At 66.3% G+C, this 113,550-nt stretch carries 107 protein-coding genes, 4 tRNA genes and 7 pseudogenes (2 of these 118 only partly in view); 56 read left to right on the top strand and 62 right to left on the bottom strand.

Features of this window, described 5'->3' with window-relative positions:
- Positions 1–180 carry the start of a Fic family protein gene (locus ACV7NQ_RS32415; protein ID WP_463363041.1) on the bottom strand. The gene continues 939 nt to the left of window position 1, outside the view, so 180 of the gene's 1,119 nt are visible here — the first part of the coding sequence; the start codon lies at positions 178–180; its stop codon lies off the left edge, out of view.
- A gap of 93 nt (positions 181–273) precedes the next feature.
- Here ACV7NQ_RS32415 and ACV7NQ_RS32410 point away from each other — a divergent pair, with 93 nt between their 5' ends.
- Entirely contained in the window at positions 274–702 is a 429-nt protein-coding gene (locus ACV7NQ_RS32410) for a hypothetical protein (RefSeq protein ID WP_463363040.1), read from the top strand.
- A gap of 226 nt (positions 703–928) precedes the next feature.
- On the opposite strand, the pseudogene ACV7NQ_RS32405 reads toward ACV7NQ_RS32410, so the two are convergent.
- Positions 929–2,398, bottom strand: a pseudogene (locus ACV7NQ_RS32405) (HNH endonuclease signature motif containing protein).
- A gap of 296 nt (positions 2,399–2,694) precedes the next feature.
- On the opposite strand from ACV7NQ_RS32405, the gene ACV7NQ_RS32400 reads away from it, so the two are divergent.
- Complete coding sequence (locus ACV7NQ_RS32400) at positions 2,695–4,221, top strand: TDT family transporter (protein ID WP_463363039.1); 1,527 nt, start codon at positions 2,695–2,697, stop codon at positions 4,219–4,221.
- Between the two features lie 742 nt (positions 4,222–4,963).
- On the opposite strand, the gene ACV7NQ_RS32395 is transcribed toward ACV7NQ_RS32400, so the two are convergent.
- Positions 4,964–5,152 carry an alpha/beta fold hydrolase gene (locus ACV7NQ_RS32395; protein ID WP_463365904.1) on the bottom strand — a complete coding sequence of 63 codons (189 nt, stop codon included), beginning with the start codon at positions 5,150–5,152 and terminating at the stop codon, positions 4,964–4,966.
- Positions 5,153–5,236: 84 nt separating this feature from the next.
- Between ACV7NQ_RS32395 and ACV7NQ_RS32390 the strand changes: the two genes are divergently transcribed.
- On the top strand, positions 5,237–5,518 hold the full coding sequence (locus ACV7NQ_RS32390) for an alpha/beta fold hydrolase (RefSeq protein ID WP_463366126.1): 282 nt from the start codon (positions 5,237–5,239) through the stop codon (positions 5,516–5,518).
- Positions 5,519–5,645: 127 nt separating this feature from the next.
- Here the strand turns inward: ACV7NQ_RS32390 and ACV7NQ_RS32385 are convergent, their stop codons facing one another.
- A complete protein-coding gene (locus tag ACV7NQ_RS32385; protein ID WP_463363038.1) occupies positions 5,646–6,593 on the bottom strand; it encodes an ADP-ribosylglycohydrolase family protein in 948 nt (315 codons plus the stop codon).
- Positions 6,594–7,031: 438 nt separating this feature from the next.
- Here ACV7NQ_RS32385 and ACV7NQ_RS32380 point away from each other — a divergent pair, with 438 nt between their 5' ends.
- Complete coding sequence (locus ACV7NQ_RS32380) at positions 7,032–7,937, top strand: ADP-ribosylglycohydrolase family protein (protein ID WP_463363037.1); 906 nt, start codon at positions 7,032–7,034, stop codon at positions 7,935–7,937.
- Between the two features lie 115 nt (positions 7,938–8,052).
- Here ACV7NQ_RS32380 and ACV7NQ_RS32375 read toward each other — a convergent pair whose 3' ends face one another.
- Positions 8,053–8,376 carry a hypothetical protein gene (locus ACV7NQ_RS32375; protein ID WP_463363036.1) on the bottom strand — a complete coding sequence of 108 codons (324 nt, stop codon included), beginning with the start codon at positions 8,374–8,376 and terminating at the stop codon, positions 8,053–8,055.
- A gap of 395 nt (positions 8,377–8,771) precedes the next feature.
- Between ACV7NQ_RS32375 and ACV7NQ_RS32370 the strand changes: the two genes are divergently transcribed.
- The gene (locus ACV7NQ_RS32370; protein ID WP_463363035.1) at positions 8,772–9,164 is read left to right on the top strand and encodes a hypothetical protein; all 393 of its coding nucleotides are present in this window, start codon (positions 8,772–8,774) and stop codon (positions 9,162–9,164) included.
- 337 nt (positions 9,165–9,501) lie between these two features.
- On the opposite strand, the gene ACV7NQ_RS32365 is transcribed toward ACV7NQ_RS32370, so the two are convergent.
- From ACV7NQ_RS32365 to ACV7NQ_RS32340, 6 genes are all read right to left on the bottom strand, one after another.
- Positions 9,502–10,128 carry an NAD(P)-dependent oxidoreductase gene (locus ACV7NQ_RS32365; RefSeq protein WP_463361334.1) on the bottom strand — a complete coding sequence of 209 codons (627 nt, stop codon included), beginning with the start codon at positions 10,126–10,128 and terminating at the stop codon, positions 9,502–9,504.
- A gap of 73 nt (positions 10,129–10,201) precedes the next feature.
- Entirely contained in the window at positions 10,202–10,471 is a 270-nt protein-coding gene (locus tag ACV7NQ_RS32360) for a hypothetical protein (protein ID WP_463363034.1), read from the bottom strand.
- A gap of 156 nt (positions 10,472–10,627) precedes the next feature.
- Positions 10,628–11,005, bottom strand: coding sequence for a nuclear transport factor 2 family protein (locus ACV7NQ_RS32355; protein ID WP_463361350.1), 378 nt, complete (start codon positions 11,003–11,005; stop codon positions 10,628–10,630).
- A gap of 69 nt (positions 11,006–11,074) precedes the next feature.
- The gene (locus ACV7NQ_RS32350; protein ID WP_463361349.1) at positions 11,075–12,463 is read right to left on the bottom strand and encodes a DHA2 family efflux MFS transporter permease subunit; all 1,389 of its coding nucleotides are present in this window, start codon (positions 12,461–12,463) and stop codon (positions 11,075–11,077) included.
- Positions 12,464–12,574: 111 nt separating this feature from the next.
- Complete coding sequence (locus tag ACV7NQ_RS32345; RefSeq protein ID WP_463363033.1) at positions 12,575–13,399, bottom strand: SGNH/GDSL hydrolase family protein; 825 nt, start codon at positions 13,397–13,399, stop codon at positions 12,575–12,577.
- A gap of 2 nt (positions 13,400–13,401) precedes the next feature.
- Positions 13,402–13,620, bottom strand: coding sequence for a hypothetical protein (locus ACV7NQ_RS32340; protein WP_463363032.1), 219 nt, complete (start codon positions 13,618–13,620; stop codon positions 13,402–13,404).
- Positions 13,621–13,687: 67 nt separating this feature from the next.
- Here ACV7NQ_RS32340 and ACV7NQ_RS32335 point away from each other — a divergent pair, with 67 nt between their 5' ends.
- From ACV7NQ_RS32335 to ACV7NQ_RS32325, 3 genes are all read left to right on the top strand, one after another.
- Positions 13,688–14,212: a MarR family winged helix-turn-helix transcriptional regulator gene (locus ACV7NQ_RS32335; RefSeq protein ID WP_463363031.1), complete on the top strand. Its 525-nt coding sequence runs from the start codon at positions 13,688–13,690 to the stop codon at positions 14,210–14,212.
- Between the two features lie 182 nt (positions 14,213–14,394).
- The gene (locus ACV7NQ_RS32330) at positions 14,395–14,574 is read left to right on the top strand and encodes a hypothetical protein (protein WP_463363030.1); all 180 of its coding nucleotides are present in this window, start codon (positions 14,395–14,397) and stop codon (positions 14,572–14,574) included.
- A gap of 353 nt (positions 14,575–14,927) precedes the next feature.
- On the top strand, positions 14,928–16,364 hold the full coding sequence (locus ACV7NQ_RS32325; RefSeq protein WP_463357703.1) for an FtsW/RodA/SpoVE family cell cycle protein: 1,437 nt from the start codon (positions 14,928–14,930) through the stop codon (positions 16,362–16,364).
- 312 nt (positions 16,365–16,676) lie between these two features.
- Here ACV7NQ_RS32325 and ACV7NQ_RS32320 read toward each other — a convergent pair whose 3' ends face one another.
- Positions 16,677–16,967: an excalibur calcium-binding domain-containing protein gene (locus ACV7NQ_RS32320; RefSeq protein ID WP_463357704.1), complete on the bottom strand. Its 291-nt coding sequence runs from the start codon at positions 16,965–16,967 to the stop codon at positions 16,677–16,679.
- Positions 16,968–17,268: 301 nt separating this feature from the next.
- Here ACV7NQ_RS32320 and ACV7NQ_RS32315 point away from each other — a divergent pair, with 301 nt between their 5' ends.
- The 3 genes and pseudogenes from ACV7NQ_RS32315 (at position 17,269) to ACV7NQ_RS32305 (ending at position 19,562) form a co-directional block, all read left to right on the top strand.
- Positions 17,269–18,039, top strand: a complete 771-nt coding sequence (locus ACV7NQ_RS32315) for a hypothetical protein (protein WP_463357705.1) — start codon at positions 17,269–17,271, stop codon at positions 18,037–18,039.
- Between the two features lie 220 nt (positions 18,040–18,259).
- Positions 18,260–18,848 (top strand): annotated as a pseudogene (locus ACV7NQ_RS32310) (cytochrome c oxidase assembly protein); the annotation flags it as partial.
- Positions 18,840–19,562, top strand: coding sequence for an aldo/keto reductase (locus ACV7NQ_RS32305; RefSeq protein ID WP_463365903.1), 723 nt, complete (start codon positions 18,840–18,842; stop codon positions 19,560–19,562). The pseudogene ACV7NQ_RS32310 and the gene ACV7NQ_RS32305, both read left to right, overlap by 9 nt.
- A gap of 154 nt (positions 19,563–19,716) precedes the next feature.
- Here the strand turns inward: ACV7NQ_RS32305 and ACV7NQ_RS32300 are convergent.
- Positions 19,717–21,023: pseudogene (locus ACV7NQ_RS32300) on the bottom strand (IS256 family transposase).
- 238 nt (positions 21,024–21,261) lie between these two features.
- Between ACV7NQ_RS32300 and ACV7NQ_RS32295 the strand changes: the two are divergent.
- From ACV7NQ_RS32295 to ACV7NQ_RS32255, 9 genes are all read left to right on the top strand, one after another.
- The gene (locus tag ACV7NQ_RS32295) at positions 21,262–22,461 is read left to right on the top strand and encodes a COG4705 family protein (RefSeq protein ID WP_463365902.1); all 1,200 of its coding nucleotides are present in this window, start codon (positions 21,262–21,264) and stop codon (positions 22,459–22,461) included.
- A 168-nt stretch (positions 22,462–22,629) separates the two neighbouring features.
- Positions 22,630–23,577 carry an undecaprenyl-diphosphate phosphatase gene (locus ACV7NQ_RS32290; RefSeq protein WP_463363029.1) on the top strand — a complete coding sequence of 316 codons (948 nt, stop codon included), beginning with the start codon at positions 22,630–22,632 and terminating at the stop codon, positions 23,575–23,577.
- 486 nt (positions 23,578–24,063) lie between these two features.
- Positions 24,064–24,510 (top strand): asparagine synthase-related protein, encoded by a 447-nt coding sequence (locus tag ACV7NQ_RS32285; protein WP_463363028.1) that lies wholly within the window; start codon positions 24,064–24,066, stop codon positions 24,508–24,510.
- 154 nt (positions 24,511–24,664) lie between these two features.
- Positions 24,665–26,173 (top strand): IMP dehydrogenase, encoded by a 1,509-nt coding sequence (gene guaB, locus ACV7NQ_RS32280; RefSeq protein ID WP_463363027.1) that lies wholly within the window; start codon positions 24,665–24,667, stop codon positions 26,171–26,173.
- Between the two features lie 797 nt (positions 26,174–26,970).
- Positions 26,971–27,390 carry a hypothetical protein gene (locus ACV7NQ_RS32275; protein WP_463363026.1) on the top strand — a complete coding sequence of 140 codons (420 nt, stop codon included), beginning with the start codon at positions 26,971–26,973 and terminating at the stop codon, positions 27,388–27,390.
- A gap of 449 nt (positions 27,391–27,839) precedes the next feature.
- Positions 27,840–28,199, top strand: coding sequence for an ArsR/SmtB family transcription factor (locus ACV7NQ_RS32270; protein WP_463363025.1), 360 nt, complete (start codon positions 27,840–27,842; stop codon positions 28,197–28,199).
- Between the two features lie 236 nt (positions 28,200–28,435).
- Positions 28,436–29,167, top strand: coding sequence for a hypothetical protein (locus ACV7NQ_RS32265; RefSeq protein WP_463363024.1), 732 nt, complete (start codon positions 28,436–28,438; stop codon positions 29,165–29,167).
- 74 nt (positions 29,168–29,241) lie between these two features.
- Positions 29,242–31,068, top strand: a complete 1,827-nt coding sequence (locus tag ACV7NQ_RS32260) for a phosphoenolpyruvate carboxykinase (GTP) (RefSeq protein ID WP_463365901.1) — start codon at positions 29,242–29,244, stop codon at positions 31,066–31,068.
- The gene (locus ACV7NQ_RS32255) at positions 31,065–31,295 is read left to right on the top strand and encodes a hypothetical protein (RefSeq protein WP_463363023.1); all 231 of its coding nucleotides are present in this window, start codon (positions 31,065–31,067) and stop codon (positions 31,293–31,295) included. Before ACV7NQ_RS32260 ends, ACV7NQ_RS32255 begins: the two co-directional genes overlap by 4 nt.
- Positions 31,296–31,394: 99 nt before the next feature.
- On the opposite strand, the gene ACV7NQ_RS32250 is transcribed toward ACV7NQ_RS32255, so the two are convergent.
- From ACV7NQ_RS32250 to ACV7NQ_RS32205, 10 genes and pseudogenes are all read right to left on the bottom strand, one after another.
- Positions 31,395–31,802: a YunG family protein gene (locus tag ACV7NQ_RS32250; RefSeq protein WP_463363022.1), complete on the bottom strand. Its 408-nt coding sequence runs from the start codon at positions 31,800–31,802 to the stop codon at positions 31,395–31,397.
- Positions 31,803–32,020: 218 nt separating this feature from the next.
- Positions 32,021–33,502, bottom strand: coding sequence for a hydrogenase large subunit (locus ACV7NQ_RS32245; RefSeq protein WP_463363021.1), 1,482 nt, complete (start codon positions 33,500–33,502; stop codon positions 32,021–32,023).
- Positions 33,499–34,965 carry a proton-conducting transporter transmembrane domain-containing protein gene (locus tag ACV7NQ_RS32240; RefSeq protein ID WP_463363020.1) on the bottom strand — a complete coding sequence of 489 codons (1,467 nt, stop codon included), beginning with the start codon at positions 34,963–34,965 and terminating at the stop codon, positions 33,499–33,501. The genes ACV7NQ_RS32245 and ACV7NQ_RS32240 overlap by 4 nt, the downstream gene beginning before the upstream one ends.
- Positions 34,965–35,627 (bottom strand): hypothetical protein, encoded by a 663-nt coding sequence (locus ACV7NQ_RS32235; protein ID WP_463363019.1) that lies wholly within the window; start codon positions 35,625–35,627, stop codon positions 34,965–34,967. The genes ACV7NQ_RS32240 and ACV7NQ_RS32235 overlap by 1 nt, the downstream gene beginning before the upstream one ends.
- Before the next feature lie 27 nt (positions 35,628–35,654).
- Positions 35,655–36,605 carry a respiratory chain complex I subunit 1 family protein gene (locus ACV7NQ_RS32230; protein WP_463365900.1) on the bottom strand — a complete coding sequence of 317 codons (951 nt, stop codon included), beginning with the start codon at positions 36,603–36,605 and terminating at the stop codon, positions 35,655–35,657.
- A gap of 5 nt (positions 36,606–36,610) precedes the next feature.
- Positions 36,611–38,533 carry a proton-conducting transporter transmembrane domain-containing protein gene (locus ACV7NQ_RS32225; protein ID WP_463365899.1) on the bottom strand — a complete coding sequence of 641 codons (1,923 nt, stop codon included), beginning with the start codon at positions 38,531–38,533 and terminating at the stop codon, positions 36,611–36,613.
- Positions 38,534–38,586: 53 nt separating this feature from the next.
- Positions 38,587–39,063, bottom strand: coding sequence for an NADH-quinone oxidoreductase subunit B family protein (locus tag ACV7NQ_RS32220; RefSeq protein ID WP_463363018.1), 477 nt, complete (start codon positions 39,061–39,063; stop codon positions 38,587–38,589).
- Between the two features lie 197 nt (positions 39,064–39,260).
- Positions 39,261–40,975, bottom strand: a pseudogene (locus tag ACV7NQ_RS32215) (SulP family inorganic anion transporter).
- Between the two features lie 2 nt (positions 40,976–40,977).
- Complete coding sequence (locus tag ACV7NQ_RS32210; protein WP_463363017.1) at positions 40,978–42,810, bottom strand: phosphoenolpyruvate carboxykinase (GTP); 1,833 nt, start codon at positions 42,808–42,810, stop codon at positions 40,978–40,980.
- A gap of 120 nt (positions 42,811–42,930) precedes the next feature.
- Positions 42,931–43,281, bottom strand: a complete 351-nt coding sequence (locus ACV7NQ_RS32205) for an ArsR/SmtB family transcription factor (protein ID WP_463363016.1) — start codon at positions 43,279–43,281, stop codon at positions 42,931–42,933.
- Between the two features lie 188 nt (positions 43,282–43,469).
- Between ACV7NQ_RS32205 and ACV7NQ_RS32200 the strand changes: the two genes are divergently transcribed.
- On the top strand, positions 43,470–43,850 hold the full coding sequence (locus ACV7NQ_RS32200; protein ID WP_463363015.1) for a DUF5313 family protein: 381 nt from the start codon (positions 43,470–43,472) through the stop codon (positions 43,848–43,850).
- 455 nt (positions 43,851–44,305) lie between these two features.
- Positions 44,306–45,112, top strand: a complete 807-nt coding sequence (locus tag ACV7NQ_RS32195) for an alpha/beta fold hydrolase (RefSeq protein ID WP_463363014.1) — start codon at positions 44,306–44,308, stop codon at positions 45,110–45,112.
- A gap of 26 nt (positions 45,113–45,138) precedes the next feature.
- Here the strand turns inward: ACV7NQ_RS32195 and ACV7NQ_RS32190 are convergent, their stop codons facing one another.
- The 6 genes and pseudogenes from ACV7NQ_RS32190 to ACV7NQ_RS32165 form a co-directional block, all read right to left on the bottom strand.
- The gene (locus ACV7NQ_RS32190; protein ID WP_463363013.1) at positions 45,139–45,324 is read right to left on the bottom strand and encodes a hypothetical protein; all 186 of its coding nucleotides are present in this window, start codon (positions 45,322–45,324) and stop codon (positions 45,139–45,141) included.
- A 298-nt stretch (positions 45,325–45,622) separates the two neighbouring features.
- On the bottom strand, positions 45,623–46,870 hold the full coding sequence (locus ACV7NQ_RS32185) for an IS110 family RNA-guided transposase (protein WP_463359126.1): 1,248 nt from the start codon (positions 46,868–46,870) through the stop codon (positions 45,623–45,625).
- Positions 46,871–47,220: 350 nt separating this feature from the next.
- Complete coding sequence (locus ACV7NQ_RS32180; RefSeq protein WP_463363012.1) at positions 47,221–48,468, bottom strand: IS110 family RNA-guided transposase; 1,248 nt, start codon at positions 48,466–48,468, stop codon at positions 47,221–47,223.
- Between the two features lie 256 nt (positions 48,469–48,724).
- A pseudogene (locus ACV7NQ_RS32175) lies at positions 48,725–49,803 on the bottom strand (IS110 family RNA-guided transposase); the annotation flags it as partial.
- Between the two features lie 113 nt (positions 49,804–49,916).
- Positions 49,917–51,617, bottom strand: a complete 1,701-nt coding sequence (locus ACV7NQ_RS32170; protein ID WP_463363011.1) for an IS1634 family transposase — start codon at positions 51,615–51,617, stop codon at positions 49,917–49,919.
- Between the two features lie 702 nt (positions 51,618–52,319).
- A tRNA-Val gene (locus ACV7NQ_RS32165) sits at positions 52,320–52,391 on the bottom strand.
- Between the two features lie 320 nt (positions 52,392–52,711).
- Here ACV7NQ_RS32165 and ACV7NQ_RS32160 point away from each other — a divergent pair.
- The 3 genes from ACV7NQ_RS32160 to ACV7NQ_RS32150 all read left to right on the top strand — a co-directional run bounded on the left by ACV7NQ_RS32160 (position 52,712) and on the right by ACV7NQ_RS32150 (position 52,981).
- Positions 52,712–52,784: transfer RNA gene (locus ACV7NQ_RS32160), tRNA-Gly, on the top strand.
- Positions 52,785–52,834: 50 nt separating this feature from the next.
- Positions 52,835–52,905, top strand: a tRNA-Cys gene (locus tag ACV7NQ_RS32155).
- Position 52,906: 1 nt separating this feature from the next.
- Positions 52,907–52,981, top strand: a tRNA-Val gene (locus ACV7NQ_RS32150).
- 1,823 nt (positions 52,982–54,804) lie between these two features.
- On the opposite strand, the gene ACV7NQ_RS32145 is transcribed toward ACV7NQ_RS32150, so the two are convergent.
- The 7 genes and pseudogenes from ACV7NQ_RS32145 to ACV7NQ_RS32115 form a co-directional block, all read right to left on the bottom strand.
- Positions 54,805–54,966: a hypothetical protein gene (locus ACV7NQ_RS32145; RefSeq protein WP_463363010.1), complete on the bottom strand. Its 162-nt coding sequence runs from the start codon at positions 54,964–54,966 to the stop codon at positions 54,805–54,807.
- 212 nt (positions 54,967–55,178) lie between these two features.
- Positions 55,179–55,418: a hypothetical protein gene (locus tag ACV7NQ_RS32140; protein ID WP_463363009.1), complete on the bottom strand. Its 240-nt coding sequence runs from the start codon at positions 55,416–55,418 to the stop codon at positions 55,179–55,181.
- A 249-nt stretch (positions 55,419–55,667) separates the two neighbouring features.
- A complete protein-coding gene (locus tag ACV7NQ_RS32135; RefSeq protein WP_463363008.1) occupies positions 55,668–56,228 on the bottom strand; it encodes an NAD(P)/FAD-dependent oxidoreductase in 561 nt (186 codons plus the stop codon).
- On the bottom strand, positions 56,225–56,716 hold the full coding sequence (locus tag ACV7NQ_RS32130; RefSeq protein WP_463363007.1) for a flavin-containing monooxygenase: 492 nt from the start codon (positions 56,714–56,716) through the stop codon (positions 56,225–56,227). The genes ACV7NQ_RS32135 and ACV7NQ_RS32130 overlap by 4 nt, the downstream gene beginning before the upstream one ends.
- 85 nt (positions 56,717–56,801) lie before the next feature.
- Complete coding sequence (locus ACV7NQ_RS32125) at positions 56,802–57,086, bottom strand: hypothetical protein (RefSeq protein ID WP_463363006.1); 285 nt, start codon at positions 57,084–57,086, stop codon at positions 56,802–56,804.
- 346 nt (positions 57,087–57,432) lie between these two features.
- Positions 57,433–58,663: pseudogene (locus ACV7NQ_RS32120) on the bottom strand (MFS transporter).
- 9 nt (positions 58,664–58,672) lie between these two features.
- The gene (locus ACV7NQ_RS32115; RefSeq protein WP_463363005.1) at positions 58,673–60,043 is read right to left on the bottom strand and encodes an FAD-dependent oxidoreductase; all 1,371 of its coding nucleotides are present in this window, start codon (positions 60,041–60,043) and stop codon (positions 58,673–58,675) included.
- 102 nt (positions 60,044–60,145) lie between these two features.
- Between ACV7NQ_RS32115 and ACV7NQ_RS32110 the strand changes: the two genes are divergently transcribed.
- The 7 genes from ACV7NQ_RS32110 (at position 60,146) to ACV7NQ_RS32080 (ending at position 65,327) form a co-directional block, all read left to right on the top strand.
- The gene (locus tag ACV7NQ_RS32110) at positions 60,146–60,985 is read left to right on the top strand and encodes a helix-turn-helix domain-containing GNAT family N-acetyltransferase (RefSeq protein ID WP_463363004.1); all 840 of its coding nucleotides are present in this window, start codon (positions 60,146–60,148) and stop codon (positions 60,983–60,985) included.
- Between the two features lie 230 nt (positions 60,986–61,215).
- Entirely contained in the window at positions 61,216–61,593 is a 378-nt protein-coding gene (locus tag ACV7NQ_RS32105) for an ArsR/SmtB family transcription factor (protein WP_463363003.1), read from the top strand.
- Positions 61,590–62,705: an ACR3 family arsenite efflux transporter gene (gene arsB, locus ACV7NQ_RS32100; RefSeq protein WP_463363002.1), complete on the top strand. Its 1,116-nt coding sequence runs from the start codon at positions 61,590–61,592 to the stop codon at positions 62,703–62,705. Before ACV7NQ_RS32105 ends, arsB begins: the two co-directional genes overlap by 4 nt.
- Positions 62,702–63,334 (top strand): arsenate reductase/protein-tyrosine-phosphatase family protein, encoded by a 633-nt coding sequence (locus ACV7NQ_RS32095; protein WP_463363001.1) that lies wholly within the window; start codon positions 62,702–62,704, stop codon positions 63,332–63,334. Before arsB ends, ACV7NQ_RS32095 begins: the two co-directional genes overlap by 4 nt.
- 15 nt (positions 63,335–63,349) lie before the next feature.
- A complete protein-coding gene (locus ACV7NQ_RS32090; protein ID WP_463363000.1) occupies positions 63,350–63,760 on the top strand; it encodes an arsenate reductase ArsC in 411 nt (136 codons plus the stop codon).
- 195 nt (positions 63,761–63,955) lie between these two features.
- Positions 63,956–64,915 carry a non-homologous end-joining DNA ligase gene (ligD, locus tag ACV7NQ_RS32085; RefSeq protein WP_463362999.1) on the top strand — a complete coding sequence of 320 codons (960 nt, stop codon included), beginning with the start codon at positions 63,956–63,958 and terminating at the stop codon, positions 64,913–64,915.
- A complete protein-coding gene (locus tag ACV7NQ_RS32080) occupies positions 64,854–65,327 on the top strand; it encodes a leucine zipper domain-containing protein (RefSeq protein ID WP_463365898.1) in 474 nt (157 codons plus the stop codon). The genes ligD and ACV7NQ_RS32080 overlap by 62 nt, the downstream gene beginning before the upstream one ends.
- Before the next feature lie 325 nt (positions 65,328–65,652).
- Here the strand turns inward: ACV7NQ_RS32080 and ACV7NQ_RS32075 are convergent, their stop codons facing one another.
- Complete coding sequence (locus ACV7NQ_RS32075; protein WP_463362998.1) at positions 65,653–66,291, bottom strand: TetR/AcrR family transcriptional regulator; 639 nt, start codon at positions 66,289–66,291, stop codon at positions 65,653–65,655.
- Between the two features lie 224 nt (positions 66,292–66,515).
- Here ACV7NQ_RS32075 and ACV7NQ_RS32070 point away from each other — a divergent pair, with 224 nt between their 5' ends.
- A complete protein-coding gene (locus ACV7NQ_RS32070) occupies positions 66,516–67,739 on the top strand; it encodes a sigma factor-like helix-turn-helix DNA-binding protein (RefSeq protein WP_463362997.1) in 1,224 nt (407 codons plus the stop codon).
- A 163-nt stretch (positions 67,740–67,902) separates the two neighbouring features.
- On the opposite strand, the gene ACV7NQ_RS32065 is transcribed toward ACV7NQ_RS32070, so the two are convergent.
- Positions 67,903–68,694 carry a DUF4200 domain-containing protein gene (locus ACV7NQ_RS32065; RefSeq protein ID WP_463362996.1) on the bottom strand — a complete coding sequence of 264 codons (792 nt, stop codon included), beginning with the start codon at positions 68,692–68,694 and terminating at the stop codon, positions 67,903–67,905.
- Between the two features lie 943 nt (positions 68,695–69,637).
- Between ACV7NQ_RS32065 and ACV7NQ_RS32060 the strand changes: the two genes are divergently transcribed.
- Positions 69,638–70,783: a hypothetical protein gene (locus ACV7NQ_RS32060; protein WP_463362995.1), complete on the top strand. Its 1,146-nt coding sequence runs from the start codon at positions 69,638–69,640 to the stop codon at positions 70,781–70,783.
- Positions 70,784–71,089: 306 nt separating this feature from the next.
- Entirely contained in the window at positions 71,090–72,298 is a 1,209-nt protein-coding gene (locus ACV7NQ_RS32055; RefSeq protein ID WP_463365546.1) for an IS256 family transposase, read from the top strand.
- A 104-nt stretch (positions 72,299–72,402) separates the two neighbouring features.
- Here the strand turns inward: ACV7NQ_RS32055 and ACV7NQ_RS32050 are convergent, their stop codons facing one another.
- Positions 72,403–73,320: a LysR family transcriptional regulator gene (locus tag ACV7NQ_RS32050; protein WP_463362994.1), complete on the bottom strand. Its 918-nt coding sequence runs from the start codon at positions 73,318–73,320 to the stop codon at positions 72,403–72,405.
- Between the two features lie 83 nt (positions 73,321–73,403).
- On the opposite strand from ACV7NQ_RS32050, the gene ACV7NQ_RS32045 reads away from it, so the two are divergent.
- Positions 73,404–73,718 carry a hypothetical protein gene (locus ACV7NQ_RS32045; RefSeq protein WP_463362993.1) on the top strand — a complete coding sequence of 105 codons (315 nt, stop codon included), beginning with the start codon at positions 73,404–73,406 and terminating at the stop codon, positions 73,716–73,718.
- Between the two features lie 74 nt (positions 73,719–73,792).
- Here the strand turns inward: ACV7NQ_RS32045 and ACV7NQ_RS32040 are convergent, their stop codons facing one another.
- From ACV7NQ_RS32040 to ACV7NQ_RS32030, 3 genes are all read right to left on the bottom strand, one after another.
- Positions 73,793–75,307, bottom strand: coding sequence for a flavin-containing monooxygenase (locus ACV7NQ_RS32040; RefSeq protein WP_463362992.1), 1,515 nt, complete (start codon positions 75,305–75,307; stop codon positions 73,793–73,795).
- Between the two features lie 52 nt (positions 75,308–75,359).
- A complete protein-coding gene (locus tag ACV7NQ_RS32035) occupies positions 75,360–76,676 on the bottom strand; it encodes a cytochrome P450 (protein WP_463362991.1) in 1,317 nt (438 codons plus the stop codon).
- 101 nt (positions 76,677–76,777) lie between these two features.
- On the bottom strand, positions 76,778–78,013 hold the full coding sequence (locus tag ACV7NQ_RS32030; protein ID WP_463362990.1) for a cytochrome P450 family protein: 1,236 nt from the start codon (positions 78,011–78,013) through the stop codon (positions 76,778–76,780).
- Positions 78,014–78,181: 168 nt separating this feature from the next.
- Between ACV7NQ_RS32030 and ACV7NQ_RS32025 the strand changes: the two genes are divergently transcribed.
- From ACV7NQ_RS32025 to ACV7NQ_RS32015, 3 genes are all read left to right on the top strand, one after another.
- On the top strand, positions 78,182–79,432 hold the full coding sequence (locus tag ACV7NQ_RS32025) for an MFS transporter (protein ID WP_463362989.1): 1,251 nt from the start codon (positions 78,182–78,184) through the stop codon (positions 79,430–79,432).
- On the top strand, positions 79,429–79,968 hold the full coding sequence (locus tag ACV7NQ_RS32020; protein ID WP_463362988.1) for an N-acetyltransferase family protein: 540 nt from the start codon (positions 79,429–79,431) through the stop codon (positions 79,966–79,968). Before ACV7NQ_RS32025 ends, ACV7NQ_RS32020 begins: the two co-directional genes overlap by 4 nt.
- A 109-nt stretch (positions 79,969–80,077) precedes the next feature.
- The gene (locus ACV7NQ_RS32015; protein ID WP_463362987.1) at positions 80,078–80,362 is read left to right on the top strand and encodes a hypothetical protein; all 285 of its coding nucleotides are present in this window, start codon (positions 80,078–80,080) and stop codon (positions 80,360–80,362) included.
- 32 nt (positions 80,363–80,394) lie between these two features.
- On the opposite strand, the gene ACV7NQ_RS32010 is transcribed toward ACV7NQ_RS32015, so the two are convergent.
- Both ACV7NQ_RS32010 and zapE read right to left on the bottom strand, forming a co-directional pair.
- A complete protein-coding gene (locus ACV7NQ_RS32010; RefSeq protein WP_463362986.1) occupies positions 80,395–81,189 on the bottom strand; it encodes a tyrosine-protein phosphatase in 795 nt (264 codons plus the stop codon).
- A 159-nt stretch (positions 81,190–81,348) separates the two neighbouring features.
- A complete protein-coding gene (zapE, locus tag ACV7NQ_RS32005) occupies positions 81,349–82,368 on the bottom strand; it encodes a cell division protein ZapE (RefSeq protein ID WP_463362985.1) in 1,020 nt (339 codons plus the stop codon).
- Between the two features lie 35 nt (positions 82,369–82,403).
- Between zapE and ACV7NQ_RS32000 the strand changes: the two genes are divergently transcribed.
- From ACV7NQ_RS32000 to msrB, 4 genes are all read left to right on the top strand, one after another.
- Entirely contained in the window at positions 82,404–83,165 is a 762-nt protein-coding gene (locus ACV7NQ_RS32000) for a pyrimidine reductase family protein (RefSeq protein ID WP_463362984.1), read from the top strand.
- 32 nt (positions 83,166–83,197) lie between these two features.
- Positions 83,198–84,754 (top strand): alpha/beta hydrolase, encoded by a 1,557-nt coding sequence (locus tag ACV7NQ_RS31995; RefSeq protein ID WP_463362983.1) that lies wholly within the window; start codon positions 83,198–83,200, stop codon positions 84,752–84,754.
- A 68-nt stretch (positions 84,755–84,822) separates the two neighbouring features.
- Complete coding sequence (locus tag ACV7NQ_RS31990; protein WP_463362982.1) at positions 84,823–86,166, top strand: glycosyltransferase family 87 protein; 1,344 nt, start codon at positions 84,823–84,825, stop codon at positions 86,164–86,166.
- A 47-nt stretch (positions 86,167–86,213) separates the two neighbouring features.
- On the top strand, positions 86,214–86,657 hold the full coding sequence (gene msrB / locus ACV7NQ_RS31985) for a peptide-methionine (R)-S-oxide reductase MsrB (protein WP_463362981.1): 444 nt from the start codon (positions 86,214–86,216) through the stop codon (positions 86,655–86,657).
- 241 nt (positions 86,658–86,898) lie between these two features.
- Here the strand turns inward: msrB and hemQ are convergent, their stop codons facing one another.
- The 4 genes from hemQ to hemE all read right to left on the bottom strand — a co-directional run bounded on the left by hemQ (position 86,899) and on the right by hemE (position 91,353).
- The gene (hemQ, locus tag ACV7NQ_RS31980) at positions 86,899–87,594 is read right to left on the bottom strand and encodes a hydrogen peroxide-dependent heme synthase (RefSeq protein ID WP_463362980.1); all 696 of its coding nucleotides are present in this window, start codon (positions 87,592–87,594) and stop codon (positions 86,899–86,901) included.
- 489 nt (positions 87,595–88,083) lie between these two features.
- Entirely contained in the window at positions 88,084–89,463 is a 1,380-nt protein-coding gene (locus ACV7NQ_RS31975) for a protoporphyrinogen oxidase (RefSeq protein ID WP_463362979.1), read from the bottom strand.
- Between the two features lie 22 nt (positions 89,464–89,485).
- A complete protein-coding gene (locus ACV7NQ_RS31970) occupies positions 89,486–90,040 on the bottom strand; it encodes a uridine kinase family protein (protein ID WP_463362978.1) in 555 nt (184 codons plus the stop codon).
- A gap of 248 nt (positions 90,041–90,288) precedes the next feature.
- Complete coding sequence (hemE, locus tag ACV7NQ_RS31965) at positions 90,289–91,353, bottom strand: uroporphyrinogen decarboxylase (protein WP_463362977.1); 1,065 nt, start codon at positions 91,351–91,353, stop codon at positions 90,289–90,291.
- Positions 91,354–91,791: 438 nt separating this feature from the next.
- Here hemE and ACV7NQ_RS31960 point away from each other — a divergent pair, with 438 nt between their 5' ends.
- The 3 genes from ACV7NQ_RS31960 (at position 91,792) to ACV7NQ_RS31950 (ending at position 94,031) form a co-directional block, all read left to right on the top strand.
- Positions 91,792–92,343 carry a DUF3000 domain-containing protein gene (locus ACV7NQ_RS31960; protein ID WP_463365897.1) on the top strand — a complete coding sequence of 184 codons (552 nt, stop codon included), beginning with the start codon at positions 91,792–91,794 and terminating at the stop codon, positions 92,341–92,343.
- 22 nt (positions 92,344–92,365) lie between these two features.
- Entirely contained in the window at positions 92,366–93,649 is a 1,284-nt protein-coding gene (locus tag ACV7NQ_RS31955; RefSeq protein WP_463362976.1) for an HRDC domain-containing protein, read from the top strand.
- A gap of 67 nt (positions 93,650–93,716) precedes the next feature.
- Positions 93,717–94,031, top strand: coding sequence for an ABATE domain-containing protein (locus ACV7NQ_RS31950; protein ID WP_463362975.1), 315 nt, complete (start codon positions 93,717–93,719; stop codon positions 94,029–94,031).
- Between the two features lie 58 nt (positions 94,032–94,089).
- On the opposite strand, the gene ACV7NQ_RS31945 is transcribed toward ACV7NQ_RS31950, so the two are convergent.
- The 3 genes from ACV7NQ_RS31945 to ACV7NQ_RS31935 form a co-directional block, all read right to left on the bottom strand.
- Positions 94,090–94,578, bottom strand: coding sequence for a GtrA family protein (locus ACV7NQ_RS31945; RefSeq protein ID WP_463365896.1), 489 nt, complete (start codon positions 94,576–94,578; stop codon positions 94,090–94,092).
- A gap of 70 nt (positions 94,579–94,648) precedes the next feature.
- The gene (locus ACV7NQ_RS31940) at positions 94,649–94,792 is read right to left on the bottom strand and encodes a hypothetical protein (protein ID WP_463362974.1); all 144 of its coding nucleotides are present in this window, start codon (positions 94,790–94,792) and stop codon (positions 94,649–94,651) included.
- A gap of 55 nt (positions 94,793–94,847) precedes the next feature.
- Positions 94,848–95,252, bottom strand: coding sequence for a MerR family transcriptional regulator (locus ACV7NQ_RS31935; protein ID WP_463362973.1), 405 nt, complete (start codon positions 95,250–95,252; stop codon positions 94,848–94,850).
- A gap of 28 nt (positions 95,253–95,280) precedes the next feature.
- On the opposite strand from ACV7NQ_RS31935, the gene ACV7NQ_RS31930 reads away from it, so the two are divergent.
- Complete coding sequence (locus tag ACV7NQ_RS31930) at positions 95,281–96,042, top strand: methyltransferase domain-containing protein (RefSeq protein ID WP_463362972.1); 762 nt, start codon at positions 95,281–95,283, stop codon at positions 96,040–96,042.
- A 190-nt stretch (positions 96,043–96,232) separates the two neighbouring features.
- Here ACV7NQ_RS31930 and dxs read toward each other — a convergent pair whose 3' ends face one another.
- Entirely contained in the window at positions 96,233–98,131 is a 1,899-nt protein-coding gene (gene dxs / locus ACV7NQ_RS31925) for a 1-deoxy-D-xylulose-5-phosphate synthase (protein WP_463362971.1), read from the bottom strand.
- Positions 98,132–98,343: 212 nt separating this feature from the next.
- Here dxs and ACV7NQ_RS31920 point away from each other — a divergent pair.
- The 3 genes and pseudogenes from ACV7NQ_RS31920 to ACV7NQ_RS31910 all read left to right on the top strand — a co-directional run.
- Positions 98,344–99,054, top strand: a pseudogene (locus ACV7NQ_RS31920) (glutaminase); the annotation flags it as partial.
- Positions 99,055–99,122: 68 nt separating this feature from the next.
- Entirely contained in the window at positions 99,123–99,815 is a 693-nt protein-coding gene (locus ACV7NQ_RS31915) for an SIMPL domain-containing protein (RefSeq protein ID WP_463362970.1), read from the top strand.
- A gap of 89 nt (positions 99,816–99,904) precedes the next feature.
- Positions 99,905–100,708, top strand: coding sequence for an enoyl-CoA hydratase (locus tag ACV7NQ_RS31910; protein ID WP_463362969.1), 804 nt, complete (start codon positions 99,905–99,907; stop codon positions 100,706–100,708).
- A 251-nt stretch (positions 100,709–100,959) separates the two neighbouring features.
- Here the strand turns inward: ACV7NQ_RS31910 and ACV7NQ_RS31905 are convergent, their stop codons facing one another.
- Positions 100,960–102,330, bottom strand: a complete 1,371-nt coding sequence (locus ACV7NQ_RS31905; RefSeq protein ID WP_463362968.1) for a class I SAM-dependent RNA methyltransferase — start codon at positions 102,328–102,330, stop codon at positions 100,960–100,962.
- A gap of 22 nt (positions 102,331–102,352) precedes the next feature.
- Positions 102,353–104,341: an APC family permease gene (locus ACV7NQ_RS31900; protein ID WP_463362967.1), complete on the bottom strand. Its 1,989-nt coding sequence runs from the start codon at positions 104,339–104,341 to the stop codon at positions 102,353–102,355.
- 239 nt (positions 104,342–104,580) lie between these two features.
- On the opposite strand from ACV7NQ_RS31900, the gene ACV7NQ_RS31895 reads away from it, so the two are divergent.
- Positions 104,581–105,246: a potassium channel family protein gene (locus ACV7NQ_RS31895; protein ID WP_463365895.1), complete on the top strand. Its 666-nt coding sequence runs from the start codon at positions 104,581–104,583 to the stop codon at positions 105,244–105,246.
- 2 nt (positions 105,247–105,248) lie between these two features.
- Positions 105,249–105,920, top strand: a complete 672-nt coding sequence (locus ACV7NQ_RS31890) for a potassium channel family protein (protein ID WP_463362966.1) — start codon at positions 105,249–105,251, stop codon at positions 105,918–105,920.
- A gap of 31 nt (positions 105,921–105,951) precedes the next feature.
- Here the strand turns inward: ACV7NQ_RS31890 and ACV7NQ_RS31885 are convergent, their stop codons facing one another.
- From ACV7NQ_RS31885 to ACV7NQ_RS31875, 3 genes are all read right to left on the bottom strand, one after another.
- Complete coding sequence (locus ACV7NQ_RS31885; protein ID WP_463362965.1) at positions 105,952–106,581, bottom strand: sigma-70 family RNA polymerase sigma factor; 630 nt, start codon at positions 106,579–106,581, stop codon at positions 105,952–105,954.
- Between the two features lie 156 nt (positions 106,582–106,737).
- Positions 106,738–107,523: a DUF3159 domain-containing protein gene (locus tag ACV7NQ_RS31880; RefSeq protein WP_463362964.1), complete on the bottom strand. Its 786-nt coding sequence runs from the start codon at positions 107,521–107,523 to the stop codon at positions 106,738–106,740.
- 3 nt (positions 107,524–107,526) lie between these two features.
- Positions 107,527–107,904, bottom strand: coding sequence for an OB-fold nucleic acid binding domain-containing protein (locus tag ACV7NQ_RS31875; RefSeq protein WP_463362963.1), 378 nt, complete (start codon positions 107,902–107,904; stop codon positions 107,527–107,529).
- A 98-nt stretch (positions 107,905–108,002) separates the two neighbouring features.
- Here ACV7NQ_RS31875 and ACV7NQ_RS31870 point away from each other — a divergent pair, with 98 nt between their 5' ends.
- Positions 108,003–108,740 carry an alpha/beta fold hydrolase gene (locus ACV7NQ_RS31870; protein WP_463362962.1) on the top strand — a complete coding sequence of 246 codons (738 nt, stop codon included), beginning with the start codon at positions 108,003–108,005 and terminating at the stop codon, positions 108,738–108,740.
- 124 nt (positions 108,741–108,864) lie between these two features.
- Here ACV7NQ_RS31870 and ACV7NQ_RS31865 read toward each other — a convergent pair whose 3' ends face one another.
- Positions 108,865–109,779, bottom strand: coding sequence for a DUF3710 domain-containing protein (locus ACV7NQ_RS31865; RefSeq protein WP_463365894.1), 915 nt, complete (start codon positions 109,777–109,779; stop codon positions 108,865–108,867).
- 5 nt (positions 109,780–109,784) lie between these two features.
- A complete protein-coding gene (gene dut / locus ACV7NQ_RS31860) occupies positions 109,785–110,282 on the bottom strand; it encodes a dUTP diphosphatase (protein WP_463362961.1) in 498 nt (165 codons plus the stop codon).
- Positions 110,283–110,361: 79 nt separating this feature from the next.
- Between dut and ACV7NQ_RS31855 the strand changes: the two genes are divergently transcribed.
- Positions 110,362–110,937: a DUF3093 domain-containing protein gene (locus ACV7NQ_RS31855; RefSeq protein WP_463365893.1), complete on the top strand. Its 576-nt coding sequence runs from the start codon at positions 110,362–110,364 to the stop codon at positions 110,935–110,937.
- Between the two features lie 21 nt (positions 110,938–110,958).
- On the opposite strand, the gene ACV7NQ_RS31850 is transcribed toward ACV7NQ_RS31855, so the two are convergent.
- The gene (locus tag ACV7NQ_RS31850) at positions 110,959–111,261 is read right to left on the bottom strand and encodes a DUF4193 domain-containing protein (RefSeq protein ID WP_433203862.1); all 303 of its coding nucleotides are present in this window, start codon (positions 111,259–111,261) and stop codon (positions 110,959–110,961) included.
- 373 nt (positions 111,262–111,634) lie between these two features.
- Between ACV7NQ_RS31850 and cei the strand changes: the two genes are divergently transcribed.
- Complete coding sequence (gene cei / locus ACV7NQ_RS31845; RefSeq protein WP_463362960.1) at positions 111,635–112,315, top strand: envelope integrity protein Cei; 681 nt, start codon at positions 111,635–111,637, stop codon at positions 112,313–112,315.
- Between the two features lie 77 nt (positions 112,316–112,392).
- Here cei and ACV7NQ_RS31840 read toward each other — a convergent pair whose 3' ends face one another.
- Positions 112,393–113,301 carry an inositol monophosphatase family protein gene (locus ACV7NQ_RS31840; RefSeq protein ID WP_463362959.1) on the bottom strand — a complete coding sequence of 303 codons (909 nt, stop codon included), beginning with the start codon at positions 113,299–113,301 and terminating at the stop codon, positions 112,393–112,395.
- A 13-nt stretch (positions 113,302–113,314) separates the two neighbouring features.
- Entirely contained in the window at positions 113,315–113,482 is a 168-nt protein-coding gene (locus tag ACV7NQ_RS31835; protein ID WP_463362958.1) for a hypothetical protein, read from the bottom strand.
- Between ACV7NQ_RS31835 and ppgK the strand changes: the two genes are divergently transcribed.
- Positions 113,481–113,550, top strand: the start of a protein-coding gene (gene ppgK, locus ACV7NQ_RS31830) for a polyphosphate--glucose phosphotransferase (protein WP_463362957.1). 689 nt of this gene lie beyond the right edge of the window; 70 of the gene's 759 nt are visible here — the first part of the coding sequence; it begins with the start codon at positions 113,481–113,483; its stop codon lies off the right edge, out of view. The genes ACV7NQ_RS31835 and ppgK overlap by 2 nt on opposite strands.

The raw sequence follows: 113,550 nt of genomic DNA, 5'->3' as shown, positions 1-113,550 counted from the left end.
GGTGAGGGCGGCGAGGCCGGCCTGCTCCTGCACCGCGTCGTCGCAGTCGGCGAGCCTGCCGAGCAAGTGTCCCTGCTGGTGGGCGACCTCGGCTATCGAGCCGGCCAGGCGGGCAGCATCGTATCTCAGGTCGGGCCAATCAGGGCGCTCCCAGATATACGTGCGATATCCATCCGCCATGCGGCGATTGTAGCCCTTATTCACCGCAGAATATGCGGCGAATAAACCTGGCAGCGCGAACTCTTCCGATACATCCGAGGTAGTGCGGATGTTATGGGTGCTGCCTACGGCGTGGTTCCCTTCAGCGACTTACTGCATAAGCACGCGGTCACCGCGAAGCTTTCGGACGACGTGCGCGCATTGCGGCTGCGTCGCCGGGATGCCGATGATCTGGCACTCATGCGAGTAGCGCAGATGGATGCTGAAGGCATGGTCGTCGATTTCACCGCGCGACTGCTCCCGGGTCTGGTCCGCCGCCTGGGAGTAGAGGCCGTGCGGGATGTTCTGCCCGGCGCTGTTCCCTGGGTTATTTTCCTTCCGGTAAGGGACCTCGATCAGTTCCTCGACGAATTGGTCGCGGTAGCGCCGGGTGCGGCCGCCTTGGAGAACCTCGCTCCACTGGCCACGCTGTTGACACAGTGGCGGCACACGGCAGAGATCCGTGCCGACCCGGCGCTGTTGGCGATTCTGACCCGCGAATAGCTTGGCTCTTGCTCCTTGCCCAATGGTCGCGATCGTGAAGAACATTCGAACGGCAGCCGTTCCCACCGATGTGCGGGCCTCGAGCCCGGAACGGATCGCCACCTAGACACGTCGGGGCGAGGCGGGTCCAGCCGTGCCGGTCGGCATCGCCGATACGAGTGTCAGTCGGGTTCGTTTATCACCCGGGTTGTTTGTCAGGTGGGTTGTTTGTCGGGTGGGTTGTTTGTCACCCGGGTTGTTTGTCGGGTGGGTGGTGTTGGGGCGCAAGGTATTCACTCGGATGGTGAAAATGGTTGATCCGAGGCGTTTGTTTCGAGTCGATAATCTCGGGTGGGATCCACTGCGTACGGCCGGGAGTCGGATGGTCGGCGGGTGCGGGGACGGTACTCCACTGCGTGTCGCTGCTGCCGATGAGCCGGTGATGCGGTTCGCACGCGAAAGTCAGCCGGTCGGCGTCGGTGCCGCCGCCGTGCGCCCATTCGTCACGGTGATGTGTTTGGCAGAGGTATCCGGGTTTGCTGCATCCCGGGTGAGTACAGCCGATATCGCGGGCATGCAGGATGATTCGCTGATCAGCCGACGCGATGCGTTTGGTCCGACCCAGATACAACGGCCGCCCGTCACAGTCATCGAAGATGGCGAGGTAGTGGTAAGCGTGGGCAGCCATCCGGATCAGGTCATGCATCGGCAGCAAACTCCCACCACCAGTGACCACCGGTGGACCGGAAACCAACAACCGGTCCGAACCACCAGCCGGATCCGCTTACCCGACAGCATCTTCCAAATCCTGCAACGACGTGGTGGCCACCACCGACACCGGTAGTCCACGATGCTGCCCCAGATCCCCGGAGGCGAGCATCGCACGCACCACGGTCTTGAGAGCGTCGTGCTGGCGTTGCCCGGCGCTGCGGGTGTCACGTTGCGCGGCATCGGGATCGGGATCTCCATCGACCTGCCCGATGGCGTCCTCAGGGCTGCACATGCCGGGTTTGGCAAGTTTCGCGAAACTCGCCTCCAGGTAGGCCCGCAGTTCCGGATCGGCGATGAGGGTGCATCTGCTCATCAGGTCCGGTCCTTGCCGCCCCATCGTGAAGCTACGCCGCCGGGCACGGTCGATTTCGTTGAAGACTCCGTCGGGATTGATGATCGCATCAACCCGTTGCGCGACCTTCTTCAACTGGTCGGGCCGTAAAACTCGGGCGTACGCGGCGAGTTCGACCTCGGCTTGCGCGCGGGTAGCGGCATCGACACATGAGGGTAGGTGATGGAAGAAATCCTGCAACACCCGCACATGCGCAACCCCGATCGCTCCGTCGCATTGGGCGGCCGCGGTCGCCGGCAGTTCGGGTTCGAGGACCTCACCATCGAAGTTGATGCGGTGCGCCAACTCCCGCGCCGCACGACACCGCGCCCGCGCTTCGCCAGGGCTGACCCGCAACCCGTCAACGAGAGTGTCGGAAACCGTCACGGTCGCGAAATCACTGTTGCTCCACTGCTGATCGATCTGCGCCACCAACTCCAACCCAAGCCCGGGCAACGCCCGCACCATCGCCTCCACACGCGCCAACACGTGTAGCCGATCCGTATTACCCAGATTGCCGGTCCGTACCTTCATAATCTGCGTGAGCCCGGCTTCGAGCGTGCACAACGCCGCCTCCACCGACGGATCGGCGATAGCAGCGGCATTCGAAACCATGTTCGAATTCTACGCCGAAATCCCTTGCCGGTCATGCCTTTTCGCATTCCGCACCACGCCGGTCCGCGGCCATCTTCGACCTCACCGAAGGGCATATATCGGCCCCCTGGGTCTTCGGTTCTTCCCGCACCAGCTTCAGCCATAGATCCCGCACCTGCCCAAGGTTGGCGTGCACGACTATCCGTTCCAGCAAAACCCGCCGCCAGCGCATCTCCCAGCCACCTCGCCGAACTGTTTGCTGGCTAGTTGCTTGACCCGAGTGCTGTCTCGAGATGTGATATCCGGATGGCGCAACGATGTGGCAGGATCTCCCGCCCGCGGCAGGCTCGTTCGTCATGGCCACCGCAAGCGTGTCGGTCGGCCTGCATCTCACCGGTTTCGAAGTCGCTTCCTGGATCGCACTCGCCCTCGCCACGACGGTCTGGATCCTGCTCGCGGGCAACTTCGCATCGCGGCTGCTGTGGCATCGGTCCCGCTGGGAATCCGAGGCCTATACCCCGGCGGCGTTGACCGGTGTCGCCGCCACCACCGTGCTCGGCACCCGCATGTCGCTGCTCGGCTGGCACGCGGCGGCGGCCGCCATGCTGGTGCCGGTGAGGGGTTGTGGACCGATAAATCCGGTGGCTGTTCGGGCTCGGCGGCTCTATGGTCGCGTCATGCCGGTGCTCGGGCGTGATGATGATGCGGACGACCTGGGGTCCGCTGAATCGTCGTGGGCGGAGCCGAGCACGTTGCTCGGGATGATCCAGCGTGGGCGAGGAGCTTGCTACGGCAAGGCGCATGCGCAGCGTGCGATGGCGGGCGACTTTGTGGTCGACTGCATCGTTCACGATCCTCGATGGGACCACCAGGTCGAGGAACGCAGTTGGCTATACGCGACTCTCGTCGTCGACTTGGGGGTCGAGCTTTCTCGATTGCGTGCGGCGTATGCCGGACCGCTGGACACCGGCGGAGACTCCGACGCCTGGCTCGCTACAGGCGTTTTCGAGCGGCTTGCCCGTCGCGGTGTCGGTGGCAGCGTCACCGAGCTGCGGTACTACCTTCGCTCGGGGCGGGACCTCGAACAGGCGCTCGACTCCCTGATTTCGTTCATCGACCACCCTGAAGCCGAGGGGTTGCTCGATGACGTGCTGGAGGTCGCCGATGACGAACAGCTGCGGTCCACCATCGGTTGGCTCAGCAACTTGTCCGCGCCGCCTTGGCCGGACTGGAGGCGGGCGAGCGCGCGCATCGAGCGGGTCGCCGCAGCGGCCGAACGGTCTCGGCCAGCAGGCGGCCGATCGGCGTTTGATCGCGCCGCACGGGACTCGGCGGAACGCGAACGGGTGTTGCGAGCGGCGGCCGAGTCGAACCTCATCACGGCAATATCGGGGCTCGAGCTGACCGACGAGCGTTGGGAGACGACCCTTTTGGGCATCGCGACGGACATGCTTCAGGGTGAGGATCGCCCGCCCGCCGTGCGGGTCGCGGTGCGGAGATGCCTTGGCAAACTACGCTCACCTCAAGCACTGGCTTGGGCCAGGGCGAACACCGCCCTCGACGGCTACGCTGGGTCCGCGGCACTGTCCCTGATCGCTGACATCGCCGAAACGTCCGACGCTCCTTGGCTGCTCGAGCTCCTAGCGGAGGCAGTCGCCCGAGGGCAACGGCTACATCTATGCGCAGTGCGACCTGGTCGACGGACTCGCCCGCCTGGGCCACGTCGCCAGTATCGCGGCTGTCGAGGATGTCTTCGACAACACCGTCTACTCGTATCTCCGCGAACGGTGCGCCGCGGCGTTGAGCCGTCTTGCAGCGGATTTCGCCGACGGGCGGGCAGTTGAATGCCTCGACGACTGCGAGTCCGGGACGCGGGCAATTGCCATCGCCCACGCGAACATGTTGGTTCCCGAGGTCCGTGAGCGAATCGGTCGGATCGCTGACGACCTGACCGAGGAAGACACCAACCGTCGAGCCGCCACGACTCGAACCATGCGGCGGCGCTGAGACACCTCAGCGGTGAAGCACGCTCGTCCTGCACCGCAACCCTGGAAGTGGTATCGAAATTCGTGAGGAATGACGTCACCCGCACGGTCGGTCGGAGGTTCGCGCGGGGCGGTGTAGATCGTCATGGCTGTAGCTGGCCAATGCGCGGCGGCTGAGGCCTGCCGTGGTTGTCGGCGCCGGGTTTCTGGGTGGACGTGGTGTGAGGTGGCGCCGGGTCTTGTTATGCCGGGATCGTGCGATGGGGACGTATCGGCGAAGACGTTTTCGAATGGTCCTTCATGCAAGCCGGGGGAGCGATGGACACCGGTGTCGCCACCTGGCAGCTGCTGCAGGCGCACGGCAAACTGACGCCGCAGGTGACCTACAACGTCGTCGACAGCGGATTCAATCCGAACGCGACTTCCCGTCGAACGCTGAGATTCGCAAGACCGACTGGGGTGACACCACGCTCGGGTTGGCACTCACGATCAGCGACACCGCTCCCGCGCTTGCCAGCGCGATGGTGACCGCTGCGGCGACAATCATCTTCCTCATGCAGGTGAGAGCCGAGACCTCACCTCCACCAACACAAACCTGATGTCACTTAACGGACACGAACTTCGACATCTCCGCGACGAGGTCGGCCCAGACATACTTGGGCAGGTCATGACCCATTCGTGGGTAGCTGACGAGCCGGGAACCGCGAATCGCCTTGGCCAGTGCCTTGGACCCGCTCGGCCGCATAATGGGATCGTCCTCCCCGTAGACGATCAGCGTGGGAGCCTGGATCTTCGTCAGGTCGAGGTTGCCTTTGGTGCCGCGCCCGGCCGCCGGCTGACCCCTGGCACCGAACTCGCCGATGACGAGTTCGCAATGGTCATGGCGTGCTTGAAGTTCCGGATGGGCATGCCGTGGGAGCAGCCGCTCACCGACCAGCAGTTGGACGCCATCACCGCGCCGATGCTGGTGCTCTTCGGCGCCGAGACGGTGGCCAATGACCCCGAGATCGCGGCGGCCCGGATCCGGAAGCACATTCCGTCGGCGGACATCGAGATCTATCCGGGCATCGGACACGATGTGCTCTGGGCAAATCCCGACCAGGTGATTCCGCGCTTCCTGGACTTCGTCGGCAACCACGATCAGGTCCAAGCCTAAGCAGGTAGGTCGGATGGCGCACTGTAATGCCGCGTTCCGGCCGTACGGCCAGGCCACGATAAGACGGCTGGCCGGACGGCCCGCATACCTCCACCATTGCCGATGACCAGCGAGATCGACCGGTTGGTTATCCTTCCGACGCGCCGGATAACCATCGTCGAACGCGGCCGCGCCGTCGTGTTCGGCGGACCGGGGTGAACCAACCGGGCAAGGGTTCTCGCGCGGCAAGCCACGTCTGCGGCACCCCGACGATCGAACCGGAGCGGCTGCCGGTGTAGGCGGCGACGATCCCGCCGACGATGGCACTGGTGGTGTCGATATCCCCGTCTGCCGCAATACATGTGGTAATCGCGGCCGGGTAGTCGTCCAGATGCTTTGCCGCGACCCACATCGTGAACGGCACCGTGTTCTGCGCGGTGACCAGAGATCCGTTGCCGAGTTCATCCGCGGCCTCCTCGGCGGAGACTCCGAGCAGAGTGCGAGCACGGCGAATCAGTCGGCTCGTATCACCGTCGTCGAGGCGATCCAGGACCGTGGTAATGAATTCCGTTGGTGTGGGCCGAGTCCCGATCAGGCGGGCATGAGCGGCCTGACCGGCCGCAAGTGCCACCGCGACCGCGCCGAGGACCCCTTCGGGATGCAGATGCGTCACCTGCGCTGACCGGACTGCTTCGGCGGCAACTCTTTCCGGATCCCCGGCATAAAAGGCACCCAGCGGGGCGACCCGCATGGCCGCACCGTTGCCACAGGAACCCTGGTGATCGAACACGGCTCCGGCCGCCTCCCGCCAGTGGACGCCGTCCCGGATTCGACGCAATGTGCCGACCGCTAAGAAGCCGTAGTCACGGCGCGGGTCGAACCGTCGCGCAAAGGCGGCGGCAAGCCGATCCTGGTCGATCCCACCGTGACTGCAGAGTTCGGCAACTACGGTGCATGCCATTTCGGTGTCGTCGGTCCACCCCCACGGTCCGGCCGGGAGATTGCCTGCCCCAAGATCCGGAATAGACCGCCTCATGATGGGGAATTCCGCACCCAACGCATCCCCCACAGACAGCCCATCGAGTGAATCGAGCATCAAGTCAACATGCATCGCGTCCGATGGTAGCCATGCCAAAAGGCGGCGCCAACGGCGGCCCGGGTCGGAAATGACCGATCACCGCAGCGCGCGTCGACCACCGGGCAAGCTCGACCGACGTAGGTGCAGGCGACGGTCATGCCGATGTGAGGACAGTCCCGTCGCCATCCTGCACACCGACAGCAGCATGACCGTCGAACACTGACTACAGTCCGCGCCGAACATCGGCTCACGCTGCTGATCGCGCTGACACGCAGGGCTCGTCGCGATCGCCAGACGGGCGGGCTTCCGAGGCGTGATCGGCGGCACTTGGTTTCGTCTACCGGCACGCCAGTCGACCGCGGCGTCATACGGCGGAATGCAGCTGTGGACCGTTGTGCCGCTTGCTCTTGCCGAGTGTTGCGGTAGCTGGTTGCGGTTGGCATTATTGGCTACCGTATGCCGTTGGTTTCCGATACCGCTTATAACAGCCTCGAGGGTTTGTCCGTCGGTGATGCGCTGGGTGCTCAGTTCTTTGTGCCCGGCCGCTCCGTAGCTGATCTGCTCGCCGGGCGACCGCCAGCAGCTCCGTGGCAGTGGACTGACGACGCCGAGATGGCCTGTTCGGTGTATTCGGAAGTCCGCAGCCGCGGCTGCGTCGAGCGGGACGCGCTCGCGGCCGTATTCGCCGATCGCTGCGAACCTTATCGTGGCTACGGCGGCGGCACAGTCGTTGTGCTGCACGAGATTCGCGACGGGCGGCCCTGGGATGAAGCGGCAGGCGCTGTTTTCGACGGTCGCGGGTCGTGGGGAAACGGAGCTGCGATGCGGGTCGCCCCGCTCGGGGCGTACTTCGCCGGAGACCCGGGCCGAGCGGCAGCGCAGGCCGCGCTGTCGGCCGAGGTCACCCATCGGCATCCGGAAGCGATCGTGGGTGCCATGGCGGTCGCCGCCGCGGCGAGCCACGCTGCGGCGACTCGCGGAAAGGGCTGTGCACCAAGCGAATTACTGCACGTGGTTGAGCCGTATCTGGTCGATGGTCGGACCGCGAACGGTGTACGGCGAGCCCGGAAGCTACTCGGCCGATCGGTAGCCGAAGCAGCTTACGAGCTCGGCAACGGCGCACAGGTCAGCGCCCAGGACACGGTGCCGTTCACCCTGTGGGCAGCCGCTACCTTTCTCGATGATTATCCGGCCGCCGTCACCGCGTGCGTCGAGGCCGGTGGGGATGTGGACACGACGGCCGCGATCGTCGGTGGAATCGTGGCAGCACACACAGGGGTCGGGAGTCGAGGCAAGATACGCGGGATACCGGAGCAGTGGCTGTCGGCGCGTGAACCTCTGCCCGCCTGGGCGACAGATTGATGCCAATCATCAGCGAACGGCGGTAATGCCGCTTACCGGCCTATCAGCGAGTGTCTGGGTCCATGATCATGGCTGGCACCAGTAGCAGGACGCCCTCAAACCCTGGTGACATCGGTCATGGATCTTCATCACCGATCCCCACTTCGCCACCAAAGCCGAACGGGTGCTTGACCTGTATGCCCGCATCTGGAATGGAAAACCATTGGGTGCAGACGATTACGTGATTTCTGCCGATGAGAAGACCTCCATCCAGGCCCGCTGCCGATGCCATCGCACGCTCCCGCCCGGCCGCTCCCGCACGCTGCGGGTCAACCACACCTACAAGCGGCGTGGCGCTATCGCCTACCTGGCCGCCTACGACGTGCACCGCGCGGAAGTCTCCGGTCGTTGCGAGGACACCACCGGCATCAACGCGTTCCGGCCGCTCGACGTTGCCCATCCTCTTCTTCGGAGGGAATCCCGGCCTTCAGGCGGGGAGGGAATCCGATCTTGACCCCTGCGGTGCGGAGCGCCGTAGCATCGCTCCGGAATGCTGCCTGATCTTTCCTAGTCACCTGAGCTGAGGCGGCGTCTGCTGCCTGGGAGGATGTCCACGTGCCTGTTCCCCACCCCCCGGAGGGGGTCGACCCCCTGAGATGTACTCCGAGGTTGTCGGCCAGCGTTCCCTCCGACGAAGCGTCGAGATATCACCGAGGGCGGCTACCCACCGGTGAGATCGCCCCCACATGGGGAAGCGTGACGGCGTCGAGGACGGGCGAAGTCGGCGTGGCGAAGTCGGCGTTTCGCGAGGATACTGAGGACGTAGCGCCCACCTCATCCCCAGGAGCACCTGCGATGCCAACCAACGGGCCTTTCGGCATCGATCCGGAAGATTTCGAACGCGCACTGCGTGGGGCGGGAACCGAGCTCCGCGACCTGCTCGGGAAAGCCAGCGTGTACCTGGATCGCGTAGATCACGCGAGCGTCAGTTCACTGGCGTCGCTGCTCGGTCAGTTCGTCCAACCGCAACGGCCACGTCCACCGAAACCCGAGGGCGAGACCACCGGTGAGACCGGCAGCGGGGTGTGGGCGATCTACAGCATCGATGACATCGGCGAGGCTAGGGTTGACCAGGTCTTTCCGAGCGAGCTCGAGGCCTTACGCGCGCATCGCTATAACACCGATGATCGCCGTCGGGTGCGGTTTCTGCCCTATGGGGTTCCGGCAAGTGTGTTGGATGTGCCCTGACGGCGCTGACTCGCTCCACGAGTAGCAGGTCAGGCGGAGACAGATGGGCCAGCATCGCTTCCAGCTCCACACAGTGTCGTAAAATGATCGTGTTTTCAACACACGACTGGCGGACGAGGCGGGCAGCGATCCCGACGACTGGTCGGCAACCTCTACCACTTTCACACCGGGGGCCGGCCCCGGCAGTGCCCGATGTCCAGCAGCAGGTTGAGGTCGATCTGCCGTAGGAGACCGAGGGTGGGCCCGGCTTCCCCCCGTCGCTGCCGTACTGGCGTTCCGCTTGGGCGTCGGGGACGGTCTCTCCGCGTGCTGCATGTCCTACAGTGCGGTTCGGGCGCTATCCGGCAATCTCGACCCGCTGCCGGTAGGTGGCCGGCTCCGCCAAGTTCCGTACGATCCAGTCCGCGACGTCGGCCCGCACCGCCGTGGCCGCCTTGCCGAGATGGCCGCCCACCGATACCTGGTACGTGTACGTCGGCTCGCCGTCCTTGAGCATCGGCGCGCGCAGGATCGTCCAATCGAGCCCCGAGTCGGCCACCACCGCCTCCATCCGGGCCAGGTCGGCGTGGATTTCGCCGTAGACGCGCGATGCCACCAGCCGGGTGACCTGGCGCTGGAAGAACGGCAGTTGGTCGGTGGACAGGCCCGCCGACGACATGACAATCAGCCGCCTCGTCCCAGCCGTCCCTGCTGCGGCGACTACGTTGCCGAGGCCCTCGGAGAACACCGTGGTCGCGCCGCGCCCGCGCACGCCCAGTGCCACCACGACCGCGTTCTGCCCCGGCATAGCCGCCGCCAGATCGGCCGAATCGCGCACGTCGCCGCGCACCGCGGTCAGGCCGGGGCGTGTGGTCACCCGGCTCGGGTCGCGGGCCAGTGCGGTGACGGTGTGGCCCTCACGCAGTGCCCGTTCGGCCAGCAGGCCGCCAGTGCGGCCCGCGGCACCCACCACCAGAACATTCATGAGCTCACCTCTCCGTCGTCCGGTGCGTATAGCGCGACCGGAGTCGAAATTTATTTAGTCACCGGACATGTGATCAGCGGTGGAGCTTTCCGCTCAGCGCGACAACATGCTGGTCCGGGGCGATCGGCAGCCGATCCACCTGAGCGGCCAGGTTGGCATCCTCGGGCAGCGTGGCAGCAGCCTGGCGCACCCGATCCGCGAATTGGTCACGCAGGGGGCGATATTCGACAGCATCGACCCCGAGCAGCTCGGCAACGAGCGCCTCGTCGAGACCATTCAGGTAGGGCAGCGCCTTATCGGGCTGCTGGAACCGCACCAGTTTCTCGGTCGGCTCGGCGTCCATGTCCACTCCACTTCGTGTCGATTGGTGAAAGTATTTGTATGGACGCGGCATTTCGGAGCGTGAAACCGGCGGCGATGAACCGAACCGGTCTGGCGAATAGTCAGCGGAAATGCCGCGTCCATGCGGGTGAAGGTGCGGGTGGAGATCGCCTTCCTGCTAGGGCCTGACGCTGGGACTCAGGTGCAGGCCTGCCAGTAGCCATCGACCGTCGCGCAGTACCGCGATGTGCGTACTCCGGAATCGGCCACCGGCCGCATTCCCCTGGTAGTCGGCCTCTTGGATGTGTCGGCCGATCGCGATCGCTGCTGTGCCGTAGTCGCGCACGCTGACCTCGTCCTGCCAGGTCAGGGATCGAGTGCGTAGGGCGCCGGTTCGGTAGCGGTCCAGCCACGCCGTCTTGTCGAGCACGAATCCGGCGGGCCCGACCAGGGCGAAATCGGCGGTGGACAGTTCGTCGAGAGCGGCAACGTCTTCGAGTTGTTCGGCCTCGGCCCAGCGCTGACAGAGTTCGCGCACCTGATCCTGGGTATTCATATCTCTCCTTCGATGGGTTGTTCGACCCGGCGGTATCCGGATCCGATGGATAGCTTCGGGGCGAGCTGGTCAGCCTGCGTTGCGATGCCCCGCCGCTCGACGGTTGATGAGTAGGCCCGCCGTAAGCGCGGCGAGGAATAGCAGCGCGGCCGCCCACGCGGCCGCGGTGGTGTAGCCGTGGACTACAGCCACGACCGGAAACTGCTGCGGGTGTCGGCTGAGGGACCGCCCAGTAGCACCCGCGGCCACGGTATTGAGGACCGCCACGCCTAACGAGCCACCGACCTGCTGGCCCGCGTTGACAGCGGCGGCGACCACCCCGGCTTGCCTAGGTGGCACGTCCGCGGTCGCAACGTTGATCGCAGGTGCGAAAACACATCCCATCCCCGCGCCGAGCAGTAACAGGGCAGGCAGCACGCCGGTGAAGTAGCGGCTGGTCGGCGTCAGCTGGGTGAGCAGCAGCATCGCGACGGCCGCAGCGAGCAGGCCGGGAACAATGAGTGCGCGTGGCGGCAGCCGGGTCGTCAGCGGTCCCGAAATGAGTTGCGCGGAGCCGAACACCGCCAGCGACAGCGGCAGGAAGGCCATCCCGGCACGCAATGGGCTGTATCCGAGCACCGATTGCAGGTAGTAGGTCAGAAACAGGGACAGCGCAAGCAATCCGGCCACCGCACTGGCCACCGTCAACCACGCCCCCGCCCGGTTCCGATCCTTGAACAGCGCCAGCGGCAGCAGTGGATCAGCGACCCTGGACTCCCACAGCCAGAACACCACCAACGCGACCGTTCCACCCACTAAAGAAACGAGCACCGACCCCGAAGTCCAGGCGGACGTCGCAGCCTGGGAGGCACCGAAGACCACTGCGGTGACACCAACGGTGATCAGAACCGCGCCGACGATGTCCAGTCTTCCCCGGTACGCCCCTCGATCGCCCGACAGCAGGTACCAGCCGCCCGCGATTACGGCGCCGACCAGAGCGATGTTGATGTAGCAGCACCAGCGCCAGCTCAGGGTCTGCGTGAGTAGCCCACCGAGCACCAGTCCGACGGCGCCACCGCCGCCCGCGATCGCACCGAAGACCGCAAATGCCTTCGCGCGCTGACGCGGATCGGTGAACGTCACGCTCACCAAGCCCAGCACCGTCGGCGCGAGCAGCGCGCCGAACACGCCTTGCGCCGCCCGCGCCGCCACCAGTACGGCGAGGTTCGGCGCGGCTCCCGCCACACCCGACGCGGCCGCGAACCCGGTCAGCCCCACCAGGAAGGCCCGCCTGCGCCCGAGCACATCGCAGACGCGGCCGCCGATCAGCAGCAACCCACCGAAGGCCAAGGTGTAGGCGGTGATCACCCACCCCCGATCGGAATCGGAAAACCCGAGGTCGGCCTGCGCGGACGGCAGGGCAACGTTCATCACCGTCGCATCGAGGGCAATCATCAACTGCGCCAACGAAACCACCACGAGCACGCTCCACCGGCGCGCACTTACCCGAGCCGACTCGTCTACATAACCAACCACGGGGCCCGAACCGACTCCCTCGAGATCCACCACGATCCTCCTCACCGAATCAGTTCAGGAAAGTTGGGCCAGTCTCGCCACGACCGCAGCCGCGACCGCCTTTTGGCCGACGATGCTCAGGTGCACGCCGTCGTCCAGATGGATTGCCGCGCCCGGTGCCGGCGTGGTGATCGAAATGGCGTCGACGGTCGGTTCCGGTAGCCCGGACACCAGGCGCGCGGTCTGCTCCATATCCGCAGCGACCCAGGCGATTTGGGCTCGCTGAAAATGCGGGAATGCGGCTGCCCGGCTTTCCTCGATCGCGATCGGAGTGAGCCAAACCCAGCGTGCCGCAGTGAGTTCGATGCCGCGGTCACGCAGTAACAGCAGATTGCGCGCCGTCTCCAGCGCGCTGACCAGTCTGGGGCCTTCGGCACCGCCCAGACGCTGGGCGTCGTTCGCGCCGAGCTGGCACAGCACCCAGTCGGGTCGGTGGAAGCTCAGGCTCGGCAGCACGCTCAGCGCTTGCGTTGTGGTGCAACCCGATACCGCCAGATTCGTCAGCTCGAGGGCGTCTTCAGGGCGTCGAATGGCCAGCAGCTGGCGCAGAATCTCGAACCAGGACAGGCGATCTGCGGTCGAACTCTCCCCCAAGGCAATGACATGCTGGCCCGATGCGAACGGGAGCCGGTCCACTTGCGCGGCCAACTCGGCATTCTCCAGCAACTCGACGGCAGCCTGTCGTGCCCGTTCGGTGAATCCAGCACGCAGATCGCGATATTCGACGGGATCGAGGCCGAAGAGCCCCGCGGTGCGTGCCTCGTCGAGCCCGTTCAGATAGGGCAGCACCTTCTCCGGCTGCTGGAATCGCACCAGCTTCTCGATCACTTCGGCATTCATATTCACTCCGTTTCGTTCCGGTCGATGACAGCGGTCGGGTGTGGGCGATGCGTCGGCAGTACGAAACCCGCGGCGATCAGCCACGCCAGTCCTGCGAATCGGGCAATTGGCAGCAGAAATGCCGCGCCGGCGGTGGTCATGACGGCGAGCACGCCGAGTGGCGGTTCGGATTGCGATTGCCGATGTCGCGTTTGCCCGGGCAAGGGTGGCGATTGCGCCATGACAGTCCATTCTCTCAACTGAATCATTCACTATGATGAACGATTGCGTGGTGTGTACGCTAGCGCAGTGACCGAAGCAAGGCAAGAGGGCGAAAACCACACGCCGCCACCGAACCCGCCACGCGCGGTGGCATTCCTGCTCGCCCAGATCGGCGCGCACGCCGCCCAACGATTCGCCGAACGCATCGCCGACCTCGGCCTCACACCCCCGGATGTGGGCCTACTCCGGCTGATCGCCACCAACCCCGGCCTCAGCCAACGCGCACTGGCCACCCAACTCGGCGTAGTCCCCAGCCGCGTCGTCACCCTCATCGATAGCCTCGACAGCAAAGGCCTGGTCGAACGCCGACGCAGCCCCACCGACCGCCGCAACCACGAACTCCACCTCACCCCCGCCGCCCAGCAACAACTGGCTCAGATGTGGCAACTGGCCAAAACCCACGAGACCGACCTGCTCGCAAGCCTCGACAGCAACGAATACCAACAACTCGCCACCCTGCTCGAACGCATCGCCGAGCAACAGCACCTAACCCCCGGCGTGCACCCCGGATATCAACGAATACCCCCCCAGCGGGACGCCGAAATGACCTGACGAGCTATCCAGAACAAGTCTCCGCACCCGCCGACCGTCGCGACAGGAAGAAACCGGCAACGGATTGAGGTCCGGCCGCACCGATGTTATCGAGTGAGGTTCGACCCCAGGGCGCTCAGCGGTGGTCGTCCACGTCAGCGACAGCCGCGAACTCGCCGCTAGACAGCTGCACCGAGCTGCGGATGCCCGTGGCCGGGACGTTCGCGGTCGCGGGTCCAGCGCCGACTGCCATCGATCCGTCGATCGGGGACCGAAGATCCCACGCAGCCACCGTCGGACTCATCCTCGGCATCGTCGGCACCGTATTGATGATCGCCGAGGCATTGTTGTTCACCCTGATGCTCATCGGTGGCCGCGCCTGACAAGACGAGCACCTGCGCCGAAGTCGGTTTCTATGCTGCTCTACACGCGCCATCCGGGGCGTTGTGGTAGGCGAAACGACCGCCACTACGGGTCCGCCGCCATCGCGGCCGTTGACCGTGCTCCGGCATCACTGCCTTGGTATTTGAGATCGGCACGCGTGACCGATCCGGTCTCCAGCCACCATCAGTCGGTGCCATCGAGGGCGTCGTGGGAGTCGCGATTGGTGCCGTTGCGTAGGCGCGGGATGGATGCCATTCCCGTGGTGAGTTAACCCAGCATTTCAGTGGTCCTCGCGCGGATACTTGGTGATGTGATTGCTGCTCCTGATCGGACCGGACTCCCTGCTGGCGGCGTGAGCGGTAGTCCTGGGCGTGCACGGCGGGCGGAGTTGCTGCTGTTGGTGCTCGCGTTGGTGATCACGGCAGTGGCGTGGTGTCTGATGGCGATCGGCACGGGTTCGGGCATCGAAGGGTACGTGCCGCGAGACTTGGCGTTATTCGCGGTTGTGACGGTGGCGGCGCACCTGGTGGTACGCCGATGGGCCGATGGCGCGGATCCGTTGATCCTGCCGTGCGTGGCACTGCTCAATGGGCTGGGGTTGGTGCTGATCGATCGGCTCGATCACGCCGAGGCGGCACGCGCGGTCGCAGACGGCGAGCCGGTCCCGACGCCGGACGTTGCTCATCAGTTGATCTGGACGATCGTGAGTGTCGCGCTGTTCGCGGCCGTTCTGGTGTCGATCCGGGACCATCGCGTGCTGTCGCGCTACGGCTACACCTTCGGCCTGGCCGGGGTGGTGCTGCTCATGATCCCGGCGGTACTGCCGAGCAGTATCAGCGAGGTCAACGGTGGCAAGAGCTGGATTCGGTTGCACGGCTTCTCGGTTCAGCCCGGTGAGTTCGCGAAGGTGGCGTTGCTGATCTTCGTCGCCGCGTTCCTGGTGGCCAACCGTGAACTGTTCGCCGCCGCGGGCACCCGCGTGTGGGGCATGACGATCCCGAAGGCACGCCACCTGGCGCCGCTGCTGGTCGTGACCGGTATCGCGGTGCTCGTGCTGGTGGTGGAGAAGAACCTCGGGTTCTCGCTGCTGGTGTTCGGCACCGTGCTGGCCATGATCTATATCGCGACGAACCGGGTTTCCTGGCTGCTCATCGGGATAGTCATGTTCACGATCGGATGCGCGATCGCCTATCACCTGTTCGCACATGTCCGGGTGCGCGTGCAAGTCTGGCAGGACCCGTTCGCCAGCTACTTCGGCAATGGCTATCAGATCTCGCAAGCATTGTTCGGGATGGCCACCGGCGGGCTGGGCGGCGACGGCCTGGGGACCGGTCGCCCGCAGGACGTACCGTTCGCCAAGACCGATTTCATGATCTCCACCATCGGCGAGGAACTCGGCCTCATCGGGCTGACCGCCGTCATCATGGTATTCCTGATACTCACCATGCGCGGCTTCAAAGCGGCACTGACCGTTCGTGATTTGTTCGGAACACTGCTCGCGGGCGGCCTGGCGTTCGCGATCGGCTGGCAGCTGTTCGTGGTCGTGGGCGGAGTCACCAAACTGATCCCGCTGACCGGCATCACCACACCGTTCATGTCCTACGGTGGCTCCTCACTGCTGGCCAACTACATCAGCATCGCCCTACTGGTCCGGATCTCGCACCGGGCGCGCAGCGAACTCGCGAACACCGCGCCACCGGCGGTTGCCCCCATCGCCGAGGCCACCACGGCACTCATCGGCCGCAACCCGCAACAGCTGCGGTATTCACGTGGATACGATCGATGGTGACCAGTACGCGACGACATCGTCGTGGCACGAAGACCGGGCACCTGCGGAGGGCCACGATCGGTGGCGCGAATCTCGTTGTCGACCAGTTGATTTCGCAGGAGTACGTGGCGTTGACGAACTGGATCGGCACGGCCGACACTGCCGCAGTTGTCGGTGCTGCTGTCTCGAGTCCGAGCCCCGGCCAGCCCGCCTGTGGCGTCTGCAGGGACCGCGCTGTGGTCGCTGTTCGGGCGATGCAGGTCAGCGATTGTGCGGCTATGAGCGCGGTCGCCACACGGCAAGGCGACAATTGGCGGGAGCAGCCCGCGAGAGTTAGACGGTTGGGCAAGCCATCCCGCTGTTGTCCGGATCCAGGGCCGGGGAGTAGCCGGGTTCCCCGCGGAACAGCGGCGCGCGGCCTGCCGCACGAGCGGCGTCGCAGTTGGCGAACGCGCCGCCCACCGAACCGGTTTGGTTCAGACCCGCGGATCCGACCGCGGCCGAACCCGAGTCGATCCCAGAAGAACCGGTCCCGGAGGAACCCGACGGCATCGGCAGTGGGTCGGACAGCGCGATGGGTGTGGCAAGCAGAGTCAATCCTACGAGGGCAGCGCTGACGGTCAACGGCGAACGTTCATGTGTTCCTCTATGTTTGCTGCGGTGAATGCGTCGTCAGGTCTCTCGACGCGGCACCCACTGTTGTGGTGACCGGCCGCGTTGTCAACCGCACGATTCGGGCACATGATGCGGGCACGGCAAGCGCGGGCGCGGCAGCCGGAATAGTGATTCATGCTGGCGCGCAAGGTATCCGGCCAGTCCGGCATCGTACTGCGAGAGTTCATCGTGGATATCGTGCGGGTAATTCGGCTCTCGGCGATGATGTCGGCATGTGATGGCGAGACCGAGCGGTCAGTGGAGGTAATCGGTGGACAAGATGGATCGATCCGGCTCGGCAGAGCCGGGCGGGTTGACGGCGCGTCAGGCGCTGCGGCAGTTGCAGGAACAGCTGCGCAAAACCGAGCGGCTGCTCGATATCGCCGAGGAGCAGCAACCCTCACCAGCGTTGACCCGGATCGTGCAGTCACGATGGCCGGTCGCCGCGGCGGTCGTCGTCGCGGTCGCGCTACAGGTGTGCCTGCCGAACAGTTTCACGCCGGGGCATCGCTTGGTGCCCGGCCTCGAGCTCGTCCTGCTCGCCGGCCTGGTGGTCGCCGATCCGCGTAACCGCGCTCGTCCGACACGGTGGTTGCGGCGGATGATGGTCCTGCTCACCGCGATGATCACCGTGACCAACGGGTGGTCGGCGATCCGGCTGGTCACCCAGATCGTTCAAGGCCAGCAGGACGACGCGTTCGTTCTGCTGATCTCCGGCGCCGCGATCTGGGCGACCAATGTGATCGTGTTCGGGCTGTGGTATTGGCAGCTCGACCGTGGGGGGCCGCTCGGGTCCCGGGGTGCGATCTGTCATCGCGATTTCGTGTTCCCGCAGCAGCAGGACCCCGATCCCGCATTGGTGGGCTGGATGCCCAGCTTCCCCGACTACCTCTATCTTGCCTATACCAACGCGACCGCGTTCAGTCCCACCGACGTCATGCCGTATACGATCCGCGCCAAGATGATCATGATGCTGCAGTCGGCGGTGTCGCTGATAACGATCGCACTGGTGATCGCCCGCGCGATCGGCCTGTTCAAATAGGCCCCCGCCGAGGGAATGGCGACAGATCGACTGAGAGAGTGGTCAATTCGGGCGCCGCGGCGGCCACAACCGGTGCGGATGAGAGTTGTCGCAGCAGCTTGACACCCACCACCAACCACCAACTGAGCGGCACCGCATACGCGGTGGTTCAGCGCTGCCGTGGAGATGGATCAGAGCGTGCTGACTGCTGCCCCTGATCGGATGCGAGGATATTCGGGCTGTGGCGTACGAGCAGATTCCGTTGACAGCGTTCGGTGTTCTCGACTCCTGGCAGTGGGATTGGTCGACAACCGTCGTCGTCATCGGGTTAGGGTTTCGCTATTGGCGCAGTAATGCCGCTGCGGTGGGTGCTGGTGGGGGTGTGGGTGGGCCGCGTGTGTGGTGTTTCCTGGGGTTGGGGCTCGGCGTATGGGTGTTGGCGACGATGAGTTTCGTCGGGGTGTACGCGGACACGCTGTTCTGGGTGCGGGCCCTGCAGGTATTGATGTTGCTGCTGGTCGTGCCGTTCGGGTTGGCGCTGGGCAAACGGGTGACAGTATTGCGTGACGGCGGCGGAATTTCGCGGCGGCGATGGGTCGACGCCGCGCTCGCGAGTCGCGCGGCCCGCTGCGACCGATCCCCCGGTGACATCGATCGCCATGCTGAGCACACCGTGGCTGCTGTATCTGACGCCGTGGTACCGCTTTATCCTTGACAATGAAGCGGCCGACATGCTGACACGGCTGATTCTGGTCACGGTGGGATTCGGCTACTTCTACTCCAGACTGCAGACCGATCCGGTGCCGCGCCGATATTCACAGGTGATCTCGCTGATCGTCACCATCGCCGAGACAATCGGCGATGGGCTGCTCGGGGTGGTGATCTGGATCTACTACTGCCACCAGTGGGATCCCGACACCCCGATCGAGGAAACCATGGCGACCTTGGATGGTTTCGTACGCTCCGGCAAAGTCCGGTATCTCGGGTGTTCCAACTTCACTGCGGCCCAAATCGTGGAGGCCCAGTTGGCCGCCGAACGGGTCGGCGGCACCGGCTTCGTATGCCTGCAACCACAGTACTCTCTGGTCGCCCGGACGATCGAAGCGGAGATTCTACCCACCTGCCGTCGTCACGGCCTGGGCGCGATGACGTGGAGCCCACTGGGATCCGGTGTGCTCACCGGTCGATACCGCACGGTCGCACCCGACTCCGACAGCAGGATCGGTCGCCTGTTGGCTTCTCCGGCGCCGCAGGCTAGTACGTGGGGGCGTGACCTGCTCACCGAACGGAATCTGTGCATCGCAGAGGAAGTCGTCTCCGTCGCAACCGAACTCGACAGCACTCCGACAGCGGTCGCTGTGGCTTGGGTGCGGACCCGGGCCGAGGTCAGCTCGGTCATCGTTGGACCGCGCACTCTGGACCAGCTCCACCAAAACCTGGCCGGAATGGAATTGGAACTGCCACAGAAGGTGCTCCATCGCCTCGACGATGTCTCTCGTCCCACCAACCGCCCGGTCAACGGCATGGTCACCGCCACCGCTTGAACCGCACGTTCCGCGGGGTCAACGTCGGAAATCCGGCCCGCGATCCAGCCCTCGAGACCGCGATGCAGCACTTCGCCTGCTGGAAGCGCTGAGCGAACCCCCACAGAACTGGGCCACAGCTTGCCGTCCGAGTTCGGAACGGGCAGCGGTAGTTTCAGGCGACTTCGGCGTCGGTTGATTCATCTCCTTCTGGGGGTGTGATGTCGGTGGGGCGTTCGAGCAGCTTTCCCTTGTGGAAGACCGCGCCATTACGGACGAGCGCGACGAGATGTGGTGCGTTGACCGCCCGCCAGCGACTTTGGGCGGCTTCGATGAGTTTGTAGGCCATCGCCAGACCGGCGGCCCGCGACCCCGGTCCTTTGGTGACCTTGGTCCGCAAACGTACTGTGGCGAAGGTACTTTCGATCGGATTGGTCGTCCGCAGATGTACCCAGTGCTCAGCCGGATACTTGTAGAATTCCAGCAGCACATCGATGTCGTCGGCGATCTTGGCGACGGCTTTCGGGTATTTTGCACCGTAGTCGATCTCGAACGCCTTGATCGCCAGCTGTGCTTTGTCGATGTCCCCGGCCAGGTAGATGCCCTTCATCGCCGCCAACGCGCCTGGATGCGCCGATTTCGGTAGCGCGGCAAGAACATTCGATTGCTTTATGGAACCAGCAACGCTGCTCGCGGGTCGCCGGGAACACCTCCCGCAGCGCCTTCCAGAAACCGAGCGCGCTGTCGCCCACCGCGAGCACCGGTGCCCGCATCCCGCCGCGGCGGCGGCAATCCCGCAGCAGATCCGCCCACGACTCCATGGATTCCCGGTAGCCGTCGGTCAACGCGACCAGCTCCTTGCGGCCGTCGCCGCGGACCCCGATCATCACCAGCAAGCAGAGTTTCTGCTGTTCCAGACGCACTTTCAGGTGGATGCCGTCGACCCACAGGTACACGTAGTCCACACCCGACAGGTCCCGAGCCGCGAACGCCTTGGCCTCGTCCTGCCACTGGCCGGTCAACCGTGTGATCGAGGCCGACAGCGCGGCCCCAGTACCGAGGAACTGCTCCAACGGAGGCCCGAAATCGCCGGACGACAGACCATGCAGATACAGCAACGGCAGCATCTCCGTCAGGTGCGGCGACTTGCGCGCCCACGCAGGCAGAATTGCAGAGGAAAACCGCTGCCGCTCACCGGTGTCGGGGTCGACGCGCTGGTCGTTGACTCGTGGTGCCTGCACGGTCACCGCGCCCGCCGCAGTGAGAACCTCCCGCTCGGCGTGGTAGCCGTTGCGGACCACCAAGCGGTGACCATTCTCGTCGACCTGGTCAGCGAACTGCGCGATATGAGCGGCGACCTCGGCCCGCAACGCGGCGGCGAGCATCTGGCGGGCGCCGTCGCGGACGATCTCATCGAGCAACGACAGGCTCGAGCTGGCACTGTCGTTGGTTGATTGCGTGTTTCTGAACTACCGTGAGCACGGACGTACCTTCCCGACCGGCGTTGGCGCGCCGGCATGATCAATGACTTCGGACTACGCAGATCATCCGGGAAGGTGCGCCCTTCCCGTCATCCACAGACCTTGATCATTGCTCTACCGCACGCATGGCCGAGGTTTTCCTGCCGGCCAACGGTTTCTCAGCGCTGTCACAGCGACCGATCACTACGGTGCACGCCGTGACGAAGATAATGAATTCCAGGGTCGGCGCGACCGGACGCATGCTCAGCAAGGTGCCCGAAGTCACTGCGTGGTTCTGGATCATCAAGATCCTGTGCACCACCGTCGGGGAGAGCTTCGCCGACTGGATCAACATGTCGCTGGGCGTGGGTCTGAACCTGACGGCATTGCTGTTCACCGTGGTGCTCGCCGCGGTGCTGGGCTGGCAGTTGCGCCTGGACCGCTATGTGCCGTTCGTGTACTGGCTGACCGTCGTCGTGCTCAGTGTGACGGGCACTCTGTACACCGACATCCTCACCGACAACCTCTCTGTTCCCCTTGCGGTGAGCACCAGCGTCTTCGCCGCGGTCTTGGCGGTCGTGTTCAGCGTCTGGTTCGTGCGGGAGCGGACACTGTCGATCCACAGCATCGTCACCACACCGCGCGAGTTGTTCTATTGGCTCGCCGTTCTGGTCACCTTCGCGCTCGGCACCGCGGCAGGCGACTGGACGCTGGCATTCACCGGGTGGGGCCCGGGCGTCTCGGTGCTGCTGCCGGCCGGTCTGATCGCGGCGATCATGCTCGGGTGGCGGCTGGGCGCCAACGCCGTGCTGTCGTTCTGGCTCGCCTACATCCTGACCCGGCCGCTGGGAGCGAACCTCGGCGACTGGTTCGCCTCCCCTACCGCCGACCGCGGCCTAGGCGTGGGTACCGCCCTCACCAGCGTCATCTTCCTCGCCGCGATCCTCGCCACCGTCATCTACCTCACCCGCAGCCGCCGCGACGTCATCGACCAGCAACCGGCAGCAACCGTCGCCGCCAACCCAGCCCGCGAGCAGATCATGCTCGGGTACTACGCGGTCCTCACGGCGCTGGCCGGGGTGCTGCTGGTGTGGGCGTCGGCTCAACCGCACAGCACCGCGTCCGCGAGCGACGAAGAAGCCGCGCCCGCCTCCGCGACGATGGCGCCCGGGCAGAGGACTGCACAGTTCCCGCCGAGCGAGATCGCCAAGTTCCGCACCATCACCCAGGACACCCTGACCAAGGTGCAAGCCGGAGCACAGAACGAGGCGAAGGCCCGGATCAAAGACCTCGAAACAGCCTGGGACCAGGACCAAGACACCTTGCAGCCCATGGACAAAGCCGCATGGGGTGTCCTCGACGGCCAGATCGACAACGCGCTCAAAGCGCTGCGCGCTAGCAAACCCGACCCGGCGACCGAAACCCGAACCCTCACAACCTTGCTCACCTCTCTCGGCTGAGCTGACCCACAGCGACACCCCCACGCTGCGGCGGGCCGGAGCCGACACGCTCACTCATCGACCTGCGAGGACCGCGCAGCACCCGGCCGCCGCCACGTCCACGTGTGGCCCACCCACGGGGCACGCGCTGATCACCCAGCCCGACAGGGACCTACCACAGGAAAGCGCATGACCATCACCTATCTGGAATCCATCGTCGTCGGGGCACTGCAAGGGGTAACCGAGCTGTTCCCGGTCTCCAGTCTCGGGCACAGCATCCTGATGCCGGCCTGGATCGGCGGGCAGTGGGCCAACGACCTCGACATGTCCGCCAAAAACTCGCCCTATCTGGCGCTGCTGGTGGCCATGCACGTGGCCACCGCGCTGGCGCTGGTCATCTTCTTCCGGCACGACTGGGTGCGCATCCTCACCGGACTGTGGGACGCGGTGCGCATCCGCGAAATCCGCACCCCCGAAGCCAGATTGGGCGTACTGCTGATCATCGCCACCGTGCCCGTCGGCCTCGCCGGTCTGGTCATGGAGAAGGCGGTCCGCAACTACCTCGGCACACCCATCCCGACCTCGATCTTCCTGGCGCTCAACGGATTCGTGCTGCTGTCGGCCGAACTGCTGCGCAACCGCGACAAGAGCGAGCAGGCGCTGACCCCGACCGGGCGGCCCGCCGACCTGTCCATGCAGGACACGGTCGTGCTGCCTGTCACCGACCCGGACCGGGCCTCGGACGTGCGGCTGTCTCGGCTCAGCGTGAAGGAGGCGCTGCTCATCGGATCCGCCCAGATCGCAGCACTTTTCCCGGGCATCAGCCGCTCCGGCAGCACGATCGTGGCGGGCCTGTTCAAGGGCCTGCGTCACGAGGACGCCGCCCGCTTCGCCTTCCTGCTGGCCACCCCGGTCATCCTCGCGGCCGGTGTACTGAAGACCCCGGAACTGTTCAAGCCCGAAAACCACGACATCCTCGGCCCCGCCCTGGCCGGCTCCGCGGTCGCAGGCGTGCTCTCCTACATCTCGGTCAAATTCCTCACCTCGTACTTCGAGACCAAAACCTTGACCCCGTTCGCGATCTACTGCCTGGTGGCAGGCATCGGCAGCACAGCATTCTTCACCCTGCGAGGCTGAACCGGTCAACGACTCCCACCCCAGGCTCCGCTCTCCCCCGGGCCGCCACCGTTGCGGGCGCGAGAACTGCGTGCCGAGGACGAGTCGCAGGAGAAGCCGAGGAGCGAGTGGCCCGCCGCGCCGCAGCCGCGACCTGTCCCGCGGTGAACACGGCCCCGCCGAATCCCGCTCTGGTAGTAGATGATTCGCACCGCAACCGATCCGAGCGAGTTGGTTCGGATGGACCTGCGCGTCAACGTTGTTCGGTGCCACCGCGGGTGGTCGGCCGCGGTCGGTTGTTTCTCGTAGAGTTGGTAGCAGAGTGCAATTGACAGGCGAAGGGGCCGGACGTGTCCGCGACACCTTATCCGTCGACTACCCGCCTCCCGCCAAGCCCCCGGCCTGTCCAGCGACGTACTGCGCCACCGCCCCACCGCTGACGCCGCGGTGCTGGAGATCCTGCACAGTGAACCGGGAACAGCCATCGAGCGCGCACACCGTCTACTGGTGGGCACCCAAGTGGCCAGAATCGTCCAGTTCGAGGACTTCCTCGCCATGCGCATGACCATCGAGGCGCGCTTCCCATTCCTGGATCACCCGATCGTCGAATGGTGCTTCGCCGCACCATTCGAGCGCCACATCCACCCGCAGTCCCGGCAAGGCAAGATGCTGCTGCGTGCGAGCATGGACAGGATCATTCCGGACACCGTGCTGTCGCGGCCGAAAGCTGTCTTCCCTTACCCGGCGAAGGGCGCGTTGCACCGCAGTCTGGTGACGCTCGCCCGGCGTCACGAACAACTTCTTCGCGCCGACCCGCTCGTCGCCACCCTCTTCACCATGCCGCCCGATGACCTCGCGACGTGGCCAGTGGACTTGCTCTGGCTCGTCTTGGCGATGTGGCGATGGAATGAGCGACTCAATTCCGTGGCGCATCGACAGTTCCGGTCGGCATGAACCCTGGACTCGTCGTGAGATTTCACCGGCACGCAGGTATCTCCCTCCGCTCCAGCGACTTTCGGATTCACCCTCGGCCAGCTAGGCCAGGGGCCGTTGTTACACTCCCACCACCGTTCCGCCCTAATTCCGTGCTGAGGAGCTGGTCACCCGCATGAATACCCGCGTCGAGGTAGCACTGTCCGATCTGCCGATCGGCCTGACATTCGATGATGTGCTGCTCGTGCCAGCCGATTCGGATGTGATCCCGAGTGGGGTCAACACCACGACCCGGGTTTCACGCAATGTGGTGCTGAGTGTGCCGATCGTGTCCGCGGCGATGGACACCGTCACCGAAGCACGCATGGCGATAGCCATGGCCCGCCACGGTGGTCTCGGTGTCCTGCACCGCAACCTGCCCGTCGAGGCACAGGCCGGACAGGTCGAGATCGTGAAACGCTCTGAGGCGGGAATGGTCATCGACCCTGTCACATGCACACCGGATGCAACCCTGCAGCACGTCGATGACCTGTGCGCGAGGTTCCGGATTTCCGGTGTGCCCGTGGTCGACGACAACGGACTCCTCGTCGGAATCATCACCAACCGCGATATGCGGTTCGAACGCGACATGTCCAGGCCCGTCGCTGAAGTTATGACCAAGACGCCCCTGATCACCGCTCCCGTTGGAGTAACTCCGGACGACGCGTTGGCCATGATGCGCGCCAACAAGGTCGAGAAACTGCCGATCGTCGACGAAGCGGGAAAGCTGGCCGGGCTGCGCACGGTCAAGGACTTCGTGAAAAGTGATAACTACCCGCTCGCGGTGCGTGATGACCAGGGCCGTCTGCTGGTCGGTGCCGCGATCGGTGTGGGCGAGGATGGCTACAACCGGGCCATGGCATTGGCTGACGCATCCATCGACGTGATCATGGTCGACACTGCACACGGGCATCACCGCGACGTCCTCGATATGGTCACCCGGCTCAAAAAAGAATTCGGCGACAAGGTTGACGTCGTCGGCGGCAACGTCGCCACACGCGCGGGAGCCCAAGCACTGGTCGACGCGGGCGCCGACGGCGTCAAAGTAGGTGTTGGACCAGGCTCGATCTGCACCACACGCGTGGTGGCCGGTGTCGGAGTTCCACAGATCACCGCCATCGCCGAGGCATACGCCGCATGCGGCCCAGCAGGAATCCCCGTCATCGCCGACGGCGGCATCCAATACTCCGGCGACATCGCGAAAGCAATTGCCGCAGGAGCAAGTACGGTCATGCTAGGAAGCCTGCTCGCAGGCACAGCCGAATCGACCGGCGACATCGTGCTGGTCGGCAACAAGCAGTACAAGGTCTACCGCGGAATGGGCTCTCTGGCGGCAATGCGCGGACGCGGCGAGGAAGGCAAGTCCTACTCGAAAGACCGCTACTTCCAGGACGACGTACTCGCAGAGGAACGACTCGTCCCCCAAGGCATCGAGGGACGCACCCCATTCCGCGGGCCCCTGCCGGATGTTTTGCACCAGCTGGTCGGCGGCCTGCGCGCCGGTATGGGATTCGCCGGCACACGCACAATCCCGGAACTGCACCAGGCCCAGCTGATGCGAATCACTGCAGCGGGCATGCGCGAAAGCCACCCGCATGACGTCTCCATCACCGCAGATGCCCCCAACTATTCATCGCGGCCGTAACCCTTTTCGAATCATGTGGTTGAGACGAGCTCGACCAAGCACCCGCTTCGAGGTCGGGCTGATAGCCGGTGCTGATTTTCCACGCCGCGACCGCGCCGGTGACCGCGTGCCTTCCGGTAGAACTGGGCGCGAGCGGCGGTGGTGTACGTCGGAAAATACGGGCCGCCGCCTCGCCGGTGCGCCAGCTGCAAGACGCGATTGCCGCGAGATGCTAATTCACGGCGGCGCTACTGCGGAACGCCTGCGCCGCAAGGGCTTACCGCGCCCGGATCAGGGCAGCGCAGCCGACAGCGATCCGCACCGAGATCATCGGTGTGATGGCGAAGTGCACGCGGTTGCAGCTCGTTGGCGCGATCCCGGACGGCTGGATCCTGTCGGGGATTAAGTGTCAGGTCTGCGGCACGGTGCTGTGGCCCGGCGTCGGCCATCGTGCCGATATCCGGTTCTGCTCCCCCGCCTTTGCGCCGATCCAAGGCATACCGGCGGCGGAAGTATGACGCGCAGCCTTAGCACAACGACCGAATTGCTACAGCTGAGCAGTCATCGTCTGACCGGCCATGTGTGGCAGTGGTGCGCGGACACCTACCGCGGCCACCCGGCCTACCGAGGTGGGGACGTGGCCTCCAATACGTACTTCCTGCGCGTGGCTGCGTCCATGGTTACGGACGGCACTTGTCCACCGATTCCGACGGCACTAGGTGCTGGGTTCAAGATCGAGTATCCGTGAATTTGGACGGCACTCAGCCGTGGGGAGTGGGTGATGGACTCGCTTCGGGGTGTCGGACCATGATTCACACGTGTCTTCCGTGTACGAACAACTGCTGATCGAAATCGATTCGCTGGCTTACCCTGACCGATTGCGATTGCTCGCGCACGAGGCACGGCTGTTGGCTGATTCGGGGGACATGGGTGCGGTCCTCGACGATCTCTACCGCGGCGAGCTGTTTCGACGGGAAACGGCGGTATTCATGGCGGTCGTCGCCGAGCATCGGCCGGTTATCGTGGCGGCCCTGAAGGATCCGGATGTCGTCGTCCGTGAGACGGCGATACGAAGTTGGCTGCGTTCCGGGTGGGCGACCCCGGACGCGATCGCGACGCTGCTCACGAAGGACTCGATCCACGAGGACGACATCATCGCGACCATCCCGAAGCTGCTCGAGGTGGCGCATCGAGCTGGGCGACGAAGGCGCACCGAGTGGGATCACCCAAGCCCGTAAACGGTTGGGCCGCAACATGATGGCCGAGGTATTCTCGGGTGTCGCGCAGCCGGTGGCGACCATGTCCACCCGCGGCGCGCGGGCAACCAGCACGCCCTACCGTCGCGCACCCAATCGTCGTTAGGGCGAAGCCGGGTAGGCGAGTTTAGGCGCCGCACCAGGTGCCCAGCACCACGAACACCGGTGCGGTACAGCGCGCACGTGGTGCTGTACAAGGCATCCGTCGACGCAGCATCCACCACCAAGCCGATGGTGCCGCCGATGCGAATTGGGGCACGACGGCTGTAACACCGCTGCACTCTCGATCTGCTGGTGGCCACATCGAGCCTGGACCTCGCCTACGCTGGCAACGGCATCCGACGATGGCGGATCACCCCGATCGGTCTACGAGTTGCTAAGATTAGAAATCAATCTCGGGAGCCGTGGATATGCGGGGAGTGGAGGACGTCATGGCGGATTCGCGTCAGCCGCTCTATCGGATGAAGGCCGATTTCTTCAAGACGCTCGGTCATCCCGCGCGGATCCGGGTGCTGGAGCTGCTCAGTGAACGCGATTACGCGGTGTCGGAGATGTTGCCCGAGGTCGGTATCGAGCCGGCCAATCTGTCGCAGCAGTTGTCGATCCTGCGTCGCACTGGGTTGGTGACCGCGCGCCGTGAAGGGTTGTCGGTGTCTTATGCCTTGACATCGCCGCGTGTCGCGGAGCTGTTGACGGTGGCGCGGGCCATTCTCACCGGGGTTGTCGCCGGGCAAGCCGAATTGCTCGAAGAGCTGTCTGAACCCGCGCTGATCACCGAATCCACCGGCTGACCCCGCCCCCCGAGGCGAAGCCAGCAACGCCTACCCTCTGATTGCAGGATTTCTAAAGTGCGTACCTTACACAGATTGGATCTGCACCGACGGTGACCACCGATTCCGCTGCCGAAGACGACGCAACCATGTCTGGCGGACCACGCTCGACCGGGATCGACGTCGGCGTGATAGCGGTGTCGCAACCACCCGGTCGCGGTCGGGGCGATCGGGTGGCCCGCACATGCTGGGCGGCGATGGAGGATTACACCGCGTTGATCGGTGAGCGCACCGCGATGCGCGCGTTGGCGCTGCCGCTGACCTATAGCGAGGTACCAGCAGTCGCCGCGCGGGTGATGAGTCTCCCGAAGAGGGTGGCGGCGGTGTTCGTCATCGGGTTGCGGTCTGCGGATTCGATGGCGGTGCAAGCGGAGGCGACCGCGGCTGCAGGGCCGTTGGTCGTGACCGAGCTCGATGTCGTCAGTGCTGCACTCGCTGCCGCGGCGGTGGCGAGGTTGCGTGCACGCGGGGTGCCACCGGGGCGGGGTCGGGTGATGGTGACCGGTGCTGATAGCGCGCCGCGCCTCGAGCCGGTGCTGCGTGGTGCTGGTGCGGGGACGGTCACCAACTTCTATCAGCGTGACGCCTCGGCGCTTCCGCTGCGCCGGTTGATGGCGTATCACGATGTCCTGATCGATCTCACGGGCACGGTGTCGCCGTTGGCGGCGCCGGGGCGCATCCTGTCGGTCCCGACTGACCTGTTCGACCTGGCCACCCTGGCGCTGCCAGGTCTGCTCAGCGCCCTGTGTGGTCACGACTGTTCGGTGTTGACCGTCGATGCGCTGGCCGCGGCGGCCCGCGCGATAGCCCTGATCACCCCCGCCGATCGGACGCTGCCCGATCCGGCGCATCGGCTGCTGGTTTCCGCTGTCGCCCGGCATGTGAGCAGAACCCTGGCCGCGCGGGCCGCGCAGCATCCACACCCATAACCGCCTGCACCCTTATCCCGCCGAACCACCACGGCAAAGGAGAACCACTCGTGACCGCCTCGACCATCTCCGGCATGACCCCCGCCCCTTACCGTCATCCCGGGATCAGCGACTGGGTCGAGGGCGTCGCCGACATGACCACACCCGACCGGGTGGTGTGGTGTGACGGATCCGACGACGAATGGCGCACGCTGACAACGCATCTGGTGGGCAAGGGCACCTTCGTCCGGTTGTCGGGCAAGCTCAACTCGTTTTGGTGCGCATCCGATCCCGAGGACGTCGCCCGCGTCGAGGACCGCACCTTCATCTGTTCGCAGGTCGAGGCCGATGCTGGGCCGACGAACAATTGGATGGATCCGGTCGACATGAAGATCGTCATGACCGAGGAGTATCGCGGTGCCATGGCCGGGCGAACGATGTATGTGATCGCGTTCTGCATGGGCCCGTTGGATGCGGCGGAGCCGAAATATGGTGTGCAGATCACTGATTCGGAATATGTGGCGGTGTCCATGCAGATCATGACCCGCTCTGGGAAGCCGGTGTGGGACCAACTCGATTCAGGCACCGAGTTCGTCCGCTGCCTGCACTCGGTCGGCGCTCCACTACGCCCGGGACAGCTCGATCTGACGTGGCCGTGCGCCCACACCAAATACATCTCCCACTTCCCTGAGGAGCGCATGATCTGGAGCTACGGCTCCGGTTATGGCGGCAACGCGTTGCTGGGTAAGAAGTGCTATTCGCTGCGCATCGCCTCCACCATGGCCCGCGATGAAGGCTGGCTGGCCGAGCACATGCTCATCCTCAAACTCACCTCACCCGAGCAGCAGGTGCATTACATCGCCGCGGCGTTCCCCTCCTCGTGTGGGAAGACGAACCTGGCCATGCTCGAACCCACCCTCGAGGGGTGGACCGCGGAAACCATCGGCGACGACATCGCCTGGATGCGTTTCGGTGACGACGGCCGTCTCTATGCTGTCAATCCCGAGGCCGGGTTCTTCGGCGTCGCACCCGGCACCAGCGCCGACACCAATCCCAACGCCATGGCGACCATCGCCGCCGGTAACTCGATCTTCACCAACACCGCTCTCACCGACGACGGCGACATTTGGTGGGAGGGTATGACCGATACCTCGCCCGCCCATCTCACCGATTGGCGGCGCCAGGACTGGACACCGACCTCGGGAACCCCTGCCGCGCACCCTAATTCGCGCTACTGCACCCCGATCGCGCAGTGCCCCACCGTCGCTCCCGAATGGAATGACCCCCGTGGGGTGCCGATTTCGGCGATCTTCTTCGGTGGCCGCCGCGCCACCACCATCCCGCTGGTCACCGAATCGTTCAGCTGGCAGCACGGGGTGTTCCTCGCCTCCACCCTGTCCTCTGAGACCACCGCCGCCGCGACCGGCCGAGTCGGTGTCGTGCGCCGTGACCCGATGGCGATGCTGCCGTTTCTGGGCTACCACGTCGGGGACTACTTCCAGCATTGGCTCGATATCGGTACCCACGGCAATCCCGACAAGCTGCCGAAGATCTTCTACGTCAACTGGTTCCGGCGTGACGAGGACGGAAAGTTCCTGTGGCCCGGCTTCGGGGAGAATTCCCGCGTCCTGAAATGGGCGCTGCAACGCATCACCGGCACCGCTGATGCACATCCGACCCCCATCGGCTTCGTGCCCACCCCTGAGGCTCTCGATCTGCACGGTTTGGACCTCGACGACGCGAACCTGCGTGCGGCACTGGCGGTCGACCGCGCCGAATGGGTCACTGAAACCTGGTCGATCGGGGACTGGTACGCCACCATCGGCGCCAACAAACTCCCCTTCCCCTTGCGCGAGGAACTCGCCGCCCTCAAACGTCGCCTCACCACAGCAACATCCACCGAGACAGGAAGCGACCGATGACCACCATCACCCAACTCGGAAACACCATCTCCCACCTCGAGCTCACCGAGCTCGCCCACACCACGGTCTCCGCGCACGCCGTCGTGCAGGCCATCGACCCCAGCACCCTCGCGATCGTCGTGTTCTGCGGCCACAACACCCAGATCATCGAAGACGCCATCCGAAGCCAGCACTATGACACCAAGGAAATCACCACGACCAGCGACATCATCACCGTCACCATCTGACGGCGATCGCCAACAGCGCCCCCGCACCGTCGTCGGGCAACCACCAACCTCCGCAGCGGGCGCTGTAGTCGCTTCAAAGAGTTCCCGGATAGTGCCCGGTCACAGGGCGGGTGCTGGCAGGTGACCGAGACGTCCGATAACACGCTCGCGCAGTAGGAGATACTCACTCCACCGGCGGGATAAGGGACCGGGCGGACGTTGGACAACACGAGCCGCTATCACAGTCTGACCGAGCTGGAACTGATCACGAGTCAGGTCGAGCTCGACGCCGCTGGGTAGCCGGTTCCACCAGTGAAAGCCATGCTGTTCCCCATCAAGGTGCACTTCGCCGACCATCAGGTCACCTCCGAAGAGGTCATTGACGATCAAGGCCGTGATGTCGCAGTGTCCCCGGGCAGGGTTACCGGGCTGCCAGCCGGCGCGAGCGAGGTCATCCGCAGAGCAGGTGTCAGCAGCCCAGCTCGCCCGCAGTGCCCTCTCGATGACAAGCAGGTTCCACGCGATCATGTCCGAAGCATCCCATCTCACACCGACAACTAGATGGCCGCCACCGGCCCTAAACGCGCAGCTGGGGTCAACTTCAGTGGCAGAACACGGATTACGGTCTGCCACTGACGATGATGGCCCACTGGGTCAGAGAACCTGACCATGCTCCACCTTCGCTGGCACGGGGACACCACATGCGCGATCACCTGACATCGGATTTCACAACTGAAGCCGCTCAGCTATAGGTCGTTGCCTGCGTAGGAGAGATTGAAGCTCTTGTTCACCAAGGGGAAGTCCGGGACGATCGTGTCGGTTATGGCGACGGGCAGGGCGGGCCAGTTGAACCAGGAGGGGTCGACGATCTTGGCGCGGGTGATCCACCCGCCGTCACCGAGTTCCACCCTGTGCACGATGGTGCCGCGCCAACCCTCCACGATGCCGACGCCGCTGCCTGCCCGATAAGCATTGGTCGGGGCGGCAGTGAATTCCAGTGGTCCACTGTGGCTTTCGACGAGCGCGACGACGAGTGCGGTCGAGGCGGCGAACTCGTCGCGCCGCACGGTGTAGCGGGCGAGCACGTCACCGCTGGTGGCACCGATCTCGGTCACCGGCAGTTCGACAGTGGGGTGCTCGATGCGGGCGTCGGTCGCGACCCCGCTGGCGCGGGCGGGGCCCCCGAGGCAACCGAGCGCGCGGGCATCGTCGCCGGCGAGGACCCCCGTGCCGGCGAATCGGTCGTAGATCCCCGCGTTCCCCAAGGTCAGCTCAGCTACTTCGGCGAGATCGGCGGCTATCGAGCCCAACTCTCGAGGGTCGGGAAGTGCTTGCAGCACAACCCCACCCGGGCGGATCGCGCCGCGCAGTAGCCGGTGCCCGGTGACAGCGGCATTCATCCGCAGCAGCTGTTCGCGGATCCGCTGGGCGTGGGAGTTCGCGAGGCCGAAGCCGACATCGTTGGCGAGGGCGCCCAGATCGGCGGCGTGGTTGTAGAGACGCTCCAGCTCGACAAGCATCGCCCGCAGCCGGTGCACCTCGTCGGGGAGGCTGATACCGCAGGCATCTTCGACGGCAAGGCTGTGCGCGAGCGCGTGCGCGGCCGAGGTGTCGCCGCTGATCCGCTCGGCGAGCTCCACCGCACCGGCAGCCGGTCGGCCATGGAACAATCGCTCGATCCCGCGGTGCACGTACCAAAGTCGCGCTTTGAGCCGCACGATTGTCTCCCCGACCACCGAGAACCGGAAGTGGCCCGGTTCGATCAGCCCGGCGTGCACAGGCCCGACAGGGATCTCGTAGACCCCGGCACCGGCGACGGTCAGGAATCGCAGTTCACCGGAGCCGCCGAAGTCGGGCGCAGTGCCTGCGTCGGCGCGCATCGGATGCCAGTCTTCTGGCCAGTGTGCGTGCCGCACCAGCCTGCGTGGACGCGGATGCCCGAGCAGCCGAATCCCGTACAGGTCCAGCATTTCCCGCTCGAACCGACCAGCCGGGAACGACAGGTAGGCCAGCGACCGCAGGACCGGATCGGCGGCGGGCAGCGAGCATTCCAGCTCGATCCGGCGGTCGGGGCGCCCGGCCAGGAACAGATACACCACCCGCAGCATCGGCCCGTCGTCGTGTGCGGCGGTCAACGCCAACCGGAAGCCCGCATCGAGGAGTTCCTCTGCGGCATCGGCCAATTCGTCACCGGAGACGACGCGGCGGATCCGTTCATGGTCGGTCATCGCCCGCTCACCTGGTTCGCGGCGGTGGTGAACAGATCGGTGAACCCTCCAGCGGTGACACCCAACACGACCGAGGCCACCGCGCCGACGATCAGTGCGGCCGCCGTGGTCGCCGGGACGGTGATCGCGGGCGCGGCGGCGGGTGGGGAGCCGAGCAGAATCCTGGCCGCGTTGCGGATCAGCGCGGCGAAGGCGATCGCGATCAAAACCAGACCGACGCCGAGCGCCCACGCCAGTCGCGCGTCGGTGAGCGAGCGAGCGATGGCAAGTTCGCTGGCGAACATCGCGAACGGCGGCAAACCCAGCAGCGCAACTATGCCCACCGTGAACGCGGTGCCGATCAGCCGGGAGCGCGCGGCCACACCCGTGATCGCGGCGATCGCGGTGGATTCGTGCACGGCCTGCACCGGTCCGGTGGCCAGGAACAGCACGGTCTTGCTGATGCCGTGTGCGAGCACGTGCAGCAGCAGAGCGGCGATCGCGAGTTCGGTCCCGGCAGCCGCGGCGAGCGCGATCAGCCCCATGTTCTCCATCGAGGAGTAGGCCAGCATCCGTTTGACATCCCTTGTCACGGTAAGCATCAGCGCGGCGACGGCCAAGGTGAGCAGTCCGATGGTCAACAGCCCGGAGCGGGGGAAACCGGGCCCGGCCGCGATATCCACGATCGACTTCACCCGCAGCAGCACCGAGAACGCCACCGCCAGCAGCACCCCGCTCATCAACGCCGACACCGGCGCGGGTGCTTGGCTGTGCGCGTCGGCGAGCCAGGTATGGAACGGCACCAACCCGACCTTGGCGCCATATCCGATCAGCAGCAGCGCACCGGCCAGACGAGTTACCGCGGGATCGAGGTCACCCGCGTGGGCGAGCAGGACATCGAGGTCGAGGGCATGTTCGGTGGGCGCCCCGGCATGGCGAGCCGCGAAGTAGAGCAACACCGTGCCCAGGAAGGCAACCACGATCCCGACCGAGCAGATCACGACATACTTCCAGGTCGCCTCCAGTGCGGACTTGGTGCGCCGGTGCCCGACCAGGAACGCGGTGGCGATCGTGGTGGCCTCCACCGCCACCCAGATGACGCCGATGTTGTTGGCGCACACCGCAAGCACCATCGCGGCCAGGAACGCCGGAACCAGCCCCGCGTATACCCTGGCGCCTTGCGGATCGGTGTGACCATGCGCGAGTTCGGCGTCGATATAGCCGATCCCGGCCCAGGTCGCCAGAGTGCCGACGACACCGATAACGCTCAGCATCGTCACCGACAGGGCATCAGCCCGCAACAACCCACCCGCCAGCAGATGTTCGGTACCGGCTAGGCGCGCGCCGAGCGCAGCGGCGCAGCCGAGCACCGTGAGGGCGGCGAGCATGGTGAGTCGTGCTGTGGCGCGGCGCCATCCGGCGATGGCGCCGGTCATCGAGGCGGTGACGGGTGTGAGGATCGCGAGCAATACCAGTGCAGTCATCAGTCGTGCAGCTCCCGCAACTGGTCGAGGTCGGCGCCGCCGAAAGCACGCCGCAGCCGCCCGGTCAGTACGCCGATGACCGCGACCGCGAAGAACACGTCCAGGGACACACCGAGTTCGACGATCAGCGGAACCCCGGCGGTAAGCAGAAACGCCGTTGCCGCAACGCCGTTGTCGAGCATGAGGAATCCGGCGGCCTGGGAGATCGCGTGGCGGCGCGTGGCCATCACGAACAACGCGATCAGCACGAGCGCGAACGCGGCGGGCACCGCGTCGGTCGCCGGTCCCGGTTCCAACTCGGCCAGCGGCCGGGTCACCGCGAACGCGACCACGGTCAGCCCGGCCGCGACGAGCAGGGAGGAGGCGGTGTTCACCAGCGGGGTGGCCTCGCGGTACTCGCGGCGCTCGGCCCCCGCGGCGCGCGCCAACAACGCAGGCAGCACGCCCGCCCGCAACACCAGCACCACGACACCGACGATCAGCAGGGCGGTGTCCCCGTCGTGTACGCCTCCGACGATCGGAATCGCTGCCAGCGCAACACCTTGCGCGGCGAGCAGCCACGCGATGGCACCGAGGTCGCGGCGCCACACCACCAACACCGCGGCCAGCAGCAGACCGCCCGCGGCGAAGTCGAGCACGCTCACGTAGCCGGCTTGGGTCATAGCGCTGTCTCCGTGGTCATCACACGCTCACCCTCGCGGGGTGAAGAAGTTCGCGGCCGTGACCGCCAGCAAAGCCAGCAGGAACGACCCGGCCAAGAGTTCGGGTACCCGGAACAGTCGCAGTTTCGCGATGAACACCTCCGCGCCCGCCAGCAGCACCGCCAGCACAAAGACTTTCACCACGATCGCGACGACACCGACACCCACCTCGAGCACGGTCGGCGTCGTACTCGCGATCCCCCACGGCAGGAACAGATTCGACAGCAACGCCAACAGGACGGTCAACCGCATCGCAGCGGCCCATTCGACCAACGCCAACCGAGGACCGGCGTATTCGAGGACCATCGCCTCGTGCACCATCGTCAATTCCAGATGGGTCGCCGGATTGTCGACCGGTAACCGGCCGGTTTCGGCGATGATCACGATCACCAGCGCCGCTGCGGCCAGCACCCCGGCCACCGACGCCACCCGCCCCGGATGCTCCAGCGTGTTCGCTACCAGCGCACCGAGATTCGACGACCCCGCTGGAATGGACAGCGCGAACACCGACAGCAGGATGGTCGGCTCGACCAGTGCGGCGATCACGGTCTCCCGGCTCGCGCCCATCCCGCCGAACGCGGTGCCGGTGTCGAGACCGGCCAACGTCAATGCGACGGTGCCCAGGAACAGCAGACCGACCACCGCGAACAGATCGGCGGCACCGTCCAGCGGTGACCCGGTGGCGACCAGTGGCGCGATCGCGGCGATCAACAGCGACGTGCCCGCGAGAACCGCTGGGGCGGCGGCAAATACGATCGTGGTTCCTTCCGGGGTGATCGACTGTTTGCGCAGTTGCTTGCGCAGATCTCGCCACGGTTGGCTGATCCCGGCCCCGGCGCGGCCTTCCAGGTGTGCACGGACTTGGCGCATCGCCCCGAGCACCAGTGGGGCACCGAGGATGACACCGCCGATCTGGACGGCCCCGGCCGCATAGGACATGACGTTCATCGCGCCACCAGCAACGCGATCAGAACACCGACCGCGCCGTAGGCCAGATACAGGTGCACGCTGCCGGTGTGGGCGCGGGCGACCACCAACGCCGCCCGCCGGATCGCGGCGGTCACCGGTCGATACAACCTTTCCTCGATGGTGTCGGTGATGCGGGCCCGGTAGGCGACCGAGTCCACCAGGTACCGGGATTCGGCGTGCGGGGTGATCTCGATGTCGGTGTCCGGGCGCAGTACATCGTCGAAGACGCGCTGCATCGGCTCGGCGAACGAGGTCGCCGTGTACTGCATGCGCGCGTTCGGCTGATCCGCTCCGCACGCCCACAACGGCAGCACGGCCGCCGCGGGTCGGTGCCGGGCCCGCCATCGGGTCACCCCCAGTGCGGCGAGGATCGCCGCGATCAGCGCGACCGCGATCACGGTGGGCGCGATCGACCCCGACAGCCCGGGCAGCCGCACGGTCGCGGCGAGACCGGTGAACGCGACATCGCGCGAGGGCGGCAGGACGGCGAGGACCCGCGCCAGGACCGGACCGAACACCAGTGGCGCGACCCCCAGCACCAGACACGCGCAGGCCGCGAGCATCATCGCGCCGAGCATCGACGCAGGGGCTTCCCGAGCGTCGGTGGCCTCCTGGGACCGGGGACGCGCCAGGAACCCGACCCCGAAAGCTTTGACCATCGCTGCGACACCGAGACCCGCGGTCAACGCGACCGCGCCGACTGCCAGCGGCGCGGCTAGGGCTACCACCGGATCATCATGGCGCCCAGAGTGAATCAGCGATTGCACGATCAGCCATTCGCTGACGAACCCCGCTCCCAGCGGCAACCCGGACGCACCCAATGCCGCGACCCCGAACACCGCCGTGGTCACCGGCATCCGCCGTGCCAGCCCGCCGAGGCGGTCGAGGTCGCGCAGTCCGGTCGCGGCCAGCACCGATCCCGCCGCCAGAAAGCCGAGGCATTTGAACGCCGCGTGCGCCACCAGATGCAGCAGCGCCGCCGCCATCGCCACGGTGGCTGCCGCGGCGGCGCCTGCATCGGCGAGCAGGATCGCGGCGCCGAGCGCCAGCACGATCAAGCCCATGTTCTCGGTGGTCGAAAAGGCCAGCAGCCGTTTGAGATCGGTGGCCACCGACGCCTGCAGGACACCGTAGAGCGCGGTGATCCCGCCGAGCACGAGCAGCGCCGAACCCCACCAGCCCGGTGCGGGCCCGAACAGCTGCACATCGAATCGGATGATGCCGTAGATCCCGAGGTTCACCATCGCCGCGCTCATGAGCGCCGACACCGGGCTCGGCGCCTCCGGATGCGCGCGCGGCAGCCACGCGTGCAGCGGCACCAAACCCGCCTTGGACCCGAACCCGACGACCGTGAGCACGAACACGACATTGCGTGTTCCCTCCGAGAGCTCCGTGAACTCTCGGAACCGATCCGCGCCACCAGCAGCCGCCGCGGCCACCAGCAAGCCGACCAGGATGGCGGCGAACCCGAGCTGGGTCATCACCGCATAGAACACTCCCGCCGACCGCACTGCCGGTCGCCGATGCTCAGCCAGCACCAGAACCAGCGACGCGATCGCCATCAGTTCCCACATCAGCAGAAACGTCGTCACCGATCCGGCGGCGGGCACCCCCAGCATCGCCGCCACGAACGCCGGCAGCACCCACAACGGCACCCGGTCCAGATGCGAACGCCGCGCGTAGCCGATCACGTAGATACCGACAGGCACGGCCACCGCACCGGTCAACGCCATGAAGAATCCGCCGACCTGATCGAGGTGGAAATACACACCCGATAGCGGTAGCAGCCAGCCGACCGACACCGACCCCATGGCGCCGAACACCGCGGCCAACCCGGCCACCACGCCCGCCACACCCAGTGCCGCAGTGGCGATTCCGGCGATGACCGCATCAATAATGTTGCGGTGCACCGGGATTTCCGCAGCCGGTGCGATGGCTGCCGTGGCGGCGGTCACCGCCCGGTCACCGAACGCAGCGCGGCGACGATGCGGTCCGGCGACGGCGGGCAACCGGAGATCTCGACATCGACGTCCACCACATCCCCGACCGCGCCGACGACGCCGTAGGCGTCGGCGAACACGCCCCGGTTCACGGCGCAGTCACCGCAGGCGATGACCAGGCGTGGCTGTGGTGTCGCCTCGAGGGTCCGTCGCAGCGGTTCGGCCATATTCCTGGTGACCACCCCGGTCACCAGCAACGCATCCGCGTGCCGCGGGGAAGCGACCAATCGTGCGCCGTAGCGTTCCGCGTCGTACACGGGCCCGAACGCACCGGAGATCTCCACCTCGCAGCCGTTGCACGAGCCTGCGTCGACATGCCGGATCTGCAGCGAACCACGCACGGCGGCAGGAACATTCGCTGTCGCGGGCGCAGCGGGCGCGGGCTCGGCCGCTCGGCCGACCCGCAGGATCTTGCGCACCCAGCCCATCGCGCGGCCTATCGGCTGCCGGGAGTGACGGAGGGAATGTTTACCAGTACTTCGCCCACGGCTAGAGGTTTACCAGATTACAAGCCAACAATCTATTTGATTGCGAAAACATGCAACCCCGCATGTTGTGTGCGCTTCGAGCCCGCCGGGGTCCTTGGTCCGCAAGGTGCATGCCGCCGCGAGCCCGCGCACGGGATTCAGCCGGGAATGTGGGTAAGACTCCGCTCTCGTGTCGCGGTGGTGGCCAGCGTGCCGGTTTCGGCCGACCGCCGGTGCGCGACGGGTGCCCGGCACAGCGGCACGTAGCGGCGCGCGTGATCTATCGCCCCGCGAGTATTGGTGAACAAGCTATCGAGGCCGTCTGCCGGTAGCGCCCCGATGGCGATCAGCCGTCGTTGATGGTCGGCCCGGAGTCCGGACAGCAGCACCGTGATATGCCGGTGCTCGAGCTTGCCGATCGCGTCTTTGAGTACCAGCGCACCAGCGGTGTCCAGGGCGGTGATCTTGGACATGCGCAAGATGACGACCTTGACGTCGGCGACCTCCGCCAACTCCAGCAGGAACCGGTGCGCGGCGGCGAAGAACAGCGGCCCGTCGATGCGATAGGCGACGATGTGATCGCGCAGCAGGTCGTGTTCCTCGGCCAGGTGGTCACTGTCATCGAGGGGTACCTGTTCGAGCCGGGCTTCGCGCGCCACCGATCGCAGGGCGAGCACGACGGCGAACCCGACACCGACCGCAACGGCGGTGACCAGATCGAGCGCGACGGTGACGCCGAAGGTGACGACCATGATGATCGAGTCACCGCGGGAGGCTCGGGCGATCGCGATCAGCGCCTCGGTTTCCACCATGCGCACCGTGGTTGCCAGCAGCACGCCGGCGAGGGCCGCGAGGGGATGTCGGCGACGAGTGGCGCGGCGAGGTAGATGATCGCGGCCAGAATCACCACGTGGGTGAGCGCGGCCAACCGGGTGCGCGCACCGGAGCGGACGTTGACGGCGGTGCGGGCGATCGCGCCGGTGGCGGGCACGCCACCGAACAGGGGTGCCGCGATGTTGGCCAAGCCTTGGCCGAGCAGTTCCCGGTCCGGGTTGTGCCGGGTGCCGACACACATCGAATCCGCGGCGGTGGCCGAGAGCAACGATTCGAGCGCAGCCAACGCCGCCACCGCGAGCACGGGCCCGATCAGCGACCCCAGCTCGTTCAGGTGCACGAAGCCCAGCGACGGTGCGGGCAGGCCCGACGGGATGGTGCCGATGCGCGTGAGGTCCATGTCGAACAGCGCCGCGGCAACGGTGGCGGCGGCGACCGCGACCAGCGCGAACGGCAGTTTCGGCAGGTAGCTTCCGCCGATCAGAATGACCGCGGCCACTACCAGCGCGGTGACCGGTGTCGTCACGCTCGGCTCGGCGACGAAGCGGCGCAGTGCGTCGAATGCTGACTGCCACACCTTCTCGCCCTCGGCGTGGGCGATGCCGAGGGCGGACGGGAACTGTTGCAGCGCGATCACGACCGCGATCCCCGCGGTGAACCCCTCAATCACCGGGGCGGGCATGTACCGCACCGCGCGCCCGACATCGGCGAACGCGAGCACCACCAGCACGAGCCCCGCCATGAGGCCGACCGCGAGGACCCCGGTCGCGCCGTGCGCGGCCACGATCGGCACGAGTACCACGGTCATCGCGCCGGTCGGACCTGACACCTGGAACCGCGACCCGCCGAACACCGCCGCTAGTACACCGGCGATGACCGCGGTGGCCAAACCCGCGGCTGCGCCGAGCCCGGAACTGATGCCGAAGCCCAGCGCTAGCGGCAGCGCCACCAACGCGACGATCAGACCGGCCATCAGGTCCGCGCCGGGAGCGCGCACGGCGGGCTTCCATTCCGACCAGGTCGGCAGCAGCATCCGCATACTCAGCGGGCGCCGAGCAAGCGTAGCTTCAATGCGGCCAGCTGCTCGCGCAGCTCCTCGGGCAACCGGTTACCGCCGATGGTGGCGTACCACTCGTCGATGGAGCGGGTTTCGGTGATCCATTCCTCGTTGTCGACGGCTAGGGCCGTGCCGACGAGTGACTGGTCGCCCTCACCGAGACCGGTGAGGTCGAGTGCGTTCGGGGTCGGCACATGCCCGATCGGTGTCCACAGGGCGGGTGCCGTGCCGTCCAGGCGCTCCAGCGCCCACTTCAGCACTCGAACGTTGTCACCGAATCCCGGCCACAGGAACTTCCCGTCGCCGCTGCGCCGGAACCAGTTGACCTGGAAGATCTTCGGCAGCTTCGCCGCGTCGGCGCCAGCGCCGAGGGAGAGCCAATGCGCGAAGTAGTCCCCGATGTGATAGCCCAGGAACGGCAGCATCGCCATCGGGTCACGGCGCATTACGCCGACCTTGCCCGCCGCCGCGGCGGTGGTCTCCGAGGACAGGGTCGAGGCCATGAATACCCCGTGGGCCCAGTCGAAGGATTCGGCGATCAGGGGGACGGTGGTGGCGCGTCGGCCGCCGAAGAAGATCGCCGAGATGGGTACCCCGGTCGGGTCGTTCCATTCCGGTGCCACCGATGGGCACTGTTCGATGGGGGTGCAGTAACGCGAATTCGGGTGTGCGGCAGGGGTTCCCGATTCGGGTGTCCAGTCCTGGTGATGCCAGTCGATGAGGTGTGCGGGCGGGGTATCGGTGAGGCCCTCCCACCACACGTCGCCGTCGTCGGTGCGCGCGGTGTTGGTGAAGATCGAGTTGCCGCGTTCGATGGTCGCGATCGCGTTCGGATTGGTTTTGGCGCCGGTGCCCGGTGCGACACCGAAGAACCCGGCCTCCGGGTTCACCGCGTAGAGGCGGCCGTCGGCGCCGAAACGCATCCAGGCGATGTCGTCACCGACGGTCTCGGCTTTCCAGCCTGCGAGGGCCGGTTCGAGCATCGCGAGGTTGGTCTTGCCGCACGAGGACGGGAACGCTGCCGCAATGTAGTGCACCTTCTGTCGCGGGGAGGTGAGTTTGAGGATGAGCATGTGCTCGGCCAGCCAGCCTTCGTCGCGGCCCAGCACCGAGGCGATCCGCAGCGCGAAGCACTTCTTACCCAGCAGTGCGTTGCCGCCGTAGCCGGAGCCGTAGCTCCAGATGGTGCGCGACTCCGGGAAATGCGCGATGTACTTGGTCTGGTCGCACGGCCACGGCACGTCGGTGTCACCCGCGGCCAGCGGCGCACCCACCGAGTGCAGGCACCGCACGAATTCGGTACCGGTGGTGAGCTTCTCCCACACCGGAGCGCCGGATCGCGTCATGATCTGCATCGAGACCGCGACATACTCCGAATCGGTGATCTGCACACCATATTTCGGCTCCGCCGCGTCCAAAGGCCCCATGCAGAACGCGATCACATACATGGTCCGGCCCACCATCGCGCCCCGATAATGCTCGGTCATCACCGAGCGCATGCCGACCGGGTCCACCCAGTTGTTCGTCGGCCCAGCGTCGAGCTGGGACTCCGAACAGATGAAGGTCCGGTCCTCCACCCGCGCCACATCGTCGGGATCCGATACACACCAGAACGAATTCGGCTTCCCGGCCAGGGGGACGAAGGTGCCCTTGGCGACGAGTTCCGCGGTGAGCCGGTCCCACTCCTGCCGGGATCCGTCGCACCATGCAATGCGATCCGGCGCGGTCAGCCCGGCGACCTCCTCGACCCAAGCAGCGATGCCCGGGTGATCGGTCGGGGCCAACGGGGACAGGGTGGACGCGGAGCGATCAGTCACGGGTGTTCTCCTTCTAACTCGCTAGGTAGTTAGTTAGTTAGTTTAGAAATCACGCAATCAGTTGGCCATGGGCGAGCCCGGTGATCATGCCCACTGCGGTCAAGCGGTCAAATGTTGACCTCACACACCGGAGGTCCAGGATCGAAAGGCGCTTTCCAGCAACTCGGCATGTCCGGCAACCACTCCGGTCAGGATGGCGCGCGCGGTGACCAGTAGCTCCTCGATCCGCGGCGAGGTCGGCGCATAGGTTACCGACAACCCCTCACGGTGCCCGGTCACCAGACCGGCGCGGCGCAGAATCGACAACTGCTGAGACAGGTTCGCCGGCTCCACACCGACCTCCGCCAGGATCTCCGACACCGCGTGGTCACGTTCGCTGAGCAACTCCGGCACCCGGATCCGCACCGGATACCCCAGGGTTTTGAAGAAGCCGGCTTTCGCCTGACACAGCGGCGCACTCGAACCCGGCACTTGCGAACCAATCCTCCCACCGCATGCGACATCGGCACCGACAGTCGATATATTGATTGCGCAGTTTAGCAACCAGGGAGAACATAGTTGATCGCGGCATTGCACACCACCCCAGCCCAGCAGCCGGATCGGTCCCCGCCGACCCGCCGTAACTGCACCGCCGCGCGCGCAGCCGGGATGGTGCGCCGATGACCGAACGCGCCGCTCCGACCCTGACCCAGCGGATCGGCTACATCTGCGGGCGCACACTGCCCGCATCGATGGCGCAGTGGGTAGGCAACGACTTGACCGGGCCCGGCGCCACCCGCCGGTATCTGCTGCGAATCCTGATCCCGATCATTCCGGTGCTCATGTTGTTCATGCTGATGCCGGGACCGGCCTGGATGGGCCTCGCGATGATGGCCCTGTTGTATCTGCCACTGATCTATTTCACGGTGGCACTGAACAATGTCTACCGGCGCAACCGGCTGATCAAACACGGACTCGACCCCGAACTCGCCGACGCCCGCGCCACAAGCCGCGCCGAGGCCGAACGCCTCGCCTACGAACGCCGACACGGCCGCGCCTGATCCGAACAAACGACCCCGCGGTCGAAGGCGGCACAACCATCCGACCAGGGAGCAAACCATACTCCCGCTAGATACTTGCTAACATTAGCAAATAAACAGGGAGGTGGATGGATGCGTGTGACCCCGATCAGCCAGTTCCGTGGGCGGATCTTGCAGTGCCCGGACTGCGGCCTTCTGTGCAGAACCTCAGCGCTGGCGGCGGGTACGCCGACCTGCCCCCGCTGCGGGGCGCAACCGCTGATAGTCCACGGTACGGGCAAGCCGTTCGGCACCTCCGGCGCCGACTGAAGCGCTCCCTGTATCGTGCTGCGACTACCCGCCTCCCAGTAAAGCCGGGTCGGACTACACCGGGCCAGGATTCGCACCGGATCGATCCGTGGCACACGATGCCGCCGACTTGCCCAGCTCCACAACACCATTCGTCAAACAGCGCACTGTTCCACGGAAGAAGGACCATGCCCATCGCCACCCTCAACGGGATCCGACTCAACTACGACGTCACCGGAACAGGTCCGCTCGTCGTACTGGTCATGGGAACCGGTAGCCCCGGCCGGGTCTGGCGCACCTATCAAGTACCCGCACTGGTCAAAGCCGGATTCCGGGTCGCAACGATGGACAATCGCGGGATCGCACCGTCGGACGAATGCGCCGGGGGCTTCGGCATCGACGATCTGGTCGCCGACACCGCCGCGCTGATCGAACACTTGGGCGATGGCCGCGCCCACGTGGTCGGCCATTCGATGGGCGCCAGAGTCGTGCAGGAATTGGCGCTGGCTCGCCCCGACCTGGTCGACAAGGCCATCATGCTCGGCGCCGCCGGGCGGCCCCATCCGATGGCGCGCACCCTCAACCTGGGCGAACAAGCCCTCCACGACCAAGGAATTCAGCTGCCCCCGCAGTACGCGGCGGCCATCAAGGCGATGCTGAACCTGTCGCCGCACACCCTGAAAGATGACGCCAAAGCCCAGGAATGGCTCGACATATTCGAGTTCACCACGGGCAAAACACCACCCGGTGTCCGAGCGCAGATCGGCATGGACCGCTCCCGCGACCGCCTGCCCGATTACGCGCGAATCACCGCACCCAGCCTCGTCGTCGGATTCGCTGATGACCAGATGACACCGACAATGTTCGGCCGCGAGGTCGCCACCGCCATCCCCCACGCCCGCTACGCCGAGATCGAACGCTGCGGCCACTACGGCTACCTGGAACAACCGGACGAGGTCAACCGCGTGATCATCGAATTCCTCACCGCCGCATAACAATCGGAATACTCCGAAAGGGCAACTCAGTGACCGAAACCCTGCCGCCCTGTCCCGCCTGCTCCAGGGCCGACGCGGTTGCCGTAGCGGGCGGCGCCGTAGTTGATGCGGTCGACGAGTTCCGCGCGAACCAAGTCGGTGATGTCGGAAACGCCGACATCACGCAGGACTTCGGACCCGGCGTCGCCGCGACGCCCTCGAGGCCGATCCACGTTGCCGGTTCGACATGGTCCTGATCAGCGAACCGGCGCAGGAACGGCTGATCCTGGCTGCCGTCGTACGGATCGCGGTGCACTCGTGTTCGCCGACGACCCCTACGAACACGCTCAGCGGTTCTGCAAGCTCGCCAAACCGCGATGGGACACCACAGGATCCGACATCCTGCACCCACGAGCCAGTTGCGCTCGACTAGTGCGCGCCTTCAACACCTACGGCATGCCGGGCAAATCGAAGTGGCGTGTGACCCAGACTGACCCGAAAATTGAAGGTGAGGTAACCGCTTGGCCGGGGTCAGGCGGCTCCTTCGATGGGGTCGAAGCGGATGGTGAATCCCAGGGCGTTGGCTTGGCGGGTGAGCCGGCGCATCGCGGCTTGGGGGTCGCGTTTGGTGAAGTAGTCACCGCCGAGGTCGTGGTAGTCGACGTCGTTGGTGAGCATGTGCCAGACCGCGGTGAGGATCGAGTGTTCCAGGGCGACGAGGGCTTTCTTCTTCCCGAGCCGGGGGGCTAGTCGGTGGTAGCGGGCGCCGAGGTAGGTGTTTTCCTTGGTGCGGGATGCGGCCATGGCCGCGGTGCCCAGGGCACCGCCGAGCCATCGGTTGCCGTGGCGGGTCTTGCCGGATTTGTGTTTGCCGGCGGATTCGTAGTGCCCGGGGCAAACCCCGGCCCACGAGGCCAGGTGCCCGGCGGTACGGAACCTGCTCATGTCGGCGCCAGTCTCGGCGATGATCACCTCAGCGGTGCTCTGCCCGACCCCAGGGATCGTTGCCAACCGTTCAAGCTGACGGGCAAAAGGGCGCATCTCTTCCTCGATCCGCGTCGACAGCTCCAGGATCACGGCCGAGAGCTGGTCGATGCGTTCCAGGTGCAGCCGGCACAAAAAGGCGTGATGCTCCCCGAAGTTCCCGGTCAGCGCCTGCACCAGCTGCGGAATCTTCGGGCGCATCCGGGCCTTGGCCATCTCTGCCAGTACGCGCACATCGCGCTCCCCGTCGATGAGCGCCGCGAGCATCGCCCGCCCGGAAACACCGAGGATGTCGGTGGCCACACTGGACAGTTTGATGCCAGCGTCTTCGAGTTCCTTCTCCAACCGTGAGGCCTCGCGGGAACGTTCAGCCGCCAATGTCGTCCGGTAGCGGGTCAGATCCCGCAGGTGCCGGATCGGCTCCGGGGGCACGAACGAGGCCTTGAGTAGCCCGCACTCACCCATCTGACACAACCATGCCGCGTCGGACACGTCGGTCTTGCGCCCGGGCAGTCCTTTGGCGTGCGCGGCGTTGACCAGGATCACGTTCAGGCAGTCCTCCAGCAGATAGAACGCACCCCGCCAGTAATCCCCGGTGGCCTCCATCACCACAAGGGTGACCTTCTCGGCCACCAGCCAGTCCCGCAGTTCCAGCAGGGCGTTGGTGGTCGTGGCGAAGGTGCGGATCTCCTGGCGGCGTGAGCGCCCGCGCCCCGGCTTCGCGGTGCGCACACACGCTTTTAGGTCCTTCTTGCCGATGTCCAACGCGGCGCACCGCTCGTGCAACAGTTCCACGACACCCTCCCGAGACGACTGGCCGGCCTGGCACGCCCGTCCGGAGGAACCACAGGGCTAAAGAGTCTGACCCACGTGCTCGAAGCAACAATCGACAGTTCCTGTCGGTGGTCCCCAACACCATCCTGATCCACGAGCTCAAGGCATCACAGTACGATCGGCGTCCCGGACGAACGCGCCCCCATTTTCCCGCCTCCACGGCGGCCCAGCGCAGCGGCCCAGGTTCCTGATCCGAAAATAAACCCATGGTGAGTGGCTGTGGGCGGGTGAGCGGGCACGTGACAGTTCCCGGCGATGCGTAGCGAGCCGGGATGGGTCGTCACGTTTGGTGTGGTTGCAGGTCTTATTGATTAGGCGGCTTGGATGGGGTCGAAACGGACGGCGTATCCGAGGGCGTTGGCTTGGCGCACGATGCGTCGCATGGCGCGTTCGGGATCCAGGCGCGCGAAGTAGTCGCCGCCGAGATCCTGGTAGTCGACGTCGTCGGTGAGCATGTGCCAGACCGCTGCCAGGGTCGAGTGTTGCAGGGCGACAAGGGCTTTCTGCTTGCCTATTCGTGGCGCGAGCCGACGGTATTTCGCGCCGAGATAGGTGCCGTCGCGGGTGCGGGCGGCGGCCAGTGCCGCGGTGCCCAACGCACCGGTCAGCCACCGGTCGCCGTGGCGGGTTTTGCCCGATCGGCGTTTGCCGGCGGATTCGTGGTGTCCGGGGCATACCCCAGCCCATGAGGCGAGGTGTCCGGCGGTGGGGAATCGGCTCATGTCGGCGCCGGTCTCGGCGATGATGACCTCGGCCACCCTCCGACCGACTCCGGGGATGGTCACCAACTGGTCAATCGTGCGGGAGAAAGGGCGCATCTGCTCCTCGATCCGTGTCGAGAGTTCCTCGATCGTCGCAGACAACTGATCGATTCGTTCCAGATGCAGCCGGCACAGGAAGGCGTGGTGTTCACCGAAGTTGCCGGTCAACGCCTCGACCAGTTGTGGGATCTTCGGGCGCATCCGCGCTTTGGCCATGTCGGCCAGCACCTGTGCGTCCTGCTCGCCGGCGATCAACGCGGCCAGCATCTGGCGGCCGGAGCGGCCCAGGATGTCGGTGGCCACGCTGGACAGTTTGATCCCGGCGTCCTCCAACTCCTTCTCCAGCCGCTGCGCCTCCCGGGTGCGTTCGGCCGTCAGCGTGGTCCGGTAGCGGGTCAGATCCCTCAGGTGCCGGATCGGTTCGGGTGGCACGAACGAGGCCCGCAACAGGCCACACTCACCCATCTGACACAGCCACGCCGCATCGGAGACGTCGGTTTTGCGGCCGGGCAGACCCTTGGCGTGGGAGGCGTTGACCAGGATCACGTTCAAACAGTCCTCCAGCAAGTAGAACGCCGCCCGCCAGTAATCCCCGGTCGCTTCCATCACCACCAGGGTCACCTCCTGCTCGACCAGCCAGTCCCGCAACTCCAGCAGGGCGTTGGTGGTCGTGGCGAACGTGCGGATCTCCTGGTTGCGCGAGCGCTTACGTTTGCTCACGCTCGGTGTCCGCACGCACGCCTTGAGATCCTTCTTGCCGATGTCCAACGCGGCGCACCGCTCATGCAACAACTCCACGAACATTCCTCCGGAAACCGTGTCCTGCCAGGGGCGTCCGCCCGGAGGAGCCACAGGGATCTGAAGACTCTGATCCGCGTGCTCATGGCAACAATCGACAACTCCTGTCGGTGGCTCCCGAACCGCCATGCTGACCGACGAACTCGAGGCATCAAGGAAAATTACGGGGTTCCGGGACGAACGCGCACCCATTTTCCCGCCTGACCGGGCACGCGACAGCACCCGGCGGAGCCGGGTTGTCTTGTGGCGGTGGGCGTTAGGCGGCGGGTTCGAGGGTGACGTGGTAGCCCATGGCGGTGAGTTGGGCGATGTGGTTACGGATCCTGCGTTCGGTGTTGACACGGGTGGCGTGGTAGTCGGCACCGAGATTGACGGGCGGTCGGGTTGCTAAGCAGGTTCGGAGATGATGACCAGAATCGAGCGGGCAACGGCCACGAGGGCTTTGAGTTTCCCACGGCGTTTGATGATGCGCCGGTAGCGTTCGCCGAGGAACGTGCTGGTCTTGGCGGCGGCCGCGGCGGCCTCGCCGAGAGCACCCTTGAGATAGGGGTTGCCCTTGCCGGTCTTGCCCGCGCGTTGCACGGGTCCGGATTGGATGGTGCGCGGGCACAGTTTCGCCCACGACACCAGGTGTGCGGCGGTCGGGAACCGGCTCATGTCGAGCCCGATCTCTGCGAGGATGATCTGGGCGGCCCCCGGGCCGATACCGGGAATCTCATCGAGCCGCTCGATCACGGTCAACTCGGCGGCGTCGTCCCCGCTCGGGCTCGCGCCGCCGGGACTGTCGCCACCACCGCCCGCTACGGGCGCCACCGCGGCCAGCAACTCGTCGATGCGGGTAGTGAGTGCGGCGATCTGGGTGCTCAACGCGTCGATCTGGTCGAGCAGCATCCGGGTCAGCTCTGCATGGTGGTCATCGAACCTGCCGGTCAACGCCTCGACCAACGCGGCCCGTTTGGTTTTCATCCGGCCACGGGCCAGATTGGCGAGCCGGCGTGGGTCGCGCTCGCCCGCGATCAACGCTTCGAGCATGTCGCGCACCGACAGTGTGTCCATCGTGGATGCCACCGACGACACCTTGATCAGCGCGTCCTCGAGCAGTTTCTCCAGCCGCTGCCAGTAGCGGGCGCGTTCCCTGGTCAGGTCGATACGCAGCCGGGTGTAGTCACGCAACTGCCGGATCGGGGCCGGCGGCACGAAACTGGGTCGCAGCATGCCTTTCTCGGTGAGCTTGGCCAGCCACACCGCGTCCAGCTTGTCGGTCTTCGCCCGGCCCGGCACGTTCTTCACATCGCGGGCGTTGACCAGCTGCACCCGCAGCCCGGCCGCTTCCAGCCTGGGTTCGACAGCTGGGTAGCGCTCTAGTCGGCGGATAGTGGTGTTGACCTGCTCGTATGACTCAATGCCCGGTGACGGGGCGTGTCACTAGGCGTTGTCGAACGCGCTGGTCAGGGATTCGCGACGATGTCGATGATCTTCTTTGGTGGGGCGAGTTCGAGTGCGGTGAGGAGGTCGCGTTGGGGCTTGGTGAGTTCGGTGGTCTGGCGGAAGGTGCCCGCGGGGCCGGTGAAGGTAACGGCATGGATGCGTTGCAGTTCACTGCGTAGCCGGTTCCATGTTGTGCCGCTGGTGGTTTCGGCGACGCGGATCAGCAGCAGCGCCAGCCAGCACAGCAGGATGTGGGCGCGGATACGGTCTTCGCGGCGGTGGTAGACCGGGCGCAGGTCGATGATCTGCTTCATGTCGCGCCAGCCGCGTTCTACTTCGAGGAACTGCTTGTAACCCAGGGCGATGTCCTCGGCGGACAGGTGCGGGTCACTGCTGCGGAGCAGGTACTTCCCGTCCAGTCTCGCCTCGGCCTTGATCTTCGCCTTGTCGATGCGCAAAAGCCCACTGGTTGTGGTGCGCAGGAACCGTTTCAAACCTGGCTTACTCGACAGTGTCCCAACGAGTTTGGCGCGGTCGGTGGCGGTGAGCGGGTCGGTGCCGGTGATCGCTTCGTCGAGTTGAGCGACGAGTTGATCGCGGATGGCGGCGTCGCGGGTGGCTTGATCGGGGTTGAAACAGAGCACGAATCGGTCGTCGGTGCCGATGTTGACTTCTTTGACCTGCATGTTGTCTTTGACCGTGGCGTAGCGGCCCTGGCGCGACAGTGCGGCTTGGACTTCGGGTGAACCGGTGCGCAGCTTCTCCCCGATGATGTAGCCGCCGCCACCGGCCATCAAGGCCCGCCGGTTCTCCTTCGAGGAGAAGCCGCGGTCGGCGACCCACACCACCCGCGACAACGACCACTGGCGCAGGTCGTCGCGGACCTGGCGGATCAGATCCTGGTCGCCGGTGTTGCCTGGCCACGACCACACCCGCACCGGAATCCCGTTGCGGGTCACCGCCATTCCGACCACAACCTGGGGCAGGTCGTCGCGGGAGTCCTTCGACTTGCCGTAGGTGCGGAACCCGATTGTCTTGTCCACCGAGACATCCGAACCTTCCTCGATGACGGTGCCACGCTCGTCGCGATCGAGCGGCTCATCGGGGGCGTCGAGTTCGAAATAGGTCGAGGTCGTATCGAAAAATAGCAGGTCTATCTCGAGATTAAGCAGGTCGGTGACCTGAAAGTATGCTTCCCTCGCCAACTCCGGTTCGATGGTCAACAGGTAGTCCATCGCCCGATAGCAGGACTGTTCGTCGATCGCGTCGAGCCCGTCGATGTGGACATCGTCGCTGATCCACCCGGCGGCAGCCAACTTCGACGACGCCGCCAACGCCCGGTTGGCGACCAGCGCGAACAGCACCCGCTCGACCCGCGGATCGAGTTTGCGGCCCACCAACTGACGGCGGACGACCTGGTCCAACCCGAGGCGACCCCACAACCCGTCCAGAACAAAGGTGCCCCCGACCGGCGCCGACGCCGTCAACACCATCTCGCCCGGCACGGTCAACGCCGCAGCACGGGCGGGATCGAGCAACCGCGACAGCGACGCCACCAGACGCTCGATCCCCGCGCGGTCGAGTTCGTCTTCGCGACCGAAGGAGTACAACACCTTGGTTCGCGACCGTCCCGCCGCGCTGTCCCACGCGTTGTGGGCGAGCTGCAGATACCGGACGACCTGCCCGTTCTTGGTCTTGCGCGACGACACCTTCACATACACGCGAAACAGGATAGCCGACTAGTAGATGACCACATATTTCGACGTAAATCCGGTTTACAGCCAAAACTGTGTCACTAGGCGATTTCACGTTTTTCGCTAGCCCAAACACAGTTGACCTGCCGATTCACCGCCCGATCAGACCAGAAACCGGCTCCAACTGTCGAACCCAGGGTAGAGCTGATCCACGAAACCGTACGTTTCTGTCGAATCGGAGCCGCTGACGTCGACGGTCACCATCACCGGACTACCGGACGTTCCCTGACACACGGACATCCCTACCTTGAAATGCGGTGGTGGACTCCTCCGAGTCAGCAACATATGGACTTGTGTCTCGTAGTCAATCGAGATCGCCGTAGGCGACTGCCCGAGACGTGCAAGCGACTCCCCCAAGTCAACAGCATGGTGGACAGTGGTGCCTTCTGCCGCGATGAAGTATCCCTTGTCTCGCTCAACACCATTCACCTGCACGGAATAGACCGCGATCGGTGGCTCAAGCGCTCGCAGCGCGACAACCAGGCGCTTGTGTAGCCCGAGTTCGCGTTCGGGTCACCGTCACGCGCAGCACCTCCCGGAACGGCGTGCCCCCGGCATGCCCCAAGGACCGGAATTCGTTGGACAGTAACGGTCAACCACGGCTACATGCCCCCCCGGAGGTATGCGATTAAAAACCCCTCGACCAGGCGATATGTCGAGGGGAATAAGTGGTCCCAGCTGGTTTCGAACCAGCGACCTTCCGCGTGTGAGGCGGACGCTCTCCCGCTGAGCTATGGGACCGAACCTTGTTGTCCGGGTGGCGCTGAAGCGTCATCCGAACGAGGAGGAACATTAGCACGCACTACCGGCGGTCCACCAAATCGCCTCCCGGACAGGGTGGGATGCAGTATCGCGGTCGCGATCGGAAGGTCTTCGCCGCGCGGGGATCCTCTACCTCAATCGGGCGCCACCTCCCGAACGCCCCGGCTGCCACCCGAACTACACCCTTGTTATTCCAATTCAGGCGCTCCTACCAGCGGATTTGTACCTTTACGTGAACGTCGTCTAATGTTTCATCTCGCACCACGGAGGACAGCGAGAATGCCTCCGAGATGTCAAATGCGGATGTAGCGCAGCTGGTAGCGCATCACCTTGCCAAGGTGAGGGTCGCGGGTTCGAATCCCGTCATCCGCTCGAGAGGTAGGGCCAGGCTTAATTTTCCTTTACGCCGTCCCCCTTTGCGCGGTGGAGTGGCCGAGTGGTGAGGCAACGGCCTGCAAAGCCGTGCACACGGGTTCGATTCCCGTCTCCACCTCGCGCGATTAGCTCAGCGGGAGAGCGCTTCCCTGACACGGAAGAGGTCACTGGTTCAATCCCAGTATCGCGCACCACCGTCTCACCAGGTCAGGCCCGGTTTTATAGGGTCTGATTTTGTTTGTGCCCAACGTGTGCCTATCGTAACTCCGCAGCGGCTCACCCGTCGGCCTTCACTGCCCGCAGATAGGTCGGCTGTTGCTCTGCATATGCCCGGCGTGTTCCGGGTTCGCGCGACCGTCTGCTCCGGAGACAGACTCGGGCCGGTTGTCGGGGTGTCCGGGTGGATGAATCGACATCAATCCGCGGCTCCGCCGAACTCGAGGCAGACAGCCCGCACCAACGAATGAAGGCACTCGGCCCAATGGGAGAGCGAAGCCCGACCGAGAGGGTTGGGATTGGGACTGTCCCTTGCGCAATAGACCTAACTGCCGACCTCCGTCGGTATCCCCACCTCGGCCCGCCGGCACCCCCTTCCTCGGGGTGCCCGACACCTCGGTTTCCCCGCACGACCGGGACCGCACACCTGCCCCGCACCCCTCCACACCCCGCGCTGCCCCGGGGCACCCCACCCCGCCCGCAGTGCCTCGGGCCCGCACCCCGGGCACCCGCACCTCGCACCCAGGCCCACACACCCTGCACGGCCGTGTACCGCACTGCCCGCACCCACCGCACCCGGCACCGCACCCCGCAGACCCCCGCACCCCGCACTACCCGGGGCCCGCATCCTGCATTGCCCCGGGGCCCGGCACCCCGCATTACCCGGGCACCGCGGCACTGCACAAACGACGGGCTACGGCGACGGATTCGCGTTCTGAAGCGACCCTGAACCCGATTACCGACGCAACCTATCCAGACGCGGCACTAGCGTTGATTCGGCCTGAAGCGCGGTACGGGAATTACCTCCGGCCCGTTTCTCCAGGCCGACTCAACCCATCCCCCATCGCGCAGCAGTCGCTGCTGTTCGTTGTCCATGCTCGGTTCGACGCAGGAATGGGTCGGCGGGTTGCGTGCGGGCAGGTGGTTGTCCAGCACTGTCCGGCGCTATTATTCGAACATACGTTCGATAGACGAGCCGCTGCGCACGAAGGGTACGGAGCCGGAGCTCCAGTATCCGAATGCGACGGGCCACTACTACCGGGCGGCGACTTATCCGCCTGGGCCAGTGTGGGTTCGGTTGGATGCGATTGCGATTCGTGATCCTGGCACGCCCAAGCACACCAATGATGCTGGGGTGATCATGCAGGGTGAGCGTCCGGGGATGTTGACGCATTGGGTGCCGACGGTGGCCGGTGATTGGCTGGGCAAGGTCACGTTCAGCGTGCAGTATGCGGAGGCCGCCCGGACCTTCATGTGCCGGATCAGTTGGTTCCGGCGTACGCGTTGCGTCCGCGCGATGACCGCAGCTAGCTCGTCTGAGGTTGTGTGCCTCTTACCGCCCGCACGGTCGGAGAGGGGTTCCGTGCGGGCGGTAGGGGCTGCCCCGTTAGTCAGCGGACAGGATTCCGGGCCTGGGGGTCGGCATCGTTGCTGACCCCGGCTGTCCGGCGTCGTTGCCGGTGGCCCGGAAGTTGGGAGGTGCGGGGGCCTAGACCTCCCACCTCGAAATATCAGTACGGCGCTCTGCCAATTGAGCTACGTCCCCGCGCAGTGGAGATAACGGGACTCGAACCCGCATCTACCGTATTGTTTCCAAACGTATATCGAATCGTGACTTTCGTCAAGCGCTGCTTGGCTGCCGATGAGGTGCCGGCGGCCAAGGTTCGCCTTTCGAGCAAGCGATTTCGCCGCCAGCCCACGATCGACTTAGTCCGGCACGGATAACCACTCAGCGGCATGCCTCACGGTTCACCAGCACCCGGCAGCCGCACGGCGTCCCAGGGCACCCAGTGGCGCATCGTCACCGGACGACGCCGGAATGGCTGTGCCACTGGATCCCGATATCTGCGTACCAGGTCGGTTCGCGACCGAGGCGCACTCGCGCCCAGGCGTACAGCACACCGGGGATCCATGCGTCGTCGAGCCGAATGTCCAGGGACGCAGCCTTTTCCCCGAGGGTCACCGGGTCGACGCGCTGGCGTCACGCTGCGGGTGTACCCATATGCGTCGCGGATCCACCATGACCCGCCGCGGTGGTTCCAGACGTCGCAGCGGTGACCATTTGTCCCCGGTCATCGGCCGGTCATCCGGTCTGGGTGAGCGGGCCGGCCACCGGCGTTACCGCCGCTGCTTGTGGGGTCCAGCACAAGGGTCCCGCTCCAATGCAGCCCAAAGTCAGACGCGTGATGCGCGGCCGCGCGCCACACGCGGACACCCGGACATCGAGATGCACGGCCTGCAAGCGGCGCGGCCTTTGCTCAGGCCGGTGTATCCGGCGATCCTGCTCTCCAGGAGTAGATCCGGGCGCACCCATCCGGTGTCGGTGACGATCAGCACCGCGCCATGGCTGCGTGCCCGGGCGACGACGGCGCCCGGCGGCGCCGATCCGGGGTGGTCGAGGGCGACGATGCTCAATCCCTCGAGCAGTACCGCGACCGACAGCGGGTCCGGTCCGGGATCTGGAATGTGCGCGAGTTCTCTGGGGTCGTACGGCTACATGCGCTCGTTCTTCGGAGTCTGCGCAGCTCAATGACTTCCGTTAGACGTTAGCAAACAGCAACAGCTGTGGTGCACGTTTGCCGGTTGCGACCAGCGGTCGTGTCGGGTGCCGGAGGCGGTGAATACCGGATGTGTCCTCAGCGGGGTCGACTTGGCGTCGCGCGGTCATGCACCGATGTAGGGGTTGGTGAGTTGTGAGCCGAGGTGTCGTGCGTCTCGGCCGACACCGCGGAGCGAGGCTGATGAGAGGCTGCGTTGCCATTCGAGGCCGACGTAGCCGAGTCCGGGGTGGGTGGTGGATAGGCCTTTCTTGTGTAGGGGGTGTCCGGTGTCGGTGAGCGCGCCGATTGCGTTGAGGTAGCCCAGGTTTGGGGTGTAGCCGGTGGCGAGGATGATCGCGTCGAGGTCGATGCGGCTGCCGTCTGGCCATATCGCTTTGTTGGCTTCGAGGGTCGTGAACATCGGGCGGGGTTCGGGTCGGTGTGCGGCGAGGGCCGTTTTGTAGCGGCCGGTGTCGAAGACCGGGGCGGTCGGGGGTTGCCGTAGGAGTGGTCCGATGGGCAGGGTGTCGAGTCCGGTTATGGTGAACCAGAAATGCATGTCTCGGCCGAGGGGGCGTTGGGGCACGAACTTCACTGGGTTGCGGCTGGCGAGGGTGACGGTCGCGGTGGTGGCGAGTTCGGCGGCGATCTGGACCGCGGAGTTCCCGGCTCCGACGACGATCACTCGTTGCCGGTGTAGTCGGCTGGCGACCGGTAGTGACTGGCGTGCAGGAGGTTTCCGGTGAAGGTGTCTTGGCCGGGCAGGACCGGTAGGTGGGGTGCGCCGAATTCGCCGGTGGCAGCGACGAGGCGGGGTGCGGTGAACGTAGCGCCGCCGTCGGTGCGGGCGGTGAAGTGTTGTCCATCGTGGTCGACGGCCTCGACGCGGTGGCCGAGGTGAATGTCGGCGTCGAGGGTTTTGGCGTAGTGGCGCAGGTAGTCGATGACTTCGTCGCGGTGAGGGTAGTGGTCGGGGTCGCCGGGGAACGGAACGCCTGGTAGTGAGCTGTATTTGGCGGGTGAGAACAGGGTGAGGCTGTCGTAGTAGTGCGGCCAGGAGCCGACGGGTTCGGCGCCGGCTTCGATGAGGGTGACGGTGAGGCCGCGGCGGCTGAGGTGGTGGGTGGCGGCGAGACCGGATTGGCCGCCGCCGATGACGATGGCGTCGATCATGAGCGCGGTTCCTTCTGTACGGGACTTCGGGAGGTGATGGACCAGGGCGTCCGCATTTCGTGCCGAGCAGTGGCGGGCGGCACGGCTACCGGCGGACGAATGCGGCGAGGGATCGGGCGAGCAGTTGGTGGTCGGCGTGGTGGCCTTGGCCGTGCAGGACTTCCCGGGTGAGGTCTGGTAGCGCGTCGGCGAGCAGGTCTGCCGCGTCGAGGATGTAGGGGGCGCTGGTGGTGCCCTCCATCAGTTTCGTCGGCGTCGTCACGGCTGTGTATTGGTCGACGGTGGGTGACAGCCCCGATAACACCTGCATGGTTGGTATGAGCGTGGGTGCGTGGGCGACCTTGGACAGCCATAGCGGGTCGTCGCGCACAGCGGCCAGTTCGGCTGGTGAGAAGCCCCCGCTGCCGGGTGTCGCATCCAGCAGTAGCTGCTCGTAATCGCCTGCGGCGATGGCGGTTTCGATGAGTGCGGGGTCGGGGATGGGGTAGGTGACGGGCAGTGGGTTCCGTGGCCTCGGCAGTTCATGACGGCGACCTCGAACTCGTCGGCGAGGTGTCCGGCTAATGGTTGCAGGCTCAGCGCGCTGCCGAGGCCACCGTGGATGACGAGGATCACCGGTCCCGAACCGCGGGTGAGGTAGCTGATGGTGGTGCCATCGGCGGAGGGCACCCCACCGCCGCGCACGAGAGTTTCACTCGGTGGCGAGGTGGTGGGGTTCATGAGTGTTGGTCTTTCCGTGATGGTTTCGGGATGGTTGCCAGTGATAGCGCCGCGGCTATTGCGGCGGCGACGCTGAGGAGAAGGAAGGTGACCGCGTAGCCGCCGACTGCCGAAGCGAGGGCGGTGACGCCGAACGGGGCTAGGGCCATGGTGATGGTCAGTGGTGCGGATAGCAGTCCGGTGAGGTGGCCGTAGTGGGCTGCGCCCCAGCGGTCGGTGATGGCGGTGGCTTGCAGGAGGGTGAATACCCCGCGCGCCATGCCCGCTGCTATCGCGGCGGCGATCAAAGTGGCGGTGGTGGTGAAGATTCCGAGCAGTGCGGTGGTGGCGGCGATGGCGAGCAGGATCACCACGGTGCGAGTACGGGCGCTGGTGCGGGCGGCGAATGCTGAGTAGCCGAGGCGGCTGGCGACCTGCCCGGCGCCGCCGAGGCCGAGGGCGATCGCGGCGAGGCCGGTGTCGAGACCGCGTTCGGTCAACAGCGGCACCAGGGTGACCACGACCGCGAACGAGGCGAAACCGGTGACACTCAACGACATCGCCAACGCCACGAAGGCGCGGCTGCGCACGACGGGGCCGGGATCGGTGAGGTGGGCGTGCTCGGGTTCCGGCGGCCGGGCGCGGCGGCCACGGCAGCCGCAGCCCGAACCAATGTCCCGGCACGGTCACCACCGCGAGTATTACCGTGAGCACCAGATACGTTGCCCGCCAGCCCAGATGCGCCGACAGGGCCGCGGTCAACGGCGCGAACACGGTCGAAGCGAGCCCGGCGGCCAAGGTCAGCACCGTCAACGCGCGGACCCGGTTCGGGCCGTGCCAGCGGGTGAGCGCGGCGAAGGCGGGCGGGTAGAGCACCGCGCCCATCGCGATCCCGGCCAGCAGCCAACCGGTGAAGAACCACACCAGGTTCGGTGCGGCCGCGATCACGACCAGCGCGGGGATGGCCATCAGTGAACCCGCGGTCATCACCCCGCGTGGCCCGTGGTGGTCCAGCCAGCGTCCGACCGGGATTCCGGTCAGGGCGGCGAGGAGTTGTCCGGCCGAGAAGGCGGCGGTCAGCGCGGTCGCCGACCAGCCGGTGGAGGTGGTGATGTGCCCGAGAAGGACGGGAAAGGCGTAGAAGAGGATTCCCCAGCTGGTGATCTCGGTGACGCACAAGATCACCAGGACCCGCCGCAACCCGGTGTCGGTCGCGGCGGGGGCGGGCGGCGCCGAAACGGCTTCCATCGCAGAGGTTCAGCGGCCAGTGGGTGCGGACAGCGTCAGGTCCTGGATCACGACCGGCGCGGACAGCGACAGCTCTTGGGGGCCCGCCGGTGCCGCGCAGCAGCCGCCGCCCGATTCCTCTGTGGGCGCGTCGAACAGACCAGAACCGCCGCACACACCGGTTTCGGGCAGCACCAACTCGACGCGTTCGGCAGCTTCGTGGTCTCCGGCCAGGGCGGCGGCGATGGAGCGGACCTGCTCGTAGCCGGTCATCGCCAGAAACGTCGGGGCGCGACCGTAGCTTTTCATCCCGGCCAGGAACACCCCCGGCTCAGGGTGGGAAAGCTCTTTCACCCCATGCGGATACACAGTCCCGCAGGAGTGGGCGTTCGGGTCGATCAGCGGCGCCAACAAGGTGGGGGCCTGCAAGGTGGAGTCCAGGCCGAGGCGGATCTCCGACAGCCACGACAGCTCAGGACGGAACCCGGTCAACACCACGACCTCATCCACCTCGGTGACAGGCTGTCCGGCGGCGGGCACCAGAACGAGGCAACCATCAGCGCCGGGCTCGACGGTCTGGGTGCGGAACCCGGTGACTACTTTGATGTGTCCGGCCTCGACCGCGGTCTGGGCGCGCAGCCCGATTGCGCCGCGGGCGGGCAGCTGGTCGGCTTGGCCGCCGCCGAAGGTCGAGCCGATCTCCCCGCGCCGCAACAGCCACGAGATCCGGGTGCCCGGATGCTCGTCAGCGAGCCCGGCGAACGCGACCAGCGCGGTGAGCGCCGAATGCCCGCTCCCGGCGACCGCGACATGCTTGCCCGCATACCGGGCCGCGACGTCGGGGTCGCTGAGATCCGGGACCCGGTAGGCGATCCGGTCAGCGGCCGCGGATTCCCCGGCGGCGGGCAGCCCGTCGCCGCCGAGCGGGTTCGGGGCGCTCCACGTGCCCGAGGCGTCGATCACCGCGCCGGCGGTGATCCGTTCCTCGCGGCCGTCGGCGGTGCGGATGTGCACGGTCAACGGTTCGCTGTCGCGCCCGGCATCGACCACCCGGTCGCGGCCTCGCCGGGCGACACCGACCACCTCGACGCTGAAACGGACCCGCTCACCCAGCGCCTCACCCAGCGGCCGCAGGTACCGCGTGACCCAGTCCGCGCCGGTCGGGTAGCCGTCGAGATCCGGTTCCACCCAGCCGGACTCGGCCAGCAGTCCGCGGGCGGCCGGGGCGATCAGCTCGGCCCACCGCGAGAACAGCCGCACATGGTTCCACTGCGCGACCGCGGCTCCGGCGTGCTCACCGCGTTCGAGGACCAGCACCGGCAGGTCGCGGCCGGACAGTTCGGCAGCCGTGGCGAGCCCGATCGGGCCGGCACCGACAACGACAACAGGCAGGGTGTTCATCAGTAACCCTCTTTCATCGATTGGGGTCGATCAACCAATCGAGAGAGTATCGACCGTCATCGATGAATGCAACCATCGATCCAGATCGATACAATCACGGGTATGCCCATCGCGTTGCCTCGTGCCCAGGTCCTGCCCGCAGGGGAGGCCACCACCTACGCCGAGTGGTTCGCCTGCCTGGCCGAGCCGGTGCGGGTGCGGCTGCTCCATGCGGTGGCCACCACCCCGAAGGGGATTACCGTCGGCGCGCTGACCGAGATCCTGGGCACCAGCCAGTCCACCACCTCCCATCATGTCCGCAAACTCGCCGACGTGGGGTTCGTGCGCCTGCACAAGGAGGGCACGGCCACGATCGTCACGATCAACGAGGCCTGCTGCTCGGGTCTGCCGCACGCCGCCGACGCGGTGATGGGGCTGCTGGGTCCGCAGCCGTGCTGCCCCGACGATGTGCCCGCCGACATCACCGTCCGCGCGATGGACGATCAGGACTGGCCCGCGGTGCTGCGGGTCTACGGCGAGGGCATCGCCACCGGCAACGCCACCTTCGAAACCCAGACCCCTACAAAGGATTACCTCGACGGGCATTGGCTGCCCGAGCATCGGTGGGTCGCCGAACGCGACGGCGATGTCGTCGGCTGGGCGGCCGCCGCCGGTGTCTCCGACCGTGACTGCTACGCCGGGGTCGCGGAAACCTCGGTCTACGTCGCCGAGGACCACCGTGGGCGCGGTGTCGGAAAAGCGTTGCTGCGCCACCAGGTCATCGCCGCCGACGAGGTCGGGTTGTGGACGTTGCAGACCTCGATCTTCACCGAGAACCGCGCGTCGCTGGCCCTGCATCACAGCGGCGGATACCGCACCGTCGGCGTGCGTGAACGCATCGCCCAGCGCGAGGGGATCTGGCGCGACACCGTGCTGCTCGAACGCCGCTCACCGGTCCGCTGACCTCGGTGCCGGTCGTTGCCGACCCGCCGCTGTCCACCGCTCCTGATCCGAAGGAGCCGATGCCCGTATGCCCAAGAGCCTGCCGTTGATCGACATGTCCGCCCAGGTCTGCTGTTCCCCGTGGTGGCCGGGCGCGTTGCCGGAAGGGCCTTAAGACGCTCCCTTCGAACGTGACCGTGTTCACCGACCGTTTGCTTGCGCTCAGTATTGATATCAATCAATATAGGTATATGTCGAAGTCGCAGCTTCCGATCATCCCCGTGCAGTCGTGTTCGGCCACGGGGATCGTCCGTGAACCGTTGACCGCGCAGACCGCCGCCGAGTTGGCCGGGGTGTTCAAAGCGTTGTCGGACCCGATGCGGTTGCGGTTGCTGAACTCGATCGCCTCCCGCGAAGGCCAGGAAGCCTGCGTGTGCGATCTGTCGGAGGGGATCGATTTGACTCAGCCGACGATCTCCCATCACCTCAAGGTGCTGCGCGAGGCCGGACTGCTCACCAGCGAACGCCGCGCCTCCTGGGTGTACTACCGGGTGGTTCCTGAAGCACTGCAACGACTCTCGGACATGCTGCTGGTCGAAAGCGGCGCCGCGACGAGAGCGAACGCATGAGCACCGACACCACCACCGCCGAACACGGCGTCGTTGCGAAACTGTCGACCCTCGACCGGTTCCTGCCGGTGTGGATCGGTGTCGCCATGGCCGCCGGGCTCCTACTTGGCCGCCTGATTCCCGGCCTGGGGGATGCGGTGAGCGCGGTCGAGATCGACGGCATTTCCCTGCCGATCGCGATTGGCCTGCTGATCATGATGTACCCGGTGCTGGCGAAGGTGCGTTACGACCGCCTCGACTCCGTCACCGGCGACCGCAAACTCCTGATCGGTTCGCTGGTGTTGAACTGGGTGCTCGGTCCCGCGTTGATGTTCGCGTTGGCGTGGCTGCTGCTGCCAGATCTGCCGGAGTACCGGACCGGGTTGATCATTGTCGGGTTGGCGCGCTGCATCGCGATGGTGATCATCTGGAACGACCTGGCCTGCGGCGACCGCGAAGCCGCCGCCGTGCTTGTGGCGCTGAACTCGGTGTTCCAGGTGATCATGTTCGCCGTGCTCGGCTGGTTCTACCTGTCGGTGCTGCCCGGCTGGCTGGGCCTGGAACAAACCACCATCGCAACCTCGCCATGGCAAATCGCGAAATCGGTGCTGATCTTCCTCGGAATCCCGCTGCTGGCAGGCTTCCTGACCCGCCGCCTCGGCGAACGCACCAGGGGCCGCGACTGGTACGAGTCCACCCTGCTGCCGCGGATCGGGCCTTGGGCGCTGTACGGGTTGCTGTTCACGATCGTGATCCTGTTCGCCCTGCAAGGCAAACAGATCACCTCCCAACCCCTTGACGTGGTCCGGATCGCGATCCCGCTGCTGGCCTACTTCGCGATCATGTGGGGCGGCGGGTATCTCCTCGGCGCTGTCCTGGGCCTCGGCTACGAGCGCACCACCACGCTGGCGTTCACCGCCGCGGGCAACAACTTCGAACTCGCCATCGCCGTCGCGATCGCCACCTACGGCGCCGCCTCCGGCCAAGCACTGGCCGGGGTCGTAGGACCACTGATCGAAGTCCCCGTCCTCGTCGGCCTGGTCTATGTGTCACTGGCACTGCGCAACCGATTCCGCCCCACCACCGGGGCACCCGCTGCTATCGCCGCCGAGGAAGGGGCTCGGCAGCGGTGACCACGCCACCTTCTGTGCTGTTCGTCTGCGTCAAGAACGGCGGCAAATCCCAGATGGCCGCCGGACTGATGCGCCACGCCGCCCAGGGCCTCGTCGAGGTCCACTCCGCAGGCACCGAACCCGGAACCGACATCAACGCCCTGTCGGCGCAATCGCTGCTGGCCGAACGCTTCGCCCGCCAACGCCTGCATGCGTTGGCGAAGGTCGAGGGCAAAGCCCACACCGGCAAACCCACCGTGCTGTTCCTGTGCACGCACAACGCCGGACGCTCCCAGATGGCGTTGGGGTTCTTCACCCACCTCGCCGGCGACCGCGCGGTGGCCTGGTCCGGTGGCAGCGAACCCGGCGACGAGATCAACACTGCGGCCATCGAGGCCATGGCCGAAGTCGGCATCGACATCACCACCGAGTACCCCAAGCCGTGGACCGAGGAGATCCTGCAAGCGGCAGACGTCATCATCACCATGGGCTGCGGCGACGCCTGCCCGCTCTACCCCGGCCGCCGCTACGAGGAATGGGATCTCGACGACCCCGCCGGACTCGACGTCGCCGCGATCCGTCCCATCCGCGAGGAAATCGAAACCCTCGTCCGTCACCTGCTCGCCGAACTCGACATCCCGACCAGCTGAAAGGCACTGCCGCCCATGGTTTCCGAGCCCAGCGTTTTGTTCGTCTGCGTCCACAACGCCGGACGCTCCCAGATGGCCGCCGGATTCCTCACCCACCTCGCCGGTGATGCGATCGAGGTCCGCTCCGCGGGCAGCGCGCCCGCCGAGTCGATCAATCCCGCCGCGGTCGAGGCTATGGCCGAAGTCGGCATCGACATCTCCGACCAGACACCCAAGATCCTCACCTTCGACGCCGTCGAGACCTCCGACGTCGTGATCACGATGGGCTGCGGCGACACCTGCCCCATCTTCCCCGGCGTCAGCTACCGAGACTGGGTACTCGAGGACCCTGCGGGCAAGGGCGTGGAGTCGGTGCGCCCGATCCGCGACGAAATCAAGACTCGTGTCGAGGCACTGGTTGCTGAGCTGCTGCCGACCCACGCCTGACCGCGATCCCGCCGCCCCGCCCAAGCCGCGCACGCTGTGGAGCACGGGTTGCGTGGCTATCGCTGCGACTGGCCATCTATCGCTACCCGACCACATCGCCTGAAATCCCGATCGGTGCTCCAGATCGACCCATCTCCTCGGTAACAACTAAAACCTGTCGTCACATGTATCGATAGCTAGAGATACGCTGGCGAAGTGGTGGCAGTACCGGCGCCGATGCTGGCCGTCGCAGGGCGGCCGCCGGATGCTGCTGCCTGGGCGATCGAGATGAAGTGGGACGGCGTCCGCGCCATAGTCATCTGCGACGGCGCGAATTGCCGCCTGTACAGCAGAAATCGTCGTGATGTCACCGGTTCCTATCCTGAGCTTGCTGCCGCGATTGCCGAATCGGCGCGGGGTCGGAAGTTGATTCTGGATGGTGAGGTGATCGCGCAAACCCCTTCTGGCACACCTTCGTTCGGTTTGCTGCAACATCGCATACATACTGTGCGCCCGAGCCGGCAGTTGATCGCGGCGGTCCCGGTGCAGCTTTATGCGTTCGACGTCTTGGCCGTCGGCGCCGAGGACACCACCGCGGTGCCCTACCTCGCGCGCCGGGCTCGCCTGGATGAGCTCGGGCTGGCGGGTGGCCTGGTGAGCATGCCGCCGCATTGGCTGGAGGTGCAGGCCGATCGGATGATCGAGGTGGCCCGCAACCATCACCTCGAAGGCATCGTGTCCAAGGAAATCGACTCGGCCTACCATCCCGGCCGCCGGTCACCGGTGTGGATCAAGACCCCGATCCGCAAGACCACGGAGGCGATCGTGGCCGGGTCGACGCCGGGGGCCGGGATGATGTCCTCGACGTTCGGGTCGCTGGTGCTGGGTGCCCATGATCAGGGCGGCCGGCTGGTCCACATCGGCAACGTCGGCACGGGATTCACGCTGGCCGCCCGCCGCAGCTTGCGCACCCGCCTCGATGAACTTGCCGCCGCGGGGAGCCCGTTCGACGTTGCTGCTGGTGGTTGCGCCGACATCGGTGTCGTGCGCTGGGTGCGGCCGGAGCTGATCGGCGACATCGAATACCGCGAGTACACCGGCGAAGGACTACGCCATCCCAGCTGGCGAGGGCTGCGCACCGACAAAGGACCCGACGAGATCAGTCTGCCGAGCTAGTCGCAGCCGAGGCAGGAGCATCTCCCGCCGCTACCTGGCCAAGTGGTACGGGCGCTGGCGCGAGCACGGCGACGCCGGACTGCTCGATCGGTCCTCGGCGCCGAACCACAGCCCACAGCCAGCACAGCATGGGCGAGCGGCCCGGGCCCGACTTCCTTCCGGCGTCCTTGCCTCGTCTCTCGAGCGGCAGGTGACCAAACCGCCCGCCGGGCGCGCGCCGCGGAAACGCACTACCCCCGCCGACGTTGGACGTCCGACCAGAACCTGCCCTGCCGTCGCATGCCCGCGGCACGGTTCGAGTGAATCATCCGAGCGCCGGGGTCACGCTCGCGCTACTTCCATTCGAAGCCCCGGCCTTCGGACTTGCCGCTCTCGTCGACCTGCCACTCGAACACGATGGCGATCCCGTTGAGAACGTCGAGGTGACATGGACCCCACAGAGAGTGCCGGAGGACTGATCGGTCACCTCCTGACGCGGCCCCTGACCCTCATCGGGCAACACCCTCGTGCCGGTCGTCTGTCCAGTGGATTCGCCCACCTGTTCACCAAGCATGTCGAGCCTCCTACCCGTCGTCTCCGCTTGTGGTGGATGCTTTTGCATCCTCGCGATGCCCGACCGGGCGGTGACGAGCGCTACTACGTCCGTGCCAGTGGCGCGACTGGGCGGCCGGGCGGCAGCCTTCGCTACATCCGCACCAGAGTTGCGCTGGTTGCGCAATCGCTCCGTCTCAGAGCTGTTAGCCCAATCCCTGACTCGACGTTGAACCAAACGGGGTCGCGACGGCTGTACCCAGCAGCGCGACTCCGGCGCGGAGGGTATCCGCGGGAATGTCATCGACGAGGTGGCGCATGACAAGGAGGCCATGCATCAAGGAAAAGAGGGTCGCGGCAACAGCTTTGGTATCCGCGTCGAGTGGGATGTATTCGTTGTCGCGCCAGTAGCCGGCCAGTTCGGCGACGCGATCCATGGTGTCGAGATACAGCGCCTGAATACGTTTGTGGAGTACCTCATCGCGCAGTGCTTCCGCCCATCCCTGCAGCACCAGACGGGTCATGTCGTAGTCGGGGTTGCCGGTCGTGGTGCGCAGGTCGGCGACGAGTAGCTCCAGCGTTTCGGCCGGGGTGGGACACGGATCACGCGCGAGCAGGTCTGCGAAGATCGCGCTCACCCGTCCCACGCCCTGTTCGGCGGTGGCGTGGATGATCTCCTCTTTGCTGCGGAAGTAGCGGTAGACCGCGCTGGACGACATCCCGGTCTCAGCGATCACGGTGTCCATCGACGTCACGTGAAACCCGTCCCGCGAAAAGCACCTCCAGGCACTGGTGAGGATGTGCTGACGGCGCTGGGCTCGCGTGTTCTCGCTGAGTCGTGGCACGGTGCGAGACTAAACGAGAACGATCGGTTGCGCTATTGCAAATCTGTGGATTGATTTACGGTGCGTGCGATCCATGACTCCTTCGGAATGGATCCGAGCGTGTGATCCAGCGGGGCGGCAAAAACGTGGCCATGCCCCATCGGATGGCAACCGGCGGGAATGTCGGTGGGCGGAGCTAGGCTTCGCGCGTTGGGTTGTGGAGCCGAGGTAGGGGGTTTGCCGCGTTGACGACGGAACCGGATGTTGCTGGTGAATCGGCGGATGTGGTCGACCGGTATGGGGCGGAGCTCGAGGTCGACGATATTCAGGGGGATGTGTCGCTCGGGCTCGAAGAGGTCAATGAACTGCTGGGTGAGTTGATCGAGATGCATGGGGATCGGCGGCGGCGGGGCGCGGAGATAGTCGGGTTTCGGCTGGGGGTGAGTGGCGAGCGGCCGGAGACGTTGGCGCGGATCGGGGCGCGATACGACTTGTCGCGGGACCGGATTCGGCAGTTGCATACGCGGGCGGTGGGGCAGATTCTGCGGGACGCGCTGTTGAGTGGGCATCGGGCGGCGGCGGTGTTTGCGCGGCGGTATCCGATCGGGTCTCGGGATCAGCAGTTGGTCCGGGCGTTGTTGGTCGAGACATATGCGACGGACACCGACATCGTGGCCAATGAGTTGGCGTACCTGAAATTGCGGCTGGCGGGGCATGCCGGGGAGGACGCCAAACGCGTTGCCGGGTTTGTGATGCAGCGGATCATGGCGTGGCAGAAGAGGACGAATCGGCGGTTGGCGAAGCTGCACAATGCCGAGCCGTTGGCGACGAGTGAGGTGAATTCGTGGCTGGGGCAGGTTGATTGGCCCGGATCGGGAGCTCCTGGTCCCCTACCTCTGGAGTCCGCTCGGACGGTCGATGGCGATGACGACGGCCGCGGCCGGTTCTATCTGGACAAGGTCGGTCGTGATGTCGCGTTCGACTCCGGGCTGGAGGCTCGCCTGCTGCGGACGCTGAATGCGAGCGACCTCGTCGAAACGTTTCAGGAACAGCCGAGCGCCGTTGGATACGAGATCGATGGAGAGCAGCGGGTCTCCTACCCGAGCATCGTCGCGCGGTTGGCCGATGGGCGGGTGGTGCTGATCGATGTGGAACCGCTCGGACATGTCGGCTTTCACATCAATCGGGTGAAGTCCGCCGCGGGACGCGCGTACGCGCACGCCCACGGTTGGGGCTGGGTCGTCTGGACCGGGAGCCAGGTCGGGATCCCGGATCTGCTCGGGCGGACGGTCGATTCGCAGGCCGAAGGTCTGTTGCGGGAGCTGGTCGAGCGTGGGCCGGTCTACTGGCCCGCCATGCAGCAGGTGCGTATGGAGACCGAGCTCGAACTGCTCGACTTAATCACGCTGGTGCTGCGTCACGAATGGCGCTGGGACCGTGCGCCGTTCACGTTGACGGCTGCGCGCTGAGGGTCGTTGCGCTTGTCCTGGATGACGGGTCGACCCTATCGATCAGCGGAACGAGGACTTCGATAACGACAGCTGCCCGATCGCGGCAAAAGGCATTCCGGGATGCCTACGGTTGGCCGAGATGACAGGGCGCCGCAGTGGATTCGCCGGCGAGGGCTGATCCTCAACGCACCACCATTGCCCCGGCCACGAACGTGACGATCAGCATCATTGCGCAGCACGTGACCAGTTGCCACTGGCTGATGCTTTGTTGCAGATTTACGATGGTGGCGCGCAGGCTGGTGTCGACGCGGTTGTGGTCGGCGAGTTTGCGGTGGGCTTCGGCCAGCGAGTCGGCGTGTTCCTGGGTGGATTCCTCGGCGCGCACCAAGCGAGCGGAGAGTCTCATGATCTGCTTTTGCTTGTCCCGCAAGGACTTCCGGGACAGCGCCAGGGTGGTGCGCTGATTGACCAGCTCTTGGCGTTGGCGGGCGATGACGCTGGCCTGCGTTCTGGTGTGGTGTTCCCAGTCGGTCACGGTTGCCCATCCTCCTGTCATCAGGTCGCGGTAGCCCCAAGCGATGTCGCCCGCAACCCAGCCCTGAAGAAAGTCACGCAGTTCGAACGGTTCGCGCTGTGGAACCGCCACCGCGCTGTGCTTGGCATCCAACATGCCGAGGTCTATCAGGTAGTCGCAGGCAGGCGGCGCGAAATCGGCGATACCGAGCGCGGGCAGATGCGCGACCCAATAGCCCGGCGCGCACAGCCACAGCACGCCGTCGCAGCCGACCCCGTGCAGCCGCGTCGTATGCTGCTGCGCCGACTCGCGATCCAGCGGCCCGCTGCGTACCTCGATGGCGAACTGCCGGTCGCCGATCCGGCAGTAGATGTCGACCGGGATGTCCCCGACCCGCTGGTCCACTTCGGCTTCATCCGCGCCGTCCGCGAGCAACCGCGCGGCCAGCCAATACTTCAACCGCCGGATATTCCATTGCGCCTCGGCACATTCGGGGCACCGGCACGCGTATCCGGCTTCATCCCGTGCCGTGGCGGCAACCCGCGCCTGCGTACCAGAAACCCGGCCATCGGACACACGACCGTCCGATAGGCCCAACTCGGCGAGCATCGCCCGACGCCCACAAGCAATCTCTGCTCGTTGCTTCGTTCTCACGCGACCACTCCCCTGCCCAAAACACCACCGCAGATCTGGCGACCTACGCCATAGATCAAGAGTGCGTCAGACTCCCGACGCCCGCCAGCCCCCTTTACCCCGCGCTCGGGTGTGCCGCAATCGGAGAACCACTCCCAACCGGGCGATGTGCGATGCGTCACAAGGGTTTTCGTAGCGACATCCGGGACGATCACCACATAAATTACAGTGGATTGACAATTGCGGCCATTCCGCGACGCGGCCGGGGCAGTAACGACCGGTCACCCACCGGACATCAAAGTTCATGCGAGGGCGGCATGTCCGCGTGCCAAACTTTTCGCACGCATCCGCGCATCGGGCCCGCGCGTACACCTCTCGCGCAGGCCGAACTCGTTGTGGCCACTCGACGTCGTCGCCCGCTTCGACCCGGTCTTCTATCGGCGATCACCACCGAAGCGGTTGCCCTGGACGGCGGGTAGCTGGTTCAGTGTGACCGGAAGTGCCGCAGGCGTTGGTCTCTCGTCCGGTCCACGTCTTACCCGCCACCCCGGACACAGGCACCACGATGCTGTGATCGCCGCTCGATCTCGACCTGTTCGTCGCTGTCGTGACTGCCCGGGGCAGCGGGTGGCGGTGCGACGGCATCCAGAAACGAAAGTGCCACTGCTCGCTCATCTCTGGTGCCTCGAACCGCAGAGATACCGGTCGGCGGATAGAATCGGCCGGCCACGGGCGGAGTTCGGGCAACTACGGGGAAGAAGGTATTGGAATGGACCACGGCGAGCAGGGTGGCGACTCGATCGGCGCACTCTTGTCGAGCCTCGCGACGACCCTGCGTGAGGTCAGCGACAAGCTGGATGCTGTGGCCGCCCGCGTGGACGATGATCGCGACGAGAGCGACGTGGTCGAGCGCCTGGCGAAGCTGGAGGCGTGGGCTTTCCGTGCCGGAGACGATATTTCCAAATTGGACACCCGGTTGGAACAGGTCGAATCCGGCGTCACCCCGAGTGCCAAGAAGCCCGAATCCGGCAGCGGTGGACTCGACGCGGGCCGTTCGTCGACGCTGCCGTCGCGGGCGGAACGCCGCGAAGCGGGCACGCTCGCCACCCGTAACGACCGGACGGCGACCCCAAGCGCCTCCCGCGAAACCTCTGCGGCCGCAACGCGCAACGAGCCAGCGTCTAAGCCCCGGCTCGACCCCCCGACACCCGCGTTCGGCAACGGACGTCTCCAAGCCCCCGCGCCCACACCGCCGAACGAGCCCAACTCCATCACGCCGCGCAATCCGCGAGTCGAATCCCAGACGCCCAGTTTCCGCAACGAACACCTCGAACCCTTCGGACCCGCAACGCACAGCGACCCCCGCAACACCAGGGTCGAACCGACAGCGACCCCCTTCGGTAACGAACGTCCGGAACCCGCCGCCCCGAACCCCCGCAGCGAATGGCTGGAAGCCACACCGACCACCGAATTCCCCGAACCTGCCGCGCCCCGCAGCAATGAACGCCTCACTCCCCCCGCTCCGAGCTGGGCCGACTACAGCACCCCCACCAGCAACGGCCGCCTCGAATCCCCCAGCACCACAACCCAAAACGACTACAACACCGGATCCACCAACGGCCGAGCCGACTACACCACGACGGGCACGACCAACGGCCGCCTAGAAACCCCGGCAACCACCCGCCCCGAATCCGGCATGACCGCCCCGCGCGACAACCGCGAAGAAAACACCCCCATCCCCCCCGGCGCCCACCGCGCCACCACCGGCGAAGACACCTCCCACGTCGACAAACTCCAAGCAATGCTCGACGAACTAAAACGCAACGGCCCCTTCGGCGCCCGCTCCGAACCAACCCACACCCCCGGCGAAATGCCTGGCATCGACCCACATTTCGCGGTCCGAACCGAAGGATAAGCACGTCAGGCTGCGCCTGATGGTCGAACACCGTCGGGGTGTGGAATCGATTGTGGGACAAGGCTTTGCAGACGCTGCCGCAGCAAGGGTCCACGGACAGAATGCGCAGGCGCTCATCACCGCGGCCCTCGAACTTCTCCGATGACAATCTGAACTCATAGCCTCGGACACCTGGCAGCAGATCCGGGACTGTAAGAACAACGGTGTAACTCTGAACGGAGATGCACCACGATGACTGATGTGATCGAGCGTGAGACCGAGGCCGGTTCGGCCCGTGAGGTTTTCGATGAGGCGCGGCTGCGGGAGATGGTCGATCAGGCCCGCGCCGACGGGCTGCAGCTGACCGGCGAGGGCGGCCTGCTGGCGAAGCTGACCAAGCTGGTGGTGGAGTCCGCGCTGGAGGGCGAGATGGACGACCATCTCGGCTACGCCAAGCACGACCCGACCGGCCGCGGAAACGGTAACTCCCGCAACGGGCGGCGCGCGAAGACGGTGCTGACCGAGGCCGGGCCGGTCGAGGTCGAGGTGCCCCGCGACCGTGCCGGCAGTTTCGAGCCGAAGATCGTGGCCAAGCGGCAGCGGCGGCTCAGCGGCGTCGACGAGCTGGTGATCTCGTTGTCGGCCAAGGGGTTGACCACCGGCGAGATTTCCGCGCACTTGGCCGAGGTGTACGGGGCGGAGGTCTCCAAGCAGACCATCTCCACGATCACCGACCGTGTGGTCGAGGGCATGGCCGAGTGGCAGAACCGGCCGCTGGACACGGTGTATCCGGTGGTGTTTGTTGACGTCATCAACGTCAAGATCCGCGACGGTAACGTGGCGAACCGGCCCATCTACGTCGCGTTGGCGGTGACCTGCGACGGCACTCGCGAGGTGCTGGGATTGTGGGCCGGCGAGCACGGCGACGGCGAGGGCGCCAAGTACTGGCTGCGGGTGCTGACCGAGCTGAAGAACCGCGGCGTGAACGACGTGCTCATGCTCGTCTGCGACGGTCTCAAGGGCCTGCCCGAGGTCGTCGGGCAAGTGTGGCCGCAGACCATTGTGCAGACCTGCGTGGTCCACCTGTTGCGGGCCAGTTTCCGTTACGCCTCCCGCAAGGACTGGGCCGCGATCGCCAAGGACCTGAAACCGGTGTATTCGGCTGCGTCCGAGCAGGATGCACTGGACCGGTTCGCCGGATTCAGCGACAAGTGGGAGAAACGCTATCCCGCGATCATCCGGCTGTGGACGAACTCGTGGGCCGAGTTCGTGCCATTCCTGCAGTTCGATAAGGCCATCCGCACCCTGATCTGCACCACGAACGCCATCGAGAGCCTGAACTCGCGGATCCGCCGGGCTGTCAACGCCCGCGGGCACTTCCCCAACGAGCAGGCCGCCCTGAAATGCGTCTACCTGGCCATCATGAGCCTCGACCCCACCGGCAAGGGCCAGAAACGCTGGTCCAACCGGTGGAAGGACGCACTCAACGCCTTCGACATCACCTTCGACGGACGCTTGTCCGCCGGACGAAAGTAACTGTCAATCAACCACTTACACCGTTAACTTGACAGTCCCGCAGATCCGCGCCGCCCTGTCGGTCGAACTGGGCGAGACCATCGCGCGCGCACAGTTCAGGTGTGTCAGTCGTTGGCGGTGGGCTTCGGGGCGGGTGAGTCTATGGCGCTGGTGAGGACTGTTCGGATCAGGGTGCGGAGCCAGCGGTGGGCGGGGTCGGGGGTGTTGCGGGGGTGCCAGGCCATGGTGATGGTTATTTCGGGTAGGGGGAGGGGGATTTTGAAGGCGCGTAGGCCGAGGGCGGTCAGGGTGGTGGCGCTCAGGACGGCGGGGGCGGGGCAGATGAGGTTGCCGGCGCGGACGGCGAGTAGGGCGGTGGTGAGGTCGGGGACGGTGGCTACCACGCGGCGGGTGCGGCCGTGTAGGGCGAGGCGGTCGTCAATGGGGCCGCGGACGCGGCCCAGGCGAGAGATTGCCAGGTGGGCGGCGGAGGCGAAGGCGGCGACAGTGACGCGGTCGGTGACGAGGGGGTGGTCGGGGGTGGCGACGCCGATTACGCGGTCACCGAGGACGCGTTGGACTGTTGTTTCCGGGTCGGTGCGGTCGATGACGCCGATCTCGATATCGACTCGGCCGTCGCGCAGTGCTGCGGTGCCTTCGAGGCTGTCGGGGAGGAAACGCACTGTGATGCCGGGCGCTTGGGTGCGGACGGCGGCCAGGAGTGGTGCGGCGAGCTCGGTGAGGACCATGTCGCTTGCCTGTAGCGAGAAGCCGCGCTTGAGCGCGGCGGGGTCGAGGGCATCGCGTGGGGTGAGAAGTGCGCGGCCCTGTTCGACCAGTGCGCCCACCTCGTAGCGCAATTCCAGTGCGCGGGGTGTTGGCACGAGATTGCGGCCTGCCCGCACCAGCAGAGGATCGCCGAGCACGCGGCGCAATCGGGCCAGGGTTCGGCTCATCGCGGGGGCCGAGGTGTGCAGCCGTTCGGCGGCCCGGGTGACGCTGTGGGTGTCCAGCAGCGCATCCAGAGCAACCAAGAGATTCATGTCCAAGGCTTCCACCACTGGATTATCACCAGTGGAAAGACTGGATACCAACATTGCGTTGGTGATAATCCATCGCGTTTCCGATGGTGTGGTCGGACAGCGCCGATTCACCGATCACGAAATCCGTTACGTCGCTGCACCTCGACCCGCAGGCGGGATGCGGGTCGTCAGTTGACGAGCGCGCCACAGGTCCCGACACCGCGATAGCCATCGACGGAGAAACCCACCGCGCGTCGACCCCGATGTCCGCGAACACAGCACTCCCCCTTCGGGTAGCTATCACCGCCAACGGCGAGAATGCCTACTCCAGCAACAAACGGGCACCGCGCAGTACGGTCCGTGGCGCGCCGAGCAGCGCGCGCCTCGAGCAGCGCGCCCTGATAGCGGCCACCCCATAGCGTTGCACGACCTCGACGACAGCCAACGGCCACCTGAACGGAGTCCTCCGACCGACCGACAGACGGGCCCGGACCTACCTTCCAGCCGCCACCTGAATACCCGGCGTGGTCTCGTTCGCCTTCGCGCGCCGCTCCCCCAGCCCACGGTAGGAGGACGGTTTGATCGGCCGGAACCATTGGGCGACGCGGGTTCTCAAGGGCAGCCGGTAATCGAGGTCGGCGAGCATTTCGTCGATGTTGTGGATGGAGAACGGGGTGATGGCGGTGCCGTGGGCGTGGTGGCCGTGGGTGCGTTCGGCCATCCAGCGCAGGCGTTCGTCGACCTGCGCGCGCATGTCATCGGTCGAGGGCAGCGCGATGCGGCCGGTGAGCAGGGCGGCGGTCCAGTGCGCGGCGACCTCGGCGTTGAGCGCGCTGATCAGCGAGGAGTTGTAGCCGGCGAAGGTGAGGTTGCGGACGCCGACCGGCACGATCTGGCGGTGCAGACGGAAATTGCCGTCATCATCGGTGAGCTGGCGCTGCACATACGGGGTAAGGAACGGGACGCGCTGGTGGTACCCGGTGGCACAGATCACTACGTCGGCCTGGACCGCCTCACCGGTGGACAACTGCACAGCGGTTCCATCGTCGTCGCCGAGCATCTCTGTGATGACCGAATCGCGATACACCGCGATGCTGCCCGCAGCCACCTGTTCGTAGAATCCTTCGGTGGTGAGGCTGACGGTGCTTTCGGCGATCTCCTCGAAACGCCCCTCCGGCACGAGACCGAGTTCGCGCAGGTTCATCTGCTTGGTGGCCAGTTCCTGGATGACATCGAAGTTGGTGTCGCGGAACGAGTGCCCGCTACCGTGCAAGAAGCGTTCGACCCGGCCGAGATCCTGGTAGCGGAAGTGCGCTTCGCCCAACCGGGTCAGCATCAGTCGCTCGTAGTCCAGCACGCGCCCCAGCTTGCGCGGAAACTTCCACAGCAGTCGCCGCGCCACCACCGAGGTCGAGGCCGCGACATGACTGACCGCCTCGGCGATATCGCACGCCGACTTGCCGTAACCGACGATCACGACGGACTTGCCGCGCACCATTTCGGCGTTGAAGAACTCCGAGGCGTGACCCATCTGTCCGCCCGCGCGGCGAAACCGATCGGCGCCGTGGAAGTCCGGGATCACGGGATCGCTGAATACGCCGTTGGCGATCACCAGGTGATCACACGAGGTGCGGTGGATACCACCCTCGTCACGGATCTCCAGCAGCCAGCCGCTGTCCACCGGATCGGCGGCGACCACTTCGGTACTGAGCCGCAGGTGCTCGCCGAGGCCGTTGTGGCGGACGTATCCGTCGAGATACTCCTGCATCTGCTGCCCGTCGGGCACGCGCGGGTAGTCCGCGGGCATCGGGTAGTCGGAAAAGTGATATGTGTGCTTACTGTTCTGCGCCTGCAGCCCGGGATACCGGCGCGTCGCACTCCATACGCCCCCGACGTCGGGGCTCCGGTCGAATACTTCGACCGGAAAGCCCTCTTGGCCCAACACCTTCGCGCAGGCGAGGCCTGCGATGCCCGCACCTACGATCGCGATGCGGTTCCCGCTCGTCATGGGACGGAGATTACGTCGCCAGCGCCCGTGCTGGCAAAGTCTCCTGCAGATTTCATCCGACCGAGCGGGGCGTGACGACCATCCTGGCCTTGCCGCGCGGCACGGTAGTGATGTTGCGTACATGCCCGCGTTCCGGTGTCGCACCGGCAGGCACGGAGAGGCGGTAGCGGGTCAGGATTTCGCGCAGCACAGCAGTGCCCTCCATCAGCGAGAAGCCCGCGCCGATGCAGCGGCGCACCCCGCCGCCGAAGGGCAGCCACATATTCGGCTCGACCTCGCCGTCGAGGAAGCGCGACGGCCGGAAGACCGCGGCGTCGGGGTAGCTGTCCGTGCTGCGGTGCGCCAGCAGGATCGAACAGCTGACCACGGTGCCCGCGGGCAGCTGCCAGCCGCCGATGGTCACGTCCTTCGTGAGTTTGCGGACCGCGCCGGGAATCACGGTGCGCAGCCGCATCGCCTCCTTCATAACGGCTTCCAGGGCCTTGTCGTCGCCGCTGCGGACCGCCTCGAATGCCTGCCGCTGGATATCGGGGTCGACGGCGAGTTCGTGCAGCGCCCAGGACAGCGCGGCGGCGGTGGTTTCGTGACCGGCCAGCAGCAGGGTGATGAGTTGGTCGCGCAGTTCGGCGTCGGTGAGTGGCGGTTCGGTGTCCGACTCGCCGCCCGCCTGCAGCAGTCGCGACAGCACATCGGTGCGTTCCGCGAGGTCGGGTGCGGTGCGGCGGGCCGCGATTTCGGCGTACAGCAGGTTGTCGATGGCGACCAGGTTGTCGTGGAAGGCTTTCCACGGTGCGAACCGCGCCAGCGTGGGTTTGAGCAGACCGATGTACTGCACGGTCCCGATGGTGACGATGCGATGCAGCCGCGGCGCCAGTGCCGCGCGGGTGCGCTCATCGGTGACGCCGAAAACCACTCGCATAATGACCTCGAGGGTGAGCGCGTTCATCCGGTCGAGGGTGGTCACCGTCGAACCTGGCCGCCAGCGTTGTACTTCCGCACCGGCGATCTCGGCGACGAGGTCCCGATAGCCGCGCAGCGCCGCGCCATTGAAGGCGGGCATGAGCAGCCTGCGGGCCCTGGCGTGCTCGGCCTCGTCGGTCATCAGCACCGAATGCTCGCCCATGATGGGGCCGAGGATCTGGTTTCCTTCGCCGGCGTGCAGCTCGCGCGGGTCGCCCGCGAAGATCTGCTTGATGTGTTCGGGGCGGCTGAAGACGACGAGCTTGTCCGCGAAGGGCGGCACCCGCAGCGAAAAGACGTCGCCGTAACGCCTGCGCAGCGGCGGCAGGATCAGGGCACGGCGGCGGATATACAGAAAGCTCTGCACGAAGACCGGCAGCGGCGGCCCCGGTGGATACGTCGCGGTCATCGCTTCCTCCGAATCCGACGCCGGACGCGTCCGCGCGTCCGGTCCTGAGCAATGTCGCACATCCCGCCGACAACGCGAAAGACCTGCCCCGCCCCGCACGGTCAGTGCAGCACGGGCGCGCCCTGCGGGTCGACCGGCAGGTCGTGCAGGCCGCGGATGAGAATGCTTTCCCGCCAACGGATATCGCTGTCATCGACGGCCAGTCGCAGGTCGGGGTATCGCTCGACCAGCTTGGTGATCGCGATGCGCGCCTCCAGCCTGGCCAGGCCCGCGCCTAGGCAGAAGTGGATGCCGTGGCCGAAGGCTATGTGGCCGTTGGGTGTCCGCTGCGGATCGAACTGCGCGGCGTTGTGGAAGTGCCGTTCGTCGTGGTTGGCAGAGCCGAGTGCGACGAGCACCACTTCGCCCGCGGGAATCTCCGTGCCGCCTAGGGTGATCGGCGTCGTAGTGAAGCGCAGGGTCGCCACATTGACCGGGCCGTTGAAGCGCAGCATCTCCTCGATCAGCGGGGGCACGGCGTCCGGGTTCCCGTGCAGCGCGCGGTATCGCGGCAGATCGCCGAGCAGGGTGAGCACCGTGTTGCCGATCAGGTTCACCGTCGTCTCATGCCCGGCGATCAGGATCAGGAAGATCATCGAGATGAGTTCGTCGTCGCTGAGGCGATCACCGTCGGCCTTCGCGGCGATCAGATCGGAGACGAGGTCGGCGCCGAGCCCCTCGGCCCGGCGCTTGGCGACCAGCCCGTCGAAATATTCGGTCATGGCATCGGTCGACCGTCGCATCTCCTCGGCGCCGGCCATGGTCGGATCGACTACCGCTGCCGACCATTCGCGGAATTGGTCGCGGTCCTCGGCGGGCACGCCGAGCAGTTCGCAGATGACCGTGATGGGCAGCGGAAACGCGTACTCGGTAAGCAGGTCCACCGGTCCGGACGAATCCGCGCGGCGGTCGATCGCGTCCAGGAGTTCGTCGGCGATGGCCTGCACTCGTGGCGCGAGCGCGTCGATCCTGGACGGGGCGAAGGCCGGGGTGACCAGGCGGCGCAGTCGCGAGTGGTTGGGCGGATCGGCGTTCAACAGGTGGTAGCTGAGGCGCTGATCGGACGCGCTGATGCCGCTGTCGCCCACCGAGGCGCGGCGGGCCTGCACTCCGGTCGTCGAATGCGGGTCCTTGCCGATGGTGGGGTTGCGCAGGACCTCGCGGGCCAGGTCGTAGTCCACCACCAGCCAGGCGCGCACGCCGGTGCGGAGCTGGATCTCGTGCACCGGGCCGGTCGCGCGGAGCTGCTCGTAGAAGGCGTACGGCGTACGAAAGAAATCCTGCGGCAATTGCCTCATTCGATCGACCTCCCTGCGTTCGTGAGTGTTGTTGCGCGCCTTCGATAGTGGCACGCCGACACAGCTCATGGCCACCGCATACCTACGCGGAATGCGCGGCCGGAGCGCGAAAGGTGATCCCGCCCGGTTCGCCGGGCATGACAGCAGCGGCGTCGCTACCCTCCGGGCATGAGTTCGATTGCCCCTGTCCTGCGGGCCGCCCGGATCGCGAACTCCGTCGCGTTCGGGTTGCAGGGCTTCTTCTTCGCCGTGGTCCTCACTGAACTGCCCCAGCAGAAGGAACGCTTCGGCCTGTCCGACGGGCTGATCGTCGGGTCGGTGGTGTTGGTGTCGCTGCTCGCGGGCGCCGGCAGTGTCGCGGCCGAACAGTTGGCGATCCGCTGGTCGAGCCGGACCACGCTGCGCATCGGCCTGCTCGGGATCGCGATCACCGGCTGCGCGATCGCTATGGCACCGAACACGATCGTGCTGCTGGTGGCACTCGGCTGCTATGGGATCGCGGTCGGCATCGTCGATGCGAGCACCAATATGCAGGCGGTGTTCATCCAACACGGGTACGGGAAGTTCATCCTGGCATCGTTCTATGCGGCGTGGAGCGCCGGTTCGATAGCCGGTGCGCTGTTCGTATCCGGTTGCGAGGCCCTGAACGTCACGCTGCGCGAGTCGGTGCTCACGGCGGCGGGCGTGGTGCTGGTGCTCGGGTTGGCGCTCGGACCGCGGCTGCTGGGCACCCGGGAGGCGGAAGCGGGTCCGGCGGAGCTGAGCCCGGCCGACAGCGAATCCGGAGCATCCGGCGCGGCGGGACCCATTGGCACCGTCGCACTGTCGGCGTATCTGGCGTTCGGCATCTCGATGGCGCTGGTGTTCGCCATCGACCTCGCGGTAGGCAACTGGTCGGCGCTATACCTGACCGACGATCTGCTGGCCAGTTCGGCCACCGGAGCCCTGGCGCTGGCCGCGTATCAGGGCACGTCGCTGATCGCCCGGCTCACCGGTGATATCTGGGTGCGGCGCTATGGCCCGCGCCCGGTGGTTCGGGTAGCCGCCGCGATCGGCGTCGTCGGCTTGACCGTGGTGGTCGCCGCGCCGGGGCCGGTGATCGCCGTCGTCGGCTTCCTGATCGCGGGTGTCGGGATGCCGGTGATCGCGCCACTGTGCTTCAGCGAGGCCGGACAGCTGACCAGCGGACGCGCCCTGGACGCGCTGATGGCCCGGCTGAACCTGTTCAACTATGCGGGCACGCTGGTCGGTGGCGGGGTGGTCGGCGCGATCGCCGCCGGCTTCGGGCACCGGGCCGGATTCGCGATCCCGCTGCTGTTCGCGGCGATCCTGATCGTGCTCGCACGCGTATTCCATTCGCGTTCCGAAGCAAGCAAATTTCTCGCCGCGGGCAACGATCATGTTGTACTTGACAGATGACCAACATCCCAGTCACGGTCGACCGGGCTGGCCTGTGGGACGCCGAGGCCCTCAGTGACGTTGCGGCCGCGACCTTTCCACTCGCCTGCCCGCCCGACGCCACCGCCGACGACATCGAGATCTTCATCAGCGAGGTCCTCTCCGGTGAGCGTTTCGGCGAATACCTGACCGATCCCACCCGGACCGTGCTCAAGGCAGTCGCGGACGATGACATCGTCGGTTACGCGATGTTGCACGCCGGAGACCCAGCCGACGCCGAGGTCGCCAAGGCGGTGGATCTGCGCCCGGCCGTCGAGATCAGCAAGATGTACGTGCTGCCCGGCCATCACGGCAGCGGGGTGTCGAAGGCGCTCATGCGCGCCGCACTGCAACGAGCCCACGAGGACGGCGCCGCCGGTGTCTGGCTCGGCGTCAACCAGGAGAACACCCGGGCTCAGCGGTTCTACACCAAGCACGGGTTCACCCGAGTCGGCGCCAAGACCTTCCACGTCGGCAACCAGCTGCACCACGACTTCGTAATGCGAATGGTCTTCTAGCTCTTCACGAAATCGATCAGTGCCGCATGGAAAGTCGGCTCGATGACGCCATCAGGTGATCGCCGGGCACCATCGTCAGTGTGCTGGCGTTGGTATCGGCCGCTACCCCGTGCTGCAGAACGACCGGGACACCGTCGCCGCATTGGCCGTTCAGACCGCCTTCATCACAACGGTTTTCACACTGAGCGTGCTGGTCGGTGCGAACGCCGGGAAGATGAACGTGCCCGCGAGCAACATCGTCGCTGCCAGTGTGAGTGTCGGGCTGCTCGGACTGGCCGTTGGCACGATCACCCCGCTGCTGGGCGCGGTGACGGGAAAGCACTCGATCACGATGGCGGCGGCGGCGCTGGTCGCGCTGATCGACCGCTGGGACGCCGAACGCAGCAATTCCTGACCGCACGCCGGAGCAGGTCACCGCTGAGGATTTCAGGCCAGCATCTTCGCCTTCAGCGCCGCGACGTCGGCGGCGGACAGCTTCAGGCCGTCGCGGACGTAGTTATCGAAGCTGCCGTAGGTCTTGTCGGCCTGGTCGAAGGCGGCGTCGAGCCATGGCTGCTGGACGCCGTTGAGGGTGTCGTTCGGGCCGGTATTGCGGTACTGGTTGGACAGCAGGTAGTCCTGAGTGACGGTCGCGCGGTCGACGCCGAGGATGGTCAGCAGGACCGCGGAGCTCCAGCCGGAGCGGTCCTTGCCCGCGGTGCAGTGGAACAGCACGGCGCCGTCGTCGGTGTCGATGATGTCGCGTAGCACCGAGGAGAACGCCTGGTTGGCGCCGGGGGCGGTGATGAAGGCGCGGTAGAGGTCGTCGCCGCCCGTCAGGGAGGTGATCAGGGTCTGCGGCGGCGCCTGGCCGATGACGTCGTCCCAGTGCGCGGTCGCGTCGGCGGGCACCTTGTCCTGGCCGATGGTGCGTTCGAAGACCGTGCGCAGGTCGTCGACGTAGCGGACATGACGCTGGGTCAGGTCGGCCAGGTCGGCGGGGGTTGCGTTGTTGAGCTGGCCGGTGCGGTACACCAGGCCGGTGCGCACGAAGCGGCCGTCGGTGGTTCGGTAACCGCCCGCGTCACGGGCGTTCTGCACGCCCTGCAGGTTCAGCGAGCGGTCGAACGCAGTGGCCGACGCACTGGGCTGATCGGCGAGCGCGACTCCTGCCACGGGCGCGAAGGCGACGGCGAGACCGGCGGCGAGTGCCACCGGCACACGAATCGAACGACTGACCATGACAAGTGCTCCAATCGGTTGAACGAACGGTCCCCCCGATGTCGTCGACACCACCCAACCAACTGAAAGATCAGTAGGTCAACCTTCTACGCCGCCACCGGGACAGAAGCTCGATCGAACACCCTGTCGCGGGCCGAGCTCGCGTCGAATGTGAGCTGCCTATGCCGCAGCCGCCTCGAAACGCGACAACGCCAGCAGTCGCGAAATCGCGCGCAAGTACTTCTTCCGGTAGCCACCCTCGAGCATTTCCTGCGAGAAGATCTCGTCGAGTTTGGCGCCGGACACGGTGACCGGGATGCTCGCGTCGTAGAGCCGGTCGGCGAGCACCACGATCCGCAGCGCCACCGCCTGGTCGTTCACCTGGTGCACGTTCGAGATGAATACCGACGACACCCCGGAGATCAGCGCGCCGTACTTGGACGGGTGCAGTGTGCTCAGGTGCTTCAGCAACGCGTCGAACTCGTCGAGCGTGGAATCCGGTGTGGCAGTGGCCTGTTCGGCCAGCAACTCCGGCGAGGTCGGCTCCGGCGCCGGCGGCAGATCGCGGTGGCGATAGTCGGGGCCGTCGACGCGCACCGCCTCGAAGATGGAGCCGAGCTTTTTGATCTCACGCAGGAAGTCCTGCGTAGCGAAACGGCCCTCACCCAGCTGACCGGGCAGCGTATTGGAAGTCGCGGCAATCGATACCCCGCGCGCGGACAGCTCGGTGAGCATCCGCGAGACCAGCATGGTGTCGCCGGGATCGTCGAGTTCGAATTCGTCGATGCACAGCACGCTGTTGGCCGACAGCCGCTCGACGGCGTTGTTGAAGCCGAGCGTGCCGACGAGATTGGTGAGCTCACCGAAGGTGCCATAGGATTTCGGCGCGGGTGCGCTGTGGAAGATAGAGGCGAGCAGGTGGGTCTTGCCGACACCGAAGCCGCCGTCGAGATACAGCCCGGCGCCGCTGATCGGCTTCTTCTTCCCGAACAGGCTCTTCTTGTTGACGGCCTGGTGGGTTTTGGAGACCAGCCCGGCGAAGTCCTCGGCCTTGCGGACCGCGGCCGCCTGACTCGGTTCCTCGGGATCGGGAATGTAGGTGGCGAAACTGACCTCGTCGAACATGGGCGGGGGCACCATCTGGGCGACCAATTGGTCTGCCGGAACCTCCGGATGGCGATCGACAAGGCGTTCTTGCATGGACAAAGCCTAATGACGTGGTGTGATCTAGCTTCATGCAGCGTAGCCACAATGCGATCCAGCTCACAGGTCTGAGCCAGGACGATCTTGCCCAGCTGTACGCCTACCCCAACCAACTAGACGCACCCTGGGTCCGAGCGAATTTCGTGTCCAGCATCGACGGCGCCGCCACCAGCGACGGACGGTCCGAAGGGCTCGGCACGCCCGCCGACAAAGCGGTGTTCATGATGCTGCGCGAGCTGGCCGAGGTGATCCTCATCGGCGCGGGCACGGCGCGTGCCGAAAACTACGGCGGCGCACGCACCGATCCGCAACGCCGCCGCGATCTCTACGACCGCGGCATCGGCGGCCATCGCGACGGCGACCCGCCGCCGATCGCCGTCCTCACCGCGAGCGCCTCGATCGAACCGGGCTCGCGGCTGTGCACCGACACCACCGTCCCGCCACTGATCGTCACCACCGCCGCGGCGCCGCAGAAACGCAAGCAGCAACTGACCGACGCGGGCGCGCGGGTGATCGAGGCGGGCGAGCTCGCGGTGACTCCGAACGGGCTGCTGGGCGCGCTCGACGGGCTCGGATTGCGCCGGGTGCTGTGTGAGGGCGGCCCGCATCTGTTCGGTGAGCTGCTGGAGGCCGACGCGATCGACGAGCTGTGCCTGACCACGGCACCCGTGCTGGTCGGTGGTACGGCCCGGCGAATATCGCTGTCCGCACACGAGTTCCGCACCCCCATGGCCCGCGAACACATCCTGCTCGATGACGACGGCGCGATGCTCACCCGTTGGGCCCGTCGATGAAACAACCGCCGGCACCTGGCAGGCTGTAGCGCATGCGCTGGACTCGGGCCGCCGTGCTGGCCTCGTCACTCTCGATCATGATCGCCGGATGCGGTGCGGGACCCTCCGATCGCCCCGGTGTTGCCGTCGAGCGCCCGCCCGCCGTCGGGGGGTCCGCCACCACGTCGGCTGCGGCGCCGCCACCGCGGGCCGAGGTACCCAAGACCGACCTCAGCTGGCACGAGTGCACGGCGCCGACGCTCGATCTGCTCGGCCTCGGCCCGGCGCCGGCCGGACTCATCCTCGACTGCGCCGAATATTCGACACCGATCGACGCGTCGGGTGGCGTGCTCGGCAGCTTCCGCGCTGGTGCGATGCGCGCCCGGCTGCCGCAGACTCCCGCCGACGCCGCCCCGCTGGTGCTCACCTCCGGCTCGGATCGGTCCTCCTCGGCCACGCTGGCCGGGCTGGCGGTCGGACCGGCGAGCGGGCTGCTGGCCGCCCGTCCGATCGTCGCGGTGGACCGGCGCGGCCTCGGCACCTCGCAGCCGATCGACTGCCTGCCCGTCGACGTGCGCCGTGGCATGGCCGACAACGCCCAATTCGGTCCCGGCGCAAACGATCCCGCCCAGGCGATGACCGGATTCAGCCAGGACGCGACCATCGCCTGCCGCGATTTCCTGCACCCCTACGAGGGCACCTTCGACGCACCGCATGCCGCCGACGACATCGAGCAGCTGCGCAAGCAGTGGCAGGTCGACCACATCGACCTGCTCGGCAGCGGCAACGGCGCCAAGGTCGCGCTCAGCTATGCCCGCAAGTTCGGCGACCACCTGTCCCGGCTGGTCCTCGACTCCCCCGAAGCCGTCGGCGCCGACGCCACCACCCGCGCCGAACAGCAGGTCCAGGGCGCCGAGGCGGCACTGACCGCATTCGCCCAGCGCTGCACCGGAATCAACTGCGCACTCGGCGCCAACCCGCGCGCGGCGATCACCGACCTGGTCAACCGGGCCAGCACCGGCGGACTCGGCGATATCTCCGCGAACGCCCTGCTGACCGCCGTGACCGGGTTCCTCGGCAGTCCGCGCGCCGACCAGGTCAATCATGTCGCCGAACTCGCCGACGCACTGTCGGCGGCAGGCCGCGGCGATCGCGGCACGCTCGGCAACATCATCCTGCGCGAATCCGCCGCCACCGCGAGCGATGGCCAATTCGTCAACCGCTGCACCGACAGTCAGACCCCGCCGAGCCCGACCAGGGCCAAGGAACTCAGCGACGAATGGGCCCAGAAATATCCGGTCTTCGGCCGATCCGCCGCCATCGCGATGATGGCGTGCGCCGCCTGGCCGGTCACGCAGGCGCCGCCGATGCCCACGCAGCTCAACATGCCGGTTCTCGTCCTCGGCGGGAGCGCCGATCCGGTGGTGGGCAACGCCGGCCAGGCTTCGGTGACGGGTGCGCTCGGCGCCGCGGGCGCCCGGCACGCGTCGCTGACATGGGAGGGTTGGGGGCATCCGGTCTTCAGCCATTCCGGGTGCGCGCAGCTGGCTCTCCTGGACTATCTGAAGGACGCGAAGCTGCCTGCGGACGCGACCGCATGCCCCGCATGATCCCCTGGTCCGGCGCGCTGGACAGGTCTCCGCAACCGCCATGAGGTGATCCGGTGTACCGTGCCCCAGTGTTACTTCGACAGCTCGAGCCGCGCACCGCTCGTACGACCGCCGAAGCGATCAAATTCGCACTCTGGCCTTTAGCGGTCATGACTGTGCTCAATCGGGTGTTCATCAAGGGCATCAACGGTTTCATCACCGATGATTTCAAGCCGGTCTACAACGCGTCGCTGGCTTTCCTCAACGGCCGCCCGGTATACACCGCGAACTTCGACTCGGTCGACCCGCACTATCTGTACCCGCCGAGCGGCACGCTGCTGATCGCGCCACTTGCGCTGATCGATCCGGAAAAGTCGCGCTGGTGCTTCATCCTGCTGAACGCCATCGCCATCCTGGCCGCGTGGTATCTGCTGCTGAAGCTGTTCAAGTTCACGCTGTCCTCGGTGGCCGCGCCGGTGCTGCTGTTCGGGATGTTCATCTCCGAAACCGTCACCAATACGCTGGTTTTCACCAATGTCAACGGGTGCGTCCTACTGGCCGAGGTCGCCTTCATCGATCTGTTGCTGAAACGGCGAGACCTATGGGCCGGGGCGATACTGGGATTGAGTATCGCGGTGAAACCGACACTGGCGCCATTGGTCCTGATCGCGGCCGCCCGTGGGCAGTGGAAGGTCTTCTACACCGCGATCGGCGTGCCCGTCGCGCTGACCGCCATCGCCTGGCCGCTGTCGAAGGACGCCGACAAGTTCTTCACCCGAACCGTCCGCTACATCGCCGAGTCCAGGGACTACTTCAACAGCGCGATCGTCGGCAACGCGGCATACTACGGGCTGCCACTGTGGCTGACCTGGGGCATGCGCATCCTGATGGGCGTGCTGGTCGTTATCTCGCTGTGGCTGCTGTACCGCTACTACCGGCACGACGAAGTGTTCTTCGTGACGACCTCGTCCGGTGTGCTGCTGACCGCGTACTTCCTGCTGTCCTCGCTCGGACAGATGTACTACTCGATGATGCTGTTCCCGTTGCTGATGTCGGTGGTGCTGCGCAATTCGGTGATGCGGAACTGGCCGGCCTGGTTGGCGGTGTTCGGGTTCATGTCCTATGACAAGTGGCTATCGGACCGTTGGCAGAGTCTGGGCCGCAATATGGAGTACCTGCGCATCACCTTCGGCTGGGGTCTGCTCCTCATCGTCATCTTCTGCGTGCTGGGTGACCGGTATCTGACGGCCCGCCGCGAGGGACGGCTGCAGTTCGGCATCGACCCCAATTGGCTGGAGTCGGCGCCCGAGCCGGGCGCGGAGGCCGACCCGGCGCCGCAGCGGGCAGGCAAGACAACCGCCACCCACACCGACGACGCCGAGGACGAACGCCCTGGTCTCCGGGCCGAACCGCAAGCGAGCGCGCTCAAGTAACACGATGGTTTGCGGCGCCGCCGCCGAAAACCTATTAGCGTGGAGCAATGAGTTCTGACGCTGACACCACCCTGCCCGCGCCTCGCATCCAGCTGACGCCACAGGAGTGGAAGGCCAAGCTGAATCCCGAGGAGTACGCGGTGCTACGGCAGGCCGCGACCGAACGTCCATTCGTCGGCGAGTACACCGACACCAAGACCGAAGGCGTGTATACCTGCCGGGCGTGTGGGGCCGAATTGTTCCGTAGCACCGAGAAGTTCGATTCGCACTGCGGCTGGCCGTCGTTCTTCGACCCGGCCGAGTCCGATGCGGTGATCCTGCGCTCCGACGACACCCTTGGCATGCGGCGGGTCGAAGTGCTGTGCGCCAACTGCCACAGCCACCTCGGCCACGTGTTCGAGGGCGAAGGGTACAAAACGCCCACCGATAAGCGCTACTGCATCAACTCGATATCCCTGCGGTTGCACCCCTCGGACACCACAGCGGAGTAGTCAGTCGACTTTCGACGCTGAGCGGTACGGTACGGACGCTGGTACCGGTGCGCATGCCCCGAAATGTCGGGGCATGCGGCCGCGACGCCGGTCAGTCGCCGCAGCGCTGGCTGCCCGACGGCAGATCCACCAGAACCCGGCAGAGCAATAGACGATGTCGCGCATCGTCCCCTACCGGACACTCGCCAACCTCCAGATCGTCGGTCGGCCCGGTCCGAATCGCCGGAGGTCGAGCGCTATGTCAGGGCAGGGCTGCGATGAGCTTGTCGACCTCGACTCGCGGGCCAGTGTAGAACGGAACCTCTTCGCGCACGTGCAGACGCGCCTCGGTGGCCCGCAAATCACGCATCAGATCGACGATTCGGTGCAGTTCCGGTGCCTCGAACGCCAGGATCCACTCGTAGTCGCCGAGCGCGAACGAGCCGACCGTGTTGGCACGCACGTCCGGGTAGCCACGAGCGGCCTTGCCATGATCGGCGAGCATCTTCCGACGCTCCTCGTCGGGCAGCAGGTACCACTCGTAAGACCGCACGAATGGATAGACGCAGATGTAGTTCCCCGGGTCCTCCCCCGCGAGGAACGCCGGTACATGGCTCTTGTTGAACTCGGCGGGCCGATGCAGCGCCACATTGCTCCACACCGGCGTACTAGCCCGACCCAGGTCGGTGGTGCGCCGGAAGTCCGCGTAGGCGGCCTGCAGATCCTCGACGCGCTCGGCGTGCGTCCAGATCATGAAATCGGCGTCGGCCCGCATACCGGCCACGTCGTAGATGCCGCGCACGACCACGTCACGATCAGCGAGCCCATCAAAAAACGCCTGCGCCTCGGCGACGGCTTTGGCCCGATCTTCGCCCAGCACACCCGGTTTCACCTGGAACACCGAGAACATCAGGTACCGAATGGTGGAGTTGAGGGCCTGGTAGTCGAGTCGCGCCATGCCACCCATCGTGCCACTCCCCCGAATGAGCGCTACCCCGGGCCGATCGAAGCCACCGCGCCGACCCACTCGCGGCGGCCGTGGCCTGCCACCAGAGCCGTCCGAGGTGCCACAGCGCGACCGACCGAACCTGCCGACCCAGTCACGATGGACGTGGCCGCAACCAGCCCTGGGTAGGGCTGCTCCGGCGCCATTCGATGAGGGTCACGCCCTCTGATCGGCCGCAGCCGTGCATCCTCATAGAGTCGGTCACCGCATCCAGATCGGTGTCCACAGCAGCGGCGATTCGCTGCACGGCAGCTGGTCCAGACGCGAAACAAAGCCGAAATTTCGAGGTGGTGCGCCCGGATTTGGCGAGGCCGCCAGGCGAGCGTTGCAGGCGCAGATCACTCGATGGCGCCAGCGTTGACCGTGGTCAGGTCCTCGGTCATCCGTCGCCGCCGGTTGGTGTCGGCCTCACGGGTGCAGGTGGCCCAATTCGACTGGCCGTCAAGGCATCCGGTCGGAGTCACGCGTAGGTCTCCAGTTCGGCCATGCGGCGATTCGGTGGGCGGCGGCGGTGCCGGAGGCGACGCAGGCCGGGACGCCGACGCCGTGCAGGTAGGCGCCCGCGATGGCTAGGCCGTCGAGATTCGCTATGGCGGACTCGATTTCGGCGACGCGGTCGGTGTGGCCCGGTGCGTATTGCGCGAGGCCGCCGGGCCAGCGTTGGACGAGTGCGCCGAGTGGCTCGATAGTGGCACCGGTGACGGTGGCCAGGTCTTCGGTGGCGGCGGCGATCAATTCGGCGTCGGACCAGGACAGGGTGGAGTCGTCGCCGAACTTGCCGAAAGAGACACGTACGGAGGCTGTTTCACGTTGCGCCAGGTGCGTCCACTTACGGCTGGAGAGGGTGAAGGCCTTGGCGCGCAAGGGTTCTCCGGTGGCGACGAGGATGCCGGAATTCTCCGGAAGTGCGGAGTCGCGCGGAAGTGCCAGTGCCACAACAATAGAAGAGGACAGCTCGATGCCTGCCGCGGCGCCAGCGGCGGCGGGGGCGATGGTGCGCAGCAGACGGGCGGCGATCGGCGCCGGGGTGGCGAGCACAACAGCGTCAACGGCACCGACCGGGTCGACGACCCAGCCGCGCAAGCCTCGGGCCAGGCGGGTTGCGGGTGTCGCGGTGACGAATTTCGCGTCGGAACGGGCCGACAGTGCCGCTAGGAGCACCTGGTAACCGTCGCGGATGCCACCGAAGACGGGGGCGTTGGACGGGGGCGGCATGGCGGCGGCAACGGCGTGGGTCAGGCTGGGTGCGCCGTCGTCCAGTGCCGCGGCCAGCGTCGGCACGGCCGCGCGCACTCCGATCGAGCGGGAACTGCCCGCATACACGCCGCCGAGCAGCGGGTCGACGCTGCGCTGGGCGACCTGTGCGCCGAAGCGGTCGGCGACCAGGCTGTATACGTCGATGTCGGCGTCGGGATACCAGGCCAGTGGCCTGCTCGGCTCAGCGTCGATCCGCTCGAGCGTTTCGGCATCGACCAGCCCGCGCATCGACTCGGCGTCGGAGGGGATGCCCATCAGGGTACGCTCCGGCATCGGATGCGCGATGCCCTCCGACCAGACCAGCGGACGCAGGCCCGCCGGGGTCACCAGCTGCGTCTCGAGGCCGAGTTCGCGCAGCAACTCGGGCACCTCCGGCCTGCGCCCGACAAATGCCTCCGCGCCGAGATCCAAAGGCTCCCCGGCCAATTCGCCGGTGTAGAGAATTCCACCGACCCGATCGGCCCGATCGATGACCACGATCTCGACCTGCGGCCCGAGCAGCGTCCGCAACCGATACGCGGCCACCAGCCCAGTGATACCGCCGCCGACAACCGCGATTCTCATGCCTTAGACCGTATCCTGCTCGCTACCGGCCGAGTGTTTCGCCACCGACAATCAGGTCCACATGCTCACGCGTGCGATCGGCCGCGAAGTGGGCGTCCTCGTTCGCCATCCATTGCTCCCACAGCGGCAGGGTGTGTGCGCCGTCCCGTTCGAGACCGCGCGCCAAACGCACCGCTCGCGGCGTGTCGACCCACACCGCCAGCGACAACCGGTCGCGGACGGCGGCACGAGCCGAGGACACACCCTCGAGCACAAGGACGCCGCCCGGAGCGACATCGTGCCACTCGGCCAAGGCGCACTCATCCCAGTCATAGCGCTGATACCGACCCGGCCGACCGCCGGCAATCGGTTCGAGCACCTGCAGCTCGAGCCGCGGCCACCAGGCGAGCTGATTGTTCTCGGCGGCGAAATCGTCGGTATGCACCACCTGCGCCCCGCACATATCCGCTAAACATGCTGCGAGCGTGGACTTTCCGGCGCCACCGGGCCCATCCACGGCCACCAGTCGCGTCGACCCCAGGCGCGCCTCACTCGCGGCTACCCGTGCCGCAATCTCCGCCACCAACACCCGTCCCACGCTATAGGCACCTCCCGGCACAGCCGCACTGCCGAATGACAAGTGGCGACCCGGTGCGAACGGCGCAGTTGTACGTGCGCCGCAGGCACCGACTAGATGAGTCGCGCGGCGCGCAGGCCCGCCAGTCCTTCGCACCTCTTCTCGGGATACGCACGCCTTCTGGCTGCCCGCAGCGGGTGCGAAGCCCCTGAAGCGGTGCGAAGGTTCGAGCTCGGCCTACCGGATCGGTCGGGTACCGACCTGGATGGTCAGAGTTCGTGGACGAGTTCGACGAGGGCCGTCAGCACACCAGGGTCGGTGTCGGGCAGCACGCCGTGTCCGAGGTTGAAGATGTGGCCGGTCGCACCCATCGTTACGGCCGCGTCGGCCTCGCGCGCGATGCGGCGCGCCTCCGACTCGACCACTGCCGGACCGGCGAACAGCACTGCCGGATCGAGGTTGCCCTGCAACGCTTTTCCGGGTCCGACCCGACGCACGGCCTCGGTGAGCGGCACCCGCCAATCGACGCCGACGACGTCGGCGCCCGCCTCCCCCATCACGCCGAGCAGCTCGCCGGTGCCGACGCCGAAGTGGATGCGCGGCACACCCGCGTCGGCGATCTCCGCAAACACCCGCTCGGAGTGCGGCAGCACGAAGGTGCGGTAGTCGGCCAGCGACAACGCGCCCGCCCACGAGTCGAACAGCTGGACCGCGTCGACGCCCGCCGCCAGCTGCGCCTGCAGGAAGGCGACGGTGATGTCGGTGAGCACGCCGAGCAGCTCGTGCCAGGTGGTCGGGTCGGCGTGCATCATCGCCTTGGTGCGCTCATGGTTCTTACTCGGTCCGCCCTCCACCAGATAGGAGGCGAGGGTGAACGGCGCACCCGCGAATCCGATCAGCGGCGTTTCGCCGAGCGCGTCGACGAGCAGCTTCACTCCGTCTGTGACCGCACCCACTTCTTCCGGACGCAGTCGCGGCAGCGCACGCACATCATCGGTGGTGCGCACGGGCGAGGCGACCACCGGACCGACACCGGGCACGATGTCGAGGTCGATGCCCGCGGCCTTCAACGGAACGACGATGTCGGAGAACAAGATCGCGGCGTCGACATTGTGCCTGCGGATCGGCTGCATAGTGATCTCACACACCAGCTCCGGATCGAAGCACGACTCGAGCATCCCGATGCCCCTGCGCAGTTCGCGATACTCGGGCAGCGACCGTCCGGCTTGGCGCATGAACCACACCGGCCGACGGCTCGGTGCGGCGCCGGTGGCGGCGGCCAGGAACGGAGCATCGGTCAACCGGCGGCGGGTGTGAGTGTTCATCACCGTCATCGTAAGCGGGCCCGGCGGGAGCGACGGACCCGGAGGCGGCAGCTTGCGTAACCACGCAGGGGCCCGCGGACGCCGCATCGAGTACAGCGGGAGCGACGGACCCGGAGGCGGCAGCTTGCGTAACCACGCAGGGGCCCGCGGACGCCGCATCGAGTACAGCGGGAGCGACGGACCCGGAGGCGGCAGCTTGCGTAACCACGCAGGGGCCCGCGGACGCCGCATCGAGTACAGCGGGAGCGACGGACCCGGAGGCGGCAGCTTGCGTAACCACGCAGGGGCCCGCGGACGCCGCATCGAGTAAAGCGGCGCGCCTCCGACTGTGCCGGGCAGACTAGGTCTACCGTCAGTTTCGTGACACCGCTCGACTTCCGCGACGGAGCCGCACCGACCGAGGGGCCCGATGGCGAACCAGCTCAATTTCGCGCCGCGGTCGAGGCTATGGGCACCGCCACCGTGCACCCTCGGATCGAGCTGGCACCGATCCGTCCGCCACAACGCCTGGCACCTTTTTCCTACGCACTCGGCGCCGAAGTCAAGCATCCCGAAACCAACGTGGTGCCTGTCGATTCCGAGGGCGACGCCTTCGGGAGGCTGATCCTGCTACACGATCCCGACGGTGACGACGCCTGGCACGGCATCTTCCGACTGGTGGCCTACATCCAGGCCGATATCGACGGCGCGCTGGCGACCGATCCGCTGTTGCCGGAGGTCGCGTGGAGTTGGCTGGTCGACGCCCTCGAATCCCGGCACGAACCGTTCACCGCGCTGGGCGGCACCGTCACCTCGACGAGTTCGGTGCGCTACGGCGACATCGCCGGACCACCGCGGGCACACCAATTGGAGCTGCGCGCGTCCTGGACTGCGGTCACCATGGAGATGCAGCCACACGTGGAAGCGTTCTGTGAAGTGCTCGCCTACGCGGCCGGGCTGCCGCCTGCCGGAATCACTCATCTGCGGCCAGAGTCGTATATCAGCAACGACCACAGCTGACGGCCACGTAAAGTTCAGGTTTATGCCGGTAGCAGACGAGCCCGATCAGGGCAGCAGAGCGGAAGACAACGTAGCGGAACCGCTGCTGGTCCCCGCCGAGGGTGTGCCACCCGTCCTCGCTACCGCGGATGAGATCGCCGACGCCGCCACCCGGCTGGCCGCGGGCACCGGTCCGCTGGCCGTCGACGCCGAACGCGCCTCGGGATTCCGGTACTCGGCCCGCGCCTACCTGATCCAGCTACGGCGTGCGGGCGCGGGCAGTTTCCTCATCGATCCAGTCCCGGTGAGCAACGAGCTGGCCCCGCTGGCCGAGGCGATCAACGGCCTCGAATGGGTATTGCATTCGGCGGACCAGGACCTGCCGGGTCTCGTGGAGCTCGGCCTGCGTCCGGCGCGACTGTTCGACACCGAATTGGGTGGCAGGCTGGCCGGTTTCGACCGCGTCGGCTTGGCGGCCATGGTCGAGAACCTGCTCGGGCGGGCGCTGCGCAAGGGCCACGGCGCAGCCGACTGGTCAACCCGGCCGCTGCCCGACGACTGGCTGAACTACGCCGCGCTCGATGTCGAACTGCTGCTGGAATTGCGCGACTCGGTGTCGGCCACGCTCGACGCGCAGGGCAAGACCGATTGGGCCGCACAGGAATTCGAGCACATCCGACTCGCCGAGCCCTCGGCTCCGAAGGCTGATCGATGGCGGCGCACCTCCGGCATTCATATGCTGCGGCGCACCCGGCAGCTGGCGATCGTGCGCGAGTTGTGGAACACCAGGGACGGGTTGGCCCGCTCCCGCGACGTGGCGCCCGCGCGGATTCTGCCGGACGCGGCGATCGTTGCCGCCGCGACCGCAGAGCCGCGTACCATCGCGCAACTGCGTGCGCTGCCGGTCTTCGGCGGACCACGCCAGCGCCGCTACTCCCGCGAATGGCTGGGCGCCGTCGACCGCGGCCGGACGCTGCCCGACAGCGAACTGCCGCCGCTAACCCAGCCCTTCGACGGGCCGCCTCCGGTGAATCGGTGGGAGCGACGCGACGCCGCGGCGGCCGCCAGGCTGACACGGGCACGGGCAGCGATGAGCGACCTGTCGACCGAACATGCGATTCCAGTGGAGAACTTGCTGTCCCCGGATCTCGTCCGCCGCCTGTGCTGGGACGGATTGCCGGACTACGACCGGATTCCCGAATCCCCCGCGGACTTGTCAGCGGCCATAGACGGATTCCTCAAGTCCGGTGGGGCGCGTCCGTGGCAGCGGGAACTCGTGGTCCCGCGGCTGACGGTCGCACTGACCCCGCCGAGCCCCGAGGGTTGAGTCCCGACGATCCACGGGTTCCTCGGGCCCGGCGTGGTGTCGCGGCCGATTGCGCCGGGCCTCGTCCATGCCCAGCGGAGTCGAGACCAAGGCGGAAGACCGCACGCCCCCGGCGCCTCAGCGCCTCGTGGAATTCGTCAACACCCGCCGCGCTGATGGCGACGTCATCGGCACGCCAGAGCAGTTGACGGCGTGGCTGCGCGCGTACGACCTGGTGCCGCGCGGTGTCACGGCGACGGCCGACGAACGCGATCGCGCAGCGCGATTCCGGGAGGGGCTGCGCACCCTGCTCGCGGACAACAATGCCGAGCCGGTCGCCAGCCCGCGCCCCGACGGGCTCGACCCGACCGCCCGCACCGACCTGACCGCGCTGAGTCGCTGAGCGGCAACAAGTCCGAAGACCGTCGACAACGCGCCCTCGCTCGAGGTGGCCCGACTCGTCACGTCCGGTTCTCCTGGACCGGTTCATCACGTTCTAGGTCCGGCAATACCGGGTGCGGGAAAACGAACTTGCGCATCGCCCACCAGCGGAACACCGTTGCCAGCAGGGTGCCGATCACGGTCGCGCTGACGAAGTCGGCGACGTTCTCCGCCAGGATCGACACATGCGGCGTCCTGAGCTGGAACACATAACTCGACACCGCCAACGGTAATTGGTTGATCACCATTCCGATGCCGGCCACCAGGAAGAACAGTGCCGCCTCGTGCCTGCGCTCGCGACCGCCACGCGCGGTGAACGCCCACTCACGGTTCAACACATAGGAAACCACGGTGGCGATCAACACCGCGATGACGTTCGCGGTCACCGGCTTCCCGTGCAGCACGGTCCACTTCAGTCCGAAGAAGAGCACCGACGTCGTGACGAAGGCGATGGCTCCCACGGTCAGAAACTTCAACAACTCCGCGTTCCGCACGAACACGATCAGCATCCGATTCGGCACCCGCGCGGCGACTATTTGGGCTAAGAACACCGGGCCAGGCTATAGGAGCGGCGGCCGCCTAGAGCCAACCGGCCAAGGTGACCCATTCGACCACCGAGTCGTCGGCCACCCAGATCTGGTGGGTCCACTTCCCGGGATAGGTTTCCTCGACGCTGCTGATGAGCGGATCCCGCACCGGCTGCCGCATATCGAGAGCCAGCATGAGGGCGTCCTCCGGCTTGCTCGTCGACCGCGGCGTCGGCCACAGCCATCGCATTTTATTGGCGAAGCAGGCGCTCGAACACCGCGGCCCGAAACTCTGGACACAGGGTGAAGTCGTCGTGCTCGCAGGCCAATGCGTGCTCGATCATGTCCAGCGATGCCTGGGCGCTGGCGATGCGCGCCCGCAACTCGCTACGCCTACTGAGCAAGACGGCCGAGCGCACCGTCTGATCGGGCGTGTCAACCATGGCGAGGATCTCCTCGAGCGCGAACCCCGCCTCCTTCGCGCGCAGGATCACCGCGGCCCGAAAGACATCGTCCGCGCCGTACCGTCGCCGACCGGCCGAATCCCGCTCGGGGGCAAGCAGACCCACGGACTCCCAGTGCCGCAACACATGCGTCGCCAGCCCGAACCGCTCGGCGACCGCGCCGATGCTCGACACCGAACCGCTTGACTTCATGTCGACATTAAGTCGCAGCATGACTCCCATGTCCACCCCCAACGCCGATACCGCGACAGCCGCCCTGATCAAGCGACTCGACCTCGCCGACGCAGCCCCCGGCGCAGCCGAACTGCGCGCACGCTCCTACGACCTCCTGCACCTCGACCGCGGCGCTACGGTCGTCGATGTCGGATGCGGCTCCGGCCGCGCGGTCGCCGAACTCGTCGAGCGCGGAACCCGACCGACAGGAATAGATCCGAGCCCGACAATGCTCGAAGCAGCCCGAACCCGCTGGCCCGCACTGGATTTCCGCCAAGCCACCGCCGATTTCCTGCCCCTGCCCGACGTGTCGATGTCCGGTTACCGCGCCGACAAGGTATTCCACGAAATCGCCGACCCCACAACAGCACTCGCGGAGGCGCAGCGAGTCCTCAGACCCGGCGGACGCATCGTCCTCCTCGGCCAGGACTGGGACGCAATCATTATCGATTCGGACCACCCCGAGATCACCCGCACCCTCGTGCACGCCCGAGCCGACACCATCACCAACCCCCGCGCTGCCCGCGCACACCGAACCATCCTGCTCGACAATGGATTCCACGACACCACCGTCGAAGCCCACACCTCACTCTTCACCACCCCCGAAATACTCCCGATGCTGACCGCCCTCGCCGAGTCCGCCGTCACCACCACGGCCGTCTCCCGCGACGACGTCGACACCTGGCTGACAGACCAAACAGCCCGCGCCCGATCAAACCGACTGTCCGTCACCTTGCCGATCTTCATCGCCGCAGGCACCCGGCCGTGATCTGGGTTCTTCGGCCGACATCACCGAATTCGTCACCGCCCGAGCGATGGACCGTGCCGACATCGACCTATGTTGGCTGCGGCCGGGATTCAGCAGACTTCAGGGTGCTCGCGGTGCGCCTGGTCGCGCGCTCTCGCTACGACCACCGGTGTCGCTCCGGCACCAACCGGAGCCGGAGCGACCTCTTCGACTAGCTGGCGTCGAGCCAGCCCGTGATTCGCCGGGCGATGTCGGTGGGGGTGAGGCCCAACTCCTCGTGGACCTGCGCGCGCGAGGCGTGGTCCAGGAATTGTTGGGGCACACCGAGATCGCGGGTGGGGACGTCCAGTCCGACGCTGCGGAGGCGGGCGGAGATGGTGGCGCCGATGCCGCCGTGCAGGCCGCCGTCTTCGAGAGTTACCAGCAGGCGGTAGTTTTCGGCGAGTTTGACGATGGTGTCGGAAACCGGAAGGACCCAGCGGGGATCGATGACGGCGATCGAAATCCCTTCCGGCTCCAAAAGATCCGCGACCTGGATGGCTAGTTCGGCGAAGGCGCCGACTGCCACGAGGAGTACATCGCCGCGCTGGGTCTGGGCCGATCCGCCATCACGCTCGGGTAGGCGCAGCACGTCGACGCCGTCGAGGCGCTCGACCGCCGAAATGTCTTCGACGACACTGCCTTTCGGGAACCGAATGGCGGTGGGGCCGTCGTTGACGGCCAGCGCTTCGGCGAGTTCTTCGCGCAGGGTGCCTGCGTCGCGCGGGGCGGCTACTCGGATGCCGGGGATGATGCCGAGTACCGAGAGGTCCCACATGCCGTTGTGGCTGGCGCCATCGTTGCCGGTGATGCCTGCGCGGTCGAGGACCACGGTCACCGGCTGCTTCAGCAGTGCGACGTCCATCAGCAGCTGGTCGAAGGCGCGGTTGAGGAAGGTGGAGTAGATCGCGACCACCGGGTGCATGCCGCCAAGTGCGAGACCGGCGGCCGAGGCCATCGCGTGCTGCTCGGCGATACCGACATCGAACATGCGATCCGGGAAGCGCTCACCGAAGCCCGATAAGCCGGTCGGGCCGGGCATGGCCGCAGTGACCGCGACGATGTCGTCGCGTCGCTCGCCGTGCGCGATCAGCTCTTCGGAGAATACCGATGTCCAGCCGAGTGCCTTCTTGGCTGTCAGCGGACGGCCGGTCAACGGGTCGATCGGATCGCACGAATGCATCTGGTCGGCCACGTGGTTCTCGGCGTGTTCGTACCCGCGCCCCTTCTGCGTCACCACATGCACGAGAACCGGGCCGCCGAAATCCTTCGCCCGGCGCAGCGCGGCCTCCAGCGCGACGCTATCGTGTCCGTCCACGGGGCCCACGTACTTGAGTCCGAGATCGCTGAACAGCTCCTGCGGGCTGACGGCGTCCTTTATACCGGCCTTCACCGCATGCACCATCGAGTAGGCGGATTCGCCGACGCGGGGAATGCTCTTGAGGATCCGCTTCCCCGTATCCAGCGCATGCTCGTAGGCGGGCTGGGTGCGCAGCGCGGTCAATCGGTCGGCCAAGCCGCCGATGGTCGGCGCGTACGAGCGGCCGTTGTCGTTGACCACAACGACCACCCGCCGATCAGGAGCGCCCGCAATGTTGTTGAGCGCCTCCCAGCACATGCCGCCGGTGAGCGCGCCGTCACCGACGACCGCGACCACGTGCCGATTCTGACCCGTCAGCGCGAACGCCTTGGCCAGACCGTCGGCATAAGACAGCGACGCCGAGGCGTGCGAGGACTCCACCCAGTCGTGGGCGCTCTCGGCGCGGCTCGGATAGCCAGACAACCCGCCCTGCTTGCGCAGCGTGTCGAACTGGTCCTTGCGGCCGGTGAGGATCTTGTGCACGTAGGCCTGATGCCCGGTGTCGAAGATCAGCGGATCGGCCGGCGAGTCGAAGACCCGGTGCAGCGCGATGGTCAGTTCCACCACACCGAGATTGGGCCCGAGGTGACCGCCGGTCGCCGCGACCTTCTCGATCAGGAACTCGCGAATCTCCGCCGCCAGTTGACGCAACTCGGCCATATTCAGCCGGTACAGGTCTGCGGGTGTATCGACCCGGGAAAGCACTCCCACCTGAATTCGCTCCCTCCGGATAACGCATCTGATCCGAACAGTCTACGGAGCCGCGGCAGTGGCCCCGCACGACCGGAGCACGTCACCTGCCGACATAGCGCTGAAATGTGAGGCTCCACACGCAGCACAGCCAGCCGAACTCCGTCCACGGACACGCGCTTGGCCGGACGCATGTCCGGCCGCCCATACGCTACCGCGCCTAGAGTGATCGTGTGGCCGAGCCAGAGCAGGAGCTTCCGCAGGCGGTCAACCTCGGCGTCGTGGCGCGCATCGTCACCGATGTCTACGAACTGTGCCGGGCTGAGGGCTCCGGCGAATTGGCCGATTACATCCCGGAACTCGCTGCAGCGCAACCGGATTCGTTCGCACTGTGCCTGGCCACCGCGGACGGCAGGGTATACGGTGCCGACGAGGCCGCCACGTCGTTCACCATCCAGTCCATCTCCAAGCCCTTCACCTACGCACTCGCGCTGGCCGACCGGGGTCCGGCGGCGGTCGCCGAACGCATCGACGTAGAACCCCCCGGCAAGCCGTTCAACGAGATCAGCCTCGACCCGGTGACCGAGCGCCCGCGCAATCCGATGATCAATGCGGGTGCCATCACCGCCGCGTCGCTGATCACCGGCCACGATCCGACCGAGAAGTTCGAACGCATCCGGCGCTGCCACTCCCGCTTCGCCGGGCGCGAGCTGACGATGAACGAGGCGGTGTACGCCGCCGAGGCGCGGACCGGGTTCCGCAACCGCGCCATCGGCTACATGCTGCGGTCGTTCTGCATCATCGACTCCGATCCCGACGAGGCGGTCGACCGGACCTGGTTTCCAGCCTGGACCCGAACGATCCGCGCGGACGCGTCTTCATCGACCGCGACACCGCCACCGAATGGTGCGAAGACATCGTGCTCGACCATCACCGCCCCGGCGGGCGAACCTGCGGGGTACGGACCGTTGAGCCTGCGAGACACCCGATCCGACAGAATCAGGAGAGCGCCGTGAGCAAGAAGAACTCCGAGGATGCCGTCGCCACCACCGGCACGGTCACCACTATCGGCAGCGGAACTGCCCGGGCGACGCCCGACCTGATGCGAGTCACCATTTCGATCGAGACCAGGGCCGGCAAGGTCGCCCTCGCCTACGGGCAGGCCGGTGAGCGCGTGGCGGCCGTCACCAATTCGCTGCGCTCGGACGGGGTTTCGGGCGCCGACATCGCGACCAGCGGTCTGTCCGTGCGGACCGAGACCGTCTGGATCGAGGGCGGCGGCTCCAAGATCACCGGCTACCTCGCAACGACCGACCTCACCGTGGTGCTGCGCGATATCGGCGAGAACGCCGACCCCGGACCCGCCACGATCATCGCCAATTGCGTGGAAGCCGGTGGCGACGACGTCCGCCTCGGCGGCCTCAACCTGACCTTCGCCGACCAGGAAAGCCTACTCACTCTGGCGCGCGACGCGGCATGGGACAACGCGCTGACCAAAGCCGAGCAATACGCGGACCGGGCTGGCCGCAGCCTCGGCCCCGTCCTCGAGATCACCGAGAACACCACCTCCGCGCCTCCGAGGTACCCGCGCATCGAGATGGTGTCCGCGCCCGGGAACGCCGCATACGGCGCGGCCCCGGTCCCGGTGGAGCTCGGCGAATCCGAAATCAGCGCTATCATCCGCGCCACCTGGCAGCTCACCTGACGGCGCCCGGGTCATTCTTTCCCTAGCGCTTGCTTGGGTATATTGAGGAATCGGTGACACGTCGTCATCAGCGCTGGTTAGGGGTTTGCATGTCGTTCGTGCTCATCGAGAAACCGCGGCCGCACGTCGCGCTGGTGACGCTCAACCGGCCCGAACGCATGAACGCGATGGCCTTCGACGTGATGATCCCGTTGCGCGAGGCGCTCGAAGAGGTGAGCGCCGATAACGACGTGCGGGTGGTGGTACTCACCGGCGCGGGGCATGGATTCTGTTCCGGCGCAGACCTGCAGAGTGCGGGGAAGGTGCCCAATACCGAAGGGCTGACCGTCACGAGCGTCGCGCGGCTTTCGATGGACCTGCTCAATGACGTGATGGTCACGCTGCGACGGATGCATCAACCGGTCATCGGCGCGATCAACGGCGCCGCGATCGGCGGCGGTTTCTGCCTCAGCGTCGCCACCGATATTCGCATCGCGGGCGAAGACGCCTACTTCCGCGCGGCCGGGATCAACAACGGTCTCACGTCCGCGGAGCTGGGCATCAGTTATCTCCTGCCGCGCGCCATCGGATCCTCCCGCGCTTTCGAAATCATGCTGTCCGGACGCGATGTCGACGCCGCCGAAGCCGAACGCATCGGCCTGGTTTCCCGCACCGTCCCCACCGCGACGCTTTTGGAATCCTGCTACGACCTGGCCGAACACATCATCGGTTTCAGCCGCGTCGGCACCGAACTCACCAAACGCATGCTGTGGAGCGGCATGGAGGCAGGCAGCTTCGAATCCCACATGCAGCACGAAGGCATGGCGCAGCTCTACGTCCGCCTCACCACCGACAACTTCGACGAAGCCATCCGAGCCCGCCGCGACCGCCGCGCCCCGATCTACGAAGACTGAGTACATCGCTGACCATTCGAATCACGGCCGAGCCGCATGTAATTCGCGAATCGGCCGACCACTCACGACCGATCAGCCAAACCCCTTCACCAGAAATGTCACCGTGTCGGCCCCAGCGTGCCGATCCTTGGCAATCTCCACGTCCGCGAGTGCACTGGGAGCCGAGGAGAGCTCGGCACCCGCAGGTCGAAAGCGAAACGGTGACCGCACAGGAACGCAGGGCAGGCTACCGGCGCCCAGCACTCCGATGCTCAACGCTCCAGGAGCGCAAGGCATTCGACGTGATGGGTGGCGGGGAAGGCGTCGAAGGCTCGTAGTTCGGTGAGTTGGTAACCCGCCGCCTGGTACAGCCCGAGGTCGCGGGCGAAAGCGGCTGGGTCGCAGCCGATGTGGACGATGCGGCTGGGATCGCGGTCGGTCATGGCGGCGACGACTTCCTTGCCCGCACCGGTGCGGGGTGGATCGAGCACCACGACATCCGGTGCGGCAGTGCCCTGTTCGGTCAGCCAGCGTTCGGTTCGGTCGGCGCGCAAGTCGACCCAGGGCAGGTCCCGCAGGGCCGCGGAGCCGTCGGCGACCGCGGAGCGCGCGGATTCCACGGCGAGCACCGATCCGTCGGGGCCGACCTGTTCGGCCAGTCGGGCCGCGAAAACACCAGCACCGCTGTAGAGGTCCCAGGCCAGATAGCCGGAATCGAGGCCGGACCATTCGGCCACGATGTCCGAATAGCATTGCGCCGCAGCGTGATGCGCTTGCCAGAAGCCGGTTGCCGAGACATCCCAGCGGCGACCGGACACATACTCGATCGCGCGGCCGCTGCCTTCCAGCACCCACTCCTCGCGGGCGGCATGCGTGGCCGCGCGACGTGCCGACGCATCGCGCCGCTCTCCGTCGCGAGCACCGCCGGGCCCGCTCGGGCGTTGCGCGTCGCGCCGCCCTTTACCGCGCCGATCGCCGCCACGCCGGTCCGTGCCCGGCCGATCACTGCCACGTCCACCCGCCGAAACCGGTACCGGCACAGCGAGTTCGACGATGTGCCGCATCCCGTCGCCGTCGACCGCGATCACCAGCTCCGCCCCCGGCGTCCACGGGCGCTCGGCCACGCCGTCCAACGCACCCGAAACCGGTTGCGGGCAGCGCAAATCCGCGATCACATCGGTGCTGCGCAGCCGATGTACCCCGGCCCGGCCCTGCTCGTCCACCGCCAACCGCACCCGCGTACGCCAACCACCGGTCGCCTCGGCGGCGTAGCCGGTGATCGGTTCCACCGTGATATCCCGCTCGAGTCCCGCGATCCGACGCAGCTGCTCGGCGACCACGGTCGCCTTCAACGCCCGCTGCGCGGCCGGAGTAGCGAAGGAGAAATCGCAGCAGCCCGCGCCGCCCGGCCCGGATACCGGGCAGGTCGCCGGAACCCGGTCCGGCGATGGGTCCAGGATCTCGATCGCGTCGGCCCGGCAGAACGAACCGCCGCGATCCTCGGTGACCCGCACTCGCACCAGCTCACCGGGCAGCCCGTGCCGGACGAAGACGACCCGGCCCTCGCGCCTGCCCACACAGAACCCGCCGTGTCCGGGCGGCCCGAGCCGCACCTCGAAAGTGGTCTCGCGCCAGTCAGTCATCCTGCGAACCATACGGCCGCATTCATGGCCGGTCCTCGTACCCCCGTCGCACCGCACCCGGCGCGTAGACCTCGCCCGACTGTCGCGCCCGTGTGGACGAACTCAGCTGCCACGGCACGCTCGTCACCATCACTCCTGGCTCGAACAACAGCCTGCCCTTGAGCCGCAACGCGCTCTGGTTGTGCAGGATCTGCTCCCACCAGTGACCGACCACGTACTCGGGGATGAACACGGTCACCACGTCGCGCGGGGAGTCCTTACGCACTCGCTTCACGTAATCGAGGACCGGCTTGGTGATTTCGCGGTAGGGCGATTCGATCACCTTGAGCGGCACGGTGATATCGCTGCGCTCCCATTCCCGGACCAGCGCCCTGGTATCGGGCTCGTCGACGTTCACCGTCACCGCTTCCAAGGTGTCCGGGCGAGTGGCGCGGGCATAGGCCAGCGCGCGGCGGGTCGGCAGGTGCAGCTTGGACACCAGCACGATCGAGTGCGAGCGACTCGGCAGCACGCCGTCCCAATCATGCTCATCGAGCTCTCGGGACACCGAATCGTAATGCTTACGAATCAGTTTCATCACCACGAAGATCGCCACCATCGTGCAGATCGCGATCCAGGCGCCCGCGAAGAACTTCGTGATGAGCACGATGACCAGCACCGTGCCGGTCGCGCTGAGCCCGATCGCGTTGATCACCCGCGAACGCTTCATCCTGGCCCGCTGCGCCGAATTGGATTCGGTGCGCAGCAACCGGGTCCAGTGCCGCAGCATGCCGGTCTGGCTGAGCACGAACGACACGAACACGCCGACGATGTAGAGCTGAATGAGCTTGGTCACCTCGGCGCCGAACACCACCACGAAGGCGATGGCCGCGCCGGAGAGGAAAAGAATGCCGTTGCTGAAGGCCAGCCGGTCACCGCGGGTGTGCAGCTGCCTGGGCAGGTAACGGTCCTGCGCCAGAATGGAACCGAGCACCGGGAACCCGTTGAACGCGGTGTTTGCGGCGAGCACGAGGATCAGCGCGGTCACCGTAGTAATAAAGAAGAATCCGATCGGGAACCCGTGGAACACCGTTTCGGCGAGCTGCGCGATCAGCGTCTTCTGGTGGTAGTCGGCAGGCGCACCGACGAGCTCGGACTCGTTGTGCGCGTATACGATTCCGATCTTCTGCGCCAGGATGATGATGCCCATCAGCAGCACGATCGCGATGGTGCCGAGCATCAGCAGGGTGGTTGCGGCGTTGCGCGACTTCGGCTTCCGGAAAGCGGGCACACCGTTGCTGATCGCCTCGACACCCGTCAACGCGGCACAGCCGGAGGAGAAGGATCGCGCGATCAGGAAGGCGAACGCCAGGCCGTACAGATGCTCCTGCTCGGCGTTGAGTTGGAAGCCCGCCGATTCGGCCCGAAGATTGTCGCCGAGGATGAAGATCCGGAACAACCCCCAGGCAAGCATCACGAACATGCCGATGATGAAGGCGTAGGTCGGAATCGCGAACGCGGTGCCCGATTCGCGCACGCCGCGCAGGTTGATCGCGGTCAGCACCGCGATGGCCACTACGGCGAACAGCACCTTGTGCGTGTCCACGAATGGGATCGCCGAGCCGATATTGGAGGCGGCCGAGGAAATCGATACCGCGACGGTGAGCACGTAGTCGACCAGCAGCGCGCTGCCGACGGTGAGACCGGCATTGGGGCCGAGATTCGTCGTGGCTACCTCGTAGTCACCGCCGCCGGAGGGGTAGGCGTGCACGTTCTGCCGGTAGCTCGCCACCACCACCGCCATGACGAACGCGACCGCGAGCCCGACCCAGGGGGCGTACGCATAGGCCGAGATCCCGGCCACGGACAGGGTCAGGAAGATCTCCTCAGGCGCGTACGCGACCGACGACATAGCGTCGGAGGCGAACACAGGGAGCGCGATTCGCTTCGGCAGCAGGGTGTGGCCCAGCGAATCGCTACGGAAAGGCCTACCCAGCAGCACCCGTTTAGCTGCCGTCGTCAACTTGGACACTGGAGCGAGCATAGATCCCCGAAGGGTTGATCGCGCCCGGGGGCAGCCCTCGTCACAGGTTTGACTCCTGGCCGGAGCGGGAAAATGGGTCATGGCCATACTTGGCAGGTACGGTTTTTGCCCGAAGGGACAAGCAAGCCGAACGCCATGGGCGGCTGCCTCGCCTGCGCTCGGCCCGGCGCAAGGCTGTTGACGGACGATGTCCGGCTGTTTTGATCGTTTCCAGGAACGAGGTTGTGGTGTACGTAGTGATCATGGGGTGCGGGCGCGTCGGCTCGTCGCTGGCACGCGCCCTGGTCCGGGTCGGTCACGAGGTCACGGTGATCGATCGGGACCCCAGCGCCTTTCTACGCCTCGGTGAGGACTTTCCTGGCGAGCAGGTGGTCGGCTTCGGCTTCGACCGTGATGTGCTGATCCGAGCCGGAATCGAGCGGGCGGACGCGTTCGCGGCGGTGTCCTCCGGCGACAACTCCAACATCATTTCGGCGCGGGTGGCCCGCGAAACCTTCGGGGTGGAACGCGTCGTGGCCCGCATCTACGACGCGAAACGCGCCGCCGTGTACGAGCGACTCGGCATTCCGACCATCGCCACGGTGCCGTGGACCACCGACCGGTTCCTCACCGCCGTCATCGGTGACAGCGGCACCACGACCTGGCGCGATCCCACCGGCACGGTCGCGGTCGCCCAGTTGACGCTGCACGAAGAGTGGTACGGCCGCACGGTGCGCGATCTGGAACGGGCCGTCGGCGCTCGGGTGGCATTCATCATCCGGTTCGGTCAAGGGCTGTTGCCCGATAACAAAACCATGGTTCAGGCCGACGACGTCGTCTATGTCGCCGCCGCCTCCGGTAGCGTCGGCGAGGCCGTCGCACTGGCCGGTAAGCCCCCAGCAAGCGAGGACTGAACATGAAAGTGGCGATCGCCGGAGCCGGCGCCGTGGGCCGATCGATAGCCAGGGAACTCCTGCGGGGCGGCCACCGGGTGATGCTGCTCGAGCGCCAGCTCGATCACATCGACCCCACTGCCATCCCGGATGCCGTCTGGGTGCACGCCGACGCCTGCGAGCTCGCGCTGCTCGAGGACGCGGACCTGGAGACCTATGAGGTTGTCATCGCCGCTACCGGCGACGACAAGACAAACCTGGTGCACAGCCTGCTCGCGAAGACCGAGTTCGGCGTGCGGCGGGTGGTGGCCAGGGTGAACGACCCGCGCAACGAGTGGCTCTTCGATTCGTCCTGGGGCGTCGATGTCGCCGTGTCCACGCCGCGGTTGCTCGCCTCGCTGGTGGAGGAGGCGGTGTCGGTCGGCGACCTGGTCCGGCTGATGACGCTGCGGCAGGGCCAGGCGAATCTCGTCGAGATCACCCTGCCCGCCGATACCGCTCTGGCGGGCAAGCCGGTGCGCACGCTCACCCTGCCACGCGACGCCGCCCTTGTGACAATTCTGCGCGGCGGCCGGGTGATCGTGCCGCAGCCCGACGACCCCTTCGAGGGCGACGACGAGCTGCTGTTCGTGACTTCCGTGGAGGCTGAAGAAGACCTGCGAGTGGCGCTGGCCCACCACGGCATCAAGCCATAACTCCCCGATACGGCCTGATATGCGGGTCGTATCAGGCGGCTTTGAGCTGCGCGCGCAGCTTGTTGAGCGCGCGGTGCTGCATCACCCGGACCACGCCCGGGCTGGTGCCGATCGCCTCCGCGGTCTGTGCCGCGGTCCAGCCGAGCACGATCCGCATCACCAGGACCTCGCGGTGCGTGGGCGCCAGGATTTTCATCAATTCCCTTGTGGCGTCGCGACGTTCGAACGCCAGCGCCCAATCCTCCGGGCCCGCGGCAGTGGACGCGGTGTCCGGCACATCGGCCACCGGGTAGCTCGGATGCAGCTGCGAGCGCCGGAACGCGTCGGCGACCTTGTTCGCCGAGATCCCATAGACGAAGGCCAGGAACGACTTTCCCTGGTCCCGGTAGCGCGGAATGGCATTGACGGTGGCCATCAGGATTTCCTGTACCACGTCGTCGGCCGTGACACTCAGGTACGCGGTATTGCCAAGGCGCGCGCGGCAATACCGGCGAACCGACGGATGGACCAGCCGCACGATCTCGGTGACGGCCGCGCGGTCGCCCGCCACCGCGGGACCGATCAGCGTGTCCAGTTCGACCGATACCCGGCGGCTTTCCGACAGGGCCGGGTTGTTGCTCTGGGTCTTCGAGCGTGCCGCAATGTTGTGCTCGGTAGCCAATTTCCGAGTCCTTCCTCGCCGATGTTGCGCTTTTTGTCTCGCAACGATCGTCCGATGAACTCGGCTCTCCAACCAGTAACCCCAGGGTGGGTAGTCCCCCACCTCGGCAGGCCGGTGTTAACACCCCAGGAGTGAATACAGAACCGCGACCGATCCCTAGACCGCTTCAGCGGCCGCGCCGCGGACCGGCATATGCCCCGCGCGCCGTACCGCCCACACCGTGACAGCCAGCGCGACCGCGGTCAGCGGCCAGCCCATCGCGATGCGCGCGGTGGCCAGCCAACCGGTGTGGTTGGTGTCGTAGAGCTGCGACTGCACCAGGTAGCGGGCGCCGAAGACCAGCACCCAGGTGGTGGTGGCGAGGTCGTAGAGGCGCACCACGCGCCGATCGGTCCGCCAGTCGGAGCCGTGACCGTTCAGCACTCCCCAGATGACGCCGACCAGCGGCCGGCGCACCGGCATCGACACCAGGAACACGCCGGCGTACACGAGGCTGGTGTAGATGCCGAACAGGAAGAAGCCCTTGGCCTCACCCATCCGGTAGGCGATGAACGCGCAGATCCCGACGCCGATGAAACCGGAGATGGCCGGTTGAATCGGGCTGCGGCGCGCCAGCCGCCAGATCAGAATCGCGGCGGCCACACCGAGGGCCGCCCAGATGGCCGCGGTGAGCCCGGCGAAGGTGTTCACGGGCACGAAGACGAGCACTGGCAGCGTCGAATAGATCAGGCCGCTGAAACCGCCCAGCTGCTCGAGCAGCGTCTGCTCGGTCGCTTCCTCGTCCGTGTCGAGCGGCTCGCCCGCATCGATCCGCTGATGACGGCCGCGCTCGGTCGGTCCGCGTGGGTCGGCGTCGAGCGCCTCACCCGGCCGGGCGCCGATCGGTTCGCGAAGTTCGGTCTCGATCGACTTGTCGGCGGCGTTCTCGTTGCTCGATGGCATACGTCAGCTGTTCTCGCGCAATTCGTAGTAGGGGTTGTAGATCACCTTGCGGCCGTCGCGGTCACCCACGCGGCCACGGACCAGAATGCGCCGGCCCGGCTCGATCCCGGGAATCCGCCTGCGCCCGATCCACACCAAGGTTATGGCGTCGGTACCGTCGAAGAATTCTGCCTGAACACTGGCACCCGCGGACTTCGGACACGCCTCGACGCTGCGTAGTCGACCCAGCATCGTGGCCTCGTCACCGCGCTGACACTCCGAAGCGCGACAAGCGCCCGAGGCATCGGCGGTTTCGGCGAGTTCCTCGGCGTCCAACCGATCGATGTCCTCGGTCAGTCTGCGGCCCAAACGGCGAAAATAACCTGAGGCAGCGGATGGCATTGCACGCTCTCCTGCATGGAGCAAGACGACGTGGGGTTACACGCCATCGTGGTTTTTCCGGTAACGACCGGCTATCGGCCGTATACCCGCCACTGTAGATGGGCAACCCTGCCCCCGCTACGCTCGGTCCAGTGTTCGAGACCCCCCGACCTGCGGTCGTCGTCGCGCTGCCCGGCACCGGCTCCGATGCCGATTTCGCCCGCCGCGCGTTCGAAGCTGCCTGCAGAGACCGCACAATCGAGCTGATCGCCGTTGAGCCCGACCCGCGCGCCGTTGTCGCCTCGTACCGGGCGGCACTGGATGCCGCAGCCGGCTCGGGTCCGGTATTGGTGACCGGAATCTCCCTCGGCGCGGCGATCGCGCTGGAGTGGGCGGGCGAGCATCCCGACACGGCGGTCGGTGTCGTCGCGGCCCTGCCTGCCTGGACCGGACCCGACACAGCCGCCTGCCCCGCCGCGCTCAGCGCGGCAATCACCGCCAGGCAATTGCGCGCCGATGGCCTCGAGCCGGTGATCGAGCGGATGCGGGCAGGCAGCCCACGCTGGCTGGCCGACGCGCTCACCCAATCCTGGCGATCGCAATGGCCGCACCTGCCCGAAGCGCTCGAGGAGGCCGCCGACTACAAATGGCCCGGCGCCGATCGGCTGGGCACCCTCGATGTCCCGGTCGCCCTCATCACCGCGGTCGACGACCCGGTACACCCGTTCGCGATCGCCGAGGAATGGGCTGCGCTGATCCCGCGGGCCGAGTTACACCGCATCACTCTCGCCCAACTGGGCGCGGATCCCGCGGTCCTCGGCAACATCGGCCTCGCCGCGTTCGACGAAAACCGTTGAGCAACAACAACGTCGGCTGACGACGTCGTCCCGTCGAAAGCCGCGATACCGCCGCTTCGCCACGGCTCCTGCCGGGGCAATGGGCGTTTTCAGCGAACGAACGGTCTGGTCAGTTTCGGTCTGGTCAGTTCAGACCCAGCTGCTGCATTGCGGAACCATCTACGCCACGCCGCGGCTCCTGCGGCATCCGCGGCGCGATAACGGGCGCGGGCGCGACCTGGGCCGCGGCCTGCGCGGCCATCGCCTGCTGCTGCGCCTCCACCTGCTGCTGATGTGCGGCGGCGAGCTGCTCGGCGAGTTCCTGCGGTAGCACCACCGCCAGCGGCTCGCGCACCGGCATCGGGTCGTCGCCGCGCCGAATCACGGTCTCGCTGAGGATGGCTCGCGCGGCCGAGACCAGCGGTCCGGCCTCGTCCGCGGCGCCCGCCGGACCGGCCGCCACCAGTCGAACCATCCACCGTGGCCCGTCGACTCCGATGAACCGCAGGTCGGCGCCCTCGGTGATGGCGAGCAGCTCACGACCCCAGGGCCCGGTCTCCACCGCGACCCTGGCGCCGTCCTTGCGTAGCGATTCGGAGAGATCGGCTGCCACCGTGCGCCATTGGCCCGGCGACTTGGGCGCCGCGTAGGCGGCGACCGTGATCCGGCCGTGCTCGGTCGCCAGGTGCACCGCCTGCGGGGCGCCGTCGGGCGTCATCTCGACCTGCAGCTGGCCGCCCGGCGGCACCGGCAGGATCACCGATCCGAGGTCGAGCCGCTGATCGGCCACCTTCCCGAGCAGCTCCGCCACTTCGGCGTAGTCGTAGGGACCCGACTTGGGCGCGTCCAGGTCGTCGTCGTCCTCGTAGTCAAGAGCGTCGTCGTAAACGGGCACGGCGTCGTAATCGGCCCTGACGATCGGGTTCTCGTCGGTAATGGGCTCATCGTCATAGCCCGTCTCGTGGTAGCCGTGCTCGTACTCGTCGTCGACGTACTCGGCCGCCTCGTCGTACAGGTCATCGTCGAACCGGTCGCCCGACTTCTTCTTCTTTCCGAACATTGCTGTCATGCCTCCTTGCCGGCCGGGCCCGCCCCGTCGGCCCGTGCGGTCAAACTCGCGTGACCGCCACTCGATCCGTAACCGCCCGCACCGCGCGCGGTTACGTCGAGCGTGTCGACCTCCACGAAATCGACCAGTTCCACCCGCTGCACCAGCAGCTGTGCGATCCGGTCGCCCCGGCGCAGCTCGACGGGCGTGCGCATATCGTGATTGATCAGGCACACCTTGATTTCACCGCGATACCCCGCATCGACCGTGCCCGGCGTGTTGACCACCGAGAGCCCGGTTTTGACGGCCAGTCCCGAGCGGGGATGGATGAGCCCGACCGTGCCGACCGGTAGCGCGACGGCGACACCGGTGCCGACCAGCACCCGTTGCCCCGGCTCCAGGATGACGTCCTCTGTGGTGCACAGGTCCACGCCCGCGTCTTCGTGGTGGGCACGCGTAGGCATGGGGATGCCGGGATCAAGCCGCAGCAAGGGTATGGGTGAAAGTGCGCTCACGTTGGTCGAGCCTACGCGTAGGACTGTCACCGGAGTGACTTAGTGTTGAGTCGTGTCGGACCAGCCCAATCCCGTGACGATGGACCACGAAAACAACAGCCCTCAGCCCGACCGAACGCAGCCGGACGGAGTCCGCCCGCAGCCGGGCGCCGGGCCGAGCGAAGGCTCGGCAGCCGTGTACAAAGAGCGCCTTTGGGTGCCGCTGTGGTGGTGGCCGGTGGCGTTGGCGGTCACCGGACTACTGGCCGCCGAAATCCATATGGGCGCGCCGGGAGTCCGGGCGTGGCTGCCGTATGTACTGCTGCTCCCGGTGCCGGTGTGGGTGCTGTTGTGGCTGGGCCGCCATCGGGTGGAGGTCGCGCCGGATGCGAACGGCACGCCGGAGTTGCGCGCGGATCGCGCGCATCTGCCCGCGAACTTCGTGACCCGTGGGGCAGCCGTCGGGGCAGCCGCCAAGAGCGCGGCGCTGGGTCGCCAGCTCGACCCCGCCGCCTATATCCAGCATCGACCCTGGATCGGGCCGATGGTTTTACTCGTGCTCGATGACCCGGACGATCCGACGCCGTACTGGTTGGTCAGTACGCGACGGCCCGACCGGGTCCTGGCCGCGCTTGGCATACCTGGCACAGGGCCTGGCGTGCCGAGCGCGGGCTGACCTCGATCTCTCCGCTGGAGATCAGGCTGCGCAGTCCATGCAAATCAGCTGACCGCCGCTTTCGCTGGCCAACCTGCTCCGGTGATGAACCAGGAAGCAGCTGGAACAGGTGAACTCATCGGCCTGCTTCGGGATCACCCGAACCGTCAGCACTTCCTCGGACAGGTCAGCGCCGGGAAGCTCGAACGACTCCGCGGTATCGGATTCGTCGACATCCACGACGGCGGACTGTGCCTCGTTGCGACGAGCCTTCAGCTCCTCCAGCGAATCTTCCGACACTTCGTCGGTTTCGGTGCGCCTCGGTGCGTCATAGTCGGTTGCCATGTCGTCTTCCCCTCGTCCTTACTCCGTATATCCCGGACCGGCTCGCCCACACCGATTCCTCTCGGAATCGCCGTGACCCGCACCGCCCCGCCGGTGGTGCACGTCACACGCACACCGGTCGCCTATCAGGTCTGATCCTTCGATCAACCACATAGCGTTCGGTCAACGCAGGACATGCCCTGTCTTGTTCCCGCGACCGACCACCAATTTCGCCGCTGATGATTCGATCTGGGCCGCCAGACAATAGCGGACCACACGGCAAAAGTCGCAATCAAAACACAGACGAGTCAAAACTGACGGGTAATCGACACCGTTCGTCTAACTCGCCGAGACCTTGCGCACCGCAGCCGAGACAATTTCGTAGAGTGTGCTCGTGGTTTCACTGATCACCGAAGGCAGCGCAACGGATCAACGGGGGCAACCCTTCATTCGGCGGCGTAATCAACCATGGCTCATCCTGGTCGGCGTGTTGGTGCTGATCTGCACAGTTGTGTGGATCAGGGCCCTGACGACCCAGGACAACAGCGGCACGGCCATGTCGTGCAACTCACCGAGCCCGGCCACCGACACGAAAGCGTCGCCACCTGCGCCGTTAGGAGAGCGGGTCGGTTCGTCTCGGCTCCAGGACGTCGATCCCGCGCCTTTGGCCGCGAGCAAGGTGCGTGTACTCAACGCCAACAACAAGAGCGGACAGGCTTCGCACATCGCGTCGGCGCTGGGTGATCTCGGTTTCGCGAGCGCGCCCGGGCAGCAATTCGGTAACGATTCCATCTACGTCAACGGCGATCTGGAGTGCACCGGTCAGATCCGCTTCGGTGTGAACGGCCGCCCGGCCGCCGCGTCGGTGCAGTTGATCGCGCCGTGCGCCGAGCTGATCGAGGATCAACGCGGCGACGACACGGTGGATCTGGTGCTCGGCTCGGTGTTCGGCGAGTCGTTGCGGCCGAGCGCCGACGCGGAGGAGGTGCTGCGGTCGCTGAAGAATCCGGCGCCCGGCGGGCCGCCGTCGATCGACTCCAAGCTGCTGGCTGCCGCGCGCCAGAGCCGGTGCTGAACGACTCAACACACGGCACGACTCGACACACCGCACGATTCAGCGCAGCGCGCCGCTGAATCGTGCGTTCGAAAGGTTCACGCGTCCGGAATCGGGTCGGTGGCACCGACGCGATCGAGCAGCTCGGCCAACTCGTCGGCGATTCCGGGTGCCGCAGCGAGCACCAGCTCGCCTACTGAGCCCGGGCTGGTACTGGAGGGCAGCCTGACCCGTGCGCCAGCCTCAGTGGCAATCAGAGCACCCGCCGCCCAATCCCACGTATTGAGACCGTGCTCGTAATAAGCGTCGATTCGGCCGGAAGCAACCAGGCACAGATCCAGCGCCGCCGCGCCGAAACGCCGGATGTCCCGAATGCTCGGCAGCACCTCGGCGATCAATGCCGCCTGCCGAGCGCGCCGATGTGTGCCGTAGGCGAATCCGGTGCCGACCAACGCCATCGACACCGTGGTGACCCGGGTGCAGCGCAGATGTTCGACGACGCCGTCGGCATCCACCCGCAGCGCGCCGAGGCCAAGCCCGGCGCTGTAGGTCGCCATCCTGGCGACATCCACCACCGCACCGGCCACCGGGTGTCCACCGCGAACCGCGGCCACCGACACGGCATAGCCGGGGATTCCGTACAGAAAGTTCACGGTGCCGTCGATCGGGTCGACCACCCAGTGCACCGTGTCCTCGGCACCCCCGGCCAGGCCTCCGCCGCCCTCCTCGCCGAGGATCGGGTCGCCGGGTCGCAGCTCGGCGAGCAGCCGCCGGATCAACTCTTCGGTCTCGGTGTCCACGACGGTCACCGGGTCGGTGGGATGGCCCTTGGTCTGCACGTCACTCGCGACGCGAGCGCCGTCCGGACCGAAGACCTCGGGGCGGCGGGCCCGCACATACGCGGCCGCCGTTTCGGCGAGGTGAACGGCGATCAGGCGTAGTTCGGCCTCGTCTCCCGATGGCGTTGAAGTGGCTTCCGTGATAGTTGACGACATGGATTCCGGCATGACCTCCATCGGATCACAGATCCTCGTCGAACGCGTAGTAGCGCAGGCGATTACTCTTGTCGTGCACGACACAGCGCCGTCGTCGGGCACAAGCTCGGTTGCGTGCCTTCCGGCCATGGTGAGCACTGTGCGGCGGCGGCGTCATCACAGCGGCCAGCACAGGGAACGAGGGAATAGTCATGTCCGCTCGGGAGCACGCATTCGGTATCGATATCGGTGGCAGCGGCGTCAAGGGCGCCGCGGTGGATC

The sequence above is a fragment of the Nocardia sp. Tas62D01 genome, assembly GCF_055232035.1.
Note: the sequence above shows the minus strand (reverse complement) of the source record. Positions and strands in the feature narration are given on the sequence as shown.

Coding starts and splice junctions, on each gene's coding strand:
- ACV7NQ_RS32410 (WP_463363040.1), top strand. CDS start 274: ATGGGTGCTGCCTACGGCGTGGTTCCCTTCAGCGACTTACTGCATAAG.
- ACV7NQ_RS32400 (WP_463363039.1), top strand. CDS start 2,695: ATGTGGCAGGATCTCCCGCCCGCGGCAGGCTCGTTCGTCATGGCCACC.
- ACV7NQ_RS32390 (WP_463366126.1), top strand. CDS start 5,237: ATGGTCATGGCGTGCTTGAAGTTCCGGATGGGCATGCCGTGGGAGCAG.
- ACV7NQ_RS32385 (WP_463363038.1), bottom strand. CDS start 6,593: ATGCTCGATTCACTCGATGGGCTGTCTGTGGGGGATGCGTTGGGTGCG.
- ACV7NQ_RS32380 (WP_463363037.1), top strand. CDS start 7,032: ATGCCGTTGGTTTCCGATACCGCTTATAACAGCCTCGAGGGTTTGTCC.
- ACV7NQ_RS32375 (WP_463363036.1), bottom strand. CDS start 8,376: ATGGGCAACGTCGAGCGGCCGGAACGCGTTGATGCCGGTGGTGTCCTC.
- ACV7NQ_RS32370 (WP_463363035.1), top strand. CDS start 8,772: ATGCCAACCAACGGGCCTTTCGGCATCGATCCGGAAGATTTCGAACGC.
- ACV7NQ_RS32365 (WP_463361334.1), bottom strand. CDS start 10,128: ATGAATGTTCTGGTGGTGGGTGCCGCGGGCCGCACTGGCGGCCTGCTG.
- ACV7NQ_RS32360 (WP_463363034.1), bottom strand. CDS start 10,471: ATGGACGCCGAGCCGACCGAGAAACTGGTGCGGTTCCAGCAGCCCGAT.
- ACV7NQ_RS32355 (WP_463361350.1), bottom strand. CDS start 11,005: ATGAATACCCAGGATCAGGTGCGCGAACTCTGTCAGCGCTGGGCCGAG.
- ACV7NQ_RS32345 (WP_463363033.1), bottom strand. CDS start 13,399: ATGAATGCCGAAGTGATCGAGAAGCTGGTGCGATTCCAGCAGCCGGAG.
- ACV7NQ_RS32340 (WP_463363032.1), bottom strand. CDS start 13,620: ATGGCGCAATCGCCACCCTTGCCCGGGCAAACGCGACATCGGCAATCG.
- ACV7NQ_RS32330 (WP_463363030.1), top strand. CDS start 14,395: ATGCCCGTGGCCGGGACGTTCGCGGTCGCGGGTCCAGCGCCGACTGCC.
- ACV7NQ_RS32295 (WP_463365902.1), top strand. CDS start 21,262: ATGCTCAGCAAGGTGCCCGAAGTCACTGCGTGGTTCTGGATCATCAAG.
- ACV7NQ_RS32290 (WP_463363029.1), top strand. CDS start 22,630: ATGACCATCACCTATCTGGAATCCATCGTCGTCGGGGCACTGCAAGGG.
- guaB (WP_463363027.1), top strand. CDS start 24,665: ATGAATACCCGCGTCGAGGTAGCACTGTCCGATCTGCCGATCGGCCTG.
- ACV7NQ_RS32270 (WP_463363025.1), top strand. CDS start 27,840: ATGGCGGATTCGCGTCAGCCGCTCTATCGGATGAAGGCCGATTTCTTC.
- ACV7NQ_RS32265 (WP_463363024.1), top strand. CDS start 28,436: ATGGAGGATTACACCGCGTTGATCGGTGAGCGCACCGCGATGCGCGCG.
- ACV7NQ_RS32260 (WP_463365901.1), top strand. CDS start 29,242: ATGACCCCCGCCCCTTACCGTCATCCCGGGATCAGCGACTGGGTCGAG.
- ACV7NQ_RS32255 (WP_463363023.1), top strand. CDS start 31,065: ATGACCACCATCACCCAACTCGGAAACACCATCTCCCACCTCGAGCTC.
- ACV7NQ_RS32250 (WP_463363022.1), bottom strand. CDS start 31,802: ATGATCGCGTGGAACCTGCTTGTCATCGAGAGGGCACTGCGGGCGAGC.
- ACV7NQ_RS32245 (WP_463363021.1), bottom strand. CDS start 33,502: ATGACCGACCATGAACGGATCCGCCGCGTCGTCTCCGGTGACGAATTG.
- ACV7NQ_RS32240 (WP_463363020.1), bottom strand. CDS start 34,965: ATGACTGCACTGGTATTGCTCGCGATCCTCACACCCGTCACCGCCTCG.
- ACV7NQ_RS32235 (WP_463363019.1), bottom strand. CDS start 35,627: ATGACCCAAGCCGGCTACGTGAGCGTGCTCGACTTCGCCGCGGGCGGT.
- ACV7NQ_RS32230 (WP_463365900.1), bottom strand. CDS start 36,605: ATGTCCTATGCGGCCGGGGCCGTCCAGATCGGCGGTGTCATCCTCGGT.
- ACV7NQ_RS32220 (WP_463363018.1), bottom strand. CDS start 39,063: ATGGGCTGGGTGCGCAAGATCCTGCGGGTCGGCCGAGCGGCCGAGCCC.
- ACV7NQ_RS32200 (WP_463363015.1), top strand. CDS start 43,470: ATGACCGAACGCGCCGCTCCGACCCTGACCCAGCGGATCGGCTACATC.
- ACV7NQ_RS32195 (WP_463363014.1), top strand. CDS start 44,306: ATGCCCATCGCCACCCTCAACGGGATCCGACTCAACTACGACGTCACC.
- ACV7NQ_RS32130 (WP_463363007.1), bottom strand. CDS start 56,716: ATGATCGACGCCATCGTCATCGGCGGCGGCCAATCCGGTCTCGCCGCC.
- ACV7NQ_RS32115 (WP_463363005.1), bottom strand. CDS start 60,043: ATGAACACCCTGCCTGTTGTCGTTGTCGGTGCCGGCCCGATCGGGCTC.
- ACV7NQ_RS32110 (WP_463363004.1), top strand. CDS start 60,146: ATGCCCATCGCGTTGCCTCGTGCCCAGGTCCTGCCCGCAGGGGAGGCC.
- ACV7NQ_RS32105 (WP_463363003.1), top strand. CDS start 61,216: ATGTCGAAGTCGCAGCTTCCGATCATCCCCGTGCAGTCGTGTTCGGCC.
- arsB (WP_463363002.1), top strand. CDS start 61,590: ATGAGCACCGACACCACCACCGCCGAACACGGCGTCGTTGCGAAACTG.
- ACV7NQ_RS32090 (WP_463363000.1), top strand. CDS start 63,350: ATGGTTTCCGAGCCCAGCGTTTTGTTCGTCTGCGTCCACAACGCCGGA.
- ACV7NQ_RS32060 (WP_463362995.1), top strand. CDS start 69,638: ATGGACCACGGCGAGCAGGGTGGCGACTCGATCGGCGCACTCTTGTCG.
- ACV7NQ_RS32055 (WP_463365546.1), top strand. CDS start 71,090: ATGGTCGATCAGGCCCGCGCCGACGGGCTGCAGCTGACCGGCGAGGGC.
- ACV7NQ_RS32050 (WP_463362994.1), bottom strand. CDS start 73,320: ATGAATCTCTTGGTTGCTCTGGATGCGCTGCTGGACACCCACAGCGTC.
- ACV7NQ_RS32045 (WP_463362993.1), top strand. CDS start 73,404: ATGGTGTGGTCGGACAGCGCCGATTCACCGATCACGAAATCCGTTACG.
- ACV7NQ_RS32040 (WP_463362992.1), bottom strand. CDS start 75,307: ATGACGAGCGGGAACCGCATCGCGATCGTAGGTGCGGGCATCGCAGGC.
- ACV7NQ_RS32035 (WP_463362991.1), bottom strand. CDS start 76,676: ATGACCGCGACGTATCCACCGGGGCCGCCGCTGCCGGTCTTCGTGCAG.
- ACV7NQ_RS32030 (WP_463362990.1), bottom strand. CDS start 78,013: ATGAGGCAATTGCCGCAGGATTTCTTTCGTACGCCGTACGCCTTCTAC.
- ACV7NQ_RS32025 (WP_463362989.1), top strand. CDS start 78,182: ATGAGTTCGATTGCCCCTGTCCTGCGGGCCGCCCGGATCGCGAACTCC.
- ACV7NQ_RS32020 (WP_463362988.1), top strand. CDS start 79,429: ATGACCAACATCCCAGTCACGGTCGACCGGGCTGGCCTGTGGGACGCC.
- ACV7NQ_RS32010 (WP_463362986.1), bottom strand. CDS start 81,189: ATGGTCAGTCGTTCGATTCGTGTGCCGGTGGCACTCGCCGCCGGTCTC.
- zapE (WP_463362985.1), bottom strand. CDS start 82,368: ATGCAAGAACGCCTTGTCGATCGCCATCCGGAGGTTCCGGCAGACCAA.
- ACV7NQ_RS32000 (WP_463362984.1), top strand. CDS start 82,404: ATGCAGCGTAGCCACAATGCGATCCAGCTCACAGGTCTGAGCCAGGAC.
- ACV7NQ_RS31995 (WP_463362983.1), top strand. CDS start 83,198: ATGCGCTGGACTCGGGCCGCCGTGCTGGCCTCGTCACTCTCGATCATG.
- msrB (WP_463362981.1), top strand. CDS start 86,214: ATGAGTTCTGACGCTGACACCACCCTGCCCGCGCCTCGCATCCAGCTG.
- hemQ (WP_463362980.1), bottom strand. CDS start 87,594: ATGGCGCGACTCGACTACCAGGCCCTCAACTCCACCATTCGGTACCTG.
- ACV7NQ_RS31975 (WP_463362979.1), bottom strand. CDS start 89,463: ATGAGAATCGCGGTTGTCGGCGGCGGTATCACTGGGCTGGTGGCCGCG.
- hemE (WP_463362977.1), bottom strand. CDS start 91,353: ATGACGGTGATGAACACTCACACCCGCCGCCGGTTGACCGATGCTCCG.
- ACV7NQ_RS31960 (WP_463365897.1), top strand. CDS start 91,792: ATGGGCACCGCCACCGTGCACCCTCGGATCGAGCTGGCACCGATCCGT.
- ACV7NQ_RS31955 (WP_463362976.1), top strand. CDS start 92,366: ATGCCGGTAGCAGACGAGCCCGATCAGGGCAGCAGAGCGGAAGACAAC.
- ACV7NQ_RS31950 (WP_463362975.1), top strand. CDS start 93,717: ATGCCCAGCGGAGTCGAGACCAAGGCGGAAGACCGCACGCCCCCGGCG.
- ACV7NQ_RS31945 (WP_463365896.1), bottom strand. CDS start 94,578: ATGCTGATCGTGTTCGTGCGGAACGCGGAGTTGTTGAAGTTTCTGACC.
- ACV7NQ_RS31940 (WP_463362974.1), bottom strand. CDS start 94,792: ATGCTGGCTCTCGATATGCGGCAGCCGGTGCGGGATCCGCTCATCAGC.
- ACV7NQ_RS31935 (WP_463362973.1), bottom strand. CDS start 95,252: ATGAAGTCAAGCGGTTCGGTGTCGAGCATCGGCGCGGTCGCCGAGCGG.
- ACV7NQ_RS31930 (WP_463362972.1), top strand. CDS start 95,281: ATGTCCACCCCCAACGCCGATACCGCGACAGCCGCCCTGATCAAGCGA.
- ACV7NQ_RS31910 (WP_463362969.1), top strand. CDS start 99,905: ATGTCGTTCGTGCTCATCGAGAAACCGCGGCCGCACGTCGCGCTGGTG.
- ACV7NQ_RS31905 (WP_463362968.1), bottom strand. CDS start 102,330: ATGACTGACTGGCGCGAGACCACTTTCGAGGTGCGGCTCGGGCCGCCC.
- ACV7NQ_RS31890 (WP_463362966.1), top strand. CDS start 105,249: ATGAAAGTGGCGATCGCCGGAGCCGGCGCCGTGGGCCGATCGATAGCC.
- ACV7NQ_RS31880 (WP_463362964.1), bottom strand. CDS start 107,523: ATGCCATCGAGCAACGAGAACGCCGCCGACAAGTCGATCGAGACCGAA.
- ACV7NQ_RS31875 (WP_463362963.1), bottom strand. CDS start 107,904: ATGCCATCCGCTGCCTCAGGTTATTTTCGCCGTTTGGGCCGCAGACTG.
- ACV7NQ_RS31870 (WP_463362962.1), top strand. CDS start 108,003: ATGGGCAACCCTGCCCCCGCTACGCTCGGTCCAGTGTTCGAGACCCCC.
- ACV7NQ_RS31865 (WP_463365894.1), bottom strand. CDS start 109,779: ATGTTCGGAAAGAAGAAGAAGTCGGGCGACCGGTTCGACGATGACCTG.
- ACV7NQ_RS31855 (WP_463365893.1), top strand. CDS start 110,362: ATGGACCACGAAAACAACAGCCCTCAGCCCGACCGAACGCAGCCGGAC.
- ACV7NQ_RS31850 (WP_433203862.1), bottom strand. CDS start 111,261: ATGGCAACCGACTATGACGCACCGAGGCGCACCGAAACCGACGAAGTG.
- ACV7NQ_RS31840 (WP_463362959.1), bottom strand. CDS start 113,301: ATGCCGGAATCCATGTCGTCAACTATCACGGAAGCCACTTCAACGCCA.
- ACV7NQ_RS31835 (WP_463362958.1), bottom strand. CDS start 113,482: ATGACTATTCCCTCGTTCCCTGTGCTGGCCGCTGTGATGACGCCGCCG.